This is a genomic window from Rubrobacter marinus (genome assembly GCF_011492965.1).
In the GTDB taxonomy this organism is placed as follows: domain Bacteria; phylum Actinomycetota; class Rubrobacteria; order Rubrobacterales; family Rubrobacteraceae; genus Rubrobacter_F; species Rubrobacter_F marinus.
The window spans coordinates 903,084-1,015,500 of record NZ_CP045121.1; the positions used below are offsets into that span (position 1 = coordinate 903,084).

At 69.9% G+C, this 112,417-nt stretch carries 118 protein-coding genes, 3 tRNA genes and 5 pseudogenes (2 of these 126 only partly in view); 69 read left to right on the forward strand and 57 right to left on the reverse strand.

Going from position 1 to position 112,417, the window contains the following annotated elements; translation table 11 throughout:
* On the forward strand, positions 1-644 hold the 3' portion of the coding sequence (locus GBA65_RS04515; RefSeq protein WP_207956139.1) for a Brp/Blh family beta-carotene 15,15'-dioxygenase. 412 nt of this gene lie to the left of the window's left edge; 644 of the gene's 1,056 nt are visible here — the last part of the coding sequence; its start codon lies off the left edge, out of view; the stop codon is at positions 642-644.
* 331 nt (positions 645-975) lie between these two features.
* Here GBA65_RS04515 and GBA65_RS04520 read toward each other — a convergent pair whose 3' ends face one another.
* Positions 976-1,386, reverse strand: coding sequence for a hypothetical protein (locus GBA65_RS04520; protein WP_166395567.1), 411 nt, complete (start codon positions 1,384-1,386; stop codon positions 976-978).
* A 148-nt stretch (positions 1,387-1,534) separates the two neighbouring features.
* Here GBA65_RS04520 and msrA point away from each other — a divergent pair, with 148 nt between their 5' ends.
* Entirely contained in the window at positions 1,535-2,005 is a 471-nt protein-coding gene (msrA, locus tag GBA65_RS04525) for a peptide-methionine (S)-S-oxide reductase MsrA (RefSeq protein WP_166395568.1), read from the forward strand.
* 31 nt (positions 2,006-2,036) lie between these two features.
* Here the strand turns inward: msrA and GBA65_RS04530 are convergent, their stop codons facing one another.
* Together GBA65_RS04530 and GBA65_RS04535 are read right to left on the reverse strand one after the other, a co-directional pair.
* Positions 2,037-2,414 carry a hypothetical protein gene (locus GBA65_RS04530; protein WP_166395569.1) on the reverse strand — a complete coding sequence of 126 codons (378 nt, stop codon included), beginning with the start codon at positions 2,412-2,414 and terminating at the stop codon, positions 2,037-2,039.
* An 11-nt stretch (positions 2,415-2,425) separates the two neighbouring features.
* The gene (locus GBA65_RS04535; protein WP_228281678.1) at positions 2,426-2,743 is read right to left on the reverse strand and encodes a cupin domain-containing protein; all 318 of its coding nucleotides are present in this window, start codon (positions 2,741-2,743) and stop codon (positions 2,426-2,428) included.
* A gap of 139 nt (positions 2,744-2,882) precedes the next feature.
* On the opposite strand from GBA65_RS04535, the gene GBA65_RS04540 reads away from it, so the two are divergent.
* Entirely contained in the window at positions 2,883-3,470 is a 588-nt protein-coding gene (locus GBA65_RS04540; protein WP_207956140.1) for a nucleoside deaminase, read from the forward strand.
* A gap of 1 nt (position 3,471) precedes the next feature.
* Here the strand turns inward: GBA65_RS04540 and GBA65_RS04545 are convergent, their stop codons facing one another.
* Positions 3,472-4,644: a M24 family metallopeptidase gene (locus GBA65_RS04545; protein ID WP_166395570.1), complete on the reverse strand. Its 1,173-nt coding sequence runs from the start codon at positions 4,642-4,644 to the stop codon at positions 3,472-3,474.
* A 142-nt stretch (positions 4,645-4,786) separates the two neighbouring features.
* On the opposite strand from GBA65_RS04545, the gene GBA65_RS04550 reads away from it, so the two are divergent.
* Entirely contained in the window at positions 4,787-5,011 is a 225-nt protein-coding gene (locus GBA65_RS04550; protein ID WP_228281685.1) for a NifU family protein, read from the forward strand.
* A 51-nt stretch (positions 5,012-5,062) separates the two neighbouring features.
* On the opposite strand, the gene GBA65_RS04555 is transcribed toward GBA65_RS04550, so the two are convergent.
* Complete coding sequence (locus GBA65_RS04555) at positions 5,063-5,815, reverse strand: class I SAM-dependent methyltransferase (protein ID WP_207956141.1); 753 nt, start codon at positions 5,813-5,815, stop codon at positions 5,063-5,065.
* A 119-nt stretch (positions 5,816-5,934) separates the two neighbouring features.
* Positions 5,935-6,459 carry a hypothetical protein gene (locus GBA65_RS04560; RefSeq protein WP_166395572.1) on the reverse strand — a complete coding sequence of 175 codons (525 nt, stop codon included), beginning with the start codon at positions 6,457-6,459 and terminating at the stop codon, positions 5,935-5,937.
* A gap of 133 nt (positions 6,460-6,592) precedes the next feature.
* Between GBA65_RS04560 and GBA65_RS04565 the strand changes: the two genes are divergently transcribed.
* Positions 6,593-7,195 carry a YIP1 family protein gene (locus tag GBA65_RS04565; protein ID WP_166395573.1) on the forward strand — a complete coding sequence of 201 codons (603 nt, stop codon included), beginning with the start codon at positions 6,593-6,595 and terminating at the stop codon, positions 7,193-7,195.
* Here the strand turns inward: GBA65_RS04565 and GBA65_RS04570 are convergent.
* Positions 7,192-7,980, reverse strand: a complete 789-nt coding sequence (locus tag GBA65_RS04570; protein WP_166395574.1) for a hypothetical protein — start codon at positions 7,978-7,980, stop codon at positions 7,192-7,194. The two genes, GBA65_RS04565 and GBA65_RS04570, sit on opposite strands and share 4 nt — an antisense overlap.
* Before the next feature lie 19 nt (positions 7,981-7,999).
* Between GBA65_RS04570 and GBA65_RS04575 the strand changes: the two genes are divergently transcribed.
* On the forward strand, positions 8,000-8,593 hold the full coding sequence (locus tag GBA65_RS04575) for a hypothetical protein (RefSeq protein ID WP_166395575.1): 594 nt from the start codon (positions 8,000-8,002) through the stop codon (positions 8,591-8,593).
* Positions 8,594-8,666: 73 nt separating this feature from the next.
* On the opposite strand, the gene GBA65_RS04580 is transcribed toward GBA65_RS04575, so the two are convergent.
* The 3 genes from GBA65_RS04580 to GBA65_RS04590 all read right to left on the reverse strand — a co-directional run bounded on the left by GBA65_RS04580 (position 8,667) and on the right by GBA65_RS04590 (position 10,172).
* Positions 8,667-8,855 carry a hypothetical protein gene (locus tag GBA65_RS04580; RefSeq protein ID WP_166395576.1) on the reverse strand — a complete coding sequence of 63 codons (189 nt, stop codon included), beginning with the start codon at positions 8,853-8,855 and terminating at the stop codon, positions 8,667-8,669.
* Between the two features lie 547 nt (positions 8,856-9,402).
* Positions 9,403-9,475: transfer RNA gene (locus GBA65_RS04585), tRNA-Glu, on the reverse strand.
* A 106-nt stretch (positions 9,476-9,581) separates the two neighbouring features.
* A complete protein-coding gene (locus GBA65_RS04590) occupies positions 9,582-10,172 on the reverse strand; it encodes a TetR/AcrR family transcriptional regulator (RefSeq protein ID WP_207956142.1) in 591 nt (196 codons plus the stop codon).
* A 77-nt stretch (positions 10,173-10,249) separates the two neighbouring features.
* On the opposite strand from GBA65_RS04590, the gene GBA65_RS04595 reads away from it, so the two are divergent.
* Positions 10,250-10,813: a hypothetical protein gene (locus GBA65_RS04595; protein ID WP_166395578.1), complete on the forward strand. Its 564-nt coding sequence runs from the start codon at positions 10,250-10,252 to the stop codon at positions 10,811-10,813.
* A 99-nt stretch (positions 10,814-10,912) separates the two neighbouring features.
* Here GBA65_RS04595 and gltX read toward each other — a convergent pair whose 3' ends face one another.
* On the reverse strand, positions 10,913-12,406 hold the full coding sequence (gltX, locus tag GBA65_RS04600; RefSeq protein WP_166395579.1) for a glutamate--tRNA ligase: 1,494 nt from the start codon (positions 12,404-12,406) through the stop codon (positions 10,913-10,915).
* A 162-nt stretch (positions 12,407-12,568) separates the two neighbouring features.
* Between gltX and GBA65_RS04605 the strand changes: the two genes are divergently transcribed.
* Positions 12,569-12,772, forward strand: a complete 204-nt coding sequence (locus GBA65_RS04605; RefSeq protein WP_166395580.1) for a hypothetical protein — start codon at positions 12,569-12,571, stop codon at positions 12,770-12,772.
* A 104-nt stretch (positions 12,773-12,876) separates the two neighbouring features.
* Here the strand turns inward: GBA65_RS04605 and GBA65_RS04610 are convergent, their stop codons facing one another.
* Complete coding sequence (locus tag GBA65_RS04610) at positions 12,877-13,734, reverse strand: AraC family transcriptional regulator (protein WP_207956143.1); 858 nt, start codon at positions 13,732-13,734, stop codon at positions 12,877-12,879.
* Between the two features lie 502 nt (positions 13,735-14,236).
* Here GBA65_RS04610 and GBA65_RS04615 point away from each other — a divergent pair.
* Together GBA65_RS04615 and GBA65_RS04620 are read left to right on the forward strand one after the other, a co-directional pair.
* Entirely contained in the window at positions 14,237-15,229 is a 993-nt protein-coding gene (locus GBA65_RS04615; protein ID WP_166395582.1) for an NAD(P)/FAD-dependent oxidoreductase, read from the forward strand.
* 102 nt (positions 15,230-15,331) lie between these two features.
* The gene (locus GBA65_RS04620) at positions 15,332-15,979 is read left to right on the forward strand and encodes a class I SAM-dependent methyltransferase (RefSeq protein WP_166395583.1); all 648 of its coding nucleotides are present in this window, start codon (positions 15,332-15,334) and stop codon (positions 15,977-15,979) included.
* Positions 15,980-16,167: 188 nt separating this feature from the next.
* On the opposite strand, the gene GBA65_RS04625 is transcribed toward GBA65_RS04620, so the two are convergent.
* Genes GBA65_RS04625 through GBA65_RS04650 form a run of 6 tightly spaced genes read right to left on the reverse strand, consistent with a single transcriptional unit; the run spans position 16,168 to position 28,111 of the window.
* Positions 16,168-16,830, reverse strand: a complete 663-nt coding sequence (locus GBA65_RS04625; protein WP_166395584.1) for a LutC/YkgG family protein — start codon at positions 16,828-16,830, stop codon at positions 16,168-16,170.
* Positions 16,827-18,350, reverse strand: a complete 1,524-nt coding sequence (locus tag GBA65_RS04630) for a LutB/LldF family L-lactate oxidation iron-sulfur protein (protein WP_166395585.1) — start codon at positions 18,348-18,350, stop codon at positions 16,827-16,829. The genes GBA65_RS04625 and GBA65_RS04630 overlap by 4 nt, the downstream gene beginning before the upstream one ends.
* Complete coding sequence (locus GBA65_RS04635) at positions 18,350-19,084, reverse strand: (Fe-S)-binding protein (protein WP_166395586.1); 735 nt, start codon at positions 19,082-19,084, stop codon at positions 18,350-18,352. The genes GBA65_RS04630 and GBA65_RS04635 overlap by 1 nt, the downstream gene beginning before the upstream one ends.
* A 25-nt stretch (positions 19,085-19,109) precedes the next feature.
* On the reverse strand, positions 19,110-19,853 hold the full coding sequence (locus tag GBA65_RS04640) for a response regulator transcription factor (protein WP_166395587.1): 744 nt from the start codon (positions 19,851-19,853) through the stop codon (positions 19,110-19,112).
* Entirely contained in the window at positions 19,850-25,444 is a 5,595-nt protein-coding gene (locus tag GBA65_RS04645) for a PAS domain S-box protein (protein ID WP_166395588.1), read from the reverse strand. Before GBA65_RS04645 ends, GBA65_RS04640 begins: the two co-directional genes overlap by 4 nt.
* A complete protein-coding gene (locus GBA65_RS04650; protein ID WP_166395589.1) occupies positions 25,445-28,111 on the reverse strand; it encodes a CheR family methyltransferase in 2,667 nt (888 codons plus the stop codon).
* 169 nt (positions 28,112-28,280) lie between these two features.
* On the opposite strand from GBA65_RS04650, the gene GBA65_RS22770 reads away from it, so the two are divergent.
* Positions 28,281-28,958, forward strand: coding sequence for a chemotaxis protein CheB (locus GBA65_RS22770; RefSeq protein ID WP_207956144.1), 678 nt, complete (start codon positions 28,281-28,283; stop codon positions 28,956-28,958).
* Positions 28,943-29,362 (forward strand): hypothetical protein, encoded by a 420-nt coding sequence (locus tag GBA65_RS22775; protein WP_207956145.1) that lies wholly within the window; start codon positions 28,943-28,945, stop codon positions 29,360-29,362. Before GBA65_RS22770 ends, GBA65_RS22775 begins: the two co-directional genes overlap by 16 nt.
* A gap of 24 nt (positions 29,363-29,386) precedes the next feature.
* Here GBA65_RS22775 and GBA65_RS04660 read toward each other — a convergent pair whose 3' ends face one another.
* Positions 29,387-30,007, reverse strand: a complete 621-nt coding sequence (locus GBA65_RS04660; RefSeq protein ID WP_207956146.1) for a chemotaxis protein CheB — start codon at positions 30,005-30,007, stop codon at positions 29,387-29,389.
* Positions 30,008-30,345: 338 nt separating this feature from the next.
* On the opposite strand from GBA65_RS04660, the gene GBA65_RS04665 reads away from it, so the two are divergent.
* The 3 genes from GBA65_RS04665 (at position 30,346) to GBA65_RS04675 (ending at position 33,570) form a co-directional block, all read left to right on the forward strand.
* The gene (locus GBA65_RS04665) at positions 30,346-31,065 is read left to right on the forward strand and encodes a Crp/Fnr family transcriptional regulator (protein ID WP_166395591.1); all 720 of its coding nucleotides are present in this window, start codon (positions 30,346-30,348) and stop codon (positions 31,063-31,065) included.
* Positions 31,066-31,950: 885 nt separating this feature from the next.
* Positions 31,951-32,484 carry a hypothetical protein gene (locus tag GBA65_RS04670; protein ID WP_166395592.1) on the forward strand — a complete coding sequence of 178 codons (534 nt, stop codon included), beginning with the start codon at positions 31,951-31,953 and terminating at the stop codon, positions 32,482-32,484.
* Positions 32,485-32,682: 198 nt separating this feature from the next.
* Positions 32,683-33,570 carry a class I SAM-dependent methyltransferase gene (locus GBA65_RS04675; protein WP_166395593.1) on the forward strand — a complete coding sequence of 296 codons (888 nt, stop codon included), beginning with the start codon at positions 32,683-32,685 and terminating at the stop codon, positions 33,568-33,570.
* On the opposite strand, the gene GBA65_RS22780 is transcribed toward GBA65_RS04675, so the two are convergent.
* Positions 33,504-33,947 carry a hypothetical protein gene (locus GBA65_RS22780; RefSeq protein ID WP_207956147.1) on the reverse strand — a complete coding sequence of 148 codons (444 nt, stop codon included), beginning with the start codon at positions 33,945-33,947 and terminating at the stop codon, positions 33,504-33,506. The genes GBA65_RS04675 and GBA65_RS22780 overlap by 67 nt on opposite strands.
* Before the next feature lie 163 nt (positions 33,948-34,110).
* On the opposite strand from GBA65_RS22780, the gene GBA65_RS22785 reads away from it, so the two are divergent.
* From GBA65_RS22785 to GBA65_RS04690, 3 genes are read left to right on the forward strand one after another with little or no spacing between them, the layout of a single operon-like run.
* Entirely contained in the window at positions 34,111-34,575 is a 465-nt protein-coding gene (locus GBA65_RS22785; protein WP_207956148.1) for a hypothetical protein, read from the forward strand.
* A complete protein-coding gene (gntA, locus tag GBA65_RS04685; protein WP_166395594.1) occupies positions 34,576-35,403 on the forward strand; it encodes a guanitoxin biosynthesis heme-dependent pre-guanitoxin N-hydroxylase GntA in 828 nt (275 codons plus the stop codon).
* Positions 35,403-35,993, forward strand: coding sequence for a DUF1989 domain-containing protein (locus tag GBA65_RS04690; protein WP_166398339.1), 591 nt, complete (start codon positions 35,403-35,405; stop codon positions 35,991-35,993). The genes gntA and GBA65_RS04690 overlap by 1 nt, the downstream gene beginning before the upstream one ends.
* 57 nt (positions 35,994-36,050) lie before the next feature.
* Here GBA65_RS04690 and GBA65_RS04695 read toward each other — a convergent pair whose 3' ends face one another.
* The 8 genes from GBA65_RS04695 to GBA65_RS04730 form a co-directional block, all read right to left on the reverse strand.
* Positions 36,051-37,076, reverse strand: a complete 1,026-nt coding sequence (locus GBA65_RS04695; RefSeq protein ID WP_407691064.1) for an SDR family oxidoreductase — start codon at positions 37,074-37,076, stop codon at positions 36,051-36,053.
* A gap of 55 nt (positions 37,077-37,131) precedes the next feature.
* Positions 37,132-37,644 carry a DUF4126 family protein gene (locus GBA65_RS04700; RefSeq protein WP_166395596.1) on the reverse strand — a complete coding sequence of 171 codons (513 nt, stop codon included), beginning with the start codon at positions 37,642-37,644 and terminating at the stop codon, positions 37,132-37,134.
* A complete protein-coding gene (locus GBA65_RS04705; protein WP_166395597.1) occupies positions 37,641-37,994 on the reverse strand; it encodes an SPW repeat domain-containing protein in 354 nt (117 codons plus the stop codon). The genes GBA65_RS04700 and GBA65_RS04705 overlap by 4 nt, the downstream gene beginning before the upstream one ends.
* Positions 37,995-38,010: 16 nt before the next feature.
* Entirely contained in the window at positions 38,011-38,271 is a 261-nt protein-coding gene (locus GBA65_RS04710; RefSeq protein ID WP_166395598.1) for a glycosyltransferase family protein, read from the reverse strand.
* The gene (locus tag GBA65_RS04715) at positions 38,208-38,717 is read right to left on the reverse strand and encodes a glycosyltransferase family 2 protein (protein WP_166395599.1); all 510 of its coding nucleotides are present in this window, start codon (positions 38,715-38,717) and stop codon (positions 38,208-38,210) included. The genes GBA65_RS04710 and GBA65_RS04715 overlap by 64 nt, the downstream gene beginning before the upstream one ends.
* A 13-nt stretch (positions 38,718-38,730) precedes the next feature.
* Complete coding sequence (locus GBA65_RS04720) at positions 38,731-39,156, reverse strand: DUF4383 domain-containing protein (protein WP_228281871.1); 426 nt, start codon at positions 39,154-39,156, stop codon at positions 38,731-38,733.
* A 429-nt stretch (positions 39,157-39,585) separates the two neighbouring features.
* On the reverse strand, positions 39,586-41,367 hold the full coding sequence (locus tag GBA65_RS04725) for an L-lactate permease (protein WP_166395601.1): 1,782 nt from the start codon (positions 41,365-41,367) through the stop codon (positions 39,586-39,588).
* Positions 41,368-41,465: 98 nt separating this feature from the next.
* Positions 41,466-42,767: a glycerate kinase type-2 family protein gene (locus GBA65_RS04730; protein WP_166398340.1), complete on the reverse strand. Its 1,302-nt coding sequence runs from the start codon at positions 42,765-42,767 to the stop codon at positions 41,466-41,468.
* A 172-nt stretch (positions 42,768-42,939) separates the two neighbouring features.
* Here GBA65_RS04730 and GBA65_RS04735 point away from each other — a divergent pair, with 172 nt between their 5' ends.
* The 14 genes from GBA65_RS04735 (at position 42,940) to GBA65_RS04800 (ending at position 58,688) form a co-directional block, all read left to right on the forward strand.
* On the forward strand, positions 42,940-43,755 hold the full coding sequence (locus GBA65_RS04735) for a hydroxypyruvate isomerase family protein (RefSeq protein ID WP_166395602.1): 816 nt from the start codon (positions 42,940-42,942) through the stop codon (positions 43,753-43,755).
* An 11-nt stretch (positions 43,756-43,766) separates the two neighbouring features.
* Positions 43,767-44,654, forward strand: a complete 888-nt coding sequence (locus GBA65_RS04740) for a 2-hydroxy-3-oxopropionate reductase (RefSeq protein ID WP_166395603.1) — start codon at positions 43,767-43,769, stop codon at positions 44,652-44,654.
* A gap of 43 nt (positions 44,655-44,697) precedes the next feature.
* Positions 44,698-46,152 carry an FAD-linked oxidase C-terminal domain-containing protein gene (locus GBA65_RS04745; RefSeq protein WP_166395604.1) on the forward strand — a complete coding sequence of 485 codons (1,455 nt, stop codon included), beginning with the start codon at positions 44,698-44,700 and terminating at the stop codon, positions 46,150-46,152.
* 13 nt (positions 46,153-46,165) lie between these two features.
* On the forward strand, positions 46,166-47,398 hold the full coding sequence (locus GBA65_RS04750; RefSeq protein ID WP_166395605.1) for an FAD-binding oxidoreductase: 1,233 nt from the start codon (positions 46,166-46,168) through the stop codon (positions 47,396-47,398).
* A gap of 283 nt (positions 47,399-47,681) precedes the next feature.
* On the forward strand, positions 47,682-48,989 hold the full coding sequence (locus GBA65_RS04755; RefSeq protein ID WP_166398341.1) for a (Fe-S)-binding protein: 1,308 nt from the start codon (positions 47,682-47,684) through the stop codon (positions 48,987-48,989).
* Between the two features lie 53 nt (positions 48,990-49,042).
* Positions 49,043-49,918, forward strand: coding sequence for an HpcH/HpaI aldolase/citrate lyase family protein (locus GBA65_RS04760; protein ID WP_407691039.1), 876 nt, complete (start codon positions 49,043-49,045; stop codon positions 49,916-49,918).
* Between the two features lie 128 nt (positions 49,919-50,046).
* Positions 50,047-51,210 (forward strand): YVTN family beta-propeller repeat protein, encoded by a 1,164-nt coding sequence (locus GBA65_RS04765; RefSeq protein ID WP_166395607.1) that lies wholly within the window; start codon positions 50,047-50,049, stop codon positions 51,208-51,210.
* Positions 51,211-51,252: 42 nt separating this feature from the next.
* Positions 51,253-51,987, forward strand: a complete 735-nt coding sequence (locus tag GBA65_RS04770; RefSeq protein ID WP_166395608.1) for a TVP38/TMEM64 family protein — start codon at positions 51,253-51,255, stop codon at positions 51,985-51,987.
* Between the two features lie 162 nt (positions 51,988-52,149).
* Positions 52,150-52,971: an SDR family oxidoreductase gene (locus GBA65_RS04775; RefSeq protein ID WP_166398342.1), complete on the forward strand. Its 822-nt coding sequence runs from the start codon at positions 52,150-52,152 to the stop codon at positions 52,969-52,971.
* Between the two features lie 356 nt (positions 52,972-53,327).
* Positions 53,328-54,650, forward strand: coding sequence for a methylenetetrahydrofolate--tRNA-(uracil(54)-C(5))-methyltransferase (FADH(2)-oxidizing) TrmFO (trmFO, locus tag GBA65_RS04780; RefSeq protein ID WP_166395609.1), 1,323 nt, complete (start codon positions 53,328-53,330; stop codon positions 54,648-54,650).
* A gap of 490 nt (positions 54,651-55,140) precedes the next feature.
* Positions 55,141-56,385: an ABC transporter substrate-binding protein gene (locus GBA65_RS04785; protein WP_228281876.1), complete on the forward strand. Its 1,245-nt coding sequence runs from the start codon at positions 55,141-55,143 to the stop codon at positions 56,383-56,385.
* Positions 56,385-57,341, forward strand: coding sequence for a carbohydrate ABC transporter permease (locus tag GBA65_RS04790; protein WP_207956152.1), 957 nt, complete (start codon positions 56,385-56,387; stop codon positions 57,339-57,341). Before GBA65_RS04785 ends, GBA65_RS04790 begins: the two co-directional genes overlap by 1 nt.
* Entirely contained in the window at positions 57,329-58,189 is an 861-nt protein-coding gene (locus GBA65_RS04795; protein WP_207956153.1) for a carbohydrate ABC transporter permease, read from the forward strand. Before GBA65_RS04790 ends, GBA65_RS04795 begins: the two co-directional genes overlap by 13 nt.
* Before the next feature lie 154 nt (positions 58,190-58,343).
* Positions 58,344-58,688 (forward strand): GYD domain-containing protein, encoded by a 345-nt coding sequence (locus GBA65_RS04800; RefSeq protein ID WP_166395610.1) that lies wholly within the window; start codon positions 58,344-58,346, stop codon positions 58,686-58,688.
* Between the two features lie 4 nt (positions 58,689-58,692).
* Here GBA65_RS04800 and GBA65_RS24990 read toward each other — a convergent pair whose 3' ends face one another.
* Genes GBA65_RS24990 through GBA65_RS04820 form a run of 4 tightly spaced genes read right to left on the reverse strand, consistent with a single transcriptional unit; the run spans position 58,693 to position 61,588 of the window.
* Positions 58,693-58,827, reverse strand: coding sequence for a hypothetical protein (locus GBA65_RS24990; protein ID WP_166395611.1), 135 nt, complete (start codon positions 58,825-58,827; stop codon positions 58,693-58,695).
* Complete coding sequence (locus GBA65_RS04810) at positions 58,824-59,648, reverse strand: D-alanine--D-alanine ligase family protein (RefSeq protein WP_166395612.1); 825 nt, start codon at positions 59,646-59,648, stop codon at positions 58,824-58,826. The genes GBA65_RS24990 and GBA65_RS04810 overlap by 4 nt, the downstream gene beginning before the upstream one ends.
* 16 nt (positions 59,649-59,664) lie before the next feature.
* Positions 59,665-60,981, reverse strand: a complete 1,317-nt coding sequence (locus GBA65_RS04815) for an aminotransferase-like domain-containing protein (protein ID WP_166395613.1) — start codon at positions 60,979-60,981, stop codon at positions 59,665-59,667.
* A 28-nt stretch (positions 60,982-61,009) separates the two neighbouring features.
* Positions 61,010-61,588, reverse strand: coding sequence for a hypothetical protein (locus tag GBA65_RS04820; protein ID WP_166395614.1), 579 nt, complete (start codon positions 61,586-61,588; stop codon positions 61,010-61,012).
* A 62-nt stretch (positions 61,589-61,650) separates the two neighbouring features.
* On the opposite strand from GBA65_RS04820, the gene GBA65_RS04825 reads away from it, so the two are divergent.
* The 7 genes and pseudogenes from GBA65_RS04825 (at position 61,651) to GBA65_RS04855 (ending at position 66,720) form a co-directional block, all read left to right on the forward strand.
* Positions 61,651-62,205: a non-canonical purine NTP pyrophosphatase gene (locus GBA65_RS04825; RefSeq protein WP_166395615.1), complete on the forward strand. Its 555-nt coding sequence runs from the start codon at positions 61,651-61,653 to the stop codon at positions 62,203-62,205.
* Between the two features lie 170 nt (positions 62,206-62,375).
* The gene (locus GBA65_RS04830) at positions 62,376-63,455 is read left to right on the forward strand and encodes a thiamine pyrophosphate-dependent enzyme (RefSeq protein WP_166395616.1); all 1,080 of its coding nucleotides are present in this window, start codon (positions 62,376-62,378) and stop codon (positions 63,453-63,455) included.
* A 3-nt stretch (positions 63,456-63,458) separates the two neighbouring features.
* On the forward strand, positions 63,459-64,451 hold the full coding sequence (locus GBA65_RS04835; RefSeq protein ID WP_166395617.1) for an alpha-ketoacid dehydrogenase subunit beta: 993 nt from the start codon (positions 63,459-63,461) through the stop codon (positions 64,449-64,451).
* 35 nt (positions 64,452-64,486) lie between these two features.
* Positions 64,487-64,612 (forward strand): annotated as a pseudogene (locus GBA65_RS26110) (biotin/lipoyl-containing protein); the annotation flags it as partial.
* Positions 64,613-64,910: 298 nt separating this feature from the next.
* A complete protein-coding gene (locus tag GBA65_RS04845) occupies positions 64,911-65,849 on the forward strand; it encodes a dihydrolipoamide acetyltransferase family protein (RefSeq protein WP_166395618.1) in 939 nt (312 codons plus the stop codon).
* A 149-nt stretch (positions 65,850-65,998) separates the two neighbouring features.
* A complete protein-coding gene (locus tag GBA65_RS04850) occupies positions 65,999-66,340 on the forward strand; it encodes a nucleotidyltransferase family protein (RefSeq protein ID WP_166395619.1) in 342 nt (113 codons plus the stop codon).
* Entirely contained in the window at positions 66,337-66,720 is a 384-nt protein-coding gene (locus tag GBA65_RS04855) for a HEPN domain-containing protein (RefSeq protein ID WP_166395620.1), read from the forward strand. The genes GBA65_RS04850 and GBA65_RS04855 overlap by 4 nt, the downstream gene beginning before the upstream one ends.
* 99 nt (positions 66,721-66,819) lie before the next feature.
* Here GBA65_RS04855 and GBA65_RS04860 read toward each other — a convergent pair whose 3' ends face one another.
* The 4 genes from GBA65_RS04860 to GBA65_RS04875 all read right to left on the reverse strand — a co-directional run bounded on the left by GBA65_RS04860 (position 66,820) and on the right by GBA65_RS04875 (position 70,500).
* The gene (locus GBA65_RS04860) at positions 66,820-67,254 is read right to left on the reverse strand and encodes an Asp23/Gls24 family envelope stress response protein (RefSeq protein ID WP_207956154.1); all 435 of its coding nucleotides are present in this window, start codon (positions 67,252-67,254) and stop codon (positions 66,820-66,822) included.
* A gap of 79 nt (positions 67,255-67,333) precedes the next feature.
* Positions 67,334-68,095, reverse strand: a complete 762-nt coding sequence (locus GBA65_RS04865) for a YidC/Oxa1 family membrane protein insertase (protein ID WP_166395622.1) — start codon at positions 68,093-68,095, stop codon at positions 67,334-67,336.
* A 608-nt stretch (positions 68,096-68,703) separates the two neighbouring features.
* The gene (locus GBA65_RS04870; protein WP_166395623.1) at positions 68,704-69,564 is read right to left on the reverse strand and encodes an MFS transporter; all 861 of its coding nucleotides are present in this window, start codon (positions 69,562-69,564) and stop codon (positions 68,704-68,706) included.
* Positions 69,565-69,888: 324 nt separating this feature from the next.
* The gene (locus GBA65_RS04875; RefSeq protein ID WP_166395624.1) at positions 69,889-70,500 is read right to left on the reverse strand and encodes a TetR/AcrR family transcriptional regulator; all 612 of its coding nucleotides are present in this window, start codon (positions 70,498-70,500) and stop codon (positions 69,889-69,891) included.
* 365 nt (positions 70,501-70,865) lie between these two features.
* On the opposite strand from GBA65_RS04875, the pseudogene GBA65_RS26115 reads away from it, so the two are divergent.
* From GBA65_RS26115 to vapC, 6 genes and pseudogenes are all read left to right on the forward strand, one after another.
* Positions 70,866-71,747 (forward strand): annotated as a pseudogene (locus GBA65_RS26115) (GTP-binding protein); the annotation flags it as partial.
* Positions 71,748-71,913: 166 nt separating this feature from the next.
* Positions 71,914-72,738 (forward strand): translation factor GTPase family protein, encoded by an 825-nt coding sequence (locus GBA65_RS26120; RefSeq protein ID WP_228281887.1) that lies wholly within the window; start codon positions 71,914-71,916, stop codon positions 72,736-72,738.
* A gap of 292 nt (positions 72,739-73,030) precedes the next feature.
* Entirely contained in the window at positions 73,031-73,543 is a 513-nt protein-coding gene (locus GBA65_RS04890; protein WP_166395626.1) for a hypothetical protein, read from the forward strand.
* 64 nt (positions 73,544-73,607) lie between these two features.
* On the forward strand, positions 73,608-76,751 hold the full coding sequence (locus GBA65_RS04895) for an EAL domain-containing protein (RefSeq protein ID WP_166395627.1): 3,144 nt from the start codon (positions 73,608-73,610) through the stop codon (positions 76,749-76,751).
* Positions 76,752-76,855: 104 nt separating this feature from the next.
* On the forward strand, positions 76,856-77,092 hold the full coding sequence (gene vapB / locus GBA65_RS04900; protein ID WP_166398346.1) for a type II toxin-antitoxin system antitoxin VapB: 237 nt from the start codon (positions 76,856-76,858) through the stop codon (positions 77,090-77,092).
* On the forward strand, positions 77,089-77,493 hold the full coding sequence (gene vapC, locus GBA65_RS04905; RefSeq protein WP_166395628.1) for a type II toxin-antitoxin system tRNA(fMet)-specific endonuclease VapC: 405 nt from the start codon (positions 77,089-77,091) through the stop codon (positions 77,491-77,493). Before vapB ends, vapC begins: the two co-directional genes overlap by 4 nt.
* A 102-nt stretch (positions 77,494-77,595) precedes the next feature.
* Here the strand turns inward: vapC and nthA are convergent, their stop codons facing one another.
* The 8 genes and pseudogenes from nthA to GBA65_RS22790 all read right to left on the reverse strand — a co-directional run bounded on the left by nthA (position 77,596) and on the right by GBA65_RS22790 (position 83,548).
* A complete protein-coding gene (gene nthA, locus GBA65_RS04910; RefSeq protein ID WP_166395629.1) occupies positions 77,596-78,222 on the reverse strand; it encodes a nitrile hydratase subunit alpha in 627 nt (208 codons plus the stop codon).
* Between the two features lie 10 nt (positions 78,223-78,232).
* Positions 78,233-78,535, reverse strand: coding sequence for an SH3-like domain-containing protein (locus tag GBA65_RS25005; protein WP_207956156.1), 303 nt, complete (start codon positions 78,533-78,535; stop codon positions 78,233-78,235).
* Positions 78,532-78,837, reverse strand: a complete 306-nt coding sequence (locus tag GBA65_RS25010) for an SH3-like domain-containing protein (protein WP_166395630.1) — start codon at positions 78,835-78,837, stop codon at positions 78,532-78,534. The genes GBA65_RS25005 and GBA65_RS25010 overlap by 4 nt, the downstream gene beginning before the upstream one ends.
* A gap of 9 nt (positions 78,838-78,846) precedes the next feature.
* Positions 78,847-79,305 (reverse strand): glycosyltransferase family protein, encoded by a 459-nt coding sequence (locus GBA65_RS23975; RefSeq protein ID WP_228281687.1) that lies wholly within the window; start codon positions 79,303-79,305, stop codon positions 78,847-78,849.
* 193 nt (positions 79,306-79,498) lie between these two features.
* Positions 79,499-79,864 (reverse strand): annotated as a pseudogene (locus tag GBA65_RS26125) (hypothetical protein); the annotation flags it as partial.
* 76 nt (positions 79,865-79,940) lie between these two features.
* Complete coding sequence (locus GBA65_RS04930) at positions 79,941-81,509, reverse strand: GspE/PulE family protein (protein ID WP_166395631.1); 1,569 nt, start codon at positions 81,507-81,509, stop codon at positions 79,941-79,943.
* A gap of 243 nt (positions 81,510-81,752) precedes the next feature.
* Positions 81,753-83,018, reverse strand: coding sequence for a glycosyltransferase (locus GBA65_RS04935; RefSeq protein ID WP_207956157.1), 1,266 nt, complete (start codon positions 83,016-83,018; stop codon positions 81,753-81,755).
* Complete coding sequence (locus GBA65_RS22790) at positions 83,015-83,548, reverse strand: hypothetical protein (protein WP_207956158.1); 534 nt, start codon at positions 83,546-83,548, stop codon at positions 83,015-83,017. Before GBA65_RS22790 ends, GBA65_RS04935 begins: the two co-directional genes overlap by 4 nt.
* A 169-nt stretch (positions 83,549-83,717) precedes the next feature.
* Between GBA65_RS22790 and surE the strand changes: the two genes are divergently transcribed.
* Together surE and GBA65_RS04945 are read left to right on the forward strand one after the other, a co-directional pair.
* Positions 83,718-84,524: a 5'/3'-nucleotidase SurE gene (gene surE / locus GBA65_RS04940; RefSeq protein ID WP_166395633.1), complete on the forward strand. Its 807-nt coding sequence runs from the start codon at positions 83,718-83,720 to the stop codon at positions 84,522-84,524.
* A complete protein-coding gene (locus GBA65_RS04945) occupies positions 84,525-85,178 on the forward strand; it encodes an HAD-IA family hydrolase (RefSeq protein WP_166395634.1) in 654 nt (217 codons plus the stop codon).
* 13 nt (positions 85,179-85,191) lie between these two features.
* Here the strand turns inward: GBA65_RS04945 and GBA65_RS04950 are convergent, their stop codons facing one another.
* Positions 85,192-85,743, reverse strand: coding sequence for a biotin transporter BioY (locus GBA65_RS04950; protein WP_228281889.1), 552 nt, complete (start codon positions 85,741-85,743; stop codon positions 85,192-85,194).
* A gap of 173 nt (positions 85,744-85,916) precedes the next feature.
* Between GBA65_RS04950 and GBA65_RS04955 the strand changes: the two genes are divergently transcribed.
* On the forward strand, positions 85,917-86,648 hold the full coding sequence (locus GBA65_RS04955; RefSeq protein WP_166395636.1) for an FprA family A-type flavoprotein: 732 nt from the start codon (positions 85,917-85,919) through the stop codon (positions 86,646-86,648).
* Between the two features lie 130 nt (positions 86,649-86,778).
* Here GBA65_RS04955 and GBA65_RS04960 read toward each other — a convergent pair whose 3' ends face one another.
* Entirely contained in the window at positions 86,779-87,807 is a 1,029-nt protein-coding gene (locus tag GBA65_RS04960) for an aminotransferase class V-fold PLP-dependent enzyme (RefSeq protein WP_166395637.1), read from the reverse strand.
* A gap of 61 nt (positions 87,808-87,868) precedes the next feature.
* Here GBA65_RS04960 and GBA65_RS04965 point away from each other — a divergent pair, with 61 nt between their 5' ends.
* Entirely contained in the window at positions 87,869-90,148 is a 2,280-nt protein-coding gene (locus GBA65_RS04965; protein ID WP_166395638.1) for a transglycosylase domain-containing protein, read from the forward strand.
* A gap of 75 nt (positions 90,149-90,223) precedes the next feature.
* Here the strand turns inward: GBA65_RS04965 and GBA65_RS04970 are convergent, their stop codons facing one another.
* A complete protein-coding gene (locus GBA65_RS04970) occupies positions 90,224-91,039 on the reverse strand; it encodes an inositol monophosphatase family protein (protein ID WP_166395639.1) in 816 nt (271 codons plus the stop codon).
* Complete coding sequence (locus tag GBA65_RS04975; protein ID WP_166395640.1) at positions 91,023-92,129, reverse strand: sigma-70 family RNA polymerase sigma factor; 1,107 nt, start codon at positions 92,127-92,129, stop codon at positions 91,023-91,025. The genes GBA65_RS04970 and GBA65_RS04975 overlap by 17 nt, the downstream gene beginning before the upstream one ends.
* Positions 92,130-92,435: 306 nt before the next feature.
* Here GBA65_RS04975 and GBA65_RS22795 point away from each other — a divergent pair, with 306 nt between their 5' ends.
* From GBA65_RS22795 to pyrF, 7 genes are all read left to right on the forward strand, one after another.
* Positions 92,436-93,374, forward strand: a complete 939-nt coding sequence (locus GBA65_RS22795; protein ID WP_207956160.1) for a Mur ligase family protein — start codon at positions 92,436-92,438, stop codon at positions 93,372-93,374.
* Positions 93,350-93,847, forward strand: a complete 498-nt coding sequence (locus GBA65_RS22800; RefSeq protein WP_207956161.1) for a glutamate ligase domain-containing protein — start codon at positions 93,350-93,352, stop codon at positions 93,845-93,847. Before GBA65_RS22795 ends, GBA65_RS22800 begins: the two co-directional genes overlap by 25 nt.
* Positions 93,848-93,852: 5 nt before the next feature.
* Positions 93,853-94,113 carry a metal-sensitive transcriptional regulator gene (locus tag GBA65_RS04985; RefSeq protein WP_166395641.1) on the forward strand — a complete coding sequence of 87 codons (261 nt, stop codon included), beginning with the start codon at positions 93,853-93,855 and terminating at the stop codon, positions 94,111-94,113.
* A 3-nt stretch (positions 94,114-94,116) separates the two neighbouring features.
* Positions 94,117-94,671, forward strand: coding sequence for a hypothetical protein (locus GBA65_RS04990; protein WP_166395642.1), 555 nt, complete (start codon positions 94,117-94,119; stop codon positions 94,669-94,671).
* Position 94,672: 1 nt separating this feature from the next.
* On the forward strand, positions 94,673-95,086 hold the full coding sequence (locus GBA65_RS04995) for an orotate phosphoribosyltransferase (protein WP_166395643.1): 414 nt from the start codon (positions 94,673-94,675) through the stop codon (positions 95,084-95,086).
* A gap of 192 nt (positions 95,087-95,278) precedes the next feature.
* Entirely contained in the window at positions 95,279-95,551 is a 273-nt protein-coding gene (locus tag GBA65_RS05000) for an HU family DNA-binding protein (protein ID WP_166395644.1), read from the forward strand.
* Positions 95,552-95,656: 105 nt separating this feature from the next.
* Positions 95,657-96,508 carry an orotidine-5'-phosphate decarboxylase gene (gene pyrF, locus GBA65_RS05005; protein WP_166395645.1) on the forward strand — a complete coding sequence of 284 codons (852 nt, stop codon included), beginning with the start codon at positions 95,657-95,659 and terminating at the stop codon, positions 96,506-96,508.
* A gap of 204 nt (positions 96,509-96,712) precedes the next feature.
* On the opposite strand, the gene GBA65_RS05010 is transcribed toward pyrF, so the two are convergent.
* Positions 96,713-97,285 (reverse strand): TlpA family protein disulfide reductase, encoded by a 573-nt coding sequence (locus GBA65_RS05010; RefSeq protein WP_166395646.1) that lies wholly within the window; start codon positions 97,283-97,285, stop codon positions 96,713-96,715.
* 418 nt (positions 97,286-97,703) lie between these two features.
* Here GBA65_RS05010 and GBA65_RS05015 point away from each other — a divergent pair, with 418 nt between their 5' ends.
* The 10 genes and pseudogenes from GBA65_RS05015 to GBA65_RS05055 all read left to right on the forward strand — a co-directional run bounded on the left by GBA65_RS05015 (position 97,704) and on the right by GBA65_RS05055 (position 102,924).
* The gene (locus GBA65_RS05015; protein ID WP_407691040.1) at positions 97,704-97,862 is read left to right on the forward strand and encodes a serine hydrolase; all 159 of its coding nucleotides are present in this window, start codon (positions 97,704-97,706) and stop codon (positions 97,860-97,862) included.
* A gap of 17 nt (positions 97,863-97,879) precedes the next feature.
* On the forward strand, positions 97,880-98,689 hold the full coding sequence (locus GBA65_RS05020) for a D-alanyl-D-alanine carboxypeptidase family protein (RefSeq protein WP_166395647.1): 810 nt from the start codon (positions 97,880-97,882) through the stop codon (positions 98,687-98,689).
* Between the two features lie 40 nt (positions 98,690-98,729).
* Complete coding sequence (locus tag GBA65_RS05025) at positions 98,730-99,689, forward strand: 1-phosphofructokinase family hexose kinase (RefSeq protein ID WP_166395648.1); 960 nt, start codon at positions 98,730-98,732, stop codon at positions 99,687-99,689.
* An 82-nt stretch (positions 99,690-99,771) separates the two neighbouring features.
* A pseudogene (trxA, locus tag GBA65_RS05030) lies at positions 99,772-100,082 on the forward strand (thioredoxin).
* Positions 100,083-100,225: 143 nt separating this feature from the next.
* Positions 100,226-100,516, forward strand: a complete 291-nt coding sequence (gene groES, locus GBA65_RS05035) for a co-chaperone GroES (RefSeq protein WP_166395649.1) — start codon at positions 100,226-100,228, stop codon at positions 100,514-100,516.
* 184 nt (positions 100,517-100,700) lie between these two features.
* Positions 100,701-101,771 carry an N-acetylmuramoyl-L-alanine amidase gene (locus tag GBA65_RS05040; protein ID WP_166395650.1) on the forward strand — a complete coding sequence of 357 codons (1,071 nt, stop codon included), beginning with the start codon at positions 100,701-100,703 and terminating at the stop codon, positions 101,769-101,771.
* 211 nt (positions 101,772-101,982) lie between these two features.
* Positions 101,983-102,159, forward strand: a pseudogene (locus GBA65_RS26130) (hypothetical protein); the annotation flags it as partial.
* Positions 102,160-102,269: 110 nt separating this feature from the next.
* Entirely contained in the window at positions 102,270-102,377 is a 108-nt protein-coding gene (locus tag GBA65_RS26135) for a hypothetical protein (protein WP_407691065.1), read from the forward strand.
* Between the two features lie 61 nt (positions 102,378-102,438).
* The gene (locus tag GBA65_RS25020; RefSeq protein ID WP_166395652.1) at positions 102,439-102,792 is read left to right on the forward strand and encodes an arginase family protein; all 354 of its coding nucleotides are present in this window, start codon (positions 102,439-102,441) and stop codon (positions 102,790-102,792) included.
* A 58-nt stretch (positions 102,793-102,850) separates the two neighbouring features.
* A tRNA-Pro gene (locus GBA65_RS05055) sits at positions 102,851-102,924 on the forward strand.
* Between the two features lie 102 nt (positions 102,925-103,026).
* On the opposite strand, the gene GBA65_RS05060 is transcribed toward GBA65_RS05055, so the two are convergent.
* Positions 103,027-103,485, reverse strand: a complete 459-nt coding sequence (locus tag GBA65_RS05060) for a GNAT family N-acetyltransferase (RefSeq protein WP_166395653.1) — start codon at positions 103,483-103,485, stop codon at positions 103,027-103,029.
* A 13-nt stretch (positions 103,486-103,498) separates the two neighbouring features.
* A complete protein-coding gene (locus GBA65_RS05065) occupies positions 103,499-105,376 on the reverse strand; it encodes an ABC-F family ATP-binding cassette domain-containing protein (protein ID WP_166395654.1) in 1,878 nt (625 codons plus the stop codon).
* Between the two features lie 833 nt (positions 105,377-106,209).
* On the opposite strand from GBA65_RS05065, the gene GBA65_RS05070 reads away from it, so the two are divergent.
* Positions 106,210-106,986, forward strand: a complete 777-nt coding sequence (locus GBA65_RS05070) for a class I SAM-dependent methyltransferase (protein ID WP_166395655.1) — start codon at positions 106,210-106,212, stop codon at positions 106,984-106,986.
* Positions 106,987-107,108: 122 nt separating this feature from the next.
* Positions 107,109-107,759 carry a hypothetical protein gene (locus tag GBA65_RS05075; protein WP_166395656.1) on the forward strand — a complete coding sequence of 217 codons (651 nt, stop codon included), beginning with the start codon at positions 107,109-107,111 and terminating at the stop codon, positions 107,757-107,759.
* Positions 107,760-107,800: 41 nt separating this feature from the next.
* Here the strand turns inward: GBA65_RS05075 and dtd are convergent, their stop codons facing one another.
* From dtd to GBA65_RS05090, 3 genes are read right to left on the reverse strand one after another with little or no spacing between them, the layout of a single operon-like run.
* Entirely contained in the window at positions 107,801-108,241 is a 441-nt protein-coding gene (dtd, locus tag GBA65_RS05080; RefSeq protein ID WP_166395657.1) for a D-aminoacyl-tRNA deacylase, read from the reverse strand.
* 3 nt (positions 108,242-108,244) lie between these two features.
* On the reverse strand, positions 108,245-108,631 hold the full coding sequence (locus GBA65_RS05085; RefSeq protein WP_166395658.1) for a DUF2203 domain-containing protein: 387 nt from the start codon (positions 108,629-108,631) through the stop codon (positions 108,245-108,247).
* Between the two features lie 16 nt (positions 108,632-108,647).
* Entirely contained in the window at positions 108,648-109,370 is a 723-nt protein-coding gene (locus GBA65_RS05090; RefSeq protein WP_207956163.1) for a metallophosphoesterase family protein, read from the reverse strand.
* A gap of 118 nt (positions 109,371-109,488) precedes the next feature.
* On the opposite strand from GBA65_RS05090, the gene GBA65_RS05095 reads away from it, so the two are divergent.
* A tRNA-Arg gene (locus GBA65_RS05095) sits at positions 109,489-109,561 on the forward strand.
* 748 nt (positions 109,562-110,309) lie between these two features.
* Here GBA65_RS05095 and GBA65_RS25025 read toward each other — a convergent pair.
* The 3 genes from GBA65_RS25025 to murJ form a co-directional block, all read right to left on the reverse strand.
* On the reverse strand, positions 110,310-110,444 hold the full coding sequence (locus tag GBA65_RS25025) for a hypothetical protein (RefSeq protein WP_266096542.1): 135 nt from the start codon (positions 110,442-110,444) through the stop codon (positions 110,310-110,312).
* Positions 110,445-110,976: 532 nt separating this feature from the next.
* On the reverse strand, positions 110,977-111,213 hold the full coding sequence (locus GBA65_RS05100) for a hypothetical protein (RefSeq protein ID WP_166395659.1): 237 nt from the start codon (positions 111,211-111,213) through the stop codon (positions 110,977-110,979).
* A gap of 105 nt (positions 111,214-111,318) precedes the next feature.
* Positions 111,319-112,417, reverse strand: the 3' portion of a protein-coding gene (gene murJ / locus GBA65_RS05105; RefSeq protein ID WP_166395660.1) for a murein biosynthesis integral membrane protein MurJ. It continues 482 nt past the right edge of the window; 1,099 of the gene's 1,581 nt are visible here — the last part of the coding sequence; its start codon lies beyond the right edge, outside the window — the gene reads right to left on this strand; it ends in the stop codon at positions 111,319-111,321.

Here is a 112,417-nt window from a genome sequence, read left to right on the forward strand (position 1 = left end):
ACCCGGCGGACAGGACGCATCGCGCGCTCGTCGCCGTCGCGCGCGGCGGGCTGCCGATGCTCGTCCCGCTCCTCGCGCACCCCGAGTCCTACCGCGCCGTCGCCGAGAGCACCGTCGGGCTCATCCTGGACGACGCGAGCGGCCTCTCGTGGCCGTTCGCGCCGGGCTTCCGCCTCTACGCCGGCGTTTCCTTCGCCCTGCTCGTCGCGGTGGCGCTGGCCTACGGCTACGTGAGCGCGAAGGGACGCGGCTCCCTCGCGGCCTGGCGCGTCGATGCCGCGGAGACGGCGCTCCTGGCGGCGTACTTCGCGCTCGTGCCCCCCGTGCTCGCCGTCGGCCTCTACTTCTGCCTCTGGCACGCCCCCCGGCACATCGCCCGGCTCGTACTGCTGGATGGTGCCTCCGCCGTCGCCCTCGAAGGGGGACGGCTCCCCCTCGCGCGTTTCTTCCGGGACGCGGCCCCCCTTACCCTCGCGGCCCTCGCCCTGCTCCTGGGCCTCTACGCCACGTTGCCGGGGACCGGTACCTCGGCGGCCGCGCTACTCGCGCTGTACCTCGTGCTCATCTCCGTCCTCACCCTGCCGCACGTCGTCGTCGTCTCGTTCATGGATCTCGAGCAGGGCCTCTGGAGCCGGGAGACCTGACGCGGAGAGCCGTCCCCCGCAGCACCGTGCGAGTCCGGACACGACCCAACAGGAACCGAGCACCTACGAGGTCAGGAGCGCCCTCGCCGGCTGCGCGTAAGGCCAAACACCCGCGCGGTTCCAGACCGTCCGGGATCGGAGGCTTTGAGGAGGTGGATTCCTCGTGCGGAGCCGACGTGAGGGCAGGCGCGGGCGGGACTCGTTCGCAGGAGTAGCGGTTGCGCGATGATAGGGCCTCCGGAACGGTACACGCGTGGGCGGCATTACGCTCGGAGCGATGGGTAAGGAACCTGGGGCCGCTCCCGGCTGTGGATCGGCTCTGGTTCAGGGGTCAGCCGAAGATGAGCCAGTAGAGGCCGTACAGGAAGGCGACCGTCAGGAACGCCGCCACGGCCACGAGGATGGCCTTCCCCGCGAAGGGGAGGGTCCTCCATATGTCCCTGAACTCGCGGCCCAGGCTCCGCAGCCTGACCTCGGCCTTGTCCAGGAAGAGGGCAATAAAGTGGACCTCGCTCGCGAGCAGCGCGAGGCCTATAAAGGCGGTGCCGAAACCGAAGCCCGGGGCGGGGCCGAGGAAGAGGCTCGCGACCACGAGCAAGACCCCGCTGACGACGTAGAGGATGCTGCTCGGCGACAACCGGCTCCGGGTCTCCTGGTGGCGCCGCTCGTAGCGGTCGCGGAAACGGCGACCCGGCTTGCTCGCCCGGAAATCTCGCAAACTGCGCTGCATCCTCTCGGTCATAGAACTCTTATTCCCCCGGAACGCTTCTGCTAACAGTGCGCTGCTCCCGCAGCTTTTCTCGGCCGTACCTGCGTGTTCCGGAATACGGGCGTCGGCTGAAGCGCATGATAGGCTCTGCGTACCGAGCGACGGCGGAAGGAGCGGGTTTATGACGGAGAAGGCTACCTTCGGGGCGGGGTGCTTCTGGGGCGTGGAGGCTGCGTTCCGCAAGATCGACGGCGTCCTGGAGGCGACCTCCGGGTACTCCGGCGGGCGCGTGAAGGACCCCTCCTACGGCGACGTCTGCACGGGCACGACGGGCCACGCGGAGGTCGTCGAGGTCGAGTACGACCCCGGACGGGTCTCGTACGAGGAGCTTCTGGAAACCTTCTGGAACGAGCACGACCCGACGCAGGTCAACCGCCAGGGCCCGGACGTCGGGACGCAGTACCGCTCGGCGATCTTCTTCCACTCCCCCGAGCAGGAGGCCGCGGCGAGAGCCTCCCTGGAGGCTGCCCAGGCGCGCTTCAAGAAGCCCATCGCCACCGAGATAACGCCCGTCTCCGAGTTCTACCGGGCGGAGGAGTACCACCAGCGCTACTTCGAGAAGGGCCTGCTCTCCCGCTTCTTCTCGTTCTAGGGGGACGAACCCGGCGGGGTCCGCCAGCCGTTCAGCTCCGGCTCATGCCGCCGAGGCCGAAGAGGTCGTCCTCGCCCCCGCCCGTCTGCAGGGCCTCCGCGAGCTCGTCGAGGCCGCCCATCTCGACCCTCATGCCGCCCGCGCCCGCGGGGGGCGGGTTCAGGGCGACGTACTCGACCTTCCCCCGGCAGCCTTCGAGGACCGCGAGCAGGCCCATGCCGGAGACCTCGACGGGCTTGAAGCCCGGGCCGAAGTCCGTGGAGTCGAGGAAGGCCTGCGCCCCGTCCGCGGAGCCGAAGAGGGGGAGGGCGCCGCGCTCGTCGACCGAGATCAGGAGCGGCTCGGCGCCGGAGACGGCCTCCCGGAAGAGGAGCACGTAGGGCGGCTGGGGCGCTTCCCTGGCGGGCAACGGGGCTCTACCTAGGGCCTCGGGGCCATGGTGACGAGGAGGACGAGGTTCTCCCCGCTCTCGTTGCGGACGCCGTGGGGCTCGCCGGAGCGCGCGATCACGGCTTTCCCCCGGCCGAGGTCCGCCTCCTCGTCCCCGACGGTGAAGCGGCCGGTCCCCTCCAGGACGTAGTAGACCTTGTCCGACCCCTCGTGGGCGTGGACCTTCTGGGCCTGGCCGGGCAGGAGGCAGTAGAGATCGTAGAAGAGGTGCGGGGAGTCGAAGAGGGCGTTCTTCTTCATCTTCTCCTCCGAGAAGGCGACGGCGTCTGCGAAGGACCTGCTCTCCAAATCCGGCTCTCCTCTTCTTGCGTTGGGCGCGGCCCAACTCTAGCATCTCGCGCGGTATTGTGAGACCCGGGCGCGCGGCCTCCCGCGAGCCCGGCAAAACGGAGGAGGGAAAGATGAACAATACGGAGGTAGCACCCGCGTGAGGTACCCCATGACGACCCTGCGCCTCCCCGAGTGGGTGGACGGGTTCCTGCCGGACGCCGAGACGCCCTACCCGAGCGTCGAGGACCGGATGAGGCTCGTCGTCGGGCTCGCGCGGGAGAACGTGGAGCGGGGGACCGGCGGGCCGTTCGGGGCCGCGGTCTTCGACCTGAGGAGCGGCAGGCTCGTCGCCCCCGGCGTCAACGCCGTCGTCGCCCTGGGGCTCTCCGTGGCCCACGCGGAGGTACTCGCGATCTCGACCGCCCAGGGGGTGCTCGGCCGCTTCGACCTCGGCGGGGAGGGGGAGCCGCCCCTCGAGCTCGTCACGAGCACCGAGCCGTGCGCCATGTGCTCGGGGGCGATCCTGTGGTCCGGCGTCCGGAGCCTCGCCTCGGGCGCCCGCGACGAGGACGCCCGGGCCGTAGGCTTCGACGAGGGCCCCAAGGCCCACCGCTGGGAGCTGCCCTTCGAGGAGCGGGGCATCACCGTCGCCCGCGACGTCCTGCGCGAAGAGGCGGCGGGGGTGCTGAGGCGCTACGCCGAGGGGGGCGGCGAGATCTACAACGCCCGCCGCGGCGCGCCGTGATCTAGAGCCGGAACTCCTTCGGGAAGTCCGTGAGGTTGCGGCTGCCGTCCTCGGTGACGACGACTAGGTCCTCGATCCTGATGCCGCCGATCTTCGGGTCGTAGAGGCCGGGCTCTATCGTGATGACGTCGCCGGGGACGAGGGTCTCGTCGGCCGTGGAGACGCGGGGAGCCTCGTGGATCTCGAGCCCCACCCCGTGGCCGGTGCCGTGGATGAAGCCCTCCTGCAGGGGCTCGCCGGGCTTCTGGTCGTGCTGGAGGGTCTTGTAGCCCTTCTCGTGCAGGATCTCCGAGACCCTGGCGTGGATCTCGCGGCCGTTGATGCCGGGGCGTATCATCGCGAGCGCGGCGAGCTGGCTCTCCAGGACGGCGTCGTACATCCTCTGGAGCTCCCCGGACGGCTCGCCCTTGACGAAGGTCCGGGTCATGTCGGCGTAGTAGCGGCTCTCCTTGCTCGCGGGGAAGATGTCCACGATGATGGACTCGCCCGCCCTCAGGGGCCCGTGCCCCTCGTCGTGCGGGTCGGCGGCCTGGGGGCCCCCGGCGGTTATGGTCCCGTCGGCGGCGCAGCCCCGCCTCAGAAGCTCCGCGTCGATCTCGGCGCGCAGGGTCTCGCTCGTCAGGACCTCGCCGCGCCACCGCAGGGTGCCGTCGCCGCCGGCCTCGGACTCCTTCAGGATCTCCACGGCGTGGGCGCACGCCGCCTCGACCGCCCTCTGCGTCTCCCCTATGTAGGAGACCTCCTCCTCGGTCTTGGAGCGGCGGAGATCGGCGAAGAGCTTCGCCTCGGGCGTCACGGTGAGGCCCCGCGCGCGCAGCTCGTCGGCGTAGAGGATGCCGAGGTCGGGCGGCACGGCTACGGGGGAGTCCTTCGCCCCGACCTGGGAGAGGAGGCCGGCCGCTGCGGCGGCCAGCGCCCGGCCCCCGCTCTTGAGCTTCTTGGCGAGGTCCACCACCCCGAGCTCGTCGAAGGAGAGCACCTCGTCGGCGCGCGCCTGCTTCTTCGCCCGGCCGTACTCCATCGAGGAGACGGCGAGGTAGCTTCGATCCTTCGCCCTCAGGCAGATCATGGGGTCGGGGGCCAGAAACCCCGACAGGTGGTACGCCGCCGCGTCGTGCTGCGAGGCCCCTATGACGAGGAGCGTCCTGCCGGATGAGCCCGTGCCGTTCTCCATGAGAATCCTCCCGAAGTCTAAGATCCAGGTTCGTGGAGCCATTCTACTACCGGCGCCGCGCCGCCCCGGCGAGGGACCATCTAACCGCCGAAAGGAGACGGGGCCTCATATATAATCGGGACGGATGGGTGCCCCAACGGACATGAGAAGCAGGGTCGAGACCGCCCTGAACAAGGTGCGCCCGGCCCTCAAGGCCGACGGCGGCGACGCCCGCGTCGTCGAGTGCGACGAGGAGAAGGGGAAGGTGAGCATCGAGATGCTGGGCGCCTGCGGCGGCTGCCCCCTCTCGCAGCTCGACTTCGCCTACGCCATCGAGAGCCTCATCCGCCGCGAGGTCCCCGAGGTCCGCGACATCGTAGCCGTCTAGGCCGCGGCAGACTCGCCCCGGCCCGGCCACCGGAGCAGGGAAGGGGACCCTCTAGGCCGGCGGTCCCGCTACGCGTCGCGAGCGCGCCGGCCGGCGCGCTACGAAGACGTCGCGCCCGTGCGGGTCCCCGACGATCTCCGGCTCGAAGCCGGCCTCCCGGAGCAGCCTCAGCCACTCGGCGCGCGGGAAGAGGCCGCAGAGATGCCGGTCGTGCTCGACCCGCGCCGGTCCGTTCCCCTCCCGGAGCAGGTAAGCGTACTCGACGGTGTAGGTCGTATCCTCCTCGTCCGGGTCGTACGTCCACTCCAGGTAGCGCAGCGCGCGCCCGTCGCCGTCGGTGCCGCCGTGTTCGGTGCCCGGCCGGAACGTCTCCCGGACGTGGTCCGGCACCAGGAGGGCCAGCCCGCCGGGGGCACAGTGCACGAACGCTGTCTCCAGCGCCCGCCGGAGGTCGTCGAGCGTGGTCATGTAGTCGATGGCGTCGTGGACGAAGACCACGCCGAAGGCGCGCCCGAGCCGGAGCGTGCGCATGTCGCCCTCGAGGTGTTCGCAGTCCGGGTTGAGGGCGCGGCTCACCTCCAGCATCTGGGGGGAGAGGTCCGTGAGCGTCACCCGGTCGAAGAGCGTCTTGAGGTGCACCGCGTTGCTGCCCCCGCCGCAGCCCAGCTCGAGCAGGGCGGGCGCGGGCGGTAGGCCCTTCTCCTTCAGCACCCCGCGAAAGAAGGCGGCCTCTTCGACGTACTCGTCGGGCGGGGAGAGCAGAGGCCACCACGCGCCCAGCTCGGCGTAAAGCTTCGGCATCATCGCCGCCTCCGTTCCGGGTGCCTCCGGGCCGACGTACGAGCCCCGCAACCCAGGGGGAGCGCTCGAAGGTTCCGGCGCCCCTCCCTACCGAGGGTTCGGGAGGCGGCCTTTTGGAGGGGTTACTGTTGTTCCTGGCGGGTGGCGCGCAGGGCGTTCGGGGGGAGGGCCTCGCGGGCGGCGGTGAGGGCGTTGGCGGCGAGGCGCCGGTGGCGGCGGAGCCCGAGGCGCTTCAAGGGTCCCGCGCTCTTGGACTCCTCGCTCGCGAGGTGGGTCAGCGTGATCATGTCGTTCACGCACGCCCGGTAGCCGAGGGCGCACATCTCGACCTGCACCTCGGACGGGGAGGAGAGGAGGGTGCGCCGGATCTCCTCGGCGCGCTCGACGATGGACCGCGAGAGGGCGCCGGCGTCCGCCTGCAGCTCCTCGACGGTGCGGTACCCGACGATGTCCTCCGGCGAGATCCTCCGGGCCACGAGACCGGGGTTCGCCGCCCTGCGGCGGAGCACGAGGAAAGCCGCGGCGCCCGTCAGGAACGCCGTCGGGACGAGCAGCAGCCCCCAGAGCGCCTCGGACGTGAGGTACGAGACGAGCCCGACCGCCGCGACTTCCAACGCGACGAGGACCGCTAAGTAGACTTTTACCATCCTGATAAACCTCCGCCATGCCGGCTCGCACCGGCCTCCTGTGGGACCAGTCTAGTTTTTACCGGGCGCTTCCGCAACCGGACCGGCACGGAAGCGGGGAGGCCGGCCCCCCGTCGCACTGTATAATCCCTTTGTGTCCGCGCCCTCCTCGAAGAACGCCACCGAGTTCGACCCCGGCCGTCCCGTCGGGAGCTTCCTCGAGGTGCTCCGCGGGCTCTTCTTCGCCCCGAAGCGCTTCTTTGTCGAGTTCTCGGCCGAGGGGCCGCTGCGCGAGCCCATCCTGTTCGTGCTGCTCGTGAGCGCGGTGAGCGCCGTCGTGCGGCTCGCGCTCGTCGCGGTCTTCGGCGTCTCCTTCGGCGACCTGGACGCGGGGGACATGGGCGCAAGCGCGTTACAGGCGCTCCTCTACGTGGCCTTCTCGCCGGTGCTGGTCGGCCTCTTCGCGGCGGTCTACCTGCTCTCTTTGCGGACCTTTATGGGCAACACCGGGGACTACCGGCAGGTCTACCGCCTGATCTCCTACGTCTACGGCGCCCTGATCCTGCTGCCACTCCCCGTCGTCAACGCCTTCGCCTTCACCTACGCCATGCTGGTCCTCGTGGCCGTGGGCGTCCGCTACGTCTACCGCGCCTCGTTCCTTACCGCCCTCCTCACGGCCCTCGTCGGCTACGTGCCGGCGGCGCTCCTCTTCCTCACCCTGACGGTCTACGTGACCGGCCTCGTCTTCGGCCGCTAGGGCCCGCCGCCGACCGACCGGTACTCCCTGACGTCCCTCTCCGCCCGTTGGCGGAGGCTCTCGGGCAGGCCGACGGCCCCCTTCTTCCCGTAGCGCTCCCTGAGCAGGCCGCAGGAGATCCTGAGGTAAGCCGCCCTCATCTCTAGCTCTTCGAGGACGTCCATCTCCCTCGGGAAGACGCGGAACGCGAGATCCTCGCGGGCGCCCAACCTCGGCGGGCCTCCGTGCCCCCGGCCCGCCTCGAGCCGCCCCTCCCACCGCCGGCGCAGCGCGCCCATCGCCTCCGTGTCCGGGGCGACGTTCAGGGGGCCGGTCTCGAACGGGTCCTCCGGGGCGAAGCCGAAGGTCTCCTCGAGCAGGCGCGCGGAGCGGCGGGCCCTCGCCCCGCGCCGGCCCTTCAGGTACTCGTACTCCGAGCGGAGCAGGACGAGCTGCACGTCGTAGTAGGCGCCGAGGCCCGCGAGCGTCGGGCGATCGGCGTCCAATCCCCGCGCGTCGAGCGCCCGGCCGAGGGCCGCTCGCCGCCTCCGGAACCTCACGCGCCGCCAGCCGAAGAGGCCGCCCCCGAGCACGAGGCCCGCGGCGACGGGGATGGCGGCGGCGTACGGGCCCGCCCACGAGGTGCCGAAGACGGGCGCCGAGAGAAGGACCGACGCCCCGACCAGGCAGGCCGCGGCGAACCCCGCCATCGTCGCCCGGCGGCCCCAGCCCGCCGCCCCGTCGTAGAGCCGGCCGAGCGCGTACCAGAGCCCGAGGGCGTCGTCCGATGTGGGGGTGGACCGCACGTGCTAGATTCTACTCCCCGTGCCCCCCGCCAACCCCACCACAGAGCCCTCGCCCCGCGCCGCGAAACGCCTCGCGGACGTCCTCAACCCCTTCACCGTCTTCACCGCGCTCTACGCCTCCGTCGCGTTCTCGGTGACGACCCCCGGAGCGGCCGTCCTCTACCTGGCCGTCGAGCTCGTCGCGGCCGGGCTCGTCGTCGGGTTCGTCGTCTCGCTCAGGCGGAGGAGGCGCGTGGGGGATTTCTGGATCTCCAGCCGCGGCCAGCGCCTCGTCCCCGCCGTCTTCCTGCTCCTTACCTTCGCGGCGCTGCTGTGTACCCTGGCCCTCCTCGACGCGCCGGAGGGGATCTTCCTCGCAACCCTCTCCATGGGCCTCGCCAGCGCGGCGGTGGCCGCCGTGACGCTCGCGTGGAAGGCCAGCGCGCACTCGGCGGTCGCCGGTCACGCGGCCGTCGCCGCCCTCCTCGTGCTAGGGCTCCCGCCGGCCGTACCCTTCCTGCTCGTCCTTCCGGCCGTGCTCTGGGCGAGGGTGGCGACGGGGGCGCACACCCCGGCGCAGGTCCTCGCGGGGGCCGCGGTGGGTGCCGCGTTCGCCGCGGTTTTCCTTGCCTAGGGGAGGGAACGCCGCGGCTGGCGCCGAGCACCGGCACACCCGACCGAACCGGGCATCCTCCCGTCAGGCCATCTCAACGAGCGCGCTTCTTCCACCCGGCCTCCACGCGCTCCACGGCTTGCTTTCTGCTCTTGAGGTTGTAGAGGGTCTCGTCCCCGGCGCGTGCCGTCCAGGATCCGTGCCAGTTCCATACCTGCCCGGCGACTCGACCGTCCACCAGAACGTCGTAACTGCTCTCCCCGGTCTTGCGCAGCTCGGCCATACCCGGAGTTTAATCCCGGGCGAAAGCGGCCGCCCGGAGCGCCGACCCGAGCTCTGTCGCAAGCACCCGCGAGGTTCTCGCTGTGCCGCGCGACGGAGTTCTGGTCTCGAGTTCTACGCGTAACGGAAGAGAAAACTGGTGCCCGTCCAAATGGGGAAAGGGAAAGGAGGAGTAGGACACCAGCAACACCTAAATGTATATCGCATATAGATTTGTGAGTCAACGAAAAATCGTAAGTTGCATACTACGGGACACGCTGTTGCACCTTAATGTGTAGTTAGATTAACTACGCGTTAGCTGTTGTTTAGAAAGCCTTCCAACGGTTGCCCTCGCGGGGGACGGCTGAGATCATGGCGCGGAAAGCCCTTGGGGAAAGGGTGGAGAAGGGCGTCGCCGGGCGGGAAGACCGCCGGGCGGCGCCCTTGATCTTTGTCCGCATCGCCAGGCTCCTCTGGGTCGATCCCGGCGTGAACCGCGGTGGACGTCCGCGTTGTTCCGGAGCATAAAGAAGGCCCGTCTGCCCTGTGCGGGGCAGACGGGCCTGGAGTGACCCCACCGGGGTTCGAACCCGGGTTTTCGCCGTGAGAGGGCGATGTCCTAGGCCACTAGACGATGGGGCCTCGGTGGCTCCTCGGAGCCGGAAGAGAGTTTAAACGATGACCCCTCGATCGTCAATTTGGAGATCGGGGCCGCCGCTCCGGCCTCGAGCAGCCCCTCCGAAGGCGCCTAGGCGCGGCGGCACAGGCCGGCGAGGTGGCGGGCGAGGACCGCCTTCACCGTCTCGGTCGATGCCAGATCCGGCCGTATCACGGCGTGTACGGTGAGGCCGTCGATGACCGCATACAGCCGCTCGGTCTCGAGGTCGACGTCCAGGCCGGGGACGGCGCCGTCCGACTCCACGAGCGCCCGGACCGACCGCTCGCACAACTCGCGCAGGCCGTCGTACGCCTCGTCGCGCAGCGCCCGCAGGATCGGATCCACGAGCGCCTTGCCGGTCAGCGCCAACCACACCTCGGCCTCCGCCCGCCTCTCGGCATCCAGGGGCAGCACCTCGGAGAGCATGGACTCGGCCGCCTGCCGCGGGCCGCAAGAAGCCAGGTCGAGCGCCCTCACGCGGCGGCGCGCCCGCTCCGTGACCAGCCCCATCGCGAAGGCCAGAAGCTCCGTCTGGCTCCCGAAATAGTGCCGGAGGGAGCCCATGGAGAGCCCCGCCTCGCGCGCGACGTTACGAACCGACGCGCGCTCCAACCCGTCCCGCAGGATCACGCGCCACGCCGCCTCCGCTAACTCCGTTCGCCGCGCATCGGCGTCGACCATCTTCGGCATGCTTCCTTTATAGCACAAACGTGCTATCATCTCTAAACCGCACAGTCGTGCTACGAAAGGTGGGTTCCGTGATCTACGCCGTGATCGTCGCTTGCGAGGTGGGTTTCTGGGTGGTGTTGCTCGCCGGGCTGGCGGCGCGGTACGGGCTGCGTCGGCCGCGGCTGGGCGCGGCTCTGCTGGTCTGCGTGCCGCTCGTGGATCTCACGCTGCTCGGGGCTTCGGTGCTGGATCTCCGCCAGGGGGGTGAAGCGGACTTCGCGCACGGCCTGGCCGCGGTGTATCTGGGGGTCTCCGTGGCGTGGGGGCATTCGATGGTGCGTTGGGCCGATGCGAGGTTCGCCCATCGGTTCGCCGGTGGTCCGGTCCCCTCGAGGCCTCCCGCCGGCGGGGTCGAGCACGCCAGGTACCAGCGCGGTCAGTGGGCGAGGCACCTGCTCGCGTGGGCGGTCGGCTGCGCCCTGCTCCTCGGTGGGGTGGCACTAGTTGGAGACGCGGACCGTAGCGCGGCCCTGCTGGGGATCGCGCAGACCTGGACGCTGGTGCTGGCCGTCGACTTCCTCTGGTCGATGAGCTACACGCTCTGGCCGCGCAGGGCGCCCGCGCGCAGGGAGGGCATCGACGGGAGCGTCTAGGGGAGCCGCGGGGCGAGCTGGCGCGTTGGGCGGGGACGCCGGGCAGGGTGCCGGCCCCGCCGGTAGCGTCGGCGGGGGCTTGCGGTTCGGGGGAGCGGTCTAGCCGACGGGCTTCTTCAGCTTCTCGGCGACCCTCTCTATGCGGCGGAGGGTGCGTTCGCGGCCGAGGAGGGCGAGGGTCTCGAAGAGGCCGGCGCTAACGGTGCGGCCGGTGGCGGCGAAGCGCAGGGGGTGGATGAGGTGGCGGGCCGCCTTCCCCTTCTCGTCGGCGAGGCCCCTTATTACCTGCTCGATCCTCTCCTCCGTCCACTCGTCCTCGGAGAGCGCTTTCAGCCCCTCGACGAGCTCCGGAAAAGTCTCGCGGGCGAACTCCTTGCCGAACTGCTTCTCGAATTCGGCCTCGTCGTAGGCGAGCTCGTCGCCGTAGAAGTAGCCGACGAAGGCGGGTATCTCGTCCGTGCGGTTTATGCGGTCCTTTATGAGCGCCATGATCCGGACGAGGCGCGGCATGTCGCGCTGGAGCTCCTCGGGGCTCGCGGCGCCCGCCTCCACGAGCATGGGGCCCGCGATGAGGGCGAGCTCCTCGGGCGACTGGCGGCGGAGGTAGAGGGCGTTTATGGAGGTCAGCTTCTTCTCGTCGAAGACCGCCGGGTTGCCGCTGACGCGCTCGATGCGGAAGCGCTCGGCGAGCTCGTCGGGGGAGAAGATCTCCTCGTCCGCCGCGTAGCCCGCCCCAAGGAGCGCGAGATAGTTGAAGAGCGCCTCCGGCAGGTAGCCCTGGGCCGCGAAGTCCTCGACGCTCGCCGCCCCGTGGCGCTTGGAGAGCTTCTTCTTGTCCGGCCCCAGGACCTGCGGGACGTGGGCGAAGGCGGGGAGGTCGTAGCCCAGTGCGCCGTAGACCAGGATCTGGCGGGGCGTGTTCGAGAGGTGGTCGTCGCCGCGGATGACGTGGCTGATCTTCATCTCCGCGTCGTCGACGGCCGCCGCGAAGTTGTAGGTCGGGGTGTCGGTGGACTTCATGAGGACGAAGTCTTCGATGTTCGCGTTCTCGAACGTCACCGGCCCCCGGATGAGGTCCTCGACGACCGTCTGCCCCTCGGTGGGCGTCTTGAAGCGCACCGTGAAGGGCTCGCCGGACTCCGCCCGGCGCCGCGCCGCCTCGGGGTCCATGTCGCGGTACTCGCCGCCCTTGTAGATCGGCTGCCGCTTCTCCGCCCGCGCCCTCTCGCGGAACTCTGCCATCTCCTCGGGGGTGGCGAAGTCCCGGTAGGCGTCTCCCGAGTCCAGCAGCTTCTTCGCCGCCTCGCGGTAGAGGTCGAAGCGCTCGGTCTGGCGGTAGGGGCCGTGCGGGCCGTCCACCTCCGGACCCTCGTCCCAGTCCAGGCCGATCCAACGCAACGAGCGCTTGAGCTGCTCGACGGAGGGCTCCGTCGAACGCTCGAGGTCCGTGTCTTCGATCCTGAGGACGAACGTGCCCCCGTTCTTGCGGGCGAAGAGCCAGTTGAAGAGCGCCGTCCTGACCCCGCCGACGTGCAGGGAGCCCGTCGGGCTCGGCGCGTAACGTACCCTGACGTGCGAATTGTTATTGTCCATGCGTTAAAGCTAGCACAAGGCCCGAGCGCCGGTGAGCCGTACCCCCCCGCTCCTTGGGCGCCGAATACCCCCGAAATATGGTCCGCTTCGAGGGATGCGCCTTCGCCGATCCGGGCCGATGATGGCCCTCTGATCGGAGAGCATCGAGTCGGGAGGCGCGCGATGGAGAACGAGCAACGCCGGAAGCCTGGCGGTCGTGAAGGGCAAGAAGCGCCGGGTGCCGGAGGACGAGGGCCGGAGTGGCGCAAGGTGGTCGTCGCCCTGATCCTCGCCCCGATCTTCGCCGTGGTGCTCGCACCCGTCCTCTGGTACCTGTTCGTCGTCGTGGCCTTCTGGTTCGATCCTCCCTGTTTCGTGTGCCTGTAGCGGCGTCCTGGAGGCGGACCCGGAGCTACCGCTTGCGGCCGCGGGGGCCCCGTGGACGTAGAAGAGGCGAAGAGCCTGCCCCGTGACCTTTCGAGCTGGTGGCCTTACGGGCGGCCGGCGCGCCGCCAGGCGAGCGGCGTCGTGCCGTGGGCGCGCCTGAAGGACCTCACGAAGTACCCGGGGGTATCGTAGCCGACGCTCCGGCCGACCTCCTCAACGGGAAGGTCGGTCTCGACCAGCAGGCGGCGCGCCTCGGCCATGCGGCGCTCGGAGATCCACTCCAGAACCGTACGCCCCGTCTTGCGCCCGACGACCGTGGTGAGGTGCCCGGGCGTCAGGCCCACCGCCCGCGCCACGTCCTTGAGCGAGATCCGCTCTGCGTAGCGCTCCTCGATGAAGCCGAAGACCTCGGCGAGCAGGGGCTCGTCCTTGAGCCTGAGGTCCCCGACGACGTCCGCCGCCAGCCTCGACAGCTCCACGAGCAGGAGCGTAAGGTGCGAGAGGACGGCCTCCCGGTAGCCGTCCCGCCTGCGGCGGAGCTCGGCGTCGAGCGCGGAGAAGCGCCCGGACCACGAGGCCCGCTCCCCCGGCGGCACCCTCAGGCGCTGGGCGCCGGGGTTGCCCGTCCCCCTCACGAATGGGAAGAGCAGCGGGTGGGCGCGCCAGGAGAGGAAGGCGCCGGGAGCCTGCGGCCCGAGGACCTCGGGCGGAAAAGAGACGGTCCAGCCCTCGCCCCGGCGAAAGCCGCTCATACCGGCACCGACCCCGATCACCTCGCCCGGGGCGATCACGAACGCGTCGCCGTCCTCCACCGGCCACTCCCGGTCGTCGAGGCGCAGCGAGCCGCCGCCCCGCTCGAAGTAGGCGAGCCCGAGAAAGTCGTGGGAGTGGGGGCCCTCGGCGGATCCGGCGTCCGAAGCAGACCCCCGGCCCGGGAACCTCAAGACGCCCACGGGCGGCACCCCGGGCACCGCCTCGTAGGTGTAGACCGGCGGCCCCCTCCCTTCCTGTCCAGCCTCCTCGTACTACCCATACCGATCCTTCTCGTCCTCGACCAGCACCCCGGGCACCGCCCGGCAGACTGCGCGGTACCGCACCGGCGCTTCCGCCCATGATAAACCGAAAATCGTTCCACAAAATCCGAACATCCGCCCTTTGCGCCGGTGTACGGCGGCAAGATACTGAGCTTGTAGCTGAACATCGTCCTACTGATGGGAGAGGAAGGATGGGTGTGGGCGCGACGGAGCGGCGCGGAGATCACGCCCCAGGCGCCGGGGATGACGGGCCGTTGCCCCTCTACGGTCCTCCGCGCGGGTTGATGGGCACACCTTCGGCGTGCCAACGGAGAATAGATCGGGGGGCAGCGCGGCTGGATCCCAACGCAGAGGCGCGCGGCCGTGCGGCCCCATCCTTTACGGGGAGGCCATCGAGCGGCGGGCACGGAATCGCTGGAGGAGGCAAGAGATGCAGGTGACGGGTAGGCAGGATCCCGCAACGTACGACGTCGTGGTGGTGGGTGGCGGTGCCGCCGGTCTGAGCGGCGCGCTGGCGCTGGGGCGGGCGAGGCGATCGGTGCTGGTGATCGATGCGGGGGAGCCGCGCAACGCGCCCGCCTCCGGGGTCCACGTGTTTCTCACCCGGGAGGGCATGAACCCGGCCGCGCTGTTGGAGGCCGGTCGGGAGGACGTCCGCCGCTACGGCGCCGAGGTGCTCGAAGGGCGCGTCGCCTCGGCCGCCCGCGTCGATGAGGGCTTCACCGTCGGGTTGGAGGACGGCCGCCGGGTTGGCGCCAGGCGGCTGCTCGTCGCCACGGGGCTCTTCGACGAGCTGCCGGACGTGCCGGGCATCCGGGAGCGGTGGGGGCGCGACGTGCTGCACTGCCCGTACTGCCACGGGTGGGAGGTCCGCGACGAGCCGATCGGCGTGCTGGCGTCGAACCCGTGGGCCGCGCACCAGGCGCTGCTGTTCCGGCAGTGGAGCGACGACGTCACCCTGTTCCTGCACGATGCGCCCCGGCCCACCGACGAAGAGGCGGAGGGGCTGGCCGCGCGCGGCATCGCGGTCGTGGAAGGGGAGGTCGCCTCCCTCGAGATCGTCGGGGATCGCCTCGCGGGCGTCCGTATGGGCAGCGGCGAGGTCGTCGCGCTTCGCGCCCTGGCGGTCGCGCCGCGCGCCGTGGCCCGCACGGAGGTGTTCGAGGGCCTCGGCCTGAGGACGACCGGCCATCCCTCCGGCCTGGGCGAGCACGTCGAGGCCGACGCTGTGGGCCTCACCTCCGTCCCCGGGGTCTGGGTCGCCGGGAACGCGGCCGATCTCGCGGCGCAGGTCATCAGCGCCGCCGCAGCGGGCGTCCGGGCCGGGGCGGCCATCAACGCCGACCTCATCGCCGAGGAGACCGAACACGCGGTGACCGCCTACCGCGCCCGGCGCGAAGCCCGAACCGCCGGCCGCCGCTAACCCCTTCGGCCGGAGACGAGGCGCGCGAGCGGGGGCTCGGCGCTCGTTCGCCTCGGCAAGAAAGATGGCAACAAAATAGAGCGACGCAGAGGAGACGCAACGTTGAACGACGAACGTCACGCAGAGCATCGAGGGGGCCACGGCGACGCGGAGGCCGAGCGGTTCTGGGAGGACCACTACCGCCGGCGCGAGCGGGTGTGGAGCGGGAGGCCGAACCCCGTGCTGGTCGACGTCGCCGGGAGCCTGCGGCCGGGCACCGTGCTGGACCTCGGCTGCGGGGAGGGGGGAGACGCGATCTGGCTCGCCCGGCGGGGCTGGCGCGTGAGCGCCGTCGACATGTCCGCCACGGCCCTCGAGCGGGCGGCGGAGGACGCGGACGCGGCCGGCGTCGCCGACCGCATAGACTTCCGGCGCCACGACCTCGCCCTCACCTTCCCCTCGGGCGCCTTCGATCTGGTCTCCGCCCAGTACCTGCACTCGCCGGTGGAGTTCCCCCGCGTCCACGTCCTGCAACAGGCGGCAAGCGCCGTGACGCCCGGCGGCCTCCTGCTGATCGTCGACCACGCCTCGGTCAGCCCCCGGTCATGGGCCGCCCCCGAGGAGACGCTGGCCCCGCTCGACCTGAGCCCCGACGAATGGCGCACCGAGAGGATCGAAGCCCGCGAGCGCGAGGCCATCCGCCCGAACGGGCAGGGGATCACCGTCACCGACAACATCGTCGTTGTCAGACGGGTGGGAGGGAGATCGTAACCGAGCTCCTCAGCCCAAAACCCGGGACGAGCCGTACCGCTTGCTCGACGCCTCCACCGTGGCGCTGCGGCTGGCGCCGACGTCGTGCCTACCTGCGATCCGTTACGGTCTTTCGACCGCCTCCGCGAGCGGTGCAGGCGCGGCTCTCCCCGGGAGAGCACTACCGGCTCGACGGCTTGGTGCCTGCGTCAGCCGACGATTAGGACTTCGAGCGTTCGCGGACCGTGCACGCCCTCGACGCGGTTGAGCTCGATATCCGAGGTGGCGGAGGGGCCGGAGATAAAGGTGATCGCGCGCCCCTCGCCGACGACGGTCTCGCGGAGCCCGGCGAAGGCCTCGGGGACGAGGCCCACGACCTGCTCCTCCCTGACGACGCACAGGTGGTAGTCGGGCAGCAGCGTGAGCGCCCGCCGGCCCTGCGCCTCGCCGGCGTCCAGGACGATGGTGCCGGTCTGGGAGATCCCGAGGGCGCAGCCGGTGAGGACGCCGTCGCTGCGGTCGAGCTCGTCGTTGGTGAGCTGGGCGCCGGCCCCGCTACCGTCGCGCAAGACCTCCACGCCGTAGGGGACCCAGGCCTCCGGCAGGCCGGGGGGGACGACGAGCTTCTCGACGCCGCGCGCCTTCAAGGCGTCGCGGATCGCCCCGGGGAGGCCCGACTCGCTCACGCGGCTCACCTTCGCCTTGTACTCGGCGGTGCGCTCGGCGAAGCGCTCGACGATCTCCCCGCGCGGGGCGTCGTCCGTCTCGCGGTAGCCGCGCTCGACGGGGACGTCCTCCGGGCGCTCGGCGTCGGGGACGTCGCGGGTGGAGCGCCGGATCCTGCGCAGAATCTCCTCCCTCGCCGCGCTCACGACGCGCCGTCCCCGGTGGAGCCGTTGGGGGAGGGGCCGCCCCGGCGGGTCTTCCACCAGTCGCGGAAGGTCTGCTCGGGGACGGGCTTGAGGTCGCGGGCCTCCGTCCAGCCGGCGAGCTTGCCGGGGAGGCGGTGGATGGTGCCGCTCCTCGCCAGCGGCCACTGGCCGACGTGGGCCGCCTTCTGCGCGCCCTCGTAGAGCCGCCTGTTGGCGAAGATGCGCCCCATCGCCTGCATCGCGACGTTCTCGGGGTCGAGCCTTTCTCTCAAGCCGCCCTCGTCCTGCTTGTGGCGGACCACCTTGCCGCGCAGGTGGATGAGGACCTGGGGGATGTTGATCTTCACCGGGCAGACCTCGTAGCAGGCCCCGCACAGGGAGGAGGCGTAGGGCAGCGAGTCCGGGCCGGGCTCGCCGATGCCCACGAGCTGCGGCGTGAGGATCGCGCCTATCGGCCCCGGGTAGACGGAGTTGTAGGCGTGGCCGCCGGTCCGCTCGTAGACGGGGCAGACGTTCAGGCAGGCCGAGCAGCGGATGCAGTTGAGGGACTGGCGCCCGATCTCGTCGGCCAGGACGTCCGTCCGGCCGTTGTCCATGAGGACGAGGTGGAACTCCTCCGGCCCGTCGCCCGAGCCCTGCGACGCCCCGGTCCAGAACGAGGTGTACGGGTTCATCCGCTCGGCGGTCGAGGAGCGGGGGAGGAGCTGCATGAAGACCTCGTAGTCCCGCCACTGAGGGATGACCTTCTCTATCCCCATGAGCGTCACCAGGACCGGCGGGAGCGTCGTGCACATCCGGCCGTTCCCCTCGGACTCGACGACGCAGACCGTGCCCGTCTCCGCGACCGCGAAGTTCGCCCCGCTGATGCCGACCTTCGCCGAGAGGAACTTCTTGCGCAGGTAGAGCCGTGCGGCGTTGGCGAGGTCGGGCGGGTCGTCCGAGAGGTCCTCGACGCCGAGCTCGCGCATGAAGAGCTCCCGGATCTCCGAGCGGTTCTTGTGGATCGCCGGTACGAGGATGTGCGACGAGGTCTCCCCGGCGAGCTGGATGATGAGCTCCGCGAGGTCCGTCTCGTACGCCGCGATCCCCTCGCCTTCGAGGTACTCGTTGAGCTTGGTCTCGTCCGTCGCGATGGACTTGACCTTCACGACCTCCCTCGCGCCGTGGCTCTTGGCGATGCCCGCGACGATCCGGTTCGCCTCCTCGGCGTCGCGCGCCCAGTGGACCTGGCCCCCGGCCCTCTTCACGGACTCTTCGAGCTCGACGAGGTAGTCGTCGAGGTGGCGCAGCGTACGCGCCTTGAGGGCGCGCCCGGCCTCGCGCAGCTCCTCCCAGTCGGGCATCTCGGCGACGGCCACACCCCTCTTGCGGCGGATGGTCTGGGTGGCCTTGCCGAGGTTACGGCGGAGCTGAGAGTTGGAGAGGGATTCCTTTGCGCTCTCCTCGAAGGTCGGGGTCCGGCCCTCGGAGAACGCGTCGGGCGGAGCTTTCTTTTCGGGCTGGTGCCTGATGATGGTCATTACCTCTCCTCCGTGCTCGCGAGGATCTCCGCGAGGTGGACGGTCCTGACGCCGGCGCGCTGGCGCTTGAGGCCGCCGCCGATGTGCATCAGGCACGAGTTGTCTCCGGCCGTGCAGATCTCGGCCTCCGTGTCGAGGACGTGGCGCAGCTTGTCCCCGAGCATCGCCACCGACGTATCCGCGTTCTTGACGGCGAAAGTCCCCCCGAAGCCGCAGCACTCCTTCGCCTCGGGGAGCTCCACGAGGTCTATGCCGCGGACCCGTCTCAGAAGCTTCAGCGGTGCCTCGCCGACCTTGAGCATCCGCAGGGAGTGGCAGGTCGGGTGGTAGGTGACGCGGTGGGGGTAGTAAGCCCCGACGTCCGTGACGCCGGTCTTCTTCACGAGAAACTCGGAGAGCTCGAAGACCTTCTCGCCGAGCTCCTCGACCTCGTAGAGGAGCTCGTTGTCGTTCGCGAGGTTCGCGGCGAGGGGGTAGAGCTCGCGGACCATGCCGACGCAGGAGCCCGACGGGGCGACGACGGCGTCGTAGGGGCCGAAGACCTCGACGAAGCGGCGGACGAGCGGGATCGCCTCGCGCTGGTAGCCCGTGTTGAAGTGCATCTGGCCGCAGCAGGTCTGCTCCTCGGGGAAGACCACCTCGTGCCCGAGACGCTCCAGGACCTCGACCGTCGCCCGGCCGGTCTCGGGGAACAGGGTGTCGTTGAAGCAGGTGATGAAAAGGGCTACGCGCATCCTGCGCCTCCGCCCGACGGGATCCTCACGGTCGGCCTCCTTGGTCTCTCTCCTGCGTAGATGTTAGCCCACGCGGGGGGGGGGGGCGGTTCTCAGGCCCGCCGGTGTCCGTCACGTCGCGGGTGGAGAGCCAGCCCTCGCTCAGAGCCTTCCTCGTCGCCTCGCCGCGCGAGCTCACCCCTATTCTTGGGTAGATGTTCGCGAGGTGGCGCTTGATCGTCGCCTCCGAGAGGTGGAGGGCGCGCGAGATCTGGCGGTTGGAGAGGCCCCGGGCGACGAAGAGCAGGATCTCGAGCTCCCTCGCGGAGAGGAGATCCGCCCCCCTCTCGACCTGGCGCAGGGTCTCCCGCGGGACGACCATGACGACGTTCTCGTCGTACGGGCCCTCCTCGGGGTTCTCGGCGGCGGTGTGGACGGCCGACAAGAGCTCGTTCATGGAGGCGCTCTTGACGAGGTAGGCGCTCGCCCCGAGGGCGAGAAGCTGGCGCACGAGGGAGGGATCGTCGTGCATGGTGACCACCACGATCCTGGGCCTCGGCTGGAGATGGAGCAGCTTCTCCATCGCCTCCTGGGCGCCCATCACCGGCATCTCGACGTCCAGGATCACCACGTCGGGGGCGAGCGCGCGGGCGAGCGAGACGGCCTCGGCCCCGTTCTCGGCCTGGCCCACGACCTCTATGCCCTCGTCGGTCTGGAGCATCTCGCCGAGGCCCTGGCGGAACATGGTGTGGTCGTCGGCGAGCAGCACCCGGATCTGCTCCGCCTTCATGAGCCCTCTCTCGCCAGGGGGACGGAGATCTCGACCTTCGCCCCGCCGCCGGGGACCGAGTTGAGCTCGAACGTCCCGCCGACGAGCGAGGCCCGCTCCCTCATCGACCTCAAGCCCCCGTTGGCCCGCGTCCCGTCGGGCTCGAAGCCCCGTCCGTCGTCCTCCACCGTGCCGATCACCCTCTCTTTCGTTATCTCCAGATCAACGGCGACGCGCTCGCAACCGGAGTGGTTGACGGCGTTGCGGATCGCCTCCCGCAGGACCAGGAAGATCTGGTTGCCTATGTGCGGTGGGACGAGGGACTCGTCCCCCTTCACGCTCGACTCGTAACGCACGCCCATCGGGACGGTGGTCTCCTCGAGGTTCGCTATGGCCCTGACCATGCCCTCCTCGACCTCCGAGCGGCGGAGCATCATCGAGAGGTCCCTGGTGGACTTCAGCGAGGCCTTGGCCTCGTCCTTGGCGAGCTCCAGCTTCGCCGCCGCCGCCTCGGGGCTGCGCTCCCTCAGGACCTCGTAGAGCTCCAGGTTCTGGCGCACCGCGGCTATGGAGTGGGCCACGCGGTCGTGCAGTTCGCGGCTGATGATATGGCGCTCCTCCCGGGCCCCCGCGTAGAAGGCGAGACGCCGCTCGGCCTCCTCGGCCTGCTCCCGCGCCCGGAGCTCGCGCTCGCGCGAGCGGTCGAGCTCCGCCTCGGCCTCCTTGCGGCTGGTGACGTCCTCGAAGACCTTGACCGCCGCCACGACGCGTCCCCGGTCGTCGCGCGCGGGCGCGGCGTTCGTCCGGACGACGCGCCGCGTCCCGTCGGGACGCACCACGAGGTACTCCACGCCGGAGACGGAATCCCCCCCCAGCGCGCGGACTAGCGGCCATTCTTCCCGCGGCATCTTACCGCCGTCGGGGTACGAGAGCGCGCCTCGGCCGCACTCCTCGACCGAGCCGATCTCGTCCCCGTAGATGCGCCTCGCGCCCTCGTTGGCGAGGACGAACCTGCCGGAGGGCTCCGCTATAAACACGCCGCCGGGCATCTGCTTGAGGATGGTCTCCAGCCGCGTCCTCTCCTCCTCGGCCAGGCGCCTGAGCTCCTCGCGCTCTTCCTCCGCCCGGCGGTTGTTCTCGACGTCGAAGATGGTGCCGACCCACTCGCGCGTCTCGCCGCCACCCTCCACGATGGGTACGCCGCGCAGGACGACGCGGCGGTACTCCCCGTCGCGGTGCCTCAGGCGGTACTCCGCCTCCATCGGCTCGGGGTTCGAGGCGGAGATCTCCTCCCACAGGCCCTCCGGGGGGCGGTTCTCGGGGTGCAGGGCATCGAGCCAGCCGAAGCCCCGGTACTCACGATAGGTCTGGCCGGTGTACTCCTCCCAGGCGGGGATGGGCTCGACGATCTCACCCCTGCTGTCCCCGGTCCACACGATGGAGGAGGTCGCCTCGGCCAGAGACCGGTAGCGCTCCTCGCTCTCGGTCAGGGCCTCGAGCGCCGTGCGCTGCTCGTGGACGTCCGTCGCGGCCCCGAACCAGCGCACGGCGCGGCCCTCGTCGTCGCGCAAGGGGTTCGCCCGCACGAGAAACCACCGGTAGGAGCCGTCGCGGCCCCGGATACGATGCTCGCTCCTGAACGGGAGGCCCGAGTCGACCGCCCTGAGGAAGCCCTGAAGCGAATCCTCGCGGTCCTCGGGGTGTACGGTGTAGAGCCAGCCGTAAGCCTCCGCCTCCCCGACGTTCTGGCCGGTGTATTCGAACCAGCGCCGGTTGTACCAGCCGGTGTTTCCGGTGGCGTCGTTGCTCCACAGGAGGTCGGGGACGAGTTCGGCGACCGCGCGGAAGCGCTCCTCGCTGCTCCTCAGCGCCTCCTCGGCCCGCTTCGCCTCGGTGATGTCGGTGACGAACGCGACGTACTCCCCCTCGTAGAGGCGGGTCCCGGCGAAGAGGCCCCACCGGCGGGTCCCATCCTCGCGCAAGTACTCCTTCTCGAAGGGGGTGGAGCGGCCGAACGACACGAGCTCCCGTTCGGCTTCGAGGGTGCGCGGCATGTGCTCCGGCGGCGTCAGATCGTCCCAGCGCAGAACCTTCTCCTCCACCTCCTCGCGGCCGTAGCCGCTCATGCGGAGGAAGGCGTCGTTGGAGTCGACGATGGTCCTGGTGTCGTCGAAGTAGACGACGCCGACCGTCTCGATCGCTATCGTCTGTTGCAGCCGGTGCTCGCTCTCGCGCAGCGCCTCCTCCGCGAGCCTCCGATCGGTGAGGTCGGCCGTCACCACGAGGATGCCGCGCGGCCGGCCCTCCTCGTCGTCGAGGCGACTCGTGGTGCTGTTCGCCCACACGAGCGTCCCGTCCGGGCGCTCGTAGCGCTTGTCCAGAGAGACCGGCTCGCCCCCCGTCAGTAGCTCCTCCAGGGCCGTCTGGCTCTCGGCGACGTCGGCGGAGTACGTCACGTCGGCCACGCTCGATTCGAGCAGCTCCTCCCGCGAGCGGCCCAGGATCCGGCAGAGCCCGTCGTTCACCATGACGAAGCGTCCGTCCAGAGAGAGCTCGCAGAGACCCACCTCGGCCCCCGAAAAGATCGCGGAGAGGCGCTCCTCGCTCTCGCGCGAGGCTTCTTCGGCGCGGGCGCGTTCGAGGCGCGTCCAGATGCGCTCGCCCGTCTCGCGGAGGAGGTCGACCTCGCTCTCGGACCACTCCCGGGTCTCGGCGTCCGCGACGCAGAGAGCGCCCACCAGCACGCCATCCTTGACGAGCGGCGCCCCCATGCAAGCGGTGATCCCGAGCGCGGCCGAGGCCGGGCGGTCGGCCGGGGGGACCAGGGGCGACGCCTGGGCGTCGTCGATGACGTGGCACTCCCCGCGGCGCAGGATCTCGATGGACCAGGAGAGGGCGGCGACCGGGTGCTCGCCGGCGAGCGAGGGCGAGCCGCCGCGCGCGAAGTCCCGTACGACGCGCGCGACGCCCGACGCCTCGTCGACCTCGACGTAGTAGGCCCGGTCCACGCCCAGATTCTCGGCCAGAAGCCGGCAGGCCTCGCCCTGGAGCTCCGCCGGGTCGGAGAGCGACCGCAGCGCGTCGCCCAGCTTCACGAGGAAAGCCTGCCGCTCCGCGTTCTGGCGCAGCGCCGCCTCGGCCCGCTTGCGGTCGGTGATGTCCTGGAAGATGTTCACGGCGCCCGTGATGTTCCCCGCGCCGTCCCGAAGCGCCGTAACGTTGGCGAGGATGTCGATGATCGTGCCGTCCGGGCGCTCGATCTTCAGCTCGCGGTCGACGGCCGGCTCGCCGGTCGCGAGCACGCCCGCGGTCGGCGATTCTTCGGGCGTCAGCGGGGTCCCGTCGGGCCCGTAGGTGCGCCGTGAGCCGCAGAGCATCCACGCCTTGTCGTCGGCCTCCGGCTCGCGCCCCCACAGCTCGACCGCGCGCGAGTTGTGATAGGCGAGCGTCGCGTCGGCGTTGCAGGCGTAGACGGCCGCCGGGATGAAATCGATCAGGTGCCGGTACCTATCCTCGCTCTCCCGCAGCTTCGCTTCGGCGACTTCTTCCTGGAGGCGGAGGACCTCCTCTTGCGCCCTCTTCCACTCCGTGATCTCCTTTGTGGTCGTCGCCACGCCGTCGCCCAGCTTCACGGCGGACTGGAGAAACCACCCGTCGAACTGCTCGTGGACGCAACGACGCTCGTCCTGCTGCGGCACGCCCGTCTCGACGACCTCCTTGAAGGCCTCGAAGATCCCCTCCTCGACCACCCCGGGGTTCCTCTCGAGCAGGCTCTGCCCGACGACTTCGCCGTACTCCTTCTCGGAGGTGTGGTTGTTCAGCAGCCACTCGAAGTCGACGATCTCGCCGGACTCGTCGCGGACGGCCTCGAACACCTGGATCATGTCCATCGAGGCGTCCATCGTCGCCTGGATCAGGTCGCGGCTCTCCTTCAACTCCGCCGTCCGTTCCCTCACCTGGCGCTCCAGCTCGGCCCGGTGCCGCTCCTCCGTCTCGCGCAGGGCTTTCTCGGCGCGGGCGCGCTCGACCGCCGCCCAGGTGCGCTCGGCGGTCTCCTCGACGAGCGCGACCTCCTGCGGCGTCCAGGGGCGGGGCGTCGTCCGGTCGGCGACCAGGGCCGCCGCCAGCCGGCCCTCCTTGACCAGGGGGGCCACGACGGCGGCGCCGATGCCGCGGTACCATGCGCGCTGCTGATCCGGCATCGCGGGGTCTTCGTCCACGTCGCGCACCACCCAGGTCTGCCCGTCGGCGAGCCAGGGCATCGGCCAGTCCTCCAGCGGGTAGCGGCGGGCGTGGCTCGGGGCCCCCGGCCGGCGGTAGTCGCGGGCGACGACGAACTCCCCGGCGGCCTCGTCGATCTCGACGTAGTAGGCGCGGTCGGCGCCGAGGTGCTCCCCCAGCACGCGGCTCGCGGTCGCCTGCACCTCGACCGGGTCGTCGAGCGGCCTGAGCGCGTCGCCGAGGCGCACCAGGAACGCCTGCCTCGCCTCGCTCCCGCGCATGGCCTCCTCCGCCTCCTTACGCTCGGTGATGTCGCGGAAGTTGGCGACGAGGCCGCCCACGGACGCATCGTCGAAGAGGTTGGTGAACGTGCCCTCCAGCCAGCGCCACCCTTGCGACTTGTGGCGGTAGCGGTGCTGAATGGTGACGCTCCCGCCGGGGTCGTCGGAGAGCTCGCGGAAGGCGTCCGCGCACCTTTCGAGGTCGTCCGGGTGGATGTGACCGGCCTCGAACGGACTCATGCCGACGAACTCCTCCACCCCGTAGCCGCAGACCCTCTCCACGGACGGGCTGGCGAAGCGGATGGTCCCGTCGCGCTCGCTGATCGTGAGAACGTCCGCGCCCTTGTCGATCAACGAGCGCCACCGCGCCTCGTTCCGCGCGAGCGCCTCCTCGGCCCGCCGCCGCTCCAGAAACTGCGCGATCTGCCCGCCGACCAGCCCGGCCGTCCTGATCAGGTCCTCGTCGGGGGGCAGTTTCTCGCGGCGGAAGAGCTCGAAGACGCCGACGAAGGCCCCATCCGCGATGGGGAAGGCGAGCGCCCCGCGCAGGCCGTCCTCGGCCGCGGCCTCCGCCCGCGTCGTATCGCCGTCTTCGAGGATGTCTTCGACCCACACGGGCTCGCCCCGGTCCCAGACCCTCCCCGGCAGCCCCTGCCCGCGCCGGAAGGTCGCGTCCTCGTTCGCCGCCTCCAGGGCCCCCGCGGAGGAGCCGGAGGAACGCCAGTGGCCGGCACGGCGCAGCACGCCGGTGCCCTCGTCCAGCTTCCACAGGACGCCGGCGTGCCAGTTGAGGCGCTCCCCGAGGATCTCGTAGAGCTTCGGGGCGGCCTCGTCGAGGTCCCTCGCGCTCGCGAGAACCTGGCTCACGGCGTACTGGGCGGCGATGCGGCGCCGGTACTGCTGCCGCTCCCGAACCCCGGCGCGCATGGAGGAGGCGAACCTCCTGCTCGCCTCCGTGAGGTCCGAGAAGTGCCTCCTCGCGTCGAAGACCTCGGAGCGCGCCGTCCCCTCGCGCCCGCGCAGCGCCGCGACCTCGCGCCTGAGGCGCAGGATCTCCGCGTCGCGGGGGTCCGCCCCCGCCCCGTTGGGCTCTCTCCCGCGAAGATCCACCTAGTCCTCCGGTACCCCTCGGATCACCACGACGCCGCCGGTCGCGCCGTCGGGGAGGGGACGGCCCCTCGCCTCGAAGCGACAGAGCGTCCCGTCCTTCGCGCGCGTGGCGAACCTCGTCTCGAACTCCTCGCCGCGGGAGGTCCTTGCCTGGGGCGTCTCCTCCGCCGGCAAGGGCTCGCCGTCCTCCGACAGCACCGGGAAGTGTCCGAGGCGGGCTCCCGAGCCCTTGTCGCCGACCTCCCCGTCACCGAACCTCCGGCGGAAGACCTCGTTGCTGAACAGCACGGTGCCGCCGGCGTCCACGGCCAGCACGGCGTCGACGATGCCCTGAAGGACGGCCTCGAGGCGCATCCGCGCGGTCTCGCTCGCCCGGCGCTCCTCCTCGCGGGTGCGCGCCATCTCCTGGAGCTCCGCGCTCCGGGCCTGGAGGTCCTCGTTCGTCGTGTTCAACTCTTCTATCGTGGCCTGGAGCTCCTCGTTGAGGGTCTCGAGCTCCTCGTTCGTCGCCTGGAGCTCCTCGTTGAGGGTCTCGACCTCCTCGGTCGCGGCCTGGGCCTCCTCGGAGGTCATCAGGGACTCCTCGTAGGCGGCCTGGAGCCCCTCGTTCAAGCCGCCGAGCTCCCGGTTCGCCTCTTCGAGCCTCCGGTTCGCCTCGATCAGGCGCTCGTTCTGCGCCCTCAGGCGCGCCCTGTCGGCCTCGGCCTCACGCTCCGTCTCCCGCAGTTCGGCGTCCAGGGAAGCTATGCGCTCCTCCAGCCCCCGCCGCTCGAGCGCCCCTCCCGTGACGTCGTTGACGACCACCATCGCGGTCTCCGCCGGGCCGGATTCGCTGCGCCTGGGATAGCAGTCGAGCCTGAGGTAGCGGGGCTCGCCGGTCGCGGCGTCCTCCAGGGCGAACTCGCCGGTCGCCGCCGACTCGCCGTCCCTGAAAGCGACGTCCACCGCCGCGCGCACCTCGGCGTACGGCGCCTCCCGCATCGCGTGCAGGAAGTCCTCGCCGACGGCGGAGCCGTGGATCGAGAGGAGGTGCCGGGCGGCGGCGTTTATCGCCCTGATGTCGTACCTGTGGTCCACGATGACGAGCCCGACCGGAATGCGGCTCAGGTCGTCCTCGCCGCGCGCGCCCTGCGGCGCCTCGGCCCTGCCCTGGGCACGCTCCCCGGTCGGGCCCTGGGTGGCGGAAAGGGGGGGCTTCCGGGCGGTGCCCCCGTGCTCGGGGGCCGGGCTCGGGGCGGGGACGGGGAGCGAGGGGAGCAGGAAGCGTTCCCCGTGGCGCCGGTACACCTTGAACTGGCGGCTCACCGGTGCGAAGTACTCGCTCAAGGGGGAGACCGTCTCCGCCTTGCCCAGGACGAGGTCGCCGCCGTCTCTGAGGGAGTAGGCGAAGAGCTGCAGAGCGCGCCTCTGGAGCTCCGGGGCGAAGTAGATCAGGACGTTCCGGCTGACGCACAGGTCCATGTTCGGGAACGGGGAGCGCCGGGAGAGGTCGTGCTCGCCGAAGACGATCATGCCCCGCACGCTCTTCTTGATGGCGTACTGGCCGTCCGCCTCCTCGAAGAACCGATTCAGCCGCTCCTCGGAGAGCCCGCGGACGGAGGAGGGCGGGTAGACGCCCCGGCGGGCGAACCGTATGGCGTCCTCGTCGATGTCCGTGGCGAAGATCCTCGCGTCGAAGAGCCCCCTCTCCGAGCCCAGAAGCTCCGAGACCGTTATGGCGAGGGAGTACGCCTCCTCGCCCGTGGCGCAGCCGGCCGACCAGATCCTCAGGCCGCGGTTCTGGCGCCTGGCCTCCTCGATGAGCCTCGGGAGCACCTCCTCCTTGAGGTAGTCGAAGTGCTCGGCGTCGCGGAAGAACTCGGTGACTTTTATGAGAAAGGAGTTGACGAGGTTGCGGTACTCGTCGGGGCGCTCCTCCAAATACCTGCGGTACTCCGCGATCGTCGGGCGGCCGACGGCGGCCATGCGGCGCCTCAAACGCCGCCCGATCGTGCTCCCCTTGTAGGAGCCGAAGTCCACGCCGTGGGTCTCGCGCAGCCACTCGAGGATGCGCCTCAACTCCCTCTGCTCGTCCTCCGGCGTCTCCTTCGTCCCGCCGGCCTCGGCGAGCAGGTCGGAGACGACGCGCGGGATCTCGTCGAGGTCCGCGACGACGTCGACGGTGTTCGGGGCGAGCGAGGCGGGCATGCTCGGGAACTCGGCGGTCCGGGGGTCCTGGACCACGACCGTCCCGCCCCGCTCGCTCACCATCCGGGCGCCGTCCGTTCCGTCGCTGCCGGTCCCCGTGAGGACGACGGCGACGAGGTTCTCCCCGAAGACCTCGGCGGCGCTACCGAGGAGCAGGTCGACCGAGGGCTTCGGCCTCTCGGACGAGTCCTCGTGGAACCCTATCTCGGAGTCCGTGATCCTGACGTGCCGGTTCGCGGGCACCACGAAGACCACGCCGGCCTCCAGCGGCTCCTTGTCCGAGACGGTGCGGACCGGCAGGGCGCTGCCGCGCGAGAGGATGCTCTCGAGGTGGCTGACGTGCGCGGGATCCAGGTGCTGGGCGATGACCACGGGAGCCGGGAAGTCCTCCGGGAGCGCCGAGACGATTCTCGACAGGGCTTCTATGCCTCCGGCCGAAGATCCCACCGCCACCAGTTGCGTAAAAGGCGCCTCAGACAACAGCTCTCCTTATCCGTTCCTGACCCATTGCATTGTACCGTTCGTCGTGAAGCCGAGCGAAAAGCAATTCTATGCCCCACGGTTTTCAGCGGTTATTTAAGTACACACAACGCCCGAAGGTATACATCTTTGTGTGTATCTGCGGGCCCCGGCGACCGTCTAGAATTCGGTGACGAGTACTTTGGGCGGTGGCCTCTCGCCGGGAGGGCCAAGCCGGCGTACGGAAGCGGGAGCGTGGTTTGCCGAACGGGCACGACATCATCGTAGTCGGGGCCTCCTCCGGGGGATAGAGGCGCTGCGGCAGATTCTCGGCGAGCTGCCCGGGGATCTCCCCGCCGCGCTCTTCGTGGTCGTCCACCTCCCCGAGGACTCGCCGAGCGCCCTGGCCCGCATCCTGGACCGCGCCGGGCCCCTGACGGCGAAGAACCCCGAGGACGGCGAGACCATCCGCGAGGGCCACGTCTACGTGGCCCGGCCGAACCTGCACATGCTCCTGGAGGACGGGAAGGTGCGCCTCACGCACGGGCCGAAGGAGAACCGTCACCGGCCGGCGGTAGACGCCCTGTTCCGGACGGCGGCCGTGGCGCACGGCCCGCGGGTCGTGGGCGTGGTCCTCTCCGGGGCCCGCGACGACGGCACGGCGGGGCTTCTCGCCGTGAAGCGCCGCGGCGGGCTCGCGGTCGTGCAGGACCCGGACGACGCGCTCTTCGACGGCATGCCCGAGAGCGCGCTCCGCTTCGTCGACGTAGACCACTGCCTTCCGCTCGGCGGGGTGGCGCCCCTGCTCTCGCGCCTCACCCGCGAGCCCGTCCCCGAGGAAGGAGAGCCCCCGTGCCCGACGACATGAACCTGGAGGCCAGGGTGGCGGGGCTCGACCCCTCCGCCGTGAACAGCGACGAGCGGCCGGGGGAGCTCTCCCGCTTCACCTGCCCGGACTGCACCGGTCCGCTCTACGAGATCCGGGACGGCGAGCTCGTCCGCTACCGCTGCAGGGTGGGCCACGCCTTCACCGCCGGCGGCGTGCTAGAAGAGAAGACCGACGCGGTCGAGGACGCCCTGTACGTCGCCCTGAACACCCTGGAAGAGAGCGCGATGATGGCCGACGGGCTCGCCAACCGCGCGCGGGAGGGACAGTACGGGCACGCGGTGAAGCGCTTCGAGGCTCGAGCGCACCAGGCCCGCGAGCAGGCCGAGACCATACGCCGCGTGCTGATGAGCGACCGCTCCGAAGGCGAGCAAGCGATCTCCTAGCGCCACGCTCCCGCGAACCACTCCTCAAGCGGCGCGGATCGACGGCGGGGGAACGAGAAGCCTCGAGGCCCAACCGACCATCGTCAGCGAGACGAGGGCGGCGGGGACCACGTCCAGCGGCAGCACGAAGTCCGTGCAGCCGGTCGAGATCGCGGCCCCAGGCATCCCGAAGGCCTCCGAGGTCGCCCGATCTTGAGCGATCACGGTCCCGCCCGCTTCCTTGATCTCCCGTGCCCCCTCGGCGCCGTCCGCGCCCGAGCCCGTGAGCACGGCGGCGAGCGCCCGGGACCCGTAAGTCCTCGCCACGGACCGGAACAGGACGTCCGCCGAGGGGCGCGCGTAGTTCACGCTGGGCGCCGTGGAGAGGGAGAGAGCGCCGCCGGGTGCGACGATCAGGTGCCCGTTCGGCGGCGCGAGGTGGACGGCGCCCGGTCGCAAGACGTCGCCCTGCTCCGCCGTCCGGACCTCGAGCGGCGTGCGGCGCCCGAGCAACTCCGCCGACATGCCGGGGGACTTCGGGCTCAGGTGGCGCACCACGACCACGGGCACGGGAAAATCTGCCGGCAGCGCCGAGAGCACCCGGGTAAGGGCGGCGAGGCCCCCCAGCGAGGCCGTCAGCGCCACCACCCCAAAGCGCGCGTCCACGGACCGGACACCTACCCCACGCTCCGGCGGGATCACGCCCCGCGCGGCCAGACGAAAGGATTGCGTACGATGCCGTCCATAGGGTCTCCATTGTACCCCTTCCGTACGGTGACGTACATAGAAATGTGCAGAGGGATTGCACCGAAAGATGCTCCATGCCGGAGGGGAGCGGGGCGAAGATTGGGGGGCGAGCGGGACCGGGACGGCGTCGGAGTTCCGGGGCCCCGTTCCTCGTTTTCGTCGTCCGTCCGGGCGGCGGGTTTCGAGGCCTCCCGCGGCACACGGGGGACGGCTGGATGCAGAAAGGCGGATCCAGGTAAAAGAAGGGAGGTCGAGGGGTGTCGGAGACAGAGAACGGTAACTCCACTCTACGGGGCAACAAGCTGTTCGGCGCCTTGGATGAGGGTGAGTTGGAGCGTCTGCGGCCTCATCTGGAGGTCGTCGCGCTCGAGTTGAAGCAGGTGCTGTACGAGGCCGATAAGCCCATCGAGTACGTCTACTTCCCCATCGACTCCGTCAGCTCCGTGATCGCCACGATGGAGGACGGCCAGGCGGTCGAGGTAGGCACCATCGGCAACGAGGGCATGACGGGCCTGCCGGTGTTCCTGGGGGCGAAGACGGCCCCCCTGACCTCCTTCTGCCAGATACCCGGTAAGGCCATCAGGATGGCGTCCGAGTCGTTGAGGGCCGAGGTCGTCCCCGGGAGCCGGCTGCACGAGCTTCTGCAGCGCCACACGGAGGCGACGTTCGTCTTTGCGGCCCAGTCGAGCGCGTGCAATCGGCTGCACTCCGTCGAGCAGCGCGCCGCCCGGTGGCTCCTGCACACCCACGACCGGGTCGATGGCGGGGAGTTCGCCCTGACCCAGGAGTTCCTCTCCCAGATGCTGGGCGTCAGAAGGGCTAGCGTGAGCGCGGCGGCGGGCGCCCTGCAGGGGGAGGGCCTCATCGCCTACAGCCGGGGCAACGTTCGGGTGCTCGACCGGGCCGGCCTGGAGGCCAGAACCTGCGAGTGCTACCGGGTGATCCGCAGAGAGTTCGACCGTATGATCGGCGATTGAGCCAGGGAAACCGTTCTCGTCCGCGCTCCGTTCCTCGAACCGATCCCGCCCGAGCTGTAGGGAGGAAGCTCCGCATCTCGGCTGGCCGTGCGAAAGGCCGTGGGAGATCCCCGCGCCATCAATGCCCGGGGGGACGGGCTCCGAGCTCAGGACGCCGCCTACCCGCTCCTCCGATCGCCAGGCGCGCGCTCCCCTCGGCCAGGCCCCGAGCGTCGAGGTTAGGTCCGTGCTCGCCGCGAAACCTCCGGCGTCGGTGAAGCTCTCGGAGCGTGCGACCCGGTCCGGGCCGAGGGCGGTCTTTCGAGCGACGCTACCGTATCGAGTGCGGCGCTGGCACCGGGAGTACGTGCGACGGGGATGCTAGAAGTAAAAGTAGGTCGGCGTTCGGGGTGGTAGGTGGGAAAGGAGAACGCCGACCTGGAAACCGTGGCAGGGAGTATTCTGCCCCACGGCTCCGGCCTCCGAAAGCTTCTTTGTGTGCATTAGTCGTGCATCCTTCGGGCCATGCTCGGGGATCGGGCACGAAGATCAGCGGGCGGCACCCTCCCACGCGGGTTCGCGCCGTTCCGCTACGGCGCCACCGTGCGGGCACACCCTTCACCTGCCGAAGAAGGTCACGCCTGGGGCGACTAGAGAGAGGAAGCAAGAGGCCGGCGTCTGGTAATAGGTGGGAAAGGAGGACGCCGGCCTGGAAACCGTGGCAAGGAGTATTCTGCACCGAGCGGGAACGGTTTACATGAGCATTCGGGTGCATCTTCTCTGCACAACTCGGGCCACGAGAGCCGGTGGGCCGGGGGCTCGTGCGTGGCGGGGCCGGGGCGTGGGTAGGTCTCGTTGCGGCGTGGGGGCTGCCGTGGCTCCCCCGGCGAGGTTCGAGGAGGGCCGATGGCTGAGAGGTACGAGGCGGGACGGGGCGACTACCACTACGGGTCCTCCGGCAGGCGTAGCACGAGCTGGGTCAGCGTCCTCATCGGTTGGCTCTCCGCGCTCGGCGCGAGCCTGATCTTGAGCGGGATCGTCGGCGGCATCATCGGGGCTTTCGTGGCGGCCGGGGCCCAGAACGGCCAGGGCGGGAACGCGACCCTGGTGGGGTTGCTGATCACGCTCTTCGTCGCCTTCCTGATCGGGGGCTACACCGCCGGCCGCCTCGCGGGCCGCGACGGGACGAAACACGGCCTCCTGGTGGCGCTTGTCGCCCTCGTCGTGACCATCGTCCTCGCCCTCCTCGGCGGGCTCCTCGGGGTGAGCTTTATCGGCAGCCTGCGCGGCGTCACCCTCCCCGGCATCCCCGAGAACATCGCCCAGCAGGGCCTGAACACCTCCCTCACGCTCTCCAGCGTCCTCGCCCTCCTGCTGCCGTTCGTCGCGGGCGCCCTGGGGGGTTCCAGAGGGGCTGCGACCGGCGCCCGCCGTCCTTGATAACTTCTCCGGCCCGGCCGACAGCTACACCCTTCGGGCCATTTAGCGTCCGCACCGCCCACCGCCATCCTACCCGGGCACCCCTCGCGGGTAGGATGAGCGGCGTGGAAGAGTGGAGATCAAAGCCGGCGGCACGGGCCGCGCCCACGCCTGTGGCGATGGTTGCGTGACTTCCGTGAACGCATGCGCGACCCGGGTATGGAGCGGGGCACGGCGGTGACGCGCGAGGGGCACGAGACGTCGACGGGCCAGGCCCTGTCGGGGGCGGAATGGCTGGACGTCCACTTCGAGGCCGCCCGCCCCGAGTACGAGGAGATGCTGCGTTTCGTCGGGGTGGCGCGGGGCACCCGGGCGCTCGACGCGGGGTGCGGCAGCGGGGGTTATCTGCCCCTCCTCTCCGAGCTCGTCGGGCCCGGTGGCAGCGTGCATGCCCTCGACCTCGCGCCGGAGAACGTCCGGCTCGTGGAGGAGCGCCGTGTTTCGGGGGAGCTGCCCCGTCTCGTGGAGGCCCGGGTCGGGGCCCTGACCGAGCTGCCGTACGCGGACGGATCTTTCGACGCTCTCTGGTGCGCCAACACGGTCCAGTTTCTCGGGGACGCGGAGCTTGGGAGCGCCCTGGCCGAGTTCCGGCGGGTGACACGTCCGGGCGGCATCGTCGCCGTCAAGGACGTGGACGTGACGCTCGCGCGGCTCTACCCTGCCAGCCCCTTCCTGTTTCCGCACCTCTCCGAGGCCATCCTCCGGGCGGACCCGGACGATTCCCAGTCCAGGGGGTCGGTGCGCGGTCGGGAGTTGAGGCGCTGGCTCGAGCGTTCGGGGCTCCGGGAGGTGCGCCAGAAGACCTTCATGATCGAGCGCTGGGCGCCGTTTCGCCCGGCGGAGCGACGGTTCTTCGGCGACTGGCTCTCCTACCTCGCGCGTCTAGCGGAGGAGAGGGGGGTGCCGGGAGAGGACCTCGAAACCTGGCGCGCCCTCGGCGACGCCGACGCGCCCGACCACCCCCTCGACCGCCCCGACGCCTACGCCTGCGAGGGGCAGGTGGTCGCGGTGGGGCGCGTGCCGGAGGCGGGGGGCCGGCCGTCGTGATCCAGGCGACCTACGTCGTCCCGATCCGGCGCGCTGCCCCCGAGGGGGCCGGGGAGTTCTCGGACTACCTGCGCCGCCTCCCGGAGATCGTGGACGAGGTGATCGTGGCGGACGGCTCGCCGCCCGGGGTCTTCGAGGCGCACGCCGCCCTCTGGGGTGACGCCGTCCGCCACGTCCCCGTGGACCCCGGCTCCGTCACCCCGATGGGCAAGGTCGGGGGGGTCCTCACCGGGGTGAGGCTCGCGCGCAACGAGCGCGTCGTGATCGGGGACGACGACGTCTTCTACGACCCCGAAGGCCTCGCCCGCGTGGTCGAGCTTCTGGGGAGGGCTCACGTCGTCCGGCCGCAGAACTACTTCGAGCCCCTGCCGTGGCACGCGCTCTGGGATTCGGGGCGCACGCTCCTCAACCGCCTCTGGGGGGCGACTGGCCGGGCACCCTCGGGGTGCGCCGCTCGGCGCTCCTCGCCACCGGCGGCTACGACGGGGGCGCCATGTTCGAGAACCTCGAGCTCGTGCGCACGGTGCGCGCGGCGGGGGCGTGGAGGAGGCCCCGCTCGACCTCTTCGTCCCGCGCCGCCCGCCGGACGGCCGCCACTTCCTCTCCCAGCGCGTGCGCCAGGCCTACGACGAGCTCGCCCGGCCCGCGCGCATGGCGCTTTTCCTCGCGGTGCTGCCCCTGGCCCTCGCCCTCGCCGCGCGCGGCAGGTGGAGGACCCTCGCCGCGGGCGCGGGGGCCGTCCCGGTGCTCGCGGAGTGGGGGAGGAGGCGGGCCGGCGGCCGCGAGGTCTTCCCGGCGGCGGCCTCGCTCCTCGCCCCGGCCTGGGTGGCCGAGCGGGCGGCCTGCGCGTGGCTCGCGCTCGGCTCGCGGGTCCTCCGGGGGGGCATCCCCTACGGCGGGTCGGTGCTGAGGCTCGCGGCCAACAGCGAGCGCGAGCTTCGGAGGCGGCACGCCGGGGAGATCTCGGGCCCCGTGGCGGACGAGGCAAGACCGGGGGGAGGGTAGATGGCGACGGCGTCCGAGCGGAACGGGATCAGGGAGGGGGACGCCAGGCGCCCCAACCCCTTCGACGGCGCGCCGGCGAGGGCGAACAGCTCCTACGCGGCCTTCGCGGACGGCAGGCTGGTGCGGGTGCCGTCCAGGGCGCGTGCGGCGCCCCTGGAGGAGTTCGTCCACGACTCGCTGCGCGCCCTCGTCCTGAACCCGAAGTTCTCGTGCGTGGGGGCGAAGTCCGCGATCCGGCGCGGCGGCTACCGCTTCGGGCTCTACGGCTCCCTGGGCTCTCCGGGGACCACCGCCGGCCTCGCCCGGGACCTCTTCGAGTTCGTGGAGGACCAGCCCTCCCTGGAGGGCGAGTTCACGACGTTCGTGGCGAGCTTCGCGGGCCCGATCACGGCGGACGAGGGGCAGTTCGAGAGGCTCCTGTGGGCGCAGTTGCAGAGGCTGCACGAGGGGGACCGGGCGCACCACCCCTGGGACCCCGCCGTCAGCCCGGACCCCGAGAACTCGAACTTCGCGTTCAGCTTCGCGGGGAGGGCGTTCTTCGTCGTCGGGCTGCACCCGGGGGCGTCGCGCTTCGCGCGCCGCTTCGCCTGGCCCACGCTGGTCTTCAACGCGCACGAGCAGTTCGAGAAGCTGCGCGAGGAGGGGCGCTTCGGGCGCATAAGGGAGGTTATCCGGGCGCGGGAGATCACGCTGCAAGGCGACCTCAACCCCAACCTCGGCGACTTCGGGGAGTTCCCCGAGGCGCGCCAGTACTCCGGGCGCCCCGCGGAGGAGGACTGGCGCTGCCCCTTCCATCCCGAAGCCCCCGCGGACGGGGAGGAGGCTTGATGCAGCGCGTGCGCATAGCGCCGCAGACGGGCTACGGCCTGAAGCTGAAGCGCGGGCAGGTCCTACGCATCATCGACCCCGAGGGCGAGCAGGTCTCGGACGTGATGGCCTTCGCCGCGGGCGACAAGGCCGAGAAGCTCTCCAGCGGGCGGAGCATCGACTACAACAACACGATCTACCTGACAGCGGGCCACGTCCTCTACTCCAGCCGGAGCCGCCCAATGTTCACGATCCTCGAGGACACCGTCGGCCGACACGACTTCCTCCTCACCCCGTGCAGCCCCGAGACCTTCGAGATCCTCTACGAGGGCCACGAGGGCTACCACCCGAGCTGCCTGGAGAACCTCGCCAAAAACCTCGGGCCCTTCGGCATCGACGAGGACGACATCCCCACCACCTTCAACGTCTTCATGAACGTCGCGGTCTCGCCCGGGGGGGAGCTGAACATAGGGCCGCCGCTCTCGAAGGCCGGGGACCACGTCGACCTGCGCGCGGAGATGGACCTCGTCGTCGGCGTCACCGCCTGCTCCGCCGAGAAGTCCAACAACGGCAGCTTCAAGCCCATAGAGATCGAGGTCCGCGAGCGGTAGGGTTTCGCCGAGGGCGGACGAGCCCCGGAGGGCGGGAGAGAACCGCCCTCCCTCCTTCTACCGGCCGTTGCCCAGAGCGTTCCCGACGGCGCGCGCGGTGAGCGTGGCGGCTCCGAGGACCGTCCCGGCGAAGACGCCCTTGCGCAGGGTCGGGTGCGACTGGAGCCAGTTGTAGGAGCTCCGTTTAAAGGCCCTGAAGCCGTTCCTCGCCGTGTCGTGGCCTCCGATGGGACCGTAGAGGTTGTCCGGGTCGCTCTCCGACATCGGCTCTCGCGTCATCTGGGGGCTGAAGCCCGCGCGCGTCGAGAAGATGGCGTCGAGGAGGCGCGGGGAGAGGCGCTGGTTCAGGATCAGGGCCGCCGCAGCGCCCCCGGCGACGAGGTCCCGCTCCGGGTGTTCGGCGGCGTAGAGGATCACGTCCGCCACCGTCTCGGGCTCGTAGATGGGGGGCATCCCCACCGCCTTGACCCCGAGCTTGGAGCGCCCCTTGTCGAAGAACGGCGTGTTGATGGTGCTGGGCATGATCTGGGTGACGGAGATGGTCAACCCCTCGTGCTTGAGCTCGATGCGCACCGCCTCCAGAAAGCCGTCGATGCCGTGCTTGGCGGCGCCGTAGGCGCTGTGGAACGGGAAGGAGCGCTTGGCCTCGACGGAGGAGATGTGGATGAGCGCCCCGCGCCCCTCGCGCTTTATGTGCGGGAGCGCGGCCTTCGCCCCGTAGACCTGGCCCATGAGGGTGACGTCGACGACCCGCCGGAACTCCTCGGGCGTGGTCTCCTCGAAGGTCGCGAAGACGGCGGTGCCGGCGAGGTGGACCCAGGTGTCGAGCCTCCCGTACTCCTCGACCGCCCGGGCCGCGACGGCCTCGACCTGCTCGAAGTCCGTGGTGTCCGCGACGACGTAGACCGCCTCGCCGCCTCCCGCCCGGATCTCCTCGACGAGCGACCTCAGGCCCTCCTCGCCCCTCGCCGAGACCACGACCTTCGCCCCTCTTTCGGCGAACCGCAGGGCGGTGATCCGCCCGATCCCGCTGGAGGCGCCCATGAGCGCTACGACCTGCTCGTTTACGGGCTTTAGTTCGATCATCTCTTCGTATCCCTTCTCTGGCGTCGCCTGCGCGGCGCTCCGGTTGCGGGCATCAGCCCTTCGTGCTCCTCAGGGAGAGAAGGCCGAGGCTGAGGGCTACCGCGTCCTCCACGACCCCGCCGGCCGGGTTCGGCAGCCCGAACCTCTCCTGCGCCCCGTTTCTGAGGTAGAAGGAGAGGTAGGACGCGGCGAGGGACGAAAGCGCGCCTAGAGCGCCGCCCGCGGCCCCCCTGCGCCCGTCCGCCGCGTACAGGGCGGCCCCGACGAGGGCGCCGGTGGCGAGGCGTCCGGCGAGGCCGGGGAGGGAGATCCTGTCCGGGGAGAACGGGAGCTTGTCCGCCGAGATCTCCCCGACGGCCAGCACCGTCAGCCAGGTCGCCGCCCTCGGGGAGGCCAGAAAGCCGAACGGGGTCTTCCGGATGTTCCGGATCTCGCCGCGCGAGGCGGCCCGGCTCAGGAGGGCGGGCGGCGTCATCGAGCGGATGCCCGCGACCGCGCCGAGCCCCAGGGCGCCTAGCGGGGTGTTCGGGTTTCTGCCTGGCTTTCTCCCCAACACGCGTCTCACCTCGACTTCGTCAAGGCGGCGGCCAGGATCTCGGTGGTCCCGACGAGGACGTGCGGCAGCCAGTACCGCCTCCCGTTGCCCGCGAACCCGAAGAGCCAGGGCGAGGCCGCGACCAGCGCCCCGCTCGCGGCGTCGAGCGTGAGGTGGGTGCGCATCGGGATCACCTTCACGAGGCCGAGCTCGTAGTCCGTCAGGAGGCTCTGGGCGGTGGCGATGCCGCCCGCGAGGTCGAGGACCTTGCCCGCGGTCGTGCCGTGCATGCCCAGGAGGCGCGGGGCCGCGACCAGGGCGCCCCCCGTCACGTAGTCGAGCACGGCGTGTACCTGCGTCGGGATCACTCGTGTAGCCATTCTCTTGCTCCTCTCGTTAGCTTTCGTGTTTTCCGAACTCGTAGTCGAAGCGGTTCGCCCAGTCGAACCTGCCGAGGGCGAAGAAGACGCCCATGAGGAGGTGCTGCGAGAACGTCCGCGCCACCCCGTACTTTTTGTAGCGCCGGTCGGAGACGTAGACCGTCTCGCCGACGATGCCGAAACGCCGTCCCCGCGAGAGCCTGCGGACGAGCTCTATGTCGTCGAACTTGAGCTCGGGGTCGAAGCCCCGGCCCTCCTCGAAGACGCTGCCCCGCACGACGATGCAGTGCCCCGCCCCCGAGGGGAGAGCGTACTGGCTCGCGAGGAACAGCGCGTTAAAGAACGCGTGCAGGGCGCGTATCGGTGGCGTGGAGCCGTCCTGGGGACGTAGCGGGGGCAGGCGACGGCCAGGCCGCGCCCCTCGAACTCCCCGACGAGGCCCTCCAGAAAGCCCTCCTTCAGCCGGACGTCGGCGTCCAGAAACACCAGAACCTCCCCCGAGGCCGAGAACCCGCCGAGGTTCCTCCCCTTGGCCACCGGCGGGCGCCCCTCCAGGAGCGTCACGAAGGGGAACCTACTCGCGATCTCGGCGGTGCCGTCCCGGGAGCCCGCGTCGACGACGAAGACCTCGTCGCCCGGGCGGGTCTGGGCCGCGAGGTCCGAGAGCAGGCCGCCGAGGTGCGCCTCCTCGTTCAGCGCGGGGACGACGACGCTCACCCTCACGCGGACGCCCCTCTCATGCCCTCGGGTTGGCGGCGCCGCGCTCCCTCTCGGGGAGGCGCGCCATGAGGTAGGTCACGAAGGCGGCGAGGGAGGTCAGGAGGTGCAGGGTATCGTCGGCCCCGTTGAGCGGCAGCAGCCCGCCGAGGGCGGCGGCGGCGCTCGTGAAGAACCCCAGGAGAAACAGCGCCATGTAGGCCACCCCGAGCGCCAGCGCGTAGGCTCGCGAGGCCGAGGGGCTCCGGTAGACGGCGAGGCCGATGGCCCCGATCGCCGCGTGCGTGAGGCTGTGGAACCAGTTGACGGCGAAGACGCCGAACTGCAACCCGTCCAGAGGGCCCAGCACCCCGGGCGGGAGGCCCCCGAGGAGGAGCGGCGGGACGAACCCCGTCAACCCCACCAGGAGGTAGACCGCGCCGAAGATCTGCGCGAAGCGTTGCACCAGGCCCAAAAATACTCCTCTCGTAACGTGCGCCTCCGCCGCAATCTCCCCACGTTCGTCCGGACCGGGGTTCCCTGCGAGAGCCGTAACACCCCTGAATCCCCCTCAGGTGCGCCCCCGAAACTTCTCCCCCGCCATCGCGCCACGCGCCCCCGTGCGGGAGCGCGGGTGAGGAGCGGTAAGCGGACGTCTCGCTCCGACGCCACGTCGCGGCAGGGCGGGGATGGGGGCGACCGTGTAGCTCGAGAGATTCGAGGCTTCGAACTGTGAAAAAAGCCGGGGTTGATGCTGCTGCGGGCCCCTCGCGCGGGGCGATGGACGGGCTGCTCGCGGAGAACCCCGGCTGGTAAGGGGCGGACGAGAAGAGGGGGCGGACCGTATGGCCCGCCCCCTCTTCTCGTCCGTCGCCGTGCCTGGGGCTAGCGGTGCTCAGCCGCCTCCCAGGGACGGGATGATGAACGGGACGACGTAGGCCTGGAACATGGCGAGGATGCCCATGGCGGCGACGAGGATTATCGACCACTTGAAGGTCATGCGGAAGATGTCCGGCTCGCGGCCCTCCTGGCCGATGGCCGAGGCCCCGACCGAGAGGTTCTGCGGGGAGATCATCTTCCCCATCACGCCGCCGGAGGAGTTCGTCGCGCCGGCGAGCGCCGGCTCGACGCCGACCTGCTGGGCCGTGATCGTCTGCATCGGCCCGAAGAGGGCGTTGGAGGACGTGTCCGAGCCCGAGAGCACCACGCCGAGCCACCCGATAAGCGCCGAGAAGAACGGGAAGAGGAAGCCCGTCGCCGCGAACGCGAGGCCGAGGGTGGAGGTCATCCCCGAGTAGTTCATGATGTAGGCGAGCGCCAGGATCATCATGATCGTGACGATGGCGAACTTGAGCTGGTTGAGGGTGCGCCCGTAGACCCGCAGTTGCGTGCCGAGCCCCGCCCCCATCACGAACCCCGCGATGATCGCCGAGAAAAGCACCACGGTGCCGGCCGCGGAGAGAATCTGCCAGCTGTAAACCGCCTCGTACGGGGAGGGCTCCGTCGTAATCGGGGGGACGCGCGTGACGAGCCCGTTCAGGCCGGGCCAGGGGATCGAGACGTCGAAGCTGGACAGGTAGCTCGTTACATCCAGGGCCGTGCCCTCGATGCTCGGTATAAGCGTCTGGATGCGCGAGAGGACGACGAAGACGACGAGGATGATGTACGGGAGGAAGCCCTGGAGGGTGCCCCCGGAGCCCCTGCCGCTCGGGTCGACGGAGGGCGCGCCGGCCGCGAACCCGCTCGTCGGACCGGCGGCGGGGCGTCCGCCCGGGGCGGACGGGGCCGCCTGGATCGGCTCCGCGTCGGGCTCGTCCTCGAAGCGCCACGCCGTCTGCGGCTGCCAGATCTTCAAGAGAATGTACAGGGCGGCCAGGGAGACCAGCGCCGCGAGCACGTCCACGAGGACCGGGCCGAGGTAGTTGGCGGTGATGAACTGCGTTACGGCGAAGGTGACGCCCGCGGTAAGGACCGCGGGGAGGACCTGCATCATCCCGCGCCAGCCGGCCATCACGTAGACCATGAAGCCGGGGATGATGATCGAGAAGATGGGGAGCTGGCGACCGATCATGGCCGAGAGCGCGTTCGTCGCCGACCCCTCGTCGCTGCCGACGATGGGGGCGACGAGGCCGCCGAGCGTGGTGACCGGCACCCCGAGGCTGCCGAACGCCACCGGGGCGGTGTTCGCGAGCAGGGCGATGGAGGCGGCGTAGAGCGGGTTGAACCCGAGCGACGCCATGATCGCCGCCGTGATCGCCACGGGCGCGCCGAAGCCCGCGATCCCCTCCAGCAGCGCGCCGAAGGAGAAGGCGATGATGAGCGCCTGTATGCGGCGGTCGGTGGTGAGCGACGCCAGCGAGTTGCGGACGATGTCGAACTTGCCGGTCTCCACGGTCAGGTTGTGGAGGAAGAGCGCGTTTATGACGATCCAGACGATGGGCCAGAACCCGAACACCGCGCCCAGAGCCGCCGCCGAGAGCGCGATGCCCAGCGGCATCCCGTAGACGAGCAGGGCAACCAGAAAGGCCGAGACGAGGCCGCCGAGCGCCGCCCAGTGAGCCTTGGTGCGCAGCACCCCGAGCATCACCAGTATGACGGCGATCGGGATCGCCGCGAGAAGCGCCGAGACGAGCACGTTCCCTATGGGTGTGTAGTCATGCGTGAACTGTTGAAACATGTGCTTCTTTTCTCCCCTTCTTGGCTGATCCCTCTGATCCGCGGTCCTCCGCCGTGGCTGCCGGGAAGATTAATGTTTCACGGGCTCGTAACGCAAGCCTACCCTCGCCCTCCCCGGACCAGGGCGACCCTGAGGTCGTTGACGTTCGTCCCGGTCGGCCCCGTCACGACGAGCGCGTCCGCGGCCTTGAGGGCGTTGTAGGCGTCGTTCTCGGCGAGCGCCCCCCCGGGCTCGACGCCGCCCGCGCGGATCCCCTCCGCCGTCTCCCCGTCGACGAGGCCTCCCGCGGCGTCCGTCGGGCCGTCGTTGCCGTCGGTGTCCACGGCGAACGCCCCCCAGCCCTCCAGCCCGTCGAGGTACGTGGCGAGCGCGAGGGCGAACTCCTGGTTCGGCCCGCCCGTCCCGTCCCCGCGCACCACGACGGTGGCCTCTCCCCCCGAGACGATCGCGCACGGAGGACGGACCGGGTTGCCGCTCTCCAGGGCCTCGCGGACGATGGCGGCGTAGGTGAGGGCGACGTCGCGGGCGTCGCCGGTGAGGTAGGTGGAGAGCAGGAGCGGCTCGTAGCCCAGGTCGCGCGCCTTCTCCGCTGCCGCCGACGCCGAGAGCCGCCCGCCCCCGACGACGACGTTGAGGACCCCATCGAAGACGGCGTCGCCCGGCTTCGGGGTCTCCTCCGCCCGGTCGAGATGCGCGCTCACGCTCGGGGGCGGCTCGATGCCGTAGTCGTGGATCACGCGCCTCGCGTCCTCCCGCGTCGTCGGGTCCGGGGCGGTGAGGCCGCTGGCGATGGAGGACGGCTCGTCGCCGACGACGTCCGAGAGGAGGAGCCCCGCGACCGACCCGGGTGCGGCGCGGCGCACGAGCCCGCCGCCCTTCAGGGTCGAGACGTGCTTTCGGACGGCGTTGATCTCCCCGATCGCCGCCCCGCTCTTGAGCAGGGACTGCGTGAGGTTCTTCAGGTCCTCGATGCCGATCTCCTCCGCCACGTCGGCGAGGAGCGCCGACGCCCCGCCCGAGACGAGCGCGAGCAGGAGGTCCCCCTCCTGCAGCCCGTCGAGCAGGTTCTCCACCCGCCGCGCCGCCTCGACCCCCCGCTCGTCGGGCTCGGGGTGGGAGGCGACGAGGACCTCGAGGGTCCGCAGGTCGCCCTCGTCGGCGCCGTCGTCCTTGGCGACCACGAGCCCGCCCGCGAGGCCGTCCCCGAGGAGCTCCTCGGCCGCCTCGGCCATCGCGACGGCGGCCTTGCCGACGGAGAGGACGAAGACGCGCTCTGGCTCGAAGGTCTCGCCCCCGGCCTCCACGCGCCCCCCCTCCACCGAGAGGGCGCGCCTCACGGCCTCCCGCGGGTCCGCGGCCTCCAGACCGGCCTCCATAATCTCCCTGAGATCTCCATCCATCGAAGCCACAGCGTTCCCCTCGCCTCGGATACCTTGCGGACGGCCCGCGTCCGGGCTCGCGCACCCAGGGTACCCCGCCGCGGATCCTGCCGCCCCGGTTTTCGCCGCGCGGACGCTGCGTATATGCTGGTGCGATGAGGAAGACAGGGGGTCGCAAGGTGGGAGGAGAGCGATGAGGTTCAGCGTCAACGTCTCCATCCTGTTCAAGGAGGTTTCGTTTCTGGAGCGTTTCGCCCGGGTCGCCGAGGCCGGGTTCGGGGCCGTCGAGTTCTGGTGGCCGGGCGGGGAGGTGGGCGAGCTCGACGAGGTAGTCGACGCGGTAAAGGCCGCGGGCGTCTCCGTCGCGCTCATGAACTTCCCCGCTGGGGACATGGCGGCGGGGGACAGGGGGCTCGCGGGCGACCCGGAGCGCGCCGCGGAGTTCCGCGAGGGGGTGCCGGTCGCGCTGGAGCTCGCGCGCTCCGTCGGGTGCCCGAGGATGAACATCCTCCTCGGGCACGAGGCGCCGGGGACCGAGAGGGAGGAGCAGCTCGCGCTCGCCCGGGAGAGCGTCGGCTTCGCGGCGGACGAGGCCAGGGCGTCGGGGATCGAGACCGTCGTCGAGGCCGTCAACACCTTCGAGAACGGGCCGTACCTGCTGCGCACGACCGCGCAGGCCGTCGAGTTCGTCCGGAGCGTCGGGCGGGGCAACCTGAAGATCCAGCACGACCTCTACCACATGCAGAGGATGGAGGGGAACCTCGTCGCGAACCTGCGCGAGCACATAGGCGAGATCGGGCACGTCCAGATCGCCGACCCCCCCGGCCGCGGCCAGCCCGGCACCGGCGAGATCAACTACCCATACGTCCTCGGCGTCCTCGAAGAGCTCGGCTACTCCGGCTACGTCGGCCTCGAGTACAACCCCGTCGGTACCACCGAGGAGAGCTTCGCCTGGCTCCCCGAAGCGGGCCGCGACGGGGAGATCGCCGTGTCGGACCTGAAGCTGTAAGGAGGCGCAACGTGGCGGAGAAGATCGGTTTTATAGGGCTCGGGATCATGGGCGCGCCGATGGCGAAGAACCTCATGGCGGCGGGCCACGAGCTCGTCCTGCACAACCGCACGAGGGAGAAGGCCGAGGAGTTGGCGGGCGAAGGGGCCACCGCGGCCGGTAGCCCGAGAGAGGTCGCCGAGGGCTCGGACGTCGTCATCACCATGCTCCCGGACTCGCCGGACGTCGAGGAGGTCGTCGCGGGGGAGGGCGGGGTGCTGGAGGGGATCGGGGAAGGCTCCCTCGTCGTCGACATGAGCACCATCTCGCCGGTCGTGGCGCGCGAGCTCGCGCAGCGGGCTCGCGAGAAGGGCGCCTCGATGCTCGATGCTCCGGTCTCCGGCGGGGACGTGGGGGCGCGGGACGGGACCCTCTCGATCATGGTCGGAGGCTCGGAGGAGGACTTCGAGCGCGCCCGTCCGCTCTTCGAGGTCATGGGCAAGACGGTCACGCGCGTGGGCGGCGCCGGGGCCGGGCAGGTCGTGAAGGCGTGCAACCAGATCGTGGTGGGCCTGACCATCGAGGCGGTCTCGGAGGCGCTGGTGCTCGGCTCCAAGGCCGGGGTGGAGCCTTCCAAGATCCTCGACGTCCTCTCGGGCGGGCTCGCGGGGAACAAGGTCATGGAGGTCAAAAGGGACAAGTTTCTTGAACATGCGTTCGATCCGGGCTTTCGGGTAGAATTGCACCGCAAAGATCTCGGGATAGCGCTCGCGGCGGGCAGGGAATACGGGGTGGCGCTGCCGGTTACCGCTATCGTGGATCAGATGTTGGAGGCATTGAGGGCGAAGGGGAGAGGGGACCGGGATCATTCAGCGATTCTCACCCTCATCGAGGACCTCGCCGAGCACAGGATAGGGTAGCCGGGGGCCTTTGGGCCCGGAGCAGCAGGGAAGGGACGTGGGTATGGCTAGCAGTCGGCTTGTGGACCGCATGACCGAGATTCTGGGGCCGGAGGGGGTGATCTCCGAGCGCGAGCAGCTCCGCGCCTACGAGTGCGACGGCTTGATGAACTACCGGGTAATCCCCGAGATCGTCGTCCTCCCCGAGACCGCGGAACACGTCCAGAGGATCGTCCGGTACTGCCACGACGAGGGCATCCCGTTCGTCGCGCGCGGCTCGGGCACCGGGCTCTCCGGCGGCGCCTTGCCGGTCGAGTCGGGCGTCCTGATCGTGCTCTCCAGGATGCGGCGCATCCTCGAGGTCGACATCCCCAACCAGCGGGTCGTCGTCGAGCCGGGGGTCATCAACATCTGGGTCTCGCAGGCCGTCGCCGACGAGGGCTACTACTACGCGCCGGACCCGGCGAGCCAGATCGTCTCCTCCATCGGCGGCAACCTCGCCGAGAACTCCGGCGGCGTCCACTGCCTGAAGTACGGCTTCACCACGAACCACGTCATGGGCGCCGAGGTCGTGCTCCCCGACGGCACGATGGTCAACATCGGCGGCGGCAAGGCCCCCGACGCCCCCGGCTACGAGCTTCTGGGCGCCTTCGTCGGCTCGGAGGGGACGCTCGGGATCGCCACGAAGATAACCCTGCGCGTCGTGCGCAAGCCCGCCTCCGTCAAGACGCTGCTCGCGGCGTTCAAGGACACGGAGGAGGCCGGGGACGCCGTCTCCGGGATCATAGGGTCCGGCATCGTGCCGGCCGCGATCGAGATGATGGACTCCCTGTGCATCGAGGCGGTCGAGACCGCCGTGCATCCTGGCTTCCCGCAGGCCGGGGCCGTCCTCATCGTCGAGCTCGACGGGCCCGAGGCGGAGGTCTCGAGCCAGTTCGACCAGACCATCGAGATCTGCGAGAAGGCGAACGCCTCGGAGATCCGGATCGCCCAGGACGACGAGGAGCGGGCGCTGTTCTGGAAGGGGCGCAAGGCCGCCTTCGCCGCGATGGGCCGCATCGCCAACGACTACTACGTCCAGGACGCGGTCGTCCCGCGCACGGAGCTCGGCGCCACCCTCAAGCGCATCAGCGAGCTCGGCTCGGAGTACGGGATGCGCGTCGCGAACGTCTTCCACGCCGGCGACGGGAACCTGCACCCGCTGGTGCTCTACGACAACGACGTCCCCGGCGAGGCCGAGAAGGCCGAGGACCTGGCGGGCGAGATCGTGATGACCTGCCTGGAGCACGGCGGCTCCCTGACCGGCGAGCACGGCATCGGGCGGGACAAGATGAAGTACATGCCGAAGATGTTCACGACGGAGGACATGGACACCATGCAGCTTCTCCGGTGCGCCTTCGACCCGCACCACATCTGCAACCCCGGCAAGGTCTTCCCGACCCCGCGCCTCTGCGGCGAGAAGCCCGGACCGTTCCACATGCACCCGGTCCAGAAGGCCGGCCTCGCAGAGAACTTCTAGGGAGGCCGCTGATATGGATACGCGCACGAACAACGTCTCCCTGGGGGACCTGCAAGGCATCGTCGGCGAGGCGAACGCCCGCGAGGCGAACGGCTCGGACGAGATAGACGGCGTCCGGCCCTCCTTCGTCGCCGAGCCCGGCTCCGTCGAGGAGCTGAGCGCGCTGATGAGGTTCGCGAACGACGAGGGGCTCGCCGTCGCGCCCAGGGGGGGCGGCACCAGCTCGTCCCTGGGCAACCCGCCGCGCGAGCTCGATCTCATCGTCAGCACGGCGAGGATGAACGAGGTGATCGAGCACGTCCCCGGGGATCAGGTGGTGAGGGTCCAGACCGGCATCAGGTTCCAGGACCTCCAGGAGAGGCTCGCCGGCTCCGACCAGATGCTCGGCGTCGACCCGCCGGAGCGCGCGGCGGGGGCGACGGTCGGCGGGATCGTGGCCGCCAACTCCTCGGGGCCCAGGCGCCACCGCTACGGGACGATAAGGGACCTCATCATCGGGGTCACCGTCGTCCTCCCCGACGGGACGGTCGCCAAGGCCGGCGGCAAGGTCGTCAAGAACGTCGCGGGCTACGACCTCGGCAAGCTCTTCACCGGCTCCTTAGGCACCCTGGGCGTGATCGCCACCGCCAACTTCCGGCTGCACCCCCGCCCCGAGGCGGCGCGCACCGTCGCCGTCGAGCTCGGGGATTCCGCCGCGGCGGGACAGGCCGCCCAGGCCATCATGCACTCGCAGCTCGTCCCGAGCGCCGTCGAGCTCCACTGGGGCGAGGGGCATGGGCTCCTCACCGTCCTCCTCGAAGGGATAACGCCCGCCGCCGAGGCCCAGGCCGAGGAGGCCGAGTTTCTCCTCAAGGGCTTCGGCGAGACGCGGACGCTCTCGGACGAGGAGGTCGACGACCTCGGGCCCTACGCCCCGCCGGGCTCGCCCGGCAGCGGCGAAGAGGTCGCGCTGAAGATAGCCTTCCCGCCCGCCGAGCTCACGGGCGTGCTCGACTCCACCCTGGGCGCCTGCTCGCGGAGGGGCCTGGACGCGCCCCGGATCACGGGGCAGGCCGGGATCGGCGTCCTCTACGTCGGGCTCTCCGGCGGGGACGAGGACGCACGTGTCTCCGTCACGGAGGAGCTCAGGGAGATCTGGGTCAGGAGGGGCGGGAGCGTCGTCGTGCGCGGGGCCCCGCTGTCGTTCAAGAGGCGGGTCGAGACCTGGGGCCGATGGGCACCCGGCTCGAGCTCACCCGCCGCGTAAGGGAGAAGTTCGATCCCCGGGGCATCATGAACCCGGGTAGGTTCGTGGGAGGCCTCTAGTGGACAACCGTAACGACTCGCTCGACCCGCGCCAGGACGGGAACCCGTACGACGCGACCGACGCCACCGAGAGGCGAGGCGTCTCCTCATCGACGAGCCAGGACCAGGCGGCGGCGAACGCCGTAGGCGCCGGGAGCACGGAAGACCTCCCCGACGACACCTTCGCCTCGCGCGGCGCCGTCAAGCAGACGGTGGGCATCGGGCGCAAGACCGAGTCGGGCAGCGTGATCTTCCCGGCCTTCGACGACCACCACCCGCCGGAGAAGGACCTCATAGACGACTGCGTCCACTGCGGCTTCTGCCTGCCGACGTGTCCGACGTACGTCCTCTTCGGCGAGGAGATGGACAGCCCGCGCGGGCGCATCTACCTCATGAACAAGGGCCTCAACGAGGAGCCCCTCAACGACCAGATGGTCCGCCACTTCGACCTCTGCCTCGGCTGCATGGCCTGCGTGACGGCCTGTCCTTCCGGGGTCCAGTACGACAAGCTTATCGAGGCGACGCGCGGGCAGGTCGAGCGCCGCTACGAGCGGACGGCGCAGGACAAGGCGTTCCGCGAGATGATCTTCCAGCTCTTCCCCTACCCGAACCGCCTGCGCGTGGCCGCCGCCCCCCTGAAGCTCTACCAGCGCTTCGGCGTCGGCGACAAGCTGAAGAAGGCCGGCCTGATGAAGGTCCTCCCGAAGCGCATGCGCGCGATGGAGGCCCTCATGCCGATGCTCACGAAGCAGCAGGAGGTCCCCGAGTTCAGCCCCGCGGTCGGCGAGAAGCGCATGACGGTCGGCTTTATCAAGGGCTGCGTCCAGCGCGTCTTCTTCTCCGAGGTCAACGCCGCCACCGTGCGGGTGCTGAACGCCGAGGGCTGCGACGTCGTGACGCCCAAAGCCCAGGGCTGCTGCGGCGCCCTGAGCGTCCACGCGGGCCGCGAGGAGGAGTTTCAGGCCTTCGCGCGCAAGCTTATCGACGAGTTCGAAGATTCGGGCGTCGACCGGATCATCATCAACGCCGCGGGCTGCGGCTCCACCCTCAAGGAGTACGGCTACCTCCTGCGCGACGACCGCGCCTACGCCGAGAAGGCCCGGAACTTCTCCGCCAAGGTCCGCGACGTCTCGGAGTTTCTGCAGGAGCTCGGGCCGGTCGCCGAGCGCCAGCCGATGCCGGTCGCGGCGGCGTACCACGACGCCTGCCACCTCGCGCACTCGCAGGGGATCAGGAAGCAGCCGAGGCAGACGCTCAAGCAGATCCCGGGGATGGAGGTCCGGGAGATCAAGGAGGCCGAGCTCTGCTGCGGCTCCGCCGGCATCTACAACATGGTCGAGCCCGAGCCCGCAACAGAGCTCGGCGACCGCAAGGCGACGAACGTCCTGAACACCGGGGCGCGCATGGTCGTCACCTCCAACCCGGGCTGCATGCTCCAGATCCAGGCGAGCCTCAAGCGCATGGGCACCTCCATGCCGATGGCCCACCCCATGGAGGTCCTCGACGCCTCGATACGCGGCGAGTCCGTCGAGACCCTGCTGCTGAACAGGTAGGGACGGTGAGGGTCTCCCGCTCCGTTCTGGCGGTCCCCGCATCTAGCACGAAGATGGTAGAGAAAGGTCTGTCCTCCGGGGCGGACCTTCTCTTTCTCGACCTCGAGGACGCCGTCGCCCCGGGCCAGAAGGCCGAGGCCCGCGGGAACGTGATCCGCGCGGTCTCCGAGCTGGACTGGCGGGGCAGGCCGTCGATGTACCGCATGAACGCGCTCGACACCCCGTACTTCTACCGCGACGTGATCGAGGTGGCGGAGGAGGCGGGGGAGAGCCTGGACCTGATCCTCGTCCCCAAGGTCGAGCGCCCGGAGGACCTCGCCACCCTCGACACGCTGCTGCGCGGCGTCGAGGCGGCCCGCGGGCTCGCGCCCGGCGGGATAAAGCTCGAAGCCCAGATAGAGACGGCCCTCGGCCTCGTGAACATCGACGCGATAGCGCGGGCGACGGACCGCCTGGAGGCGCTCCACTTCGGCCCCGGGGACTACGCCGCGAGCGTCCGCATGCCCCAGACCAGCATCGGGACGGCGGACGAGTGGGACGACCTCTACCCCGGCCACCGCTTCCACTACGTGATGCACCGGATCGTCGTCGCCGCCCGCGCCGCGGGGCTGCGCGCCGTCGACGGCCCCGTCGCCGACTTCCGCGACGAGGAGGGCCTGCGCAAGAGTTGTCTGCTCGCCCGTTCCATCGGCTTCGACGGCAAGTGGTGCATCCATCCGGGGCAGATCGGGGCCGTCAACGAGCTCTTCTCGCCGACGGAGGAGGAGGTCGAGTGGGCGGAGAAGGTCGTCGCCGCCTACGAGGAGGCCGAGGCCGCGGGCTCCGGCTCCATAAGCGTGGACGGCAAGATGGTCGACGCCGCCTCCATCAGGATGGCCCGGAACACCCTGGATCTTGCGGGCTCCTCGGAGGCGCCGCCCAAAGGTTAGATGTGCGAAGAGGCCCGCGGGCAGGGGCTGCGCGGTATGGGAGAGCGTGTAATACTCTTTGCAAGATGGGGGGTCTTATCCACAAGCACCTACTCGCTCTCTTGCTTGTAGCCTGCGCGGCCTTACTCGTGACGGGTTGCGCCTCCCCCGACGCCACCACGGCCCCCGAGGGCGACGAGACGGCCGGCACCGAGGAGCCAGCGGCCCCCGCGGCCGAGGAGGAACCTCCGGCCCCGGCGGGAGGCGAGACCGGGGCCGAGCCGCCCGAAGCCACGGCAGAGGTACACGAGGCCAGCCGGAGGGCTCCCGTGGAGAACGTCTACGCGGGCGCGATGGGCTCCGAGGTCAGGGAGGACCTGAGGGGCATCCCCGAGAGGGTCTACGTGCCGAACGTCGTGGACGGCACCGTGAGCGTCATAGACCCCAAGACCTTCGAGATCGTGGACAGCTACGCGGTGGGGGAGCTCCCCTACCACGTCACCCCCTCCTGGGACATGACGGAACTCTACGTCAACAACGAGGCCTCCGGCACGTTCACGGTCATAGACCCGAAGACCGGGCGGCCCAAGGAGACCATCGAGGCCCCCTTCCCGTACAACTTCTACTACACCCCCGACGGCGAGACGGCGGTCGTCGTCGCCGAGCGCATCCAGACGCTCGAGTTCCGCGACGCCGACACCTGGGAGATCCTCGGCAGCGTGTACGTCCCGTGGCCCGGCGTGGACCACATCGACTTCGCGGCCGACGGGAGCTACCTCCTGGCGAGCAGCGAGTGGAGCGGGGTCGTCTCCAAGGTCGACGTGGAAGGGATGAAGCTCGTGGACCACGCCGAGGTCGGGGGGCTTCCCATAGACATCAAGCTCTCCCCCGACGGCTCGGTCTTCTACGTCGCCAACCAGGGGACGATGGGCCTCTCCGTGATCGACCCCGAGACGATGGAGGAGGTCGAGTTCATCCCGACGGGGCAGGGGGCGCACGGGTTGCAGATCAGCCGGGACACGAAATCCCTCTACGTGAGCAACCGCCTCGACGGGACGATCACGGTCCTCGACCTCGCGACGCGCGAGATCGTCGACACCTGGACGACCGGCGGCACCCCGGACATGTTCCAACTCTCCCCGGACGGCCGCCAGCTCTGGGTCTCGGGGCGCTTCGACGGCGCGGTCTACGTCGTGGACACCGAGACCGGCGAGCTGCTGAGCACGATCTACACGGGCGCCGAGCCCCACGGCATCGCGTACTTCCCGAACCCCGGGCGCTTTAGCCTGGGGCACAACGGCGTCTACCGCTAGGCCCCGCGCTTGCGCTCCTCCGAGGACCGTTTACAAAGCCTCGTGGCCTCGCGCGCCGGCGTTACGGAGGGGCACGCCGGCATCTCCCCAAGGGCGATCCGGCTCCTGCGCTTCGGGAGCGTGGCCGGGGCGGGGGCCGTGTTCGGGGTGCTCTACTGGCTCTCGGAGGCTTTTCGCGGCGAGGTCAGGGAGGGCGCGGGCATCCTGGCGAGCGGGGACGTGGGGGCCCTCGGGGAGTACATCCTCTCGTACGGGGCCTGGGCGCCGGTCGCGTCGACGTTCTTGATGGTCCTGCAATCCCTCGCGGCCCCGTTGCCCTCGTTCGTCGTCACGTTCGCCAACGGGCTCGCTTTCGGGACGTTCTGGGGCTGGGCCCTGAGCCTCTTCGGGCACACTTTAGCGGCGGCGGTCTGCTTCTGGATCGCGCGCGCTCTGGGGAGGGTCCCGGTCGAGGTGATCGTCGGGAGGTCCGGCCTTGAGTCGGCGGACCGCTGGTTCGCGCGGTGGGGGCTGTACGCGGTCGTCGTCGCCCGCCTCGTCCCCGGCATCTCCTTCGACGTCATCTCCTACGCCGCCGGGATCACGCAGATGAGGTTCCGAAGATTCCTGGGTGCTACGGCCCTCGGCGTCTTCCCCCAGACCTTCGTCTACTCCTACTTGGGCCACCGCGCCCCCGAGCACGTCCGCCTCTTCCTGCTCTCCTCGGCCGTCATAATCGCGGGCGTCCTGGTCGCCGCCCTCATCCGGCGCAGGAGGCGCGGCAGGATCGCCCCGTAAGGCCGCGCGACGCCCGGCGCGTGGATCCCGCCGTTCGCCGTCTCCTCCCCCGGAATCGGTGCCTCCCGGGGTGGGGGCTTCGGGAAACCATGGCCCATGGCCTCGACAGATCGGTGATGGGGTATAGCTTTATGGTCGTAACTGTTCGAGAAGACGGGAGTCATCTTGACCAAGACCTGGTTTATCACCGGCGCATCGAAGGGCTTCGGACGTGAGTGGGCGGAGGCCGCCCTGGAACGAGGGGACAACGTCGCCGCGACGGCCCGCAGGCCCGAGACCCTGGACGCCCTCGTCGAGGAGTACGGCGACGCCGTCCTGCCGATTAGGCTCGACGTCACGGACCGCGGCGCGGGCTTCGAGGCCGTACGGAAGGCCGCCGAGCACTTCGGCGCGCTCGACGTCGTCGTAAACAACGCCGGCTACGGCCACTTCGGCATGATCGAGGAGCTGACGGAGGACGAGGCGCGCTCTCAGATGGAGACGAACCTCTTCGGCGCGTTGTGGGTCACGCAGGCGGCGCTGCCGATCATGCGCGCCCAGGGCTCGGGGCACATCATCCAGGTGTCGAGCATCGGCGGCATCAGCGCGTTCCCCACCGTCGGCGCCTACCACGCGTCGAAGTGGGCGCTGGAGGGCTTCTCGCAGTCGCTGGCGCAGGAGGTCGCGGGCTTCGGCATCCGCGTGACCCTCATCGAGCCGGGCGGCTTCTCGACGGACTGGTCCGGACCGTCGGCGACGCGCAGCGAGGAGAACCCGGCCTACGCCGAGGTCCGCGAGGCGGCGTCGAGGCGCCCGTCGGCCAAGGACCCGGGCGACCCGAAGGCGACCCGCGCCGCGATCCTCAAGGTGGTCGACGCCGAGGAGCCGCCCTTGCGGGTCTTCTTCGGCAAGGCGCCGCTCGGGATCGCGACGGAGGACTACGAGTCGCGCCTGGCGACGTGGAACGAGTGGCAGCCCGTCGCCCTCGAGGCACACGGCTCTTAGCCACCCCGAGCTCCGCGAGCGCCGCCCGGGTCACGGGGCGGCGCTCGTCGTTGTCGTGGGATCTTCGGGATCGGCGTGCCCGCGTTGATCGGTCCGTCCGCTGCCTTCCCATCCACCCGCAAGGCGCGAAGCCATGTCTCCGGATCGGTACCGCCTGTGCCGGCCCTGCACGCGACGGTGCATGTTGGGGTGGTCGAACGCTCTCCCCCCTCAACCGTGCCCGGGTGCTTGCGGGTCTCCCACACGAACGCCTTCGCTCACGCGAGGCGGAGGCCCGGACCTGACAAGCCGCCTCCCTGGCGTAGAATATGCCGGTCGAGGGACCTACTTTACAGAGATGCTTGGACGGTGAACGCATGGCCGACGTAACGGTTATAGGTGGCGGGCTCGCGGGGAGCGAGGCGGCGTGGCAGGCGGCGGAGGCCGGCTGCTCGGTCGAGCTCTGGGAGATGCGGCCGGTCAAGGAGACCCCGGCCCACCGCACGGAGTTCTTCGCCGAGCTCGTCTGCTCCAACTCGCTGGGGAACACGTCGCTGGAGACGGCCTCGGGGCTCCTCAAGGAGGAGCTCAGGCGCCTGGGGTCCGTGATCCTGCGCTGCGCCGAGGAGCACCGCGTCCCGGCCGGCGGCGCCCTCGGCGTCGCCCGCGAGGACTTCCCTCGCGCCGTCACCGAGAGGGTCCACGCCCACCCGAACATAACGGTCGTCCGAAGGGAGGCGACGAGCCTCCCCGACGGCCCCACCGTCGTCGCGACCGGCCCCCTGACCTCGGACGGGCTGGCGAGGGAGATCATGGCGCTCTCGGGCGAGACGCTCTTCTTCTACGACGCGGCCTCCCCGATCCTCTTCCGCGAGTCGCTGGATGGGGAGAAGGTCTTCCTCGCGTCCCGCTACGGCAAGGGTGAGGCGGCTTACCTGAACTGCCCGATGACGGCGGACGAGTACTACGCCTTTATCGAGGCGCTCACGACCGCCGAGCTCTCGCCGATAAAGGACTTCGAGGAGGACATGTACTTCGAGGGCTGCCTCCCCGTCGAGGTCATCGCGAGCCGCGGCCCCGAGACGCTTCGCTTCGGCCCGATGAAGCCGGTGGGGCTCCCGGACCCGAGGACCGGCAAGGAGGCCTACGCCGTGGTCCAGCTCCGCCAGGACGACGCCGAGGGCCGCCTCTTCAACATGGTCGGCTTCCAGACGCGCCTGAAGTGGGGCGAGCAGAAGCGGGTCTTCCGCATGATCCCGGGCCTCGAGAACGCCGACTTCGCGCGCATGGGCGTGATGCACCGCAACACGTACCTCCCCTCGAACAAGATGCTCGAGCCGACCATGCGCCTCAAGGGGAACGACCGGCTGTTCTTCGCCGGCCAGCTCACCGGCGTGGAGGGCTACACCGAGAGCACCGCGATGGGCCACATCGCCGGCACGAACGCCGCGAGGGTGGCGCGGGGCCTGGAGCCCGTAGAGCTCCCGCAGGGCACGATGATCGGGGCGCTCGCCCACTACATCACCGTCAAGGACGGCACCCTGCAGCCCATAAACTCCAACTGGGGCCTCGTCCCCACCGTCCCGAAGAAGGAGGCCGGCAAGCGCCTCACCAAGCCCGAGCGCCGCCGGCGCCAGGCCCGCATGGCGCTCGACGCGCTCGAGGAGTTCGCCGGGGAGCCCGCGGGGGCGACCGCCTAGAGAGAGCCGCCGGACGGCTTCGTCTGCCGCGCGGGAGCGCCCCCGGAGCACCGGGAACAACCAGGCCACCACGGGCCTCCCGTCGCGCGCCGGATCGCAACGGAGGCCCGTATTAGTAGTCTCCGGAACCTTCTGTTACATTTCCCGTGCCTCGTGGTACCGGGTGATAGCGCGGGCGAGCGGTTGGAGGTCGGGTGTGTTGGGGAGCGGAGGGCGGGTGCTTCGCACGGGTGCCTCAGGGATCGCGGAAGAGCGGGACCTCGGCCGAACGGGCTTTCTCCAAGGTTTCGGTAGGACATCGAGCCGGTCTTCGGGCCGATGTCTTTGTGTGGAAGACGGGGTTTATGCATCGCCCTAGTCGTATGACGCGCCGGCGCTTTCTGGCGAACGGGGGGAAGGCGGTTTTGGGGCGGGGCTCGCCGGGGGCCTGCTCGCCGGGTGCGGCGGCGGGGGCGCGGGGCGGCCGGGGGAGCTCTCGCTGTGGAGCAACCTGGAGGAGGACGGGCAGGCGTACTTCCCCGAGAACGTCGAGAGGCCCTTCGAGCGGGCCAACCCCGGCATAGACCTCGCGGTCACGTACCAGCCCCCCGAGGACCTCGACCGCCTCGTCAGGATAGCGCTCCAGGGCGGGCAGGGGCCGGATCTCATCCCCACCCCCGGCCCGGCGTACGCCCGCGACTACGTCGACGCCAACATGTTCGCCGCCCTCGACGAGTACGCCGAGCGGTACGGGTGGCGCGATAAAATGCTCGGCTGGGCCCTGGACCTCGGGCGCTTCGGGGAGAACCTCTACGTCGTGCCTAACCAGTTCCAGACCATGCTCCTCTTCTACAACAGGACCCTTATGGAGGAGAAGGGGTGGGAGCCGCCGACGGACCGCGAGGAGCTCGAGGGGCTGGCCGAGGAGGCGATGGGACAGGGCATCGTGCCGTTCGCCGCCGGCATCGGAGACGAGCCGCCCGCGGTCGAGTGGTTCCCCACCGTCTTCTGGAACCACTACTCCGGCCCCGAGGCCCTCTACGCGGTGCTCACCGGCGAGGCGTCGTTCACGGACCCGATCTTCGTCGAGGCGATCGACCTCTTCGCCCGCTACGTCGGGAACGGCTGGTTCGGCGGGAGCACGGAGCGGTTCTTCTCCAACGGCTTCGACGCCTTTCACGCCGAGTTCGGCGACGGCGGGGCCGCGATGAACATGGAGGGCTCCTGGCTCATGTCCAACATAGACCAGTTTTTCGGGGACGCCGCCGGGAACGGCAACGACTGGGACTGGGCCCCGCTGCCGCCGCTCCGGGAGGGCGTGCCGCCGGAGCTCTACGAGCTCGGCATCGGCTCGACCCTCTCCATAAACAGCGCCTCGGAGGACCCGGAGGCCGCCGCGAAGTTTATCGACTACCTCTTCTCGGACACGGCGCGCGCGACGCGGTGGATGGCCGACGTGCCGAGCGCGTTCAACGTGCCCATACCGCTCCAGGAGTCGGACTTCCCGCCGAGCATGGACGACCGCGTCGCGCGCCACCTCGCGGCGCTGAGCCAGGCGACCGAGGGCGGGAACTTCGGCTACACCGCCTGGACGTTCTGGCCCGCCAAGTCAGAGCTGTACCTCTACGAGGAGATCCAGAAGGTCCTCACCGCGGACATGACGCCCGCGGAGTACTGCGCCGGCCTCGACGAGGTCTTCCGGGAAGACATGGAGGAGGGAGAAGTGCCACCGATACTCGAGCCGAGGAACGCCTAGTGGATACCGCGCAGCCCCCGAGTCTGAGGGGCCCCGCCGAGGACGGCCGTCCGGCCAAGGGGAAGCTCCGTCCGGGGAGCAGCCTGGAGCGGAAGAAGCGCCTCATCGCCTGGGCGTTCATGCTGCCGCTGGTCGCCGTCAACGTGCTCGTCATCCTCGGCCCGGCGCTCGCCACGGTCTACTACTCGTTCACCGACTGGTCCGGGCTCGGGGCCGCCGAGTGGGTGGGCTTCGAGAACTACCGGGACATCCTCTCGGACGGGGACTTCTACGGGGCCCTGTGGCACAACGTCCTGTGGACGGTCTTCTTTCTGACCGTCCCGATCGCGATGGGCCTCCTCGGCGCCTTCCTGCTCTCGCGCATAACCCGCTTCCAGATGTTCTTCAGGGTCGCGTACTTCGTCCCCTACGTCGTCGCGAGCGTGGTCAACGCGGCGCTGTGGCAGAACATCCTCGACCCCGACCGGGGCGTCGGCTCGGCGCTGGCGGGCATAGGCATCCCGTGGCTGGACGGGGTCTCGTTCTTCGGCGACCAGAACCTCGCGCTGCCGACGGTCGCCTTCGTGGACAACTGGCACTGGTGGGGCTTCGTGGTGCTGCTCTTCCTGACCGCGATGCAGTCGGTCGACAAGGAGCTCTACGAGGCCGCGAAGATGGACGGCGCGGGCCGCTGGCAGCAGTTTCTAAACGTCACGCTCCCCGGCATACGGCCCACGCTCGTCTTCGTGGTCCTCATGACGATCATCTCCTCCCTGCTCGTCTTCGACTACATCTACATCATCACGCAGGGCGGCCCGGCCGGCGCCACCGAGGTGGTCGCCACCCTGATGTACAAGGAGGCCTTCGTCCGCTTCGAGGCCGGCTACGCCGCGGCTCTAGGCATCGGGATGAGCTTCATGGGCGGCCTCATAGTGCTGCTGTTCCTCTACCTCCGGAGGAAGGGGTGGGAGATTTGAGCGTCGCCGAACGGCGGGGCCGCGCCGGGCGCGAGCCCTCCAAGATCCCCTACTACGTCGTCCTCTCCGCCCTCGCCTTCTTCGCCCTGGCGCCCCTTTTGGTGCTGGTCTTCAACTCCTTGAAGTCGAACGCGGAGGTCGGGCGTAACCCCCTTGGCCCGCCGACCTCGCCCGTCTTCGAGAACTTCCCGACGGCCTGGGCGCAGGGGAACTTCGCCACGACCCTGGTGAACAGCACGATCCTCACTTTGGGCACCGTGGTCGGCGTCTGCGTCATCGCCGGGATGGCCGCCTACGCGATGGCCCGCCTCGACCTGCCCGGCACCGACGGGGTGCTCCTCTACCTCTTCGTCGCGAGCGCGCTCCCGTTCCAGCTCTTTCTGGTGCCGCTCTTCTTTCTGTGGAACACCCTGACGCTCACGAACACGCTCTTCGGGCTCGTCGTGATCTACTGGGCGATCTTCTCGCCCTTCGCCACGCTCCTCCTCCGCTCGTACCTCGTCGCCCTACCGAGAGGCTTCGAGGACGCCGCCCGGATCGACGGGGCGAGCGAGTGGCAGGTCTTCACGCGCGTGGTCCTGCCCCTGAGCTGGCCGGGGTTCCTGACGATCGCGCTCGTCAGCGCCCTCGGGGCGTGGAACGAGTTCTTTTTCGCGGTGACGTTCATCCAGGACGACGCCCTCAAACCGGTTTCGACCAGCTTCCTCGCCTTCCAGAGCCAGTTCAGCCAGGACTGGGGCCTCACGAGCGCCGCGAGCATCCTGATCATGCTCCCCGTCGTAGTCCTGTTCCTGCTCCTCCAGCGCCGCTTCATCGACGGCCTCACCGCCGGGGGGCTGAAGGGGTAGAACGGCGCCTCCCCCGAGGCCCCGCCGGAGCCGAACCTTCCCCTACGACCCGTATATAGATATAATTGCTACATGAGCGGCGGCGTGCGAGGTTGGGGCGACGCTGCCGGCCCTTGCGGGGCGCGTGTCGGGCAACCGAGTGAGGAGGTAAGCCGTGTCGGCATACATGACGCAGTTCGCCTACACCGCCGAGGCGTGGAAGGCGCTCGTGAAGAAGCCGGAGGACAGGGCGGCCGTCTTCGCCGAGCATGCGGAGAAGCTGGGCGGGCGCGTACTCTCCTTCTACTACTGCATGGGCGAGTACGACGGGGTCGTCATCTTCGAGGCCCCGAACGAGGCGACGGCCGCGTCCATCCTGTTCACGGCCATCTCGCCGGGCCATCTCAGGGCGACGAAGACCACGGCGTTGATGAGCGTCGAGGAGACGATGGAGGCGATGCGCAGGGCCAAGGCGGAGGCGTACCCCGGTCCGACGCTCTGGTCGCCGACGCCGAGCTAGGGGGCTACAGCTTCGCCGGGGCCTCGTTCTGCAGCGCGCCCTCGAGGATCGTCTCCACCAGGGCGTCGAACCGTAGCCCCGCGGCCTCGGCGGCCAGAGGGAGGGTCGAGGTCTCGGTGAAGCCGGGGATGGTCTTCACGTCGAGGACCCAGGGGTGTCGCCCTCCAGGATCGTGTCGACGCGGGCGAAGCCCGAGCAGCCCATCGCGGCGTAGGTCTCCAGCGCCGTCTCCCGCAGGACGCTGGCGTCGTCCGCCTCGACCTCGGCCGGGATCGCGAAGTCCGTCGCCCCCGGGGTGTACTTGGCCTCGAAGTTGTACGCGCCGCCGCGCGGCCGTATCTCGACGAGGTTCAGCACCTGGGGCTCCTCGCCGGTCGGCTCGACGATCGGGATCGCGACCTCCGTCCCCGACACCCAGCGCTCCAGGATGATCTTGGCGTCGTAGCCGAAGGCCTCGTAGACGGCGTCGACGAGCCCGGACCTCTCCTCGACGCGCGTGAGCCCGAGCCCCGAGCCCTCCCGGGCGGGCTTGACGGCGAGCGGGTAGCCGAGGTACTCGGCCGCGACGTCGAGGGCCGCGGCGGCGCCCATCTCGTGCATCGCGCGCCGGAGGAAGGTCCGGAACGGCGGGGTCGGGATGCCCTTTGCCAGGAGCACGCGCTTGGCGTAGTCCTTATCCATGCAGCGGACGGAGGAGAGGGGGCCGCTCCCGGTGTACGGTATCCCGAGGGTCTCCAGGAGCGCCTGCACCGTCCCGTCCTCGCCGCCCTTGCCGTGCAGGCAGACGAACGCGGCGTCCGGGCGGAGCTCCATGAGCCGCTCCGTCGTCGCCTCCTCGACGTCTAGGGGGTAGGTCTCGTGCCCGAGGCGCTCGAGGGCGTGGGCGACGCGCCTGCCCGTGACGAGGGAGACGTCCCGCTCCATGGAGTGCCCGCCCCTGAGGACCGCTACGCGCGCCACCGTGCCCCTCCCCGTCCTAGCGGCGGTCGGTGCCGACGGCGGAGGAGGAGCGCCTCTCGCCGAGACGGTCGCCCGTGCGCGAGCCCCGCTCGAGGTCGCCGCGCAGCTCCATCCGCTCGCGCACCACCTCGGCCAGGAGCTCGATGCCCCGCCGGATCTTGTCGGGCTCGACGAACGAGAAGTTGAGGCGCATGCAGTTCTTGCCCGTCCCGTTGGCGTAGAAGCCCTCGCCGGGGACGTAGGCGACGTTCTTGGCGACGGCCCTCGGGAGCATGGCCGTCGCGTCGATGTACGAGGGGAGCGTCGCCCACACGAAGAGCCCGCCCTCCGGGTGCGTCCAGTGGACCTCGTTCGGCATGAACTCGGCCAGGGAGTCGAGCATCGCGTCGCGGCGCTCCTTGTACAAGAGCGTCAGGCGCTTCACGTAAGCGCGCCAGTCCGCGTGCTTGAAGTACGAGTGGATAAGCATCTGCGAGAGGTTCGACGAGCAGAGGTCCGCCCCCTGCTTGCCGATGTTGATCTTGTGCAGGATTCCGGGCTGGGCGTGGACCCAGCCGAGGCGCACGCCCGGGGCGAAGATCTTGGAGAACGTGCCGAGGTAGATCACGCGGTCCGTCTCGCCGCTCCGCTGCTCGAGCGACGCTATCGTCGGCGCGGGCTCCCCCTCGAAGCGGAGCATCCCGTAGGGGTTGTCCTCCAGGATCACGAGGTCGTACTCGCGCGCTATCTCCAGAAGCTCGAGCCGTCGCTCCGCCGCGAGCGTGACGCCCGCGGGGTTCTGGAAGTTCGGGACGGTGTAGATGAACTTGACGTGGATGCCCTGCTTGCGCGCCTTCTTGAGGGCCTCGCGGGCCGCCGAGGGGATCATGCCCGCCCGGTCCATCGGGACGTGCAGGATGCGCGGCCGGTACGCCGCGAACGCGTTCAGGGCGCCCACGTAGCTCGGGCCCTCGCACAGGACCGCGTCGCCCTCGTCCAGAAAGACCTTGCCGACGAGGTCGAGGCCCTGCTGCGCCCCCGTGGTGAGGAAGATGTCCTCGGCGTAGGCCCGCGTGCCCTCGGCCTCCATCACGTCAACGATGACGTCCTTGATGCCCTCCAACCCCGACGTCGGGCCGTACTGGAGCGCCTGGGCGGAGTCGGCGGCGACGTTCGCGCTGATCTCGCGGAACGCCTCCTCGCCGAAGACCCTCGTGTCGGGGAAGCCGCCGGCGAGCGAGATGATGCCCGGCCTCGAGAGCGTCGCCATCAGGTCGCGGGTCGCCGAGCTCTTCATGCCCTTGACCCGGTTGGCGTACAGGAAGTCGAAGCGGTCGAGATCTACGAGCGGCACTTATGCGTCCTTTTGTTCGTTTTCGAGGTCATCTTTCGGAGCCCACCGGGGCGACGAGCTCCACGTTTCTCCACCCGAGGTCCTCCGAGAGGACCCGCCAGAGCTCGGGCGCGAGCTCGAAGCGGCTGGAGGAGCAGGAGCGGCCCCGCACGGAGAGCACCTTTACGCCCTCGTCCCCGCCGCCCCCGGAGAACGCCCCCTCCTCGGCGACGGCCCCAACGAGGTACGCCCCCTCCACAAAGGTCTCGCCCGAGAGGCAGGCCTCCAGCCGCGCGACTTGCTCCCGCCTCACCACCGGCGCGAAGACGTACCCCGTCGTGAGGGCGAAGGGACCCGAAGGGCGCAGCACGAGGTCGAAGCGCTCCGGGGAGGCGCCGCAGGGCACGTCCTCCACGACCGTGGCGAACCCGTTCTGCCCGGCGTGCTCCGCGAGCCCGGCTTTCAGGCTCTCGAGCTCAGCGAGCTCGTCTTCCGTGGGCTCCAGCGGCAGGGAGAGTTTGCCGAGGGCCTCCCACACCCCCTGCCCGAAGACGAGGGCGAGCTCGCCGGAGTTGGCGACGAGGCGCACCCCGTCACCCGCCGTCTCGAGCTTATGGAGGCTCTCCACCCTCACCTCGCGCATGGGCGCGACTGTAACACAGCGGGCGTATGTATTGTAGATTTCGAGCGATGAGAGCCGTCTTCGTCACCTCCAACGAGAACAAGCTGCGGGAGGCCCGCGAGATCCTCGGTATAGATCTACGCAGCGCCGCCCTCGACCTCGCCGAGCCGCAGGCCGTGAGCGTCGCCGAGGTCGCCTTGGAGAAATCCCGCGCCGCCCGCGCCGCCCTCGAGGACCCGCCGCACCCCATCCTCGTCGAGGACTCGGGCCTCGTCTTCGAGGCGTGGAACGGCCTCCCCGGCGCCCTGACGAAGTGGTTTCTCCGATCCGTCGGCAACGAGGGCCTCCTCAAGATGCTCGCCGCTTACGAGGACCGCTCCGCCCGCGCGGTCTGCGCGCTCGCCGTGAGCCTCCCGGACGGCGGGGGGGAGGTCTTCGTGGGCGAGGTGCCGGGCCTGGTCGCCCCCTCCCCGAGGGGCGGGAGCGGTTTCGGGTGGGACCCTATCTTCGTCCCCGAGACCCCCGGTGGGGAGACCTACGCCGAGCTCGGAGCCCGCAAGAACGATGACTCCCACCGGGCACGGGCCTTCCGCGCCGCCCGCGCCGCCCTGATGCGGGGCTAGCAGGAGTCCCGGCGGCCCCTGCGTAGAGACGAGGCGAGGGGTACTCCGAGGCGGCCGGTACGAGCCGGACGATGCGCCACAAACCGCGTTCCCAAGCTGAGTTTGCGAGAAGGCGCCGTTTGGTATTCTGTGGGCTGTACAAAGCTTCGTTCAAAGGGAAGGGGGCCACAGTGCCAGCGGAGAGCGAAAACACGGCGGACGGTGCGGTAGAGACCCAGGAGCAGCAGCAGGGTGGGGGCGGCTCGGTCGCGACCGACGGAGACCGGCTCGTCGAGCTCTACAAGAAGATGGTCCTGATCCGGACCTTCGAGGAGGCCACGCAGCGCGGCTTCAGGCAGGGCAAGATCGGCGGTTACCTGCACGTATACATCGGGCAGGAGGCCGTCGCGACGGGCTTCCTCGACGCCTACAAGGAGGGCGATCGGGTCATCACCGCCTACCGGGACCACCCGCACGTCCTGCTGTTGGGCAGCGACCCCAAGGCGGTCATGGCCGAGCTCTACGGTAAGGGGACGGGGATCGTCAAGGGCAAGGGCGGCTCCATGCACCTCTTCGACGTCGAGAAGGGCTTCATGGGCGGCTACGGCATCGTCGGCGGGCACATACCGTTGGGGGTCGGCTTCGCCTACGCGCAGCGCTACGAGGAGACCGACCACATCACCCAGCTCTACCTCGGCGACGGCTCCATAAGCAACGGGGCCTTTCACGAGGCGGTCAACCTCTCGGGGCTGTGGGGCAAGGACGGGATGAACCCCTGCCTGTTTATCGTCGAGAACAACCAGTACGGGATGGGGACGAGCGTCGAGCGGACCACCGCCATGACCGACCTCGCCGCCAAGTTCGACGCCTACGGCGTCGAGAACGAGAAGGTCGACGGCATGGACATCGAGGCCGTCCTCGAGGTCGCCCACAGGGCCGCAGATCGGGTCCGCGAGACCGGCAAGCCCTACGCCGTCGAGGCGCTCACCTACCGGACCGCGCCGCACGGGGCGGCGGACTTCTTCGAGAAGTACCGGACGAAGGACGAGATCAAGCAGTGGCGCGAGCGCGACCCCATCGGCCAGCTCGAGCAGAAGCTCATCGAGCGCGAAGTCGTCGACGAGGACGGCATCGAGGAGATCAAGAACGAGATGAAGGAGACCATCCAGGAGGTCGTCCGGTTCGCCGACGAGTCGGACGAGCCGCCCCTCGAGGAGCTCTACACCGACGTCTACACCGGCGGCGGCGTCTACACCGGAGAGGAAGGGTAGCCCATGCCCGAGATGACCTACCGCGAGGCCCTCAGGGCCGGGATGGCCGAGGAGATGGAGCGCGACGAGAAGGTTCTCCTCATGGGCGAGGACATCGGCGTCTACGGCGGCACCCACCTCATCACCGACGGCTTCCTCGACCGCTTCGGCAAGAAGCGCGTCATAGACACCCCGATCGCCGAGGGCGGCTTCACCGGAGCGGCCATCGGGATGGCGATGCTCGGCCTCAAGCCCGTCGTCGAGATGATGACCTGGAACTTCTCGTTTCTTGCCGCCGACCAGATCATCCAGAACGCCGCCAAGGTCCGCTACTTCTCCGGCGGACAGGTCGAGGTGCCGCTGGTCATCCGCGGCCCCAACGGCGGCGGCGTCCAGCTCTCCGCCCAGCACACGCACTCCCTGGAGAACATGTACGGCCACTTCCCCGGCCTCAAGGTCGTCAGCCCGGTGACGCCGAACGACGCCAAGGGGATGATGCTCACCGCCATCCGCGACCCCAACCCGGTGATCTTCCTGGAGGCGGGCGCCCTGTACGGGACGAAGGGCGAGGTCCCCGACGGGGACAACGCCGTGGAGTTCGGTAAGGCCAGGGTCGCGCGCGAGGGGACGGACGTCACGCTCATCTCCTACGGCCGCCAGGTGAACCTGTGCGTGCGGGTCGCCGAGAAGCTGGAGGAAGAGGACGGCGTCTCGGCCGAGGTCATAGACCTGCGTTCCCTGCGCCCGTTCGACTCCGAGACGATCGTCGAGAGCGTGAAGAAGACGCACCGGGCGGTCGCGGTACAAGAGCAGTGGCGCTGGTTCGGGGTGGCGAGCGAGGTGGCTTCGATCATCCAGGAGCAGGCCTTCGACTACCTCGACGCGCCGGTGATCAGGGTGAGCGGGGCGGAGGTTCCGGCGCCGTACGCCCGAAACCTGGAGCTCGCGGCCTTCCCGAGCGAGGAGGCGGTCGCCCAGGCCGCGCGGCAGGTCTTGTACCAGGAGGTGAGCGCGTAATGCCCGAAGTCATCATGCCCAAGATGGGCGACGCGATGGAGGAGGGCACCCTCCTCAAGTGGCTCAAGAGCGAGGGCGACGAGGTCTCCGAGGGCGACCCGATCGCGGAGATCGAGACCGATAAGGTCACGCTGGAGATCGAGGCCGAGGACTCGGGCACCCTGGCGCAGCTGATGGTGAGCGAGGGCGATGACGTCCCCGTCGGCCAGGCGATCGCGTTTATCGCCGGCGAGGGCGAGGAGGTCCCCGAGAAGGGCGGCGGGGGCCAGCAGGAGGAGGCCCAGGCCGAGGGGGCGACGACACCGGCGGCGGGCAGGCCACCGCCACGGAGGAGCAGGGCGATCCGCGCCAGCCCCAGACCGGCGGCGGTGAGACCCAGGCGGCCGGGGACGCGTCGGAGACCGGCTCCCCGACGGGGCAGGAGCGGGCGGCAACGGCCACTTCCGCGCCTCCCCGATCGTGCGGCGCCTCGCCCGCGAGAACGACCTCGACCTCTCGCGCATAGAAGGCTCCGGGCCCGCCGGACGCATCGTCGAGCGGGACGTCAGGGCCGCCATGGAGAGCGGCACCGCGCAGGCGAGGGCCGACGGGCAGCAGGCCGACGGCGCGGCCCAGGCCTCCGTCGAGGCGCCGGAGCAGCCGACCTCGCAGCAGGCCCAGATGCAGGGCTTCCAGCCGGCGCGCATCCCCGAGCCCACCGAGGCGCCGGGGACGACGCTCGTCGAGCCCACGAGGATGATGCGCGTCATCGGCGAGCGGATGACGGAGGCCAAGCAGCACGTCCCGCACTTCTACGCCACCGTGGAGGTACGTATGGACGCCGCGATGGCGCTGAGAAAGCAGCTCAACGCGCAGCTCGAAGGCGAGGGCCTCAAGCTCTCCGTCAACGACTTCGTGATGAAGGCGTGCGCGGTGGCGCTGAGGAACTACCCGAACCTCAACGCCCTGTACACCACGCGCGGCATCGAGCTGCACGAGAAGGTCGACATGGCGATGGCGGTCGCCCTGGACCAGGGCCTCATCACCCCCGTGATCCGCGACATCGCCTCCAAGGGGCTCGCGACCATCAGCCGCGAGTCGAAGGACCTCGCGGCCCGGGCGAGAGAGGGCGGGCTCAAGCCCGAGGAGTACCAGGGCGGGACCTTTACCGTCTCCAACATGGGCATGTTCGGGATAGAGAGCTTCACCGCGATCATCAACCCGCCGCAGGCGGCGATCGTGGCGGTCTCCAGCATCGAGCGGCGCCCCGTCTACGACGAGAACGGCGAGATCGTCCCCGGCAACATGATGAAGCTCACCCTCTCGGCCGACCACCGCATCGCCAACGGCCGCGACGGCGCCCTCTACATGTCCGAGGTCAAGCGCACCCTGGAGAACCCGGTATTGTTGATGGTCTAGGGGCTGGCCCATCCCTAGCTACTCAAGAGGCGTCTCCGGGTCATCCCGGGGGCGCCTCTTTTGTGTGGCCGGGGTTGTGTCCTTAGAGGTGTACCCCTGCCTCCGACTATAATGCGGACGATAGGGAACAGGCGACTGGAGCTTTACGGGTGAACGGAGGCAAGCTTTCGGCGGAAGAGCTCTCGGAGCTCCTAAATAAGCTCGGTCGTGGCCTGAAGGACCTTTACGGCGAGCGCTACCGGGGGCTAGTGCTCTACGGCTCCTACGCCCGCGGGGAGGCCGACGAAGGCAGCGACGTAGATGTGTTGCTCCTGCTCGATGGCGAAGTCGATACAGTACGGGAACTCGTGCGTGCTGAGGAGGTAAAGTGGCCTCTCTCACTGGAAGCGGGGTACACTGTCTCGCTTCTACCAGTTAGCCTTACCTACTACCGCAACTCCGGGGAACCTTTCGTGCGAAACGTCCGTCGCGAGGGTGTAGCGGTAGCTTGAGCCAGGTACGGGCCCTTCTGCACAAGGCCGAGCGCTCCTTCTCTGCAGCCGTATTGTTGCTCGAAGCAGGAAGCCCAGATTTTGCCGCATCTCGCGCTTACTACGGCTGCTTTTACGTCGCTGAGGCGCTGCTGCTGTCAGAGGGGTTACGCTTCTCCCGGCACGGACAGGTAATCTCGCAGTACGGGCGACTCTTCGCCAAAGAGGAGAGGTTGGACCGCCGCTTCCACCGCTTACTGGACTATGCCTTCTCTATCCGTCAAGCTGCAGATTACACCGTGGAACTTGCCATAGACGCTGGAGAAACGCGCAAGGTGATCGAGGAGGGGAAAACCTTCCTCGCCGCTGCACAAGAGTATCTAGATCGGCACAGCGTTTAGGACACCGATTCTTAGCATCTGACCGCCGAACCCCCGAGGAAGAACGGGAGGAGCACCCGGCCCGGACCGGGCACGCCCCCCCTAGCGCGTTACGAACGCTTACTGCTGCTGTGGGACGATGACGTCCTTGACGGTGATGTTCACCTCGGTCACGCGCAGGCCGGTCATGTTCTCGACGCGCTGGACGATCACGTCGCGCATGGTCCCGGTGACCTCGGGGATGGACCTGCCGTAGGGGACGGTGACCGTTGCGTCGACGGCCGCCTCCCTCTCCCCGACCTCGACGGAGATGCCCCGGGTGCCCCTGCTGCTGCCCGTCACCCTGCTGAAGAACTCGCCCACGGTGGGGGAGTTGTCGCCCGGGATGCTCGCGCCGCGGCCGGCGATCTCCGGTTCCGCCCCGGAGACCTCGGCCACCGCCTCCGACACTATGCTGGACACCACGGCGCTCTTGATGGTCGTCTTCCCGCGGCCGGTCACCAGCGGGCTCCCGCCGTCCTGGGCGCTCCGGGCGCGTTCGGCAGTCTCTGCCAAGGTTGTGCTCCTTCCCCTCTTCCTTATCCCGCGGACCAGAATAGCCGAACTTTCGTATGCGTGCCGGGATGGTCCCCGCCTACCTCCTCCTGCTCTTCCTCCTCCTTCGGCGCCCGGGCGAGGCGGTGGCATCGTCTCTCGGAGCTGTAAGGGGCGGCGCGAGGCTCGGGGCCTTCGGTTCCGCACCCTTCTCAGGGGTAGGCTTGTCGCGGTAGAGGATCAAGTTCTGGCACAGGGTTATGGTGTTGGAGGTGACCCAGTAGACGAAGAGCCCGGACGGGAAGCCGCCGAGGGCCAGAAAGAGGCCGAAAACGAGGGGCATCGCGCGCATCAAGCCCTTTTGCTGGGGGGCCGTGCGCCGTATGATCACCTCCTGCGCGGCCATCATGGTCGCGACGTAGAGGACCGGAAGGACGAAGAACGGGTCGGCGGCGGTGAGGTCCTGAAACCAGAACAGGCCACCGGTCCGGAAGCTCTCCAGCCCCTCGAACTCCTTGATCGTGTAGTAGAGGACGACGAAGATGGGGAGCTGCACGAGGGCCGGCAGGCAGCCGCCCAACGGGTTCGTCTTGCTCTCGCCGTAGAACTTGAAGGTCTCCTCCTGCTGCTTTCTCGGGTCGTCCTTGTGGCGCTCCCGGATCTCGTCGAGCTCGGGCTGCAGGAGCTGGAGCTTGCGCATGCTCCTGACCTGCCGCACGGTGAGCGGAAAGAGCAGGGTCCGTACCACGACGGTCAGCAACGCTATGGAGAGCCACCACGGCGCGCCCAGGGCGTGGAACTCCTGGAGCATGGCCCCGAGGAGGTCGAAGAGCGGGTCGAAGAGCGCTCTCAGAGAACCCACGGGGACCTCCTTGGGAAGGCATTACGGCATGCGTTCATGTGTACCGCCTTTTTGTGTAGCGGAGAAGGGCTGGCTAGGCTTGACGCCCCGCTTGGCCGTCCCGCTTCACGGGGCGGTTAGGCGGCGGAGGGCCGCGCTCCGGCGCGCGGGGCGCGGGCGACGATCTTCACCCAGCCGCCGAGACCGGAGATGAGGGTGGGGAGGACGAGCGAGGGGGCCACGACGGGCAGGACCCGCTCGCGGGATTCCGGCCTCTCCGCGGGCGCCGGCTCCGGAGAGGCCGGGAGCAGGAGGAGGGCGTTGACGTAGGGCAGCGGGGGAGCCAGGCCCGGTACGCGTTCGAGACCAGGCCGGCGAGGCAGCAGGACGTCCCGAAAGCGGCCAGCAGGGAGAAGCCGAGCTCGACGTTCGCGTGCTCGCCCAGCTCGGGGAAGGACCCGGCCAGCAGCAGGAGGATGGGGGAGAGGACGAAGACCGGCCCCGCTCCGGAGAAGCCGGAGAGAAGGTTCATGAAGAAGCCCCGGAGGGTCCTGAGCGTCGGTGCCTTCATGGCGAGATGTTAGCACCCCCTGGTGGTCGCGGAGCCGACCGAAGCGGCGGCCAGGGGCTCAGGCAGCGGCCCGTTCGGGCGCCGGCTCCCCCTTCGCGCGCCGTATGCCGGTGAGCAGCAGGATGAGGGCCACGCCCGCGCAGAGCGCCCCGACCCAGCCCAGGGCCGCGATCGAGCCGTAGCCCAGGGCGAAGGAGCCGAGGATGGAGCCCGCCCCCTGGCCCAGGTAGATCGCCGACGCGTTCAGCGACAGCACCGTGTTCCGCGACTCGGGGGCGGTCCGGATCAGGCGGTACTGCTGGAGCGGGATGATCGCGAAGCCCGCGACACTCCACGCGACGAGCGCCGCCACGGCGCCGAGCACCGCCGCCGTCGAGCCCGCGTCCGCCCCGGTCAGCAGCGAGAAAGAGAGCAGGGAGAGCGCGAGGACGACCAGGATGCCGCCCATGCTGCCCCGGTAGCCCCGCCGGTCCGCCCAGTACCCGCCGAGGGAGTTGCCCGCGATGCTCGCGAGCCCGAAGACGAGCAGCAGCGCCCCGATCCCTCCGCCCCCGTACCCCGTGAGATCCTCGAGAAGTGGCCTGATGTACGTGAGCACGACGAAGCCCGCCGCGACCCCGAGCGCGGTGATGCCGAGCACCGCCAGGATCGCCGCCCTCCCCGCGAGGGTGAACATGGACCGGAGCCCCGCGACCGGGGGGTTCTCGACGTCCGGCAGCACCGCCGCGACCGCGACCGCGGCGACCGCCGCGAGGGCGCCCACCATCACGAAGCTGGCCCGCCAGCCGAACTCGTCCCCGACCAGGGTCCCGAGCGGTATCCCGACGACCCACGCGACGGTCATCCCGCCTATGACGAGCGAGAGCGCCCGTCCCTGCTTCTCCGGGGACGCGAGGTCCGCCGCGACGGCCCCCGCCACGGGCGTCAGAATCGCCGCCCCAACGCCGCCGCCACCCTCGCGCCCAGCAGCAGCCCGAACGAGGGCGCCACGGCCGCCGCCCGTTGGCGAGGGCGAAGAGGACGAGCGCGGCGACGAGGAGCCAGCGCCTCGGCACCCCCTCCGTGAGGGTCACGAGGACCGGCGAACCGACGGCGTACGCCACGGCGAAGACCGTGATCAGGTGCCCCGCCGACTGCACCGGGACGGAGAACTCCCCGGCGATGCTCCCCAGGAGCCCCGTCACCACGAACGTGCCGGTCCCTATCGCGAAGGTCGCCAGGGTGAGGATGAGGACGCGGAGGTTCACCGGCTCCCCCCGTGCGGCTGCCCTTCTCCCTCGCCGAGCTTCGCGAAACGCCGCAGAAACCCCCGCCAGGCCTCCCGGAACTCGGGGCTCTCCGGGTCCTCGCCGGTGGTCATGCGCGTGATCTGGGCGAACGCCACGGGGTAGGCGGTGAGGGCGTAGACGGCGAGCTGCAGGTAGCGCGGGTCGAGGTCGGGCGGGAGGTCGCCCCTCGCCCTCTTCTCCCTGAGGTCCCCGACCTGGCGCGCGATGGACTCGCGCCGCTCCTCCTCGAGGAGGGGCTCGTCCCCGCGCTCCGCGGCCTCCCAGGTGAGGAACCGGATCCAATCGAGGTCCTCGTAGAGCCCCTCGAAGTGGTACTCCAGGAGACCACCCAACTCGTCCGGCGACCCCTCGAGCCTCCCCAAACGCTCCTCGATCTTGCGCTCCACGACCTCCCGGAAGAGGTCCTCCTTCCCCCCGAAGTAGTGGTACAGGAGCTGCTTGTTCACCCCGGCCCTGCGCCCGATCGACTCGACCCGCGCCCCCGCGAAGCCCTTCTCCGCGAACTCCCGAACCGCCGCCTCGACGATCCGCCCCCGCGTCCGCTCCGCGTCCCGTACCTTGCCCAAGCCCTCGACCCACTCCCTCGCTCAGAAACTATCGACCGTATGTATACGAAAGTACGTTCTTATCAACCGTTTGTCAAGTTGTAGCGGGCCGTGTTGAGGCGCACCGGTTCGGGGCTGCGTCGGGGTGGGGCTGGGTTAAGCTGGATGTTCCGACCGTCACAAGGGGAAGGCGGCGGAGGAGCGCGGAGAGGAGGAGGCTATGGCTGTTGAGCCGGCTGTGATCCGGAACGTGTGCTTGATCGGCCACCGCGGGAGCGGGAAGACGGCGCTGGGGAGGCGATGCTGGGGCTTGCTCAGGGAGGCAGGGTCCGGCGTCCGTCCTCGACAACGCCGAGGAGGAGGTCGAGCGTGGGATGACGCTCGGGATGGGCGTGGCCCACCTCGAGTGGAAGGGGCGCCACGTCAATGTGCTGGACACCCCGGGGGACGGGGGTTTCATCGCGGACGCCTTCGTGGCGCAGAGGGCGGCCGATTGCGCCGTCCTCGTGGTGCATGCCCAGGACCCCATACAGGTCGTGACCGAGCGCGTGTGGCGGCGCGGGGAGAAGGAGGACATCCCGCACGTCGTCGTCGTCAACCACCTCGACCGGGAGCGGACCGACTTCGTGGCCGTGGTGGACCGGTTGCGCGAGCGGTTCGGGCTGGCGGTCGTGCCGCTGAACCTGCCGATCGGCAGGGAGGGGGAGTTGCGCGGGATCTACGGCCTCCTCACCGGCATCGCTTTCGCGGACGGGGAGCAGAAGAACGAGGTCCCGGAGGGGATGGAGGAAGAGGTCGAGGCGGCGAGGCTCCTCATCTTCGAGACCATCGCCGAGAGCGACGACACGCTCTTGGAGAAGTACCTCGAAGGGGAGGAGCTGACCACCGAGGAGCTCTTCGAGGGCTTGCGGCGCGGCATCGCGGACGGCGTGATCATCCCGGCGCTCGCGGCGAGCGCGGAGCGCATGATCGGGGTGGACCGCGTCCTCGACGTGATCGCCGGCAGCGCCCCGAGCCCGGTGGACCGCTGCCGCTGGACGACCGTGGGCGGCGAGGAGGTCCCCTGCGACCCGGACGGACCGTTCGCCGCCTACGTCTTCAAGACCTACGTCGACCCCTACGCGGGGCGCCTGAGCGTCTTGCGCGTCGTGAGCGGGCGCTGCCGCTCGGACGAGACCCTGACCAACCCGAGGACGGGCTCCACCGAGCGCCTCGGGGGCGTCTCGCACATGATGGGCAAGGAGCGCATCCCCGGCGACGAGGCCGTGGCGGGGGACATCATCGCCGTCGCCAAGCTCAAGGACACGCACACCTTCGACACCCTGTGCAAGCCCGAGGGGTCGTGGAGTTCCGGCCCGTCGAGCTCCCCGAGTCGACGACGGCGTTCGCCGTGGGGCCAAGACCCGCGGGGAGGAGGAGAAGGTCTTCGAGGCGATAAAGAAGGTAGCCGACGAGGACCCCTCGCTCGTGCTCGCGCGCTCGGGGTCGACGGGGGAGGAGATCCTCTCCGGCCTCGCCCAGATGCACGTCGAGCTCGCGCTGGAGCGCATAAACCGCCGCTACGGGGTGGAGGTCGAGGCGAGGGCGCCGAAGGTGCCGTTCGTGGAGACGATCTCCGGGGCCTCCGAGGCCCAGGGGCGCTACAAGAAGCAGACCGGCGGGCGGGGGCAGTTCGGGGACGCGAAGATCGAGGTCTCGCCGCTCGGGCGCGGCTCCGGCTTCGAGTTCGAGGACGCCATCACCGGCGGGGCGATACCGCGTCAGTTTATCCCGGCCGTCGAGAAGGGCATCCAGGAGGCGATGCGCGAGGGACCCATCGCCGGCTACCCGGTCCGGGACGTGAAGGTCCGCCTCTACGACGGGTCCTTCCACTCGGTCGACTCCTCCGAGGCCGCGTTCAAGGTGGCGGGCTCGATGGCCTTCAAGAACGCCGTCGAGAAGGCGCGCCCCGTCCTGCTCGAGCCCTACGTGAAGGTCGAGGTCCTGGCCCCCACGGAGCTCGTCGGGGACATCATGGGCGACCTCTCGGGCCGCAGGGGGCGCCCCATGGGCATCGAGCAGCGCGGCGAGCGGCAGGTGGTGCAGGCCGAGGTCCCGCAGGTCGAGATGCTGACCTACGCCCGCGACCTCCGCTCCATCACCGGCGGCCGGGCGAACTTCCACGTCGAGCCCGGCCACTACGAGGAGGTCCCGCCGAACCTCGTCGACAAGGTCCTCGCCGCCAACGTCCGGGAGGAAGAGAAGGAGAAGGTGGGCTAGCACGCCGGATAGGGGGGAGGGACCGTCCCTTCCCCCCTTCGCTCCTCGACCTCCTCGGGCCCGTGGCCCGCATTACGCTACGCAACGACGGTTGAAGTAGAATGGGCGATGCATGCTCGGCGAGGGGGGCAGAGGCGTTCTCCGTGAGGTAGTAGCCGGGGTGCGGTTGCTGTTGGACCGGGCGGAGAGAGCCGTTGAAGCATAGAAGGCCGGACCGGCCTCGCACAAAGGAGCTTCCGTTTCCACCCGCGGACGACCGCGCGCTGCGCCCCGTATCTCTAGCGGACGGGGCGTGAAGGCCGCGCCTTCGCGGGGCGTCTGGATCTGCCTCGCAGCGCTGCTCGTGCTCGTCGCCGCGGGCGCCTTGTACGCCGTGCGGAGCCTGGAGGGCACGCGCGACTCCCTGGAGAAGAGCGCCGACATAGGGGACGAGGCGGGCGTGGCGGTCTCCGAGATGCAGGGGGCGGTCGCCGGGATCGGGCGCGGCACCGTGGAATACGTGCGCACGGACGATCCGAAGTTCCGGGAGGCCGCGGCGGGGTCCCGGGAAGAGTTCGAGAGGGCCAGGGCCCGGTACGAGGACCTCGCGGGGGAAGGGGCCGGGGTGGAGATCGGCGCCCTGTACGACGAGTACGGCGCCGTGGGCGAGTCCCTTCTGGAAGGGAACGACGAGCAGGAGGCGGCGAGGGGCCGGATCGACGGGGAGTTCGCCGAGATCAAACGCATCCTGGGCGACGAGACGAGGGAGAACGTGGGCTCGCGCGGCCCGGACGGCCCGAGAAGCTGGAGGAGACGGCGAAGATGAGCGGCGCCGTCGCCGGGATAGAGCGCGCGCTCGGCGACCGCTCCCCGAGCCCGCGGAGGGGCGCATGGAGGCCGCGTCGCGCGGCGTCGGGAGCTTCAGGGCCGCGCTCGACCGGTTCAGGGAGCTCCGGCTCGACGCCGGGGAGCGGGAACGGGCGGACGAGCTGGAGAGGCGGCTCGACGGCGCCATCTCCGGGGTCGAGGACCTCCTGATGGTCGACGCGGAGCTCCGGTCGGACCTGCGGGAGTTTTCGGGGCTGCGGGCGGACCTGGACGGGGCGCTGGACCGTGAGGCCCGGGAGCTGCGCGGCGAGCAGGCGGCGCGGGCGGAGGGGAGCACGAGCCAGGCCCTCGGACGGGCGCGCGCCCTGGTCCTCGCCGTCCTCGCGGCGGCGGCCGTCGCGCTAGGGGCCGTGCTGCTGGTCGCGACGGGTGTCGCGGCCCGCGCCTTGAGGGGGGCGACCCGCCTGGGCAGGCGGACGGGGGAGGCGGCCGGCAGGCTCCGTCGCGGGGACGTCCGCGTGGAGAGGGGGCTCCTGCCAATAGGGCTCGCGCTCGCCGCCCTCCTGTGGATCGCGCAATCCTACTCCTCGGGCGGGGACCTCCTCGGCTCGCTCCTGCCGTCGCGCCCCGCGGAGTGGCTGGGTCGCGGGGCCTTGGCGGCGGGGATCGTTGCCACCTTGGCGTACGTCCGGTTCGTGCTGAACCGGCGCGGGCGGGAGGGCGAGACGCGGGCGCGGTCCGAGCGGCGCGAGCGGGAGGACGAGGCGCGCTCCAGGCTCGCGGCCGTGGTGGAGTCCTCGGACGACGCGATCATCGGCAGGACGCTCGACGGCGTGATCACGAGCTGGAACTCGGGGGCCAGCAGGCTCTACGGCTACGGGGCCGAGGAGGTGGTCGGGGGCTACGGCTTCGAGCTCGCCCCGCCCGACCGTTTAAACGAGATGCTGGGCCTCCTGGAGAAGCTCAGGCGAGGGGAGAGCGTCAAGACCTACGAGACCGTACACATGGCCAGGGGCGGCAGGCTCATCGACGTCGCCCTGACCATCTCCGAGATCCGGGACGGGAGCGGGGCGCCCATCGGCTACTCGACCATCACCCGCGACATCACCGAGCGCAAGCGCTCCGAGGAGAAGCTGCGCCAGCAGAAAGACCTGTACGAGGCCCTCCTGCACGCCCAGAGCGAGGTCGGCGAGGGGCTCTTGATCCTCGAGGACGGGCGCATCGTGTACACGAACGAGGCGTTCTGCGGGATCAGCGGCCACGACCCGGAGGAGCTCATGTCCTTGCCCTCCGTCCTCGACCTCGTCGTCGGGGAGGAGAGGGAGGCGTTCGGGGAGAGGCTCAGGAGGACCGCCGACGGCCGGACGGAGGGGGACCAGCAGACCGTGATCCTGCACCAGAGCGGGCGGCGCGTCACGGTCGAGACCGGCATAAAGACCGTGCGCGAGGACGGACGCACCCGGCTCATCGTCATCCTGCGCGACATCACCGAGCGCAAGAGGGCCGAGGAGGCGCTTCAGGACTCCGAGGAGAAGTACCGCATGCTCGTCGAGACCGTGCAGGAGGGGTTCGGGATCATCGACGCGGACGAGAAGATCACCTACTGCAACGCGGCCTACGCCGCGATCTTCGACTCCACGCCCCAGAATCTCGTCGGACGCTCGCTCCTCGAGTTCGTCGACGGCGAGGGGCGCAGGGAGATCCTGCGCCGCGCGACCCCGGGCGACGGCGCCGCCGGCTCCTACGAGGTCGCCATCCGCACGGACCTCGGCAACAGCAAGGACCTCTCCGCCTCCGCGACCCCCGTCGTGGACGCCGAGGGGCGTTCGCAGGGGGCGGTACACGCGATCATCGACATCACCGAGCGCAAGCGGGCGGAGGAGCAGCTCGCGTACATGGCCCGCTACGACCACCTGACCGGCCTCGGCAACCGCGTCCTGTTCGGGGACCGGATCGAGCGCGCCCTGGCCCGCGCCGACCGGAACGAGGCCCCGGTGGCGCTGATGTTCCTGGACCTCGACCGCTTCAAGGCCGTCAACGACACTTTAGGCCACGAGGCGGGCGACGAGCTGTTGAAGGGCACGGCACGCCGCCTGCGCGACTGCGTGCGGGAGACGGACACCCTGGCCCGCATGGGCGGCGACGAGTTCGCCGTCATCCTGGAGGGCCTGGCCGACGGGCAGGACGCCGCGCTCGTGGCGCAGAAGATCGTCCAGCGCCTCGCCGAGCCCTTCGACCTCGACGGCCACGAGGTCTTCGTCACCACGAGCATAGGCATCGCGGTCAGCCCGCCGAGCCCGGACGAGGACCTGGTGAGGGACGCCGACGCGGCCATGTACCACGCCAAGCAGCTCGGCCGCAACACCTACCAGTTCTACACGCCCGAGATGAACGTCCAGGCCCACGCCCGCCTCTCGCTGGAGGGCAACCTGCGCGGCGCCCTCGAACGGGACGAGTTCGTGCTCCACTACCAGCCCCAGATCGACCTCGCCACCGGCAAGATCGTGGGCGCCGAGGCCCTGCTGCGCTGGCAGCAGCCCTACTCCGGTCTCGTCCAGCCCGAGGAGTTTATCGACGTGCTGGAGGAGAGCGGCCTGATCGTGCCGGTCGGGGACTGGGTGCTCCGCGCCGCCTGCGCCCAGGGGAAGGCCTGGGAGAGCGAGGGCCTCCCGCCCCTGCGCGTCGCGGTGAACCTCTCCACCCGCCAGTTCAAGGGCGAGAACCTCGCCGAGAGGCTCTCGCGCATCCTCGACGACACGGGGATAGACCCGGGCCTCCTCGAGCTGGAGCTCACCGAGAGCCTCCTCATGGAGGACGCCCCGGTGAGCTCCTCCACGCTGCACGAGCTCAGGGTGCTCCTCGGCCTCAACCTCTCCATCGACGACTTCGGGACGGGCTACTCGTCGCTGAGCTACCTTAAGCACTTCCCCCTCGACGCCCTGAAGGTCGACCGCTCCTTCGTCCGCGACATCGCCACCGACCCGAACGACGCGGCCATCGTCACCTCAATCATCAACCTCGCGCACAACCTGCGCCTCAAAGTGATCGCCGAGGGCGTCGAGACGGAGGAGCAGCTCGCCTACCTCAGGGAGCGCGGCTGCGACCTCGTACAGGGCTTCTACTTCAGCGAGCCGGTCCCCGCCGAAGAGCTCTCCGAGCTCGTCAGGCGGGACGAGCCGCTGCCGAACTTCTCCCTGCGAGGGTAGAAGCAGCCCCCGCGACCCACTCGGAGCTGAATCCCGGGCCGTACCGCTCCGAGCTCGTCTCCCTTCTGGTATATACTTTAGATGTATACCAAGGAGGTTGTATGGTGAAGACGGCGAAGCTTTTCAGCAACGGGCGTAGCCAGGCGGTGCGGCTGCCGAAGGAGTTCCGCTTCGAGGGGGACGAGGTATACATCAAGCGCGTGGGCAACGCCGTCGTGTTGCTGCCGCGTCGCGGTTCCTGGCAGGGGCTGTACGAGAGTCTGGAACGTTTTTCGGACGATTTCATGGAGGAACGGGAGCAGCCGGTCTGGGAGGAGGAGCGGGAGAGCCCGTTCGCGTGATCCTTCTGCTCGACACGAACATCTGCATATACCTGATCAGGGGGCGCCCGCCTGAGGCGCTGAGAAGGTTCGAAGGGTACGCCGTCGGTGAGATAGGGGTTTCCTCCATAACGGTGGCGGAGCTTCACTTCGGGGTTAGCAAGAGCAGGCAGCCAGAGAAGAATCGTCAGGCTCTGGAGCAGTTTCTACTCGCGCTGGAAATCGTAGGCTTCGACGGGAACGCGGCCGTCGCGTACGGACGCATCCGTGCCGAGCTCGAGGCGAAGGGTACCCCTATCGGTCCCCTGGATACGCTGATCGCCGCTCAGGCCATCGCGCTGGACTCGACGCTGGTGACCAACAACATCGGGGAATTCTCTCGCGTGCCCGGGCTAGAAGTCGAGGACTGGAGCAGCGTTTAGCCCGTAGGACGTTCCGAACAAGGACCGTCGTTGCCCTTCTGTAGCGCGGTGACGCCTAAAAGCCGGGTACGCGGTGCCGCGGCACCGGGCGCGATCTTGGGCTCAAACCCGCGCGGGCTCCCGGGGCACGGCCGTCCCGATGAGGCAGTCCCTGGTTACGAGCTCCGCGAGCTCCTCCTCGCTCATGCCCTGCGTGCCCCGGGGGCGCATGGGGAGGACGAGGTAGCGGACGTCGGCGGAGGAGTCGTGGACGGCGACGGGGAGGTCCGCCGGGATCTCCAGCCCGAACTCGCGCATGACGGCGCGCGGCTCGGCGACGGCGCGGGAGCGGTAGGCGGGGCTCTTGTACCAGTCGGGAGGGCGGCCGAGGATGGCTCGCGGGTAGCACGAGCAGAGGGTGCAGACGATGAGGTTGTGGACCTCGGGGGTGTTCTCGACGGTGACGAACTCGACGCTGCCCGAGGCGTCTATGCCGAGCTCCGAGCAGGCGGCCTTGGTGTCCTCGAGGAGCAGCGCCTTGAACCCGGGGTCCGTCCAGGCGCGGGCGACGAGGCGCGCGCCGTTCTCGTAGGAGCGGGCCTCCATGTACCGGACCTGCGCCTCGACCTCCCCGTGCGTCAAGAGCCCCTTCTCGGCGAGCAACTCCTCGACGGCCCGGATGCGCGCTGCCCAGGGGCTTCTTTCTTGCTTCGGCTCCTCGTGCGGGTGCCCGTGGCCGTTCTCGCCCATGCCAGTCCTCCTATTCGGCGGGTTCGAGCCAGTGCTCGTAGATGTCCACGTGGAGCGTGTCGCCCGGCGCGCCCTCGTAGCCGTCCCAGAGGTCGGCCTGCCGGAAACTCACCCTGTAGAGGGGCTTCTCGGGGAGGCCGGCGCCGCCGTAGGCGAGGGACTCGGGGTCGGGAAACTCGCCGAGGACGCCCGTTACGCGGCCGCGCTTGCCCTTGACGTAGTCCGGGGTGCGGACGTGGCCCCTCTTCCGTAGGTCCGGGACGCGCACGGCGTCTCCAGGCCGGAAGCGGGCCGCCGGGGCGGGGCGTATCACCCGCCGCTCCAGCGCTTCTCGAGGGCCGCTGCCCGCTCGTCGATCTCCCCTTGCGTGAGCAGGCCCTTCTCGACCACGAGCTTCTCGGCCGCGGCGGCCCAGCGCTCGTAGTAGCTCATCTCCCGGTAGGCCTCGAGGCCCTCGATGGCCCGGCGCATCTCGTCGGTAGTCTTGTGGCCCTTCGCGTTCAGGACGTAGTTCACCGCGTCGGCGATGCGCTCCCAGTCCTCGAGCTCGTGCTGGCTCTTATCGACGGGGCCGAACTCCTCGCGCCGGCCCCCCATGTCGTGAACGCCGCTCATGCGGCCATCCTACCCGACGCTTATAACCTCGGCCAGCGGCGGGCGCTCGACGAGCTCCTCGACGTGCTCGCGCAGCGCGAGGCCCTCGGGGGTCGCGACGGCGTGGAGGTACTCGCTGAACTGGAAGAGGGAGTCGGGGAGCCCGGGGTCGCGGACCTGCTGCAGGCGCCCGTCCTGGCGCAGGCGCCTGGCGACGGCCCGGAGGACGGAGTAGCTCATGCGGCCGAGGTCGAAGAGGGGCTGGTGGCGGTTCTGGCGGGTGCCGAGGTCCACCTGCGCCATCGCCCCGAGACCGACCTTCTTGAGGACGTCGATCATGATCCCCGTCTCCACGGCGTAGCCGGTCAGGAAGGGGATGGAGGCGAAGAGCTCCTTGTCCGCGGCGAACTCGCCGGCGAGGGGCTGCACGAACCCGGTCAGCTCGGGGTAGAAGAGGTTGAAGAGGGGCTTGGTCGTGAGCTCCGTCACGCGCCCCCGCCGTCCTGCTCGACGGACTCGCTGCTCTTGAACGGCCGCCTGAAAGCCCCTTGACGAAGCGCACGCCGGGCGTGGCGAACATGGGGCCTAAAGTGCCGTAGACGAACTGCGGCTTGAAGTCCTTTGTGTCGGCGTCGGCGAACATGACGACGTCGCCCGACGCCACGGAGAGGCTGCGCCACATCGCGTCGCCCTTGCCGTGGGCGCCGCCGTAGCTGGAGAGGAGCTCGTTCTCCGAGAAGACCTCGGCGCCCTTGCGGCGGGCGACGTCGGCGGTGCCGTCCTCCGAGTCGGCGTCGACGACGAGGGTCTGGTCCACGAGTGGGATGCCCTCGGGCATCCTCTCGTTCAAGGCGCGCACCTCGTCCACGATCTCGCCGACCGTGTCGGCTACGTTGCGGGAGGGCAGGACCAGGCTGACGGTGCGGCCCGACTCCCTCTTGAGCCGTCCCAGCTCCGAAAGGTCCGAGAATGCTTCATGCTTGTAAGATCGGTTCTCGAACCACTCCGCGGCGTCTTGGGGCGCGAAGCCCCCCTCATGCTTTCTCATGCCGGGTAAGCTAGCGTAAAACACCTCACATGTCTATATTCGTCGTTTGGGATAGGTGTGGTCCGACACCGGGGCCCTACGAGACCGTGGTGCGCAGGACCTCCGCGATCGGGGTAATCCCGCGGGCGGCCTTGAGGAGGCCGTCGGCGCGCATCCTCACCATCCCGCCCCTGACGGCGGCGCGCGAGATCTCGTCCGCCGACTGCCGCTCCAGCGAGAGGGCGACGATCTCCTCGTTCATGGGCATGAGCTCGTAGATGCCGATCCTGCCGCGGTACCCCTCGCCGCCGCAGGCCTCGCACCCCTTGGGGGCGAAGAAGGCGCGCTCCCCCTCCTCCGACCCGAACGGGAAGCCCATCTCCCCGAGGAGCCTCTCGTCCGCCGTGACCGGGACCTTGCACGCCTCGCAGAGGCGCCGGACGAGCCGCTGGGCGACGACGCAGCCCACCGCGCTCGTCGTCAGGTACGGGTCGACGCCCATGTTCGTCAGGCGGGGAATGGCCCCGGCGGCGTCGTTGGTGTGCAGGGTCGCGAGGACGAGGTGCCCGGTGAGCGCCGCCTCGACGGAGATCTCCGCCGTCTCGCGGTCCCGGATCTCGCCGACCATCACCACGTCCGGGTCGCCGCGCAGGATGTGCCGGAGGCCGGAGGCGAAGGTGAGGCCCGCTATCGGGTTGACCTGGAGCTGCGTGGCCCCTTCCATGCGGTACTCGACCGGGTCTTCCACGGTGACGATGTTCCGCTCCTCGTCGTTCAGCTCCTCCAGCGTCGTGTAGAGCGTCGTGGACTTGCCGCTCCCCGTCGGCCCGGTGACGACGACGGCGCCGTAGGGGCGCGAGAAGGCGCGCCGGTACCGGGCGAGCATCCCGGGCGAGAGCCCGAGCTCCCCGAGGCGGACCCGGGCGAGGTCGTGGGCCAGGAGGCGCAGCACGACCTTCTCGCCGCGCACGCTGGGGAGCGAGGCGACGCGCACGTCGACCGGCGGACCCTCGGGGCGCGCGAGGACGGTGAAGCGGCCGTCCTGCGGGAGGCGGCGCTCCGCGATGTCCATGCCCGCCAGGATCTTGAGCCGCGAGACCACGCTGTCCCGGAGCCCCAGAGGGGCCGTCGTCACCCTGCGGAGGACGCCGTCGACCCTGTAGCGCACCACGAGCTCCTCCTCCCGCGGCTCGAAGTGGACGTCGGACGCCCCCTCTCCCAGGGCCCGGCGGATAACGGAGTTGACGAGCCGCACGACCGGCGCGTCCCCGTCCCCCCGGACGACGCTCAGGGCGGCGGGCTCCCCGGCGGCCGGCCTCCCGCCCGACCCCTCGAGGAACTCGTGGACCTCCTCCCTTATGCCGAAGACGCGGTCCTGGAGGTGGCGGATCTCGCCCGCGGCGGCCACGACGGGCTTGATGGGGAGGTCGGCGAGCGCCTCGAGGTCGTCGAGGGCGAGCACGTCCGTCGGGTCGCTCACGGCGAGGACGAGCCCGTCGTCCTCGACGCGCAGGGGGAGGGCGGCGTACCTGCGGAGGACCTTCTCGCCGAGGATCCGCAGGGCCGCCGGGTCCACGAGGCCCTCCCGCAGCTTCACGTACTCAAAGCCCCCGGCCGCCGCGACGGCCTTCGCCACGTCCTCCTCCGAGACGAGGCCCCTGAGCACGAGCGCCTCGCGTACGCTCCCCCCGGACCCCGCGACCGCCCGAAGGTCCCCCGCCCGAGCTTGCCCTGCTCGACCAGGATCTCCCCGAACCCCCTCGCCGGCGAGCTGACGCGCTCCCCCGCGAACCGCCTCTCCCTCGACCTGCCGATCACCCGCGCCCCGATCCTCGCCGCCGCCCGACCCCGAGACCCTGACCGCAAGGGCGCGGAGGGCGTCGTCCCGCGGGGAGGATCTCTCGGGGGCCTAGCGGCGTTTGGTATTCCACCTCGTCGGAGTGCCGGCGTTCGAGGTGCTGAAGAGGCCCTTGGGCGTGGAGACGGAGGTGACGATGGCCATAAGGATCCAGTAGACGAGTGGGTAGTAGACGGCCACGGGAAGGTAGCGCAGGATGCTGCGATCGTAGCGGCGGTCCAGGAGGACGCCGGTGCCGAGCTGCATGAGGCACAGGGTCGCGATGAGCATGCCCCACCAGTTCGGGATGGGCGAGGCCCCGACCGGCGGATGGCCGACGGCGTAGGAGAAGGCCCAGAAGGCGGTCAGCCCCACGAAGACGTAGGCCCAGAGAATCGAGAGCGAGGACTCGAAGAAGACGGGCCACATCCTGCGGCGCTTCCAGGTGAGTACGTCGGAGCCGTGACGCCTCAGGACCTGCGCCAGCCCGAGGGTCCACCGCTTGCGCTGCTTCCAGAGGCTCCGGAAGTCCTTCGGCACCCTCATCCACACGATCGCCTCGGGCTCGTAGCGGACGTCGTAGTAGCGCTTCTGGAGCTTCCACGTGATGTCTATATCCTCCGTCGCCATGTCCGGGCTGAAGAGGCCGACGTCGAGGAGGGCGGACCTTCGGAAGACCGAGACGACGCCCGAGACCGTGAGGACCCTGCCCCACACCCGCTGGGCCCTCCTCTGGATGCTGACGATGGAGGTGAACTCTATGGCCTGCAGCTTCTGGAGAAAGGTTGCCTTCTCGACGACGCGCGGGTTGCCGGTGACGGCCGCGACGCGGGGCGAGGAGAAGTGCGGGACGACGTGGCGGAGCAGCAAGGGCTCGGGCGAGGAGTCGGCGTCGAGGATAAAGACGATCTCCCCCCGCAGGCAGGGGATGGCGTCGTTTATGGCCATCGCCTTGCCCTCGTTCTCTGCCTTGGCGACGAGCCTCACCTCGCCCCTCTGCACGAAGGGCAGTATCTCCCTCAGGGAGCCGTCGATGGAGCCGTCGTCGACGACCACTACCTCGAAGTTCGGGTAGTCGAGGGCGAGGCAGCTCCGGAGCGTCTCACCTATGAGCGCCTCCTCGCAGTAGCAGGGCACGAGCACCGAGACGGACGGGTACGAGCCCTCCTCCGGCTGCGGCATCTGCTGCTTGCGGCGCTCGCGGCGCCAGTAGTACGTGGCGCTCGTCGTCGTCCACATGATGCTGGAAAGCACGGGATAGAAGGCGAAGAAGGCGAGCAGGACCAGGTACGGCCACGAGGTCTCTATTCGGGAGAGAAGCGGGTCGAGGACGCTCAAGCGACGTCGTCTTCCTCCGGTATCTCCAGGCCCGCTCGGCCCACGAGGTTCTCGGCGGTCGGGTCGCCGCGGTAGGGGATGAAGGTCTTCCGGGCGTCGTCGAAGCCGACGAGGATCGCGCCCTCGCCCCGCAGGCTCGTCCAGTCCGCCACGAGCTCCCGCTGCAGAAAGTCCTTCGAAAACGCGTGTTCCGGCACGAATACGGCCTTCCGCGGGCCCCTCCTCGCGAAGATCCTGAGGTTGTGGTGGATCCAACCCAGCGCGATCGCCTCGTTCACGAGGGCGCATGCCCCGAGAAAGCCGAGGGTCGAGAGCATGGTCACCGGCGCGGTGTGGCGCACGACCGAGACCCAGGCCCACAGAAACAAGACCCAACCGACCGCGACGAGCGCGGTCTGCACGGGCCCGTAACGCCTCGGACGGATACGGCGCGGCGGCGCCGAACCTCCGCGCGCCCGCGTGTCCACGACCATCTCGTAGGCGACGAATGCTACGCTCGTCGCGCCGCCGAGCGGTCTCGGTCGCGTCATGGATTCCTTCCTTCGGGCACTTGACGTATTCGACACATCGTAACAAAACCTTTAATGAAACCCTAACCATCCGGTCGGTGCGTCGCTTGCGCGGGTCGTGGTGGGGGTTTGGTAGAATCCGGAGCCCGCCCGAGGACGTTACGGTTCGCAACCTGGAAGAGCGTGACGGATGCGCATAGTTCTAACGAACGACGATGGCATAGACGCCGAGGGCCTGCTCGCGGCGCGCCAGGCCCTGGAAGGGGTGGGGGAGGTCCTCACCGTCGCTCCGGATCGGAACCGCTCGGGGGTCGGCCGGGCCATCTCCTTCGGCGCGCCCCTGCACGTCGAGGAGCGCGAGATGGCCGACGGCGGGCTGGGCTACGCCTGCACCGGCACGCCCGTCGACTGCGTCAGGCTCGTGGCCCTGGGTCTCATGGGCTTCCGGCCGGACCTCGTGGTCTCCGGCATAAACCACGGCGAGAACCTCGGGGACGACATCACCTACTCGGGGACCGTGGCGGCGGCGTTCGAGGGGATCGTGATCGGGGTCCCCGGCATCGCCCTCTCCCTGGCGGTCGAGCGCCCCTGGCACGACCACGACGAGGTGGAGTACCACTTCGGCCCCGTCGCCGACTTCGCAGCCCGCCTCGCCCAGAGGGTCGAGAAGGAGGGCCTCCCCGAGGGGCGCATCCTCACCGTGAACGCCCCGAACCTCCCCGAGGGGGAGCTGAAGGGCGCGAGGGTCACGAAGCTCGGGCGCCGGCTCTACACCGACGAGCTTATCGAGGTGAAGGGCGAGGGCGGGCGCGTGGGCTACGACATCTACAACAACCCGCCCGGCCGGCATGAGGAGGAGGGGACCGACTTCGCCGCGGTCGAGTCCGGCGAGATCAGCGTCACCCCCGTCCACCTCCAGCTCACCGACCACGCCGGCCTCGAAGAGCTCGAAGACTGGAACGTCGGCAACCTCCTCAACGGGAAGGGCGGGCGCTAGGTGGCGCCCCTGAGAGCCGTTCTCTTCGACTTCGACGGCACCATCGTGGACACGACGAACCTGATCTACCAGTCCATGCGCCACGCGACCGGCGAGATCCTGGGCCGCGAGCTCCCCCGCGAGACCCTCATGCGGAACGTCGGCCAGCCCCTGCCGAAGCAGATGGAGCTCCTCGACCCCGACCGCGCCGCCGACCTCCTGGAGAGCTACCGGACCTTTAACGACGAGAACCACGAGCGGTACATCGCCTCCTTCCCGGAGGTGGAGACGGCCCTGCAGCGCCTGCGCGACGCGGGCCTCGGCGTCGCCGTCGTCACCTCCAAGCGCCGCCACTCCGTCGAGCTCGCCCTCGACTCGTTCCCGGCGCTGCGCGGCCTCGTCGACTTCTTTGTCACGATGGAGGACACGACGGAGCACAAGCCCAGGCCCGAGCCGCTCCTCAAGGGCCTGGAGCTTCTCGGCGGCGTCCCGCCCGAGAACGCCGCCTACGTCGGCGACGCCCCCTTCGACGTAATGGCCGCCCGCGCCGCAGGCGTCGCGGCCGTCGCCGTAAGCTGGGGCGCCTTCACGGAGGACGCCCTCAGCGTCACCGAGCCGGACCACCTCTCCGGGGACCTGAACGGCGCGGTGGACTGGCTCCTCGAGAGGGCCTAGCGGTCTTCTCCTCCTAGGCGCTTCTCCTGCGCGCCACGCCCAGGGCGGAGATCTGGGGGGCTACCGCGGCGGCGAGGACCGCCGCGAGCACGACCTTGACGATGTCGAAGGGGACGAAGGGGAGCACGCCGGCCGCGACGGCCTCGCCCGCCGAGAGCCCCGCTTGGACCGCGAGCCAGAGAGCGCCGAGGGCGTAGATCGCGACCAGCCCCAGGAGGCCGAACGCCGTGCCGAACCCGATGGCCCTACCCCGTCTCCCCGACGCCACGACCCCGAAGGCGAGCCCGGCCGCCGCGGCGGCGAAGGGGTAGGAGACGAGGTACCCGCCCGTCGGGCCGAGGATCGAGCCGAGCCCGCCGTGAAACTGCGCGAAGACCGGGAGCCCCGCGGCGCCGAGCAGGAGGTAGACGACCTGGGCGAGCGCGCCGTAGCGCGCGCCGAGCAGCAGGCCCGAGAGGATGACCATCGGCACCTGCAACGTGAACGGCACCGGGGTGAAGTACAGGGGTATCGCAATCTGGGCCCCCACCGCCGTGAGCGCCGCCATCAACGCAACCCTCGCCATCACCGCTGCCCGCATCCTGCTCCTTCCGTCGACCCTTTACACGGCCCCGGATGTTAGCAAATCGCCCTCACCTCACACACGAACGCAGGTATGTTGCCAGCCCGGGCCCCCCCGAATATATTCAGATAACCAAAGTATCAATATAGATGCGTGGCGCGAGGAGGCGGATCGGGATGGCGCGAGTCGACGAGGTGGCGAAGGGCATTTATCGGATCTCCACCCTGGAGGCGGAGTCGGAGTTCCAGTTCAACCAGTTCCTCATCGACGACGAGCGGCCCGTTCTGATCCACACTGGCATGTTCCCGATGTACGAGTCGGTGCGCGCGGCGGTGGCGGAGGTTCTGGACCCGGCGCGCCTCGCGTACGTCGTGTGCCCGCACTTCGAGGCGGACGAGTGCGGCGGCATGGGTCGCTTCGTCGAGGAGGCGCCGGCGGCGGTGCTGGCGTGCGGCGAGGCGGGGGCGATGCTCAACCTGACGCAGTGGGACTACTCGGGGCCCGTGCAGGGGTTCCGTGACGGCGACGTCGTCGACCTCGGCGAGCACAAGCTGCGGTTCCTGGAGACGCCGCACGTCCACCACTGGGACTCGATGATGGTCTTCGAGGAGACGACGGGCAGCCTCTTCCCGGCCGACCTCTACGCGCAGCCGGGGGACCAGCCGCCCGTCGTGCGGGAGAACCTCGGCAGGGAGGTGTGCGGGTTCTATCAAGAGATCGGCATCTTCGCCGCGGAGGGGCCCGTCAGGAGGGTCGTGAATAGGATCGAGGGCCTGAACCCGAGCTGGGTCCACCCGATGCACGGCGGGAGCCTGCCCGGGGACGTGGTCCCGGCCTACACCCGCGCCCTGCGCGAGGAGGAGTTCGCCTTCGACGGCAGGATCTTCGGCCGCAGAATCCCCGGCTAGGGGGACCCGCCTCAGAGCCGGGCCACCGCCGCCGCGAACGCCTCGATCTCCGCCTCCGTGTTGAAGAGGTGTGTGCTCGCCCGCACGTACGGGTAAGGCTCGGGGATGTAGCGCGCCACGAACTCCTGCTTCAGGAGTTTCTCCGCGGCCTCTTTCGAGGGACCCCCTCGATCTCGAAGGCAACGAGCCCCGAGTGGGCGGGACGGGGGGAGCGGATGGTGACGCGGGGCTGCCCGGAGAGGAGGTCCATGAGCCCGTCCGCGCGGCGGCGGATCTCCCGGAAGCCCTCCGCGCCGCGCTCCTCCACCGCTTCGGCGGCGGCGGCGAAGCCCGCGGCCAGCGCTGGGCTCATCGTCGAGGACTCGAAGCGGCGCGCCCCCGTGTGGAGCTTCTCCCGGTAGCCGCCCTCCGCGTCGAACGCCGCCGGGTCGGTGAGGGACATGAAGCCGATGTTCGTGCTGTGCAGGCCCTCCTCGAAGAGCCCCGGCCGGACGTAGAGGGCGCCCATCCCCTCGGGGCCCAAGACCCACTTGTGGCCGGTGAAGGCGTACATGTCGGGGTCGAGGGACTGCATGTCCACGGGGACGTTGCCCGCGCCCTGGGCGCCGTCGACGAGGGTGAGAACGCCGCGTTCGCGGGCCAGGGAGCAGATCTCCCGGAGCGCCAGCTCCTCGCCCGTGGTCCAGTCGACGTGGGAGAGGGCGACGAGGCGGGTCTTCGGCGTTATCGCCGCGGCGATCTTCTCCGGCGTGATCGGGGGATCCAGGAGCCTCACCTCGGCGCCGTAGCGGTGGGCCGCCTCGTGGAGGGGGACGAGGCAACCGGGGTGCTCGGGGCGGGCGGAGAGGATCCCGTCTCCCTCCCGCCAGTCGATGGAGAAGGTGCCGAGGTTCATGCCGTGGGTGCTGCTCGTGGTGAGGGCGAGGTCATCGGGGGCGGTGTTCAGGAGCCGTGCCGCGGCCCCTCGGGCGCGGGCGTAGGCGTCGCGCTGGTGGGCGTAGAGGCCGACGCCCTCGAGGTAGGCGGGGCCCGAGCACAGGTCGTCGAGCTCGCGCATCGCCTCTATCGTCTCGCGTGTCGGCGGGCCGCTGCCGCCCGAGTTCAGGTAGGTAAAGGAGTTGTCGGCGAGGGCGGGGAACAGCTTGCGGGGGAGATCCAATGGGGGTCCTTCCGGTCCGGCGCGGGGGATTTGGGCTTGCCGTTTGTATAATAGACCTTCTATGGATCGGTCCCATCTGGCCAGGATAGGCCGCCGCCGTCGCCGTCGCGTGGAGGAGCGCAAGCGCCGCGGCCGCGTGTGGAGGGTCGTCAGGGGCGCGCTCGTCGGGCTCGTCGCGGTCTTCTTGCTCTCGACCGTCGCGAGCGTGGGCGCCTTCGCCTACACCTACAGGACCCTCTCGGAGAACCTCCCCGAGCTGGACAGCTACCGCACCGCCGAGCTCGCCCAGACCTCCGTCGTCTACAACGCCCAGGGCGAGGTCGTCGACGAGCTGCACGGCGTCCAGAACCGCTTCGTCGTGGGGCTCGACGAGGTGGACCCGACCCTCAGAGACGCGGTCGTCGCGATCGAGGACCGGCGCTTCTACGAGCACCGGGGCGTGGACTTCGAGGCGATCGGCCGGGCGGCGGTGGAGAACGCGAAGACCCTCTCCGTGAGGGAGGGCGGCTCGACCATCACCCAGCAGCTCATAAAGAACACGTACATAGCGCAGGAGCAGCGCCAGATCCCCTCCCTCCAGCGCAAGCTGACCGAGGCCTCGCTGGCCTGGCAGTACGAGGAGGAGCACGCGAAGGAGGAGATCCTGGAGCAGTACCTGAACACGGTCTACTTCGGGGCGAACGCCTACGGGGCGGAGGCCGCCGCCAGGACCTACTACGACAAGGAGGCGAAGGACCTGACCCTCCCCGAGTCCGCGATGCTCGCCGGCATCATCAACCTCCCCGGCACCTACGACCCCTTCTCCGACCCCGAGAGCGCCAGGGCGAGGCGGGACGTCGTGCTGGGCCGCATGCTGGAGAACGGCTACATAGACGCCTCCGAGCACGCCGAGGCGGTATCCACGGACCTGAACCTGAGCCGGGGCCGCGTCGAGTACGAGAACGACAACGAGTACTTTCTGGACGCGGTGCGCAAGGAGATGGCCCGCGAGTACGGCGAGGAGGCGCTCTACGAAGGCGGGCTCAAGATCTACACGACCCTCGACCCGCGCCTGCAGGAGCTCGCCGCGTCCGCCGTGGACGGCGTCGTCGTGCCCGAGGCGGGCGACCCTTCGGCCTCCCTCGTCTCGGTCGAGCCTTCGACGGGCGCCGTGCGGGCGATGGTCGGGGGCTCGGACTTCGAGCAGCTGAAGTTCAACCTGGCGACGCAGGGCAAGCGCCAGCCGGGCAGCTCGTTCAAGACGTTCGTGCTGGCCGAGGCGATCCGCCAGGGCATCTCCCTGGACACGAAGTACGTCTCGAAGTACCTGGAGGTCCCGATGGGCCTCCTGGAGGAGCCCTACGTGGTCCAGAACTACGACTTCCACGAGCGCGGCCCCATAAACCTCAAGACGGCCACCGAGCAGTCGGACAACACGGTCTACGTCCAGCTCGCCCTCGACCTCGGCATGGAGAACGTCGTGGAGATGGCGAAGAGCATGGGCGTGGTGAGCGGCCTGGAGACCTACCCGTCCACGGCGATCGGCGGCCTCGGCGAGGGGGTCTCGCCGTTCGAGATGGCCTCTGCCTACTCGACCCTGCCGAACGGCGGCGTCCACATGGAGCCCTACCTCGTCGAGAAGGTGGTGAAGGAGGGGGAGGGCGGCGGGGAGACGGTCGTCGAGGAGCACGAGCTCTCGGGGGAGGAGGCGCTCACCCGCGACCAGGCGGCGGCCGTGACGCAGACCCTGCGCGGCGTTGTCGAGCGGGGGACGGCGAGCCGCTACCGGGACCTGGACGCCGAGATCGGGCGCCCCTCCGCCGGCAAGACGGGGACGAGCGAGGAGTTCGTCGACGCGTGGTTCGTGGGCTTCGTCCCCCAGCTCACCACGAGCGTCTGGGTCGGCTACCCCCAGGAGCGCGTCTCGATGGTGAACATCAACGGGCTGGAGGAGATCAACGGCGAGAACTACCCCCTGGACATCTGGTCCGCCTACATGCAGGGCGCCGTCGCCGGACTCCCCGTCGAACAACTCGACGCCCCGAGCCCCGACTTGAAGCTCCAGATCAAGACCGGCGGCTACGCCTACAAAGAGCCCGAGAAGAAGGAGACGACCGGCGGCACCACCGGCGGCACCACGAGGGGCGGCACGACGGGCGAGACCACCGGCGGCGGGACCACCTCGGAGACTACGGGGCCGGCAACGGTGCCGGGCGTCCCGAGCTCCGGTACCCCGGGCGCGGCCCAGCCTTCCGTACCGGCTTCGCCCCAGCAGCCACTCATACCTCAGCGGCAGACCCCACCGGTAAACGGACAGCCGCCCGCGGCGCAGCCGACGCCCTCACGTCCGGCGCAGTACTAGGGATCAAATACAGGCAACGCCCGTCCCCGGTCGCCGCATCCGGGGGAACCGCCGGTTATCCGCCGGCGACGATCTTCAGGACCTCTTCCTGCAAGGCGTCGTTGTTCGTGGCGATGAGGCCGTCGGCGTCGTAGGTCCACTCTCCGCCGGTGAGGTTCGTGACGCGGCCCCTGCCTCGGAGACCATGAGGGCGGTGGGGGCGTAGTCCCAGGCGGTGTTGCGGGTGCCGATGGAGACGTCGATGTAGCCGGCGGCGAGCCAGGCGCCCCGGATGCCGGCGCTCCCGATGGAGCGGACCTGCCAGCACTTCTTGAAGACCTCTAGGATGTTGTTCTTCGCGGGATCGTTGCCGTGGCGGTAGGAGACGTCGGCGCCCACGAACGAGTCTTCGAGCTTCTCGGCGCCGCCGACCTGCAAGGGGTAGCTCTCGCCCGAGGCCGTCTCGCGGAAGGCGCCCTCTCCTAGCGACGCGTGGTAGATGTCGCCGAGGCGCGGGGCGGCGACGGCGGCGTGCAGGATCTTCTGCCCCTCCGCGACCGCGACGCAGGCGCAGAAGAGCGGGTTGGCGCGGGCGAAGTTCGCCGTGCCGTCTACGGGGTCGATAAACCAGGTGCGCCCCGTGGGGGAGATCTCCCCGCCCTTCTCCTCCGAGAGGATGGAGTCGTTCGGGTAGCGCTCCTGGATGCGCGAGATCAGGAGGTCCTCCGAGAGGAGGTCGACCTCCGTCACGAGGTCTTTCGGGCCCTTCTCCCGGATCTCGCCGGGGTCCTCGAGGCGCGTGAGGTGCAGCTCCCCGGCCGCCCGCGCGAGCTCGCGGACGAAGAGCCCGAGCTTCTCCGGGCTCTCGTCCGCGGGTCCGCCGGGGAGCGGGACGCTACCGGAGGTACTCACGCAGGTTCTGGGTGCGGCGCTGCTCGCGCAGGAGGTTCAGGGTCTTCATCTGGATCTGGCGGACGCGCTCGCGGGTGATGTCGAACTCGCGGCCGACCTCCTCCAGCGTCCTGGGCCTGTCGTCCTTCATCCCGAAGCGCAGCTCGATAATCTGGCGCTCGCGCTCCGGGAGCTCGTCGAGGGCCTCCCGGAGGTGCGCCTTCAAGAGCGCCTCGGAGACGGCCTCGGTCGGGGTGACGGCGGTCGCGTCCTCGAGGAAGTCGCCGAGCTGGGAGGAGTCCTCCTCGCCGACCGGCGTCTCGAGGCTGATCGCCTTCTGGCTGATCTCCTGGAGCCTGACGATCTCCTCGACCGGCACCTCGAGCTCGCGGGCGATCTCCTCGTCGGAGGGCTCGCGGCTCAGGGACTGCGTCATCCTGCGGTGCGTCCGGTGGAACTTGTTGACCTTCTCCACCATGTGCACGGGGATGCGGATGGTCCGGCCCTTGTCGGCTATCGCCCGGGTTATGGCCTGGCGGATCCACCACGTCGCGTACGTCGAGAACTTGTAGCCCTTCGTGTGGTCGAACTTCTCGGCCGCGCGGATAAGGCCGAGGTTGCCCTCCTGGATCAGATCCAGAAAAGAGACCCCGCGGTTGCGGTACTTTTTGGCGATGGAGACGACGAGCCTGAGGTTCGCCTCGACGAGGCGGTCCTTGCTCCTCTTGCAGCCGCGGGCGATGCCCTTGGCCAGACGGATCTCGTCGGCGTGCGTCAGCAGCCTGACCCGCCCGATCTCCGCGAGGTACATCCGGATGGAGTCGCCGGTGGCGACGGCGTGCGCGATCTGGATGGCCGGCGTCTCGGGGACGGCGGCTCCGTTGGTGGCGGCACCGCCCTGGGGCGCGGCGCCGTCCTGGGACTCGCCCTCGACGAGGGTTATGGCCTCCTCCTCGAGGGTGGCGTAGAACTCCTCGATCTCCGTCGCCGAGAGCTCGCCCTCCTGCAACAGATCCGCGACGTCCTCGGTGCTTATGAAGCCCTGACTCCTGGCCCGGTTCAGAAGCTCGTCGGTCCGCTCCGCCACGATCGACGTGTTCTCGGTGGACATCAATCCCCTTTCTTACCGTTGTACAGCCACGAGCGAAGGCCACGCCCCCCAGCGTTGCCACGGTCTCCGCCGATCTATGAAAACTCCGTAAAAAATAACCCGGGTAGGGTAACACACCCCACGAGAAGGCGAGCCGGGACATTAGAGTAATTTCATTTACAAGGCATCCCGGACCTTCTTGCCCCGCCGCCTCTGGCGCAAACCGCGTGCCCGCCGCGGCCCTTGCTACACTACGGGCGTGGTTTTTCTGGATCGCAAGCGCCTGACGGAACTGCTGGGGAGGAGCCGCCGAGCGGGGTTCGGGGCGTGGACGGGGTGACCCACGACTCCCGGATGGTCAGGCCCGGCTCCGCGTTCGTCGCCGTCCCGGGGATGAAGCACGACGGCGCGTCGTTCGTCCCGGACGCCCTGTCGCGGGGTGCCGCGCTCGTCGTGGCCGAAAGGCCGCCCTCGAACGGCAACGGCGCCCCCGTCGTCGTCGTCCCGGACGCCCGGGGGGCGCTGGCGGAGCTCGCGCGCGCGGTCTTCGGCGACCCGTCCGGGAAGATGCTGGTCCACGGGGTGACGGGGACGAACGGGAAGACCACCACCTCCTACGCGCTCCACGCGATGCTCGCCGAGGCCCACGGCCCCGAGCGCTGCGGCCTGATGACCACGACCGAGGTGATCTCCGGCGGCGCCCGCCGCCCCTCCGTCCGCACGACCCCGGAGTCCGTCGAGGTGCAGGGGACGCTGCGCGAGATGCTGGACCAGGGGGTGCGCCACGCCGTCGTCGAGGTCTCCTCGCACGGGGTCGCCCTCAAGCGCGTGACGGGCACCCGCTTCCGGGGCGCCCTCTTCACCAACCTCACTCGCGACCACCTCGACCTGCACGGCTCGATGGAGGAGTACTACCGCGCCAAGCGCGAGCTCTTCCTGTGGGCCGAGGGCCCGAAGCTCGCTAACGCCGACGACCGGCACGGCCGCCGCCTCGCCGAGGAGGTAGAGGGCGTGCGGACCTTCGGCGCGGCCGGGGACGCGGACTTTCGGGTCGAGGGCGTGGGGCCGGGGGGCGCGGGGGGGACGGCGCTCTCCCTGCGCCACCCCGGCGGCGTCCTGGCGCTCGAGAGCCCGCTGCTCGGCGGGTACAACGTCGAGAACGTCGCGGGGGCCGCGTCGCTGGCGCTCGCTCTCGGGTGGCGGAGGAGGCCATCCGGCGCGCGGTCGGCGGGATGCCCCAGGTGCCGGGCCGGTTCGAGAGGGTGATCCCCCCGGAGGAGTTCGGCTTCGAGGTGATCGTGGACTACGCCCACACCGACGCGGGCCTCGAGGTCGTCCTGGAGGTGGCGCGGGAGGTGGCGGGACGCTCCGGGGGGCGCGTGATCTGCGTCTACGGCGCCGCGGGCGAGCGGGACCGGGCGAAGCGCCCGCTCATGGGCAGGGTCGCCGCGCGCCTCGCGGACCTCGGCGTGATCACCACGGACGACGCCTACGGCGAGGACCCGGCGAAGATAGCGCGGGAGGTCGCGGCAGGGGCGGGGGGGCACGAGGTCGTGCTGGACCGGAGGGAGGCCATAGGGCGGGCCCTCGCGGCGGCGCGTCCCGGCGACGTGGTCGTGGTGGCGGGCAAGGGGCACGAGAGGGTGCAGCACCTCCCGGAGGGCGACGTGCCCTTCCACGACGCGAGCGTCGTGAGGGAGCTTCTGGCGGAACGCAACGGGACAAGGAAGGGCGGGTAGAGCATTTGCAGGAGTCGACAAAGGCCGACGTGGTCCGGCGCTTGAGGAGCGTCGAGGGGCACGTCCGGGGCGTCGCGAAGATGGTCGAGGGCGGGGACGTCGCCTACACCGACGTCGTCCAGCAGACGAACGCGATCTTCGCGGCGATCCGCCGCATCAACACCGTCCTCCTCAAGGACTTCGTGGAGGAGCGCGCCGGCGACGACGGCGCCTCCGACGAGCTCGTGAAGGACCTGATCAAGGCCATAGACCGCGTGGTGAAGTAGGCCGTGGGCAACGTTCACCCGCTCACCCTGCTCCTCGTCCTGCTCGGCGCCGTCCCGCTCGTCGTCGGGGGCGCCGGCCTGGCCTCCTTCTTCCTCCTCCGGTCCGGGTACGGCTACCTCGTCGGGGCGTGCTCCCGTTCCTCCTCTCCCTCCTCGTCGTCGGCGTCGTCGGCGCCGTGCTCGGGCGGGCGGCCTCCGGCAGGCGGCGGCAGGAAGGGGACCGAAACGAAGGGGCCGATGATGTATAGTCCCGCCCCTATGGAGCCCGGAAGAGCGCGAGGCGGCGAAGGAGACGCGGACCTGGCCGCGGTCGAGGAGAAGCTCGCGCGCCTCGAGAAGCTCGCGGAGAACCTGGAGACCGTGCCGGACGGCGAGATCACCGGCGTCCTGGAGGAGGCGACCGCCCTCCTCGGCGAGGTCAACGCGCGCATAGAGGAGGGCATACGGGCCTCCGAGAACGAGGCGAGGCAGCTCGGGGACCTTATCCGCGAGGTCGACTTCGGGCCCTTCGACAGGGCCCTGGAGGAGATGGAGCGGCCGCCGGGCGGGGGGCGGTAGGGTGGAGGGCTCCCTCGCCTCGCGCGTGCGCGACGCCGCCCTTCTGGAGGGCGACTTCGTCCTCTCCAGCGGCCGCCGCAGCCGCTTCTACGTCGACAAGTACCTCTTCTCCACGGAGCCGGGGCTCCTCCGCGACCTGGCGCGCGGGCTCGCCCGCAAGCTCCCCGAGGGCACGGCGAAGCTCGCCGGGGTCGAGCTGGGCGCCGTGCCGCTCGCGGCGGCGACCGCGCTGGAGACCGGCCTGCCCTACGTCATCGTGCGCAAGGAGGCGAAGGGCCACGGGGCCAACGCCGGCAGGGCGGTAGAGGGGCGCCTGGAGGCCGGCGAGGGGGTCGTCCTCGTGGAGGACGTGGTCACCACGGGACGCAGGTCCTCAGGGCCGCGGAGGTCCTGGAGGGCGAGGGGATCGAGGTAAGGGGTATAGTGGCCGTCCTCGACCGGAGGGGGGAGCGGGCCCCGCGCCTCGGCCCCTATCCGTTCGAGGCCCTGCTCGGGCTGCAAGATATAGGGCTCGGAAACGGGGATTGAGGCACATCTAGGCCTTTGGTATATTCCCCGGGATGTCCGGGAGGCCGGTACGGCAAAGATCCAAGGAGGCAACGAAGAAATGAACAAGACCGAGTTGATCCAGAAGATAGCCGACGAGGCCAACTCCTCCCGGGGAGATGCCCAGCGTTTCTTCGAGGCGTTCCAGGGCGTGGTCACCGACGCCCTCAAGGGCGACGGCGAGGTCCAGATCACGGGCTTCGGCAAGTTCTACGTGCAGAAGCGCGAGGCGCGCGAGGGCATCAACCCGCAGACCAAGGAGAAGATGAACATCGCCGCCTCGAAGGTACCGAAGTTCACCGCCGGCAACGCCCTAAAAGAAGCCATCAGGTAGCGACCTGACGGAAACCGGGCAGCTTATCTTCGAGCCGCGGGCCCGCCGGACCCGCGGCTTTTTGCTGCCCGGGGCCCCGCGCCCGGCCCGGACGGGCCCGCGCTAGTGGAGGCCCTCGTCGAGTCCGCCCGCCGCAAGGGGAGCGCCGTCGTCGTGGGCCTCGACCCGGCCCCCGGCCACCTGCCGCCCGAGATACGGGCCCTCGGCCTCCCCGAGCACCTCGCGGCCCGCGAGCTCTGCCTCGGCGTCCTCGAGGCCACGCACCCCTACGCCGCCGCCGTGAAGCTCCAGTCGGCGTACTTCGAGCGGCTGGGGCCGGACGGCGCCGCGGTCTACGCCGAGGTCCTCCGCGCGGCCGACGCCCTCGGCCTGCCGACGATAGCGGACGTGAAGCGCGGGGACATCGGCCCCGTGGCCGCCGCCTACGCCGAGGCCCACCTCTCCGTCTACGGCGCGACGGCCGTAACGGTCAACCCCTACATGGGCGAGGACGCCGTCGCCCCGTTTCTGGAAGAAGCGCGCGGGCTCGGGCGCGGCGGCGGGGCCTTCGTGCTCGTCGCGACCTCCAACCCCTCGGCCGAGGCGGTCCAGAACTCCTCCGAGCCGCCCCTCCACGAGGCCGCGGCGCGCCTCGTGGAGGGGCTCGGACGGACGGGGCCCTCCGGCTACGCGGACGCGGGCGCCGTCGTGGGCGCGACGCGCCCGGCCCTCGGGCGCAGGGTACGGGAGCTGCTGCCGCGCGCGCTCTTCCTCTCGCCGGGCTACGGGGCGCAGAGCGGCGACGCAGCAAGCGTGCGCGCCCTCCTCGACGAGCGCGGCGCCGGCGTGCTCGTGAACAGCAGCCGGGGCATCGTCCGGGCCTTCCAGGGGGCCCCGGAGGCGGACTACAAGAGCGCGGCGAGGGACGCGGCCCGCCGGATGCGCGAGGACCTCGCCGGGGCGGGCGTCAAGACCTAGGCTTCAGCGGCCCGACGACGAGGGACGGCGGCCGGCCCGAGAGCCGCACCACCTCTGATCCTCTCCGGGACCAACGCGGGCATCGCGGACCGCTCTAGGCCGGGGTGTGGCCCCCCGAGAGTTCGTAGGCGAGGGCGGCGATCGTAACGGCGATCGTCGCCAGCAAGACCAGTACACCGAAGATGCGGACTGCGTTCTCCTTCGTCATGCTCTCCTCTTCTTCTCTTCGACTCCGTGTGCCCTATCGGACCTCTCTTCGAGGACCCGGGTGAGCTCGTCCTCCATCTGCTCCCCGCTCCCCGGTTGCTCCTCACTGCCCAGGAGAAAGCCGTCCTGGACGAGCTTGACCTCGCCGTCCTCGATGAGGAACGACCTGGGTACCCTGGTGACGTTGTAGAGGGAGGTAAGTTCCCCCTTGCCGTCCAGCAGCACCGTGTAGGGGACGTCGGTGTCGCGGGGCGTACCGCCTATGTAGACGGCGGCGAACGAGACCCCCTCGTCCCCGTACTCGCGGGCCAGCTCGGCGAGCTCCGGGCGCGCCGCGACGGAATCCCTGTTGAACACGCTCCAGAACGTGAGCACGTAGACGCCCTCGTCCGAGAGCTCGAAGCTGCCACCGTCCTGGCGGCGTGCCTCGAACGTCTCCGCGGCCTCACCGACGTTCGGGGCGGGCCCCGGCAGCGTCAGGGTGCCCGTCGCGGTCTCCTCGCTCAAGCTGGATCGATAGAAGCCGGCGGCGATCAAGACCACCAGCAAGACCAGGCCGAGCCGCTTCACGGGCCCTGCCGGCCGGTTATGGGGGAGCAAGGGATACGCACAACGGAGCCATTGTAACGGTCCGCGGAGATGGTTTCCCGATCCCGGCCGCCGTCGTGGTTGGGCTTGTTCATGGGCACGGGCTTCTGTACCCTCGGGGACGCTTTGAACACCCCAGCCACGAAAAAGCGCCCGGAGACGCCCCCGGCCGGTCTCGCGAGCAGGCTCCCTCTAGCCTCCATCGTCCTGCTCGCGGTGCTTCTGCTCGCCGGCACGGGCGAGGCCCGTTCGCAGGAGACCACCACCGGGGCTCTCGGGGAGGCCCGGCGGAGACGGTCGCCGCCCCGCCGCCGCCCGAGGTCGCGGCGGGCGCCTGGGCGCTCGTGGACCTTCGGACCGGGGAGTACCTGGCCGGAGAAGGGAGGACAGGCGGCTGCCGATGGCCTCCACCACGAAGGTCATGACCGGGCTCGTGGCGTTCGAGATGGTCGAGGAGGGACGGGCGGACCTCGACGAGCCCGTCGTGATCTCGGCGGAGGCGGCGAGCTACGCCGTCCCCGCCTACAGCAACGTCGGCCTCTTCGCGGGGACGTCCTGAGCGTCCGGGAGCTCTTGATGGCCACCCTGATCTCCTCGGGCGACGACGCCGCCTACGCCCTGGCCGAGCACCTCGGCGGAGCCGGCGGGGGAGACGCGGGCGTCTCGCGCTTCGTCGCCATGATGAACGAGAAGGCCGGGGAGCTGGGCCTCCGGGACACCCGCTTCGAGAACCCGATAGGCTTCGACGCCGAGGGCCACCACACGACGGCGCGGGAGCTCGCCCGGACGACCGTCGAGGCGTACGGCTACCGGGGGTTCGCGGAGACCGTCGGCCTCGGGACGGCCTCGATCACCACGGCGGACCGCGAGATACCGCTGCAGAACACGAACGAGCTGCTCTTCTCCTACGAGCCCGCCATCGGGGTGAAGACCGGGACCACGCCCGCCGCGGGTCCCAGCCTCGTCTCCGCGGCCGAGTCCGGCGACGAGTCCTACGTCGCCGTCGTCCTCGACGACGAGGACCGCTTCGGCGACTCCGCCGAGGCCCTGGAGTACGGCTTCGCCGCCCACGACCGGCGGGAGGTCGTGCGCGAGGGCGAGCGCTACGCCGAGGCCCCGGTTCCGTACCGGCGCGACGAGGAGGTAGCGCTCGTCGCCGAGGGGCCCGTGACCGGGCTCGTCGGCGCGGGGGAGCCCGTGGAGCAGCGGGTCGAGGTCGTGGGGGAGCTGCCCCCGGAGGCGCGCCCGGGGACCCCTCTGGGCAGGGTCGAGGCCTACGTCGGCGGTGAGAAGGTAGGGGAGGCGAGGCTCGTCGCCGAGGGCGGGTACGAGGAGGCCTCCATCTTCAGGAAGGTGTGGTATACAGCGGGCGGGATCTTCGAGTAGGAATACCAAAGGCACCCTTTGGGGAAGGAGAGGTGCGGAGATGATCCTGACCGTTACCCTTAACGCCGCCGTCGCGCGTACCCTCGTCGTCCCGAGCCTGACCCTCGGCGAGCGCCACCGCTCGCCCGAGGGGATCTCGCTCGCGGGCGGCAAGGGCATAAACGTCGCCCGGGCCCTGCGCACCCTGGACGTGCCGGTCCTCGCGACGGGCCTCGTCGGCGGGCGCGACGGTGACGCCATCCGGGACGGCCTCTCCAAGGCGGCCATCCCGTTCGACCTCGTCGAGATGAGGAGCCCGTCTCGCACCTCCACCGCGATCGTGGACCCGACGAACGGCACGCAGACCGAGATCAACGAACGCGGCCCCGAGGTCTCGCCCGAGGAGGCCCGCGAGTTCTCCCGGCGCCTGGAGTTCCTCATGGAGTACGCGACGGCGGTCGTCTTCGCCGGGAGCCTGCCGGCCAACCTGGACGAGGGGTACCTCGCGGGGCTGGTGCAGAAGGCCCGCGACAGGGGGCTCTACACGGTCGTGGACGCCCCGCCGACGGTCCTCAAGGCCGCGCTCAAGGAGGTCCCCTCGCTCGTCAGCCCGAACCAGCACGAGGCCGAGAGCGCCGCCGGCTTCGACTTTATCGAGGAGGACGACTTCCTGCGGGGGCTGAGGCGCCTCGTCGAGCTCGGGGCCAGGGGGGCGTGCATCACCTCGTCCTCGGGCTACTCCTACCTCACGGCGGAGGGAGGGGTGGTCTCGGCCCGGGCGCCCGAGGTCGAGGCCCTCTCGACGATCGGGAGCGGCGACGCCTACCTCGCGGGCCTGCTGGCCGGCCTCCTGCACCGCAAGCTCACGCCGGTCGAGGCCGTGCGCCTCGCGGCGGGGTGCGCGGCGGCGAACGCCGAGTCCCTGGGCGCCGGGGTCTTCGAGGCGCGCCGCGCCGAGGAGCTCGCCGAGACCGTCCGCGTGGAGGTCTTCTCCGAGGTTTTCGACCGCGACACCGTGTAGCCGCCCCCCGCCGGGAACGGGAAGAGGGTCGTGTTAGAATCGCGTCGTCGTAAGAGACCGTTTGAAACCTGGAGGTATTCTCATGGCGGTTACCGACGTTACCGACGCGAACTTCGAGAGCGAGGTCCTGCAGGCCGACAAGCCGGTCATCGTGGACTTCTGGGCGCCGTGGTGCGTGCCGTGCCGGCGGGTCTCCCCGATCCTCGACGAGATGAGCGAGAGCCGCGAGGACGTGCGTTTCGTCAAGGTCAACGTGGACGACAACCCGCAGACCGCCATGAGCTACAGCATCACGAGCATCCCCACGATCACCCGCTTCGAGGCGGGCAGATCCAGAAGCAGGCCGTGGGCGCCCTGCCGAAGAACCAGCTCGCCGCCCAGCTCGGCTTGTAGGAGCGTCCGCCCGGGGACGATTGCCCTTCGCAACGGGCTCCGTTACAATCCCGGCCGTGTCAGGGTAGAGAGGCCCCGCGCCCCGGTGGGTACCGGGGCTTCGGGTCCGTAAGGAAATGGAAGAACAGAGGAGGCAGAATCCCATGAAGTTCAAGCCGCTAGGCGCACGCGCGCTGGTCCAGATGATAGAGCGCGAGCAGACGACGGCCTCCGGCATCGTGCTGCCGGACACCGCCAAGGAGAAGCCGCAGACGGCGAAGGTGGTCGCGGTCGGCAACGGCAAGACCGACAAGGACGGCAACACCGTCGCGGTCGAGGTCTCCGAGGGCGACGTCATCGTCTTCGCCCGCTACTCCGGCACCGAGATCAAGCTGGAGGGCGAGGACTACATGATCCTCGACGCCGACGACATCCTCGGGGTGGTCGAGGACTAGACCCATCAGGCTCGGGGGCTTCCACCAAACCGCGGCCCCCAGGCCCTTCGGGCGCCGGGCGATCCAGGACACGGACCGCCCGGCGCCTCGCTTTTTGGGCCCCTCGGCCGATCGCACCGTGCTCCTCTCCAACGGCTCAAGGACGTCGCAAGAAGATCCTCCGATGACGGGGGAGCGCTAGGCCGTGCGCGCCCTGCGCAGGGGAGACCGGGGGAGGGAGGTCGTGGACCTCCAGACCCGCCTGCTCGCCCTCGGCCTGGACCTCGGCAACCGGGGGATAGACGGCGTCTTCGGGCCCGTGACGGAGCTCGCGGTGAGGGCCTTCCAGCAGCGGATGGGCATCCTCGCGGACGGCTCCGTCGGGCCCATCACCTGGCGTGAGGTCTACGAGGCCGGCTACCGCCCGGGCGGGCGCCTCCTCTACCTGCGCCAGCCCCCGTTCAGGGGCGCCGACGTCACCGAGCTGCAGCGCATGCTCCACGACCTCGGCTTCGACCCCGGCGCCGTCAACGGGCTCTTCGACGAGCGGACCGCCCGCGCGACAAAGGAGTTTCAGCGCAACGCCGGCCTCGTCCCGGATGGCGTGATCGACGACGGGGTCTTCAAGGTCCTCAACACCTACGCGGCCCAGTCCCTCGGCACGCACCAGCTCCCGGACAAGAACGGCGGCTACTTCCCCGAGGACCTCTTCGCCGGCACGATCGTCGTCGACGCCGCCCACGGCGGGCGCGACGTCGGGTTCAAGTGCCCCAACGGGCTCACCGAGGCCGACCTGAACCTCGCGGTCGCCCAGGAGCTCGCCCAGATACTGCCCGCCCGCGAGGTGCTCCTGACCCGGAGCGGCGACGACGACGTCCCCAACTCCGACCGGGCCTTTCTCGCCAACTCCAGCCGGGCGAAGATGGTCGTCTCGATCCACCACGCCCACCACCACTCCCCGGAGGCCAGCGGCACCGCCGCGTTCTACTTCGAGCGCCTCGGCTACCGCTCGCACCGCGGCAGGATGGCCGCGACCTACGTCCAGAAGGGCGTGAGCCGGGCCCTGGAGACGGCCGACATAGGCGAGTTCGGCCGCTCCTACGACATCCTGCGCGAGACGAACATCCCGGCGGTGATGCTGGAGCCCCTGTTCCTCACGAACCCCGAGAACCTGGACCTCGCCTCGGACCCGTACTACCCCACAACCGTCGCCGAGGCCGTCGCCGGGGCCCTCGAGCTCTACGCCGGCCGCGACGCGGCCTTTATAGCGCAGTAGCCCGTGATCCGGGCCTACACCCACCCCTTCTGCGCCCGTCACCGCAACCCGAACTCCTCCGTCGAGAGGCCCGAACGCCTGGCCGCCGCCCTCGAAGGGGCCGAACGCGCCAGGGCCTCCGGCGTCGAGCTCTCCGCCCCCGAACCGGCGCCCCGGCAGGCTCTCGAGGCCGTCCACGACGCACGGTACCTCGAAGGCCTGCGCGCCCTCTCTGAGAGCGGCGGGGGCTACCTGGACGGGGACACGGCCACGAACGCCGACTCGTGGGAGGCGGCCGTCCTCGCGAGCGGGCCGCCGTCTCGGCGGTGGAGGCCGCGATGGGGGGACGCCGTCCTTCGCGCTCGTCCGCCCGCCGGGCCACCACGCGGGCGCCGGTTACGCGATGGGCTTCTGCCTCCTCAACCACGCGGCGGTCGCGGCGGCCCACGCCCGCTCCCTCGGGCCGAGCGGGTCGCGATCCTGGACTGGGACGTCCACCACGGCAACGGCACCCAGGACATCTTCTACGAGAGGGGGGACGTGCTCTACCTCTCCGTGCACCGGAGCCCCTTCTACCCGGGCACCGGCGGGCTCGGCGAGGTCGGGCGGGGGAGGGCCGGGGCATGACCGCCAACGTGCCGCTCCCGGCCCGCTCCGGCGCCGACCGCTACGCCGCGGCCTTCTCGGGGTGCTGCTGCCGGTCCTGAGGGAGTTCGAGCCCGGGGTGGTGATCGTCTCGGCCGGCTACGACGCCCACCGCGACGACCCGCTGGGCGGGATGGCCCTCGACGAGGGCTTCTTCGGGGAGGCCGCGGCTTCGGTGGCCGCCCTCACCCGCGAGATACCCCGTTGCGCCCCGCCCGCGCTCGTCCTCGAGGGCGGCTACGACCTCGCGGCCCTCTCCGGCTGCGTCGAGGCGACGCTCGGGGGGCTCGACGGCGCCGCCCCGCGGTGGGAGTACCGCGAGGAAGGGGCCCCCGCCCCGGTGCGGGAGGCACGCGAGGCGCTCTCCCCGTTCTGGGAGGGCCTCAGGCGGCGGTAGCCCATATCTCGGGCGGGCTGGTCAAAGCGGCTCCCTTCGGTATAATGTGCGACGCAGTCGGGACGTAGCGCAGCCTGGTAGCGCGCCTCGTTCGGGACGAGGAGGTCGGAGGTTCAAATCCTCTCGTCCCGACTAGCCCGGGGATGGTTCCCCGGATCTCTCCTACCCTTACCGCGACGTCGCGCCGCCTCGCCCGTGCTTCGAGCCTATCGATCCCCGCTGCCGGGCGGCGGCCTACGCCTCCGGCAACTCCTTGCGCATAAAGACCCGCCGGTACCCGTCGTCGAGGCGACGCTCGATCTCGCGGTAGCCCAACCTCTCGTAGAAGGCGATGTTCTCGGTCATCCGCTCGTTGGTGTAGAGGTGGATCTCCCGGGCGCCGCTCTCGTGGGCGAACTCCTCGGCGAAGCGCATCAGCTCGCGCCCGAGCCCCGACCCCTGGTACGACGGTCGCACGGCCACGTTCTCCACCAGCACCGCGTCCTCGAGCGGCCTCAGCACCAGGACGCCGGCGACGACGCTCCCGTCGACGAGCACGTAGACCTCGCCCGCCCGGATGAGGGCCGCGTAGTCCGCGAGCATGGGGGCGGGTTCCCTGCCGATCCTACCGACGTACTTCGAGTACGCGGCGCGGACGCAGGACGCCACCCGATCGTCCTCGCCGGCCCCGGCGAGCCTTATGCGGACGTTCACGGGCGCGGACCCCTTACAGGTCCACCTCTTCGGCCTCCTGCATGAGCTCCGTCCAGTCGTTGTAGAGGCCGTCGAGGAGGCCCTTGAGCTGGCGGTGCTCGGTGACGACCTCGCGGGAGCGCTTGCCGTCGGCGTAGAGCTCTGAGGTGGCGAGCTCCTTCTCCAGCTTCGCGACGCGGCGCTCGGTCGCGTCGATCTCGCCCTCCACGGCGACGAGGCGCGTGGCGACGATGTTCTGGCGCCCGTTGAGGCCGGGCCTGACCCTGCGGCGCGGGGCCTTGCGGCCGCCCTCCTTGACGTCGAGGCGGCGGTGGGCGCGGTAGTAGTCGTAGCCGCCGAGGTAGTTGCGCAGCTTCTTGTTGTCGAGCTCGACGATGCGCGTGGCGATCTTCTTGAGAAAGTAGCGGTCGTGGGAGATGAAGAACAGGGTGCCCCGGTAGCCCTTGAGGGCGTCTTCGAGGGCCTCGCGGGCCGGGATGTCCAGGTTGTTCGTCGGCTCGTCCAGGAGGAGCAGGTTCGCGCCGCTCACCACGATCTCCGCGAGGCTCAGGCGGCTCTTCTCGCCGCCCGAGAGCGAGGAGACCTTTTTGAAGACGTCGTCCCCGGAGAACAGGAAGGCGCCGAGAAGCTCGCGGGACTCGGGGGCGTCGAGTCCGGTCGCGTCCATCGTCTCCTCCAGCACGGTCTTCGTGCCTTCGAGGCGCGCGAGCTGCTGGTCCTGGTACTCCGCGACGACGTTGTTGCCGAGACGGACGATGCCGCCCCGCGGCTCGAGCTCGCCGGTGGCGAGGCGCATCAGGGTGCTCTTGCCGGTCCCGTTCGGGCCGAGCAGCGCGACCCTCTCGCCGCGCTCGACGACGAGCTGCACCTCGTCCAGCAGGGGCTCGCCGCCGTCGTAGCCGTAGGTGGCGTTCTCCATCTCCAGCACGACGCGCCCCGCCCGGGAGGTCTCGCCGGAGAGGTCGAGCTTCATGCCGCGCTTGCCGTTCTTCGGGCCCTCGACCTTCTCCATGCGGTCGAGGAGCTTCTGCTTGCTCTTCGCCTGCTTCGCCTTGGTGTTCTTGGCCCGGTTCTTCTCGATGAAGCGCTCGAGCTGCTCGCGTCGCTCCGAGTTCGCCTTGGCCTTGCGGGCGAGCTGCTCGTCGCGCGCCTTCTTCTCCGAGACGTACTTCGTGTAGTTGCCCGTGTAGCGGGTGAGCTTCCCGTCGTCGAGCTCCACGATCGACTCGGAGATCGCGTCCAGAAAGTACCTGTCGTGCGAGACGACGAGGACGGCGCTCTTCGCGTTCTTGACGAACCCCTCGAGCCACTCTATGGCGCGCAGGTCGAGGTGATTTGTAGGCTCGTCGAGGAGGACGAGGTCGGGCTCGGAGAGGAGGAGCTTCGCGAGCGCCACCCGGCTCTGCTCCCCACCAGAGAAAGAACCGACCGGTCGCTTCCAATCGTCGGGGTCGAAGCCGAGGGAGGAGAGCGTCGAGGCTACGCGGGCGCGGTACTCGTAGCCGCCGTCGCGGTCGAACTCGGACTGGACGCGCCCGTAGCGCTCCAGGACGGCGGGGGAGGGGTCCTCGGAGATTTTGGCTTCCAGCCCCTCGAGCTCCGCTTCGCGTTCGATCAGGGACGAGAAGGCCGAGAGGATCTCCTCCTCCACGCTGCGCTCGGAGCCGACGTAGAGGCTCTGCGACGTTACCCCGACCTTCGACCCCGCCACGTACTCGACGCTCCCGCCGTTGGGCTCGGAGGCGCCGGAGAGCACGTTCAGGAGCGTCGTCTTGCCCGCGCCGTTGCGGCCGACGAGGCCGATCTTCTCGCCCGCCTCGACGGACAAGCTGGCGCCGGAGAGGATCTTCAGGTCCCCCCCGTGGTACTTGACGATTTCCTTCGCTATCAAAACCTTCATGGCAACCAAATTCCCGAGTCGGAGAAGCTGAGTACGATTACGCCCGGAGCGAGCGAGCTCCATACGCCCCCATGCCGACGATCCCGTACATCCGGCGGCATTTGCCCGACCGGGACGCCTCGACCCACGAGGTCCGGCCGGCGGCAAGCGACGGCCGCAAGACTGTCTATCGGGTCTCTTCGAAGGGTGCAGAGCGGATTCTACGCTCCTTAGATTCTACCAGCCTTTTGTCCGCAGTCTCCCTACGGCAGAGGCGTCCGGGACGCCTGCTGGTCAGGTCGCGCCCGAGCCGTCGGTTCGTCTTGAGCCCCATGGCGTAGTAGCATTGGCAACAAGAAAACGACGTGAGAGGACCCAGGCGATGAGCGAAGAAGAGAAGGTAACCAGAGGTCGTTCCAAAAAGGATCCGGACGAGAAGCCTCCTGAGGACGAGGCTGGATCCCCGGGCCCCGGACCTATGGGGAGCGGCGACCCCGAGGCGGGCGAATCGGGGCCCATGGGTACCCGGAACGCCCGGACCAACGAGGACGCCGCCTCGCGCGACAGAGCAGACGAGGGCGACAGCTAGAGCCGAACCCTCCTTAGCAGCACAGGTCACACGGCGCCTGGCACCCCAGGTCCGCGACGCCCTCGCCGGAACCAGTGGAAGATGCCGGTGGAGCCCGGTACCCGCGTCGCGGGCCCTTCGCGCCACCGTAGGAAAGAGAAGGCCGTGATCTCGTGGTCCTCGACCGATGGTGGCCGTGTACCCGTCCCCGTGAAGGACACACGGCCGGGCGGGATCGGGGGCTCGCATAGCTAGACGCGACGGATCCAGAGGGCGCTTGACGCCGGCCGAGCGCGACGAGTACGAGGAAGACCTCATCGCCGTTTCGGACCGCGAGCTCGACCTCATCGGCGACGTCCGGGGCCTCGACGTCCTCTACGCCGGTGGCGCCTCCCCGCTCTGGCTGGAGGGCCTGAGCCTTCGCGTGGGCAGGCGCGGGACCGTCACCGCCCTCGACCACGACCGGGAGAAGGTCGAGGGGGCGCGAGAGCTCCTCGAGGACGCCGACCTCGAGGCCCCGGTCCACCTCTATGCCGGCGACGTCTTCGAACCGCCCTTCGCCCCGAGCTCCTTCGACCTCGTCTACTCGGCCGGCCTCTTCCACGAGCTCGACGTCTCGGAGGGGACGGCCGGCGAAGCCCTCGCGGCCCTCGCCGGGCTCGTCCGCCCGGGCGGCAGGCTCGCGACGAGCGATTTCGTCGACACGCTACCGGCCGTCCAGCTCGAGGACGAAGACCTCGACCGGGCGCTGGCGCGCGCCCTCTCGGGCTCTGAGCTCTACGGCATAGGCCCGCCGGAACGCCTCGTCGCGCTCCACGAGTCACTGCTCGAAGGCGTCGCATGGACGGTCTCGCCGCCCCGCCACATCCGCCACCTCGACGGGCTCGTTCTCGCCGGAGACGAACCCGACGGCCTGCGGCGACTCCCCGCCACGACGGCGGAGGGGCTCCGAAGGCGCCGCGCCGCCCTCCTCGAGCGCGTCCGGCGCGAAGGCTACACCCGCCCCGCCACCCTGTACCTGACCGGCACCCCGGCGGACCGCCGGCCGCGGTGACCCCCTGGCCGGGCTTCTCCATCCGAGGAGAGATCCGCAGAAAAACCCGGCCGCCGCACTTGATACTTCAGTTGCTTGAGGATATGGTCGAGATGGTGGTGTTACGAGCAAGGAGGAAGCATGTGTCTTCGTCGAACCTCGTCCGGCTGGGAGGCATGGCGGCGCTGGCGGCCGGCGCGTTGTTGCTGATCGGCGACCTCTGGACTCTCGTGCAGGCCCTGCGTTACGGTGACACCCTGCGGTTCAGCGAGGAGGCCTCGACCACCTCCTACGCCGTCGTCTCCGTCCTGTATCTGGTCGGGGCTTTGGTGCTCCTGATCGCGGCGGCCGGTTTGTATGCCAGGCACGAGGGGGCGTCCGGGTCGTTGGGGCTGATCGGCTTTCTGGCCGCCCTCGTCGGCACGGGCCTGATCGTGGGCCTGATGTGGGCGTTGACCTTTGTCGCCCCGAGCGCCGCGATCGAGGCGCCCGCCTTCCTCGACGCGGAGGAGACCGCGGGGCCGCTGAACGCGGGCTTCATAATCTCCGGGATATGTTTCGCGCTCTCCTGGGCGCTCTTCGGGCTCGCGATGCTCAGGGCGCGCGTGCTCCCGCGCGCGGCGACCGTCGCCCTCGTGGTCGGCGCCCTGCTAACCATCGCGCCGCTGCCCGCCTCCTCTCTCGTCCTCGACGCGGCGCTGGTCTGGATCGGCCTGATCGTGCTCAGGGAGAGGACGTCCGAGGCGTCCGCCAGCCGGACCGGCCGGGGTTTCCGCCAGCCGCAGGCGCACTAGCGCGCAGTTCTGCCGGGAGAGGTAGCCGGAACCGGTTCCGGCTACCTCTCCAGCACGATCGTGACCGGGCCGTCGTTCACCAGCGCGACGTCCATCATCGCCCCGAAGCGCCCGGTCCTTACGGAGCGGACCCCGGCGGCGCGGAGCCCCTCGCAGAAGTAGTCGAAGAGGGGGGAGGCCTCCTCCGGCGGGGCGGCGCCGACGAAGCTCGGGCGCTTGCCCTTACGCGTGTCGGCGAGCAGGGTGAACTGGGAGACGGCCAGAACCTCTCCGCCCAGCTCCCTGACGCTCCTGTTCATCTTGCCGTCCTCGTCCGCGAGGACGCGCAGGCCCGCCACCTTCTCGGCGAGCCAGTCGGCCTCGGCCTCGCCGTCGCCCTTCGCCACGCCGACGAGCAGCAAAAACCCGGGGCCAATCTCCGAGACGAGCTCGTCGCCGACCGTGACGGAGGCGCGGGCGACGCGCTGGAGCACGATCCTCAAGGCCTAGAGGGGCCGGCGGCCGGCGTAGCCCGCCTCGATCTCGTGCCAGAACCCGACCCGCTCCTCGGGTGGGCGCCAGCACAGGAAGACGACGCGGCCCTCCCGTGAGTGCGGGAAATCGAGGAGCCCGGAGTCGAGGTCCTTGAGGACGACGCCGAGCTCGGCGATGCGCCCGACGGCGAGGTGCAGCTTGTACGCGTCGACGCCGAACTCCGAGCCCTTCCTCCCCCCGCCGTTGCCCGACGCGGCCTCGACGATCGGCTGCAGGTCGGGCGCCTTCTCGCGCATCGCGTCGCGCCTGGCGCGCGCCTCGTCCAGGAGACCCTTCAACTCCGGCAGGAGGGCGTTCGCCTCTTCGACGGAGAAGAGCTTCCGGAACTCCGGCTCCACGCCCTCGGGGCCTCGTTCAGCGGCCCTGGGCGAGGCGGTCGGCGAGCATGCCGGGGAGGCCGGCGGCCCGGATCTTGGCCTGCGCCTTCTCGATGTCGTACTCGACGAAGCGGTAGGCGACCCTGACGCCCTCCGGCCCGTTCTCCGCGAGCGCGTAGGAGGCGAAGGTGTCCCCGTCGCGCGGCTGCCCCACGGAGCCCGGATTTACCAGGTACGGCCCGTCCGAGGAGAGGTCCAGGATCCCCTCCCCGATCCCCGATCCGTTCGGGGACGGGACGACGGTCTTGACGTGCGTGTGCCCGAAGAAGCACACCGCCACCGCGGGGTACTCCGCCCTCAACAGGGCGAGGTTCGCCTCGGCCGAGGCGCTGTTGATGATGTACTCGTCGGGGTCGCGGACGGAGCCGTGGACGAAGAGCGCGTTCCTCTCCTGGTGCATCCTGGGGCGGGTGAGCAGGAACGAGGCGTTCTCCTCGCTCAGGCGCTCACGCGTCCACTCCACCGCGGCGGCGGCGACCGGGTTGAACCACGCGAGGTCCGTCGAGAGGTCCGTCACGGCGAGGTCGTGGTTGCCCGAGATCACCGGCCTGTTCAGCGAGCGCACGAGGTCGCAGCACTCGTTCGGGTTCGCCCCGTAGCCTACGACGTCGCCCAGGCAGTAGACCGCGTCGACCGCCTCGGGCACGTCCGCGAGGACCGCCTCCAGGGCTTCCAGGTTCCCGTGGATGTCCGAGATCACCGCATACATAAGAGGTGGCGGCAAGTATAGCAGCCGCCCGAACGCTTTCAGCCGGCCCCGAACTCGTTGAAGCAGCGCCCGCCCTGCGGTACCATCATGCGGCGTTTCCCCGCGTTACGGGCCTGTAGCTCAGGGGATAGAGCACTGGTTTCCGGTACCAGGTGTCGGAGGTTCGAATCCTTCCAGGCCCGCCCACTCGCCCCGCAGCCCAAGAGAAGCGCCCCGCCGGAGAGCTTGCCCGGGCGGAGCTTGCAGCTCCTCCTCAACCGATCATGGCGGCGATCGCCATAAGCAGAGACAGCGGCCCCGCGATCGCCAGCAACGCCTTCTCGCTCGCCAAGCGTTTCGTCCCGTGCGACATCGCGCTACCCCCTTGAGCTACAAAGGTTCGTCCGACACCGGAGGCCCTAGGCCGAATCTCCGCCACCGACGGCAGTGACCGGAAGGATCTCCTTGCAGGCGAGATGAGGGTACGCTCCGTCCTGGACGCCAAGTAGACCGGCTCTCTCATTCCTACGCCTTCCGCCGTTCGTTCTTGCTACAATTATCCTTTAGAGAAGAGGGTTTCCCATCGAGCAAATGGGCGATTCGTTACATCTCGGTCTACCCCGCCAGTGCCGCGATCTCGGAGCCGAGGGCCTCCCGACCTGCCCGGCATCCCTGGTAGAAACGGAGCCTGTCGAGGGGGTCCTCCCACCGGCTTAGCTCGCCGTTGACCGCGAAGCTGCCGGACCTGCCGAAGAGCCCGTACGCCCAGCCGCTCCGGTAAGCCTCGCCTCCGGGTCGGCCATCGGGTCGGCGGCGACGGGAGTACCTCGGCGCCGCAGGACGGGCAGTGGAAGATGCCTTTGGGGAGGCGGCGCATCTCGGGGTGGCCGCACTCGCAGGGGTGGCTCCCGGCGGCGTCGGGCAGGGAGGCTATCTGCTCGAGGGCCGCCATCACGTCCTCGCCCAGGCGCGGTTGCACCTCTCGCAGCAGGCCCCACCCCCTCCGTCGCGGCGCAACTCGTCGATCCCGCAGGCGGGGCAGAGCACGCGATCGCTCCTGGAGGCTATGTAGACTGGCTTTCTCATCTCTTGCCCTCCCGCTGCTCGGCGTCTCATTGAGACGATTGTGTCCTGTGGGGAGAGGGGAGACCTCGGGCAAACGGGCCATCTTTTGCTACGCCCTATGGGTGGTCCGTTTCTAGCCCAAATGGGGGGTGCTCTCCGCAGGGCTCCCTGTGCTCGTCCCTCGACGGGGCTTCGGGCCCTCGTGGTGCGTTTGTATCAGGGGAAGATCGCCCATTTGCACCTTTGAGCCGGGCAGCCGCGCTGGCATCCTTCTCGCGGAGGTTGGCGGACGGGAACGGATGTCTGGAAGGGGTATGCCGTGTTGGAAGGGTTGACCGCGTGGCACGAGAGGAACCCGTTGTTGGACGCGTTCTGCGACGGTATGGATTCTCCGAGCCCTCCGGGCACCTTTCCGCCCAAAGGGCTCGCTGGTGGGAAGAGTACGCCCTCCGGGAACGAGGGCGTGGACCCCCCCGCGGACGGAGAGGCCGAAGCGCTGCGGTGGTACTAGGGGGCGGCGCTCCGGGCGAAGAGGATCGGGGAGCCTGCGGGGCTACTCCGGCGCCTCGTCCATCCCCGCCGCCGACGTAGCCCTGAACAGCAGGACCTTGCCCCGCTCGGGGTAGTCCACGATCTCCACGTGGCCGGTGATGGCGACTCCTTCGTCCACCAGCCCTTCCGCGTCCCCGACCGCCGACATATCCACCTCGATCTCCAGCACGTACCCCGTGTGCTCGCCCTCCGACTCGGCGGGTACGTGGCTTCTGAGCTTGCCTTCCAGGTACGACATTCCATCTCCTTTAGGGTCGTCGACGGGGCAATGGTACCGGACGGGGCGCCGGATTATCCCGTCCGGAGCGGAGAACCTCGTCCGGGCGCTTCTCCGCGCCGTGCCTCAACTCCCCTTCGTCGTCCGCCGTCTCCCGAGCAACCCGGCGACGGAACGTAGCTCCTCCATCCTCAGCACCAGCGCCGTCGCGGCGTACGCGCCGAGGGAGGCGCTCCCCACCACCGCCAAGACGACCAACCTGTGCGTGCTCGTGGAGCCCTCGCCGAGGAGGGCGACGCCGGTGCGGGCGACGGCGTACATCGCGGCGCCGGCGGCCAGGATCTTGAGGAGCGAGCGCAGCAGGCGCCGCCCGTCGAGGCGCCCGAGCTCCCCGCGCGTCGCCCGGAGGCAGAGGAGGGCGAGGGCGGCGTAGGCCAGCGGGAAGGCGAGGGCCACGCCGGGAAGGCCGAGGGCGCCGGAGAGGCCGTAGGCGAGGCCCGCGTAGAGCAGAAAGAGGCCCACGTTCAGGAACGCGGGGGCGAGGGTGTTCTGCCGGGAGTAGAACGCCCGAACGAGAACGGCGTACGCGGCGTACGGGAGGAGGCCGGCGGCGTAGAGGGCGAGGAGGTCGGAGACAGATTCCGTGTCGCGGGCGCCGAAGCTGCCGCGCTCCAGGAGGAGGCCGACGATGGGCTCCGAGAGGGCCGCCATCCCGACGGAGGCCGGGACGACGATGAAGGCCGTGACGCGCAGGCCGAAGGATAGTGCGTCCCGGTAGCCGTCGGCGTCGCCGCGGGCGAAGCGCTCCGAAAGCTCGGGGGCGAGGGCGGTGGCGACGGAGACGACGAAGACGCCGTAGGGGAGGGAGAAGATCGTGAAGGCGTACCAGAGCTCCTCGACCCCGTCGTAGCGCGAGCCGAGGTAGTTGGCGACGACCTGCACCCCGACCGCCGCCGCGACGAAGACGAGCGCGGGACCCGCGAGCCCGGCCGCTACGCGCAGGGCCGGGTGTCCGAGCCGGGGCCTGGGGCGGTAGCCGAGGGCGTAGACCGCCGGGAAGAGGACGAGGGACATGACGGCGACCCCGAGGGTCGTGCCGAGGGCGAGGGCGTAGACGGCGGCGGTCGGGTGCTCGGGGGCCAGGAAGGCGTAGAGGGCGAACGAGGCGATGACGATCAGGTTGTTCAGGACGGGGGCGAAGGTCGGGAGGAAGAAGCGCCGGTGG

Bases quoted from the DNA above. Each gene is read 5' to 3' on its own strand.
- GBA65_RS04675 (WP_166395593.1), top strand. From the start codon at position 32,683: ATGGAGCGGGGCACGGCGGTGACGCGCGAGGGGCACGAGACGTCGACG.
- GBA65_RS04835 (WP_166395617.1), top strand. From the start codon at position 63,459: ATGCCCGAGATGACCTACCGCGAGGCCCTCAGGGCCGGGATGGCCGAG.
- groES (WP_166395649.1), top strand. From the start codon at position 100,226: ATGAAGTTCAAGCCGCTAGGCGCACGCGCGCTGGTCCAGATGATAGAG.
- GBA65_RS04635 (WP_166395586.1), bottom strand. From the start codon at position 19,084: ATGCGCGTAGCCCTTTTCATCACCTGCTTCAACGACACCCTGTTCCCC.
- GBA65_RS04640 (WP_166395587.1), bottom strand. From the start codon at position 19,853: ATGAAGGCGGAGCAGATCCGGGTGCTGCTCGCCGACGACCACACCATG.
- gltX (WP_166395579.1), bottom strand. From the start codon at position 12,406: ATGGACAATAACAATTCGCACGTCAGGGTACGTTACGCGCCGAGCCCG.
- GBA65_RS04745 (WP_166395604.1), top strand. From the start codon at position 44,698: ATGGCTAGCAGTCGGCTTGTGGACCGCATGACCGAGATTCTGGGGCCG.
- GBA65_RS04550 (WP_228281685.1), top strand. From the start codon at position 4,787: ATGAGAAGCAGGGTCGAGACCGCCCTGAACAAGGTGCGCCCGGCCCTC.
- surE (WP_166395633.1), top strand. From the start codon at position 83,718: ATGCGCATAGTTCTAACGAACGACGATGGCATAGACGCCGAGGGCCTG.
- GBA65_RS25025 (WP_266096542.1), bottom strand. From the start codon at position 110,444: ATGAGAAAGCCAGTCTACATAGCCTCCAGGAGCGATCGCGTGCTCTGC.
- GBA65_RS04520 (WP_166395567.1), bottom strand. From the start codon at position 1,386: ATGACCGAGAGGATGCAGCGCAGTTTGCGAGATTTCCGGGCGAGCAAG.
- gntA (WP_166395594.1), top strand. From the start codon at position 34,576: ATGGCGACGGCGTCCGAGCGGAACGGGATCAGGGAGGGGGACGCCAGG.
- GBA65_RS04760 (WP_407691039.1), top strand. From the start codon at position 49,043: ATGGTAGAGAAAGGTCTGTCCTCCGGGGCGGACCTTCTCTTTCTCGAC.
- GBA65_RS04950 (WP_228281889.1), bottom strand. From the start codon at position 85,743: ATGGCGAGGGTTGCGTTGATGGCGGCGCTCACGGCGGTGGGGGCCCAG.
- nthA (WP_166395629.1), bottom strand. From the start codon at position 78,222: ATGGGCGAGAACGGCCACGGGCACCCGCACGAGGAGCCGAAGCAAGAA.
- GBA65_RS05015 (WP_407691040.1), top strand. From the start codon at position 97,704: ATGGCCTCCACCACGAAGGTCATGACCGGGCTCGTGGCGTTCGAGATG.
- GBA65_RS05000 (WP_166395644.1), top strand. From the start codon at position 95,279: ATGAACAAGACCGAGTTGATCCAGAAGATAGCCGACGAGGCCAACTCC.
- GBA65_RS04965 (WP_166395638.1), top strand. From the start codon at position 87,869: ATGGATCGGTCCCATCTGGCCAGGATAGGCCGCCGCCGTCGCCGTCGC.
- GBA65_RS04690 (WP_166398339.1), top strand. From the start codon at position 35,403: ATGCAGCGCGTGCGCATAGCGCCGCAGACGGGCTACGGCCTGAAGCTG.
- GBA65_RS04895 (WP_166395627.1), top strand. From the start codon at position 73,608: ATGGAGGCCGCGTCGCGCGGCGTCGGGAGCTTCAGGGCCGCGCTCGAC.
- GBA65_RS04825 (WP_166395615.1), top strand. From the start codon at position 61,651: ATGAGAGCCGTCTTCGTCACCTCCAACGAGAACAAGCTGCGGGAGGCC.
- GBA65_RS04730 (WP_166398340.1), bottom strand. From the start codon at position 42,767: ATGGATGGAGATCTCAGGGAGATTATGGAGGCCGGTCTGGAGGCCGCG.
- GBA65_RS04750 (WP_166395605.1), top strand. From the start codon at position 46,166: ATGGATACGCGCACGAACAACGTCTCCCTGGGGGACCTGCAAGGCATC.
- GBA65_RS04725 (WP_166395601.1), bottom strand. From the start codon at position 41,367: ATGTTTCAACAGTTCACGCATGACTACACACCCATAGGGAACGTGCTC.
- GBA65_RS25010 (WP_166395630.1), bottom strand. From the start codon at position 78,837: ATGAGCGGCGTTCACGACATGGGGGGCCGGCGCGAGGAGTTCGGCCCC.
- GBA65_RS04975 (WP_166395640.1), bottom strand. From the start codon at position 92,129: ATGTCCACCGAGAACACGTCGATCGTGGCGGAGCGGACCGACGAGCTT.
- GBA65_RS04630 (WP_166395585.1), bottom strand. From the start codon at position 18,350: ATGACCATCATCAGGCACCAGCCCGAAAAGAAAGCTCCGCCCGACGCG.
- GBA65_RS04670 (WP_166395592.1), top strand. From the start codon at position 31,951: ATGGCTGAGAGGTACGAGGCGGGACGGGGCGACTACCACTACGGGTCC.
- GBA65_RS04580 (WP_166395576.1), bottom strand. From the start codon at position 8,855: ATGGCCGAGCTGCGCAAGACCGGGGAGAGCAGTTACGACGTTCTGGTG.
- trmFO (WP_166395609.1), top strand. From the start codon at position 53,328: ATGGCCGACGTAACGGTTATAGGTGGCGGGCTCGCGGGGAGCGAGGCG.
- GBA65_RS22790 (WP_207956158.1), bottom strand. From the start codon at position 83,548: ATGACGCGACCGAGACCGCTCGGCGGCGCGACGAGCGTAGCATTCGTC.
- GBA65_RS05100 (WP_166395659.1), bottom strand. From the start codon at position 111,213: ATGTCGTACCTGGAAGGCAAGCTCAGAAGCCACGTACCCGCCGAGTCG.
- GBA65_RS05020 (WP_166395647.1), top strand. From the start codon at position 97,880: ATGGCCACCCTGATCTCCTCGGGCGACGACGCCGCCTACGCCCTGGCC.
- GBA65_RS04605 (WP_166395580.1), top strand. From the start codon at position 12,569: ATGGAGAACGAGCAACGCCGGAAGCCTGGCGGTCGTGAAGGGCAAGAA.
- GBA65_RS05025 (WP_166395648.1), top strand. From the start codon at position 98,730: ATGATCCTGACCGTTACCCTTAACGCCGCCGTCGCGCGTACCCTCGTC.
- GBA65_RS04555 (WP_207956141.1), bottom strand. From the start codon at position 5,815: ATGATGCCGAAGCTTTACGCCGAGCTGGGCGCGTGGTGGCCTCTGCTC.
- GBA65_RS04545 (WP_166395570.1), bottom strand. From the start codon at position 4,644: ATGGAGAACGGCACGGGCTCATCCGGCAGGACGCTCCTCGTCATAGGG.
- GBA65_RS04735 (WP_166395602.1), top strand. From the start codon at position 42,940: ATGAGGTTCAGCGTCAACGTCTCCATCCTGTTCAAGGAGGTTTCGTTT.
- GBA65_RS04590 (WP_207956142.1), bottom strand. From the start codon at position 10,172: ATGGTCGACGCCGATGCGCGGCGAACGGAGTTAGCGGAGGCGGCGTGG.
- GBA65_RS04955 (WP_166395636.1), top strand. From the start codon at position 85,917: ATGGCGCGAGTCGACGAGGTGGCGAAGGGCATTTATCGGATCTCCACC.
- GBA65_RS04705 (WP_166395597.1), bottom strand. From the start codon at position 37,994: ATGGCTACACGAGTGATCCCGACGCAGGTACACGCCGTGCTCGACTAC.
- GBA65_RS04615 (WP_166395582.1), top strand. From the start codon at position 14,237: ATGCAGGTGACGGGTAGGCAGGATCCCGCAACGTACGACGTCGTGGTG.
- GBA65_RS04560 (WP_166395572.1), bottom strand. From the start codon at position 6,459: ATGGTAAAAGTCTACTTAGCGGTCCTCGTCGCGTTGGAAGTCGCGGCG.
- msrA (WP_166395568.1), top strand. From the start codon at position 1,535: ATGACGGAGAAGGCTACCTTCGGGGCGGGGTGCTTCTGGGGCGTGGAG.